Origin of the sequence: Tabrizicola fusiformis, assembly GCF_013328815.1 — a bacterium.
In the GTDB taxonomy this organism is placed as follows: domain Bacteria; phylum Pseudomonadota; class Alphaproteobacteria; order Rhodobacterales; family Rhodobacteraceae; genus Fuscibacter.
Genome location: NZ_JABUHN010000006.1, coordinates 55,382 through 166,970 on the forward strand (window position 1 = coordinate 55,382; position 111,589 = coordinate 166,970).

The 111,589-nt window shown below is 66.3% G+C and carries 104 protein-coding genes, 1 tRNA gene, 1 other RNA gene and 1 pseudogene (2 of these 107 cut by a window edge); 42 read left to right on the forward strand and 65 right to left on the reverse strand.

What is annotated here, in order from left to right:
• The 3 genes in view from HS053_RS10825 to HS053_RS10835 are tightly spaced (at most 60 nt apart) and all read right to left on the reverse strand, a layout consistent with a single transcriptional unit that may run on beyond the window.
• On the reverse strand, positions 1 to 1,144 hold the 5' portion of the coding sequence (locus tag HS053_RS10825) for an SAM-dependent methyltransferase (RefSeq protein WP_174211263.1). 65 nt of this gene lie to the left of the window's left edge; 1,144 of the gene's 1,209 nt are visible here — the first part of the coding sequence; it begins with the start codon at positions 1,142 to 1,144; its stop codon lies beyond the left edge, outside the window.
• Between the two features lie 60 nt (positions 1,145 to 1,204).
• A complete protein-coding gene (locus HS053_RS10830; protein WP_458358891.1) occupies positions 1,205 to 2,614 on the reverse strand; it encodes a cryptochrome/photolyase family protein in 1,410 nt (469 codons plus the stop codon).
• Between the two features lie 58 nt (positions 2,615 to 2,672).
• Entirely contained in the window at positions 2,673 to 3,905 is a 1,233-nt protein-coding gene (locus HS053_RS10835) for an aminotransferase class V-fold PLP-dependent enzyme (RefSeq protein WP_174211265.1), read from the reverse strand.
• A gap of 395 nt (positions 3,906 to 4,300) precedes the next feature.
• On the opposite strand from HS053_RS10835, the gene HS053_RS10840 reads away from it, so the two are divergent.
• Complete coding sequence (locus HS053_RS10840) at positions 4,301 to 5,356, forward strand: extracellular solute-binding protein (protein ID WP_174211266.1); 1,056 nt, start codon at positions 4,301 to 4,303, stop codon at positions 5,354 to 5,356.
• A gap of 106 nt (positions 5,357 to 5,462) precedes the next feature.
• Here HS053_RS10840 and HS053_RS10845 read toward each other — a convergent pair whose 3' ends face one another.
• On the reverse strand, positions 5,463 to 6,350 hold the full coding sequence (locus HS053_RS10845; protein ID WP_174211267.1) for an aldo/keto reductase: 888 nt from the start codon (positions 6,348 to 6,350) through the stop codon (positions 5,463 to 5,465).
• A 66-nt stretch (positions 6,351 to 6,416) separates the two neighbouring features.
• On the opposite strand from HS053_RS10845, the gene ssrA reads away from it, so the two are divergent.
• The 9 genes from ssrA (at position 6,417) to HS053_RS10890 (ending at position 12,634) form a co-directional block, all read left to right on the forward strand.
• Positions 6,417 to 6,769, forward strand: a transfer-messenger RNA (tmRNA) gene (gene ssrA / locus HS053_RS10850).
• Positions 6,770 to 7,024: 255 nt separating this feature from the next.
• On the forward strand, positions 7,025 to 7,816 hold the full coding sequence (locus tag HS053_RS10855) for a chromate resistance protein ChrB domain-containing protein (RefSeq protein ID WP_174211268.1): 792 nt from the start codon (positions 7,025 to 7,027) through the stop codon (positions 7,814 to 7,816).
• The gene (gene chrA, locus HS053_RS10860) at positions 7,813 to 9,069 is read left to right on the forward strand and encodes a chromate efflux transporter (protein WP_174211269.1); all 1,257 of its coding nucleotides are present in this window, start codon (positions 7,813 to 7,815) and stop codon (positions 9,067 to 9,069) included. The genes HS053_RS10855 and chrA overlap by 4 nt, the downstream gene beginning before the upstream one ends.
• Positions 9,070 to 9,315: 246 nt before the next feature.
• Positions 9,316 to 9,777 (forward strand): SspB family protein, encoded by a 462-nt coding sequence (locus HS053_RS10865; protein ID WP_174211270.1) that lies wholly within the window; start codon positions 9,316 to 9,318, stop codon positions 9,775 to 9,777.
• Between the two features lie 27 nt (positions 9,778 to 9,804).
• Complete coding sequence (locus HS053_RS10870) at positions 9,805 to 10,362, forward strand: class I SAM-dependent methyltransferase (protein ID WP_174211271.1); 558 nt, start codon at positions 9,805 to 9,807, stop codon at positions 10,360 to 10,362.
• Between the two features lie 98 nt (positions 10,363 to 10,460).
• On the forward strand, positions 10,461 to 11,855 hold the full coding sequence (gene fumC / locus HS053_RS10875) for a class II fumarate hydratase (protein WP_174211272.1): 1,395 nt from the start codon (positions 10,461 to 10,463) through the stop codon (positions 11,853 to 11,855).
• Position 11,856: 1 nt separating this feature from the next.
• Positions 11,857 to 12,036, forward strand: coding sequence for a DUF4169 family protein (locus HS053_RS10880; RefSeq protein WP_174211273.1), 180 nt, complete (start codon positions 11,857 to 11,859; stop codon positions 12,034 to 12,036).
• Positions 12,037 to 12,084: 48 nt separating this feature from the next.
• Positions 12,085 to 12,318: an N-(5'-phosphoribosyl)anthranilate isomerase gene (locus HS053_RS10885; protein ID WP_174211274.1), complete on the forward strand. Its 234-nt coding sequence runs from the start codon at positions 12,085 to 12,087 to the stop codon at positions 12,316 to 12,318.
• A gap of 100 nt (positions 12,319 to 12,418) precedes the next feature.
• Positions 12,419 to 12,634 carry a ribbon-helix-helix domain-containing protein gene (locus HS053_RS10890; protein WP_174211275.1) on the forward strand — a complete coding sequence of 72 codons (216 nt, stop codon included), beginning with the start codon at positions 12,419 to 12,421 and terminating at the stop codon, positions 12,632 to 12,634.
• Here the strand turns inward: HS053_RS10890 and HS053_RS10895 are convergent.
• From HS053_RS10895 to HS053_RS10910, 4 genes are read right to left on the reverse strand one after another with little or no spacing between them, the layout of a single operon-like run.
• Positions 12,624 to 13,349, reverse strand: coding sequence for a peptidase (locus HS053_RS10895; RefSeq protein WP_174211276.1), 726 nt, complete (start codon positions 13,347 to 13,349; stop codon positions 12,624 to 12,626). The two genes, HS053_RS10890 and HS053_RS10895, sit on opposite strands and share 11 nt — an antisense overlap.
• A gap of 42 nt (positions 13,350 to 13,391) precedes the next feature.
• Positions 13,392 to 14,222 carry a transglutaminase family protein gene (locus HS053_RS10900; protein ID WP_174211277.1) on the reverse strand — a complete coding sequence of 277 codons (831 nt, stop codon included), beginning with the start codon at positions 14,220 to 14,222 and terminating at the stop codon, positions 13,392 to 13,394.
• A complete protein-coding gene (locus HS053_RS10905; RefSeq protein ID WP_174211278.1) occupies positions 14,222 to 15,166 on the reverse strand; it encodes an alpha-E domain-containing protein in 945 nt (314 codons plus the stop codon). The genes HS053_RS10900 and HS053_RS10905 overlap by 1 nt, the downstream gene beginning before the upstream one ends.
• Before the next feature lie 5 nt (positions 15,167 to 15,171).
• Positions 15,172 to 16,584: a circularly permuted type 2 ATP-grasp protein gene (locus tag HS053_RS10910; RefSeq protein ID WP_174211279.1), complete on the reverse strand. Its 1,413-nt coding sequence runs from the start codon at positions 16,582 to 16,584 to the stop codon at positions 15,172 to 15,174.
• 181 nt (positions 16,585 to 16,765) lie between these two features.
• Between HS053_RS10910 and HS053_RS10915 the strand changes: the two genes are divergently transcribed.
• On the forward strand, positions 16,766 to 18,601 hold the full coding sequence (locus HS053_RS10915; RefSeq protein ID WP_174211280.1) for a M3 family oligoendopeptidase: 1,836 nt from the start codon (positions 16,766 to 16,768) through the stop codon (positions 18,599 to 18,601).
• A 190-nt stretch (positions 18,602 to 18,791) separates the two neighbouring features.
• Entirely contained in the window at positions 18,792 to 19,970 is a 1,179-nt protein-coding gene (locus HS053_RS10920) for a dipeptidase (protein WP_174211281.1), read from the forward strand.
• Here HS053_RS10920 and HS053_RS10925 read toward each other — a convergent pair whose 3' ends face one another.
• The 8 genes from HS053_RS10925 to HS053_RS10960 form a co-directional block, all read right to left on the reverse strand.
• Complete coding sequence (locus HS053_RS10925) at positions 19,971 to 20,243, reverse strand: DUF4389 domain-containing protein (RefSeq protein WP_174211282.1); 273 nt, start codon at positions 20,241 to 20,243, stop codon at positions 19,971 to 19,973.
• A 66-nt stretch (positions 20,244 to 20,309) separates the two neighbouring features.
• Positions 20,310 to 21,263 carry a capsular polysaccharide export protein, LipB/KpsS family gene (locus tag HS053_RS10930; RefSeq protein WP_174211283.1) on the reverse strand — a complete coding sequence of 318 codons (954 nt, stop codon included), beginning with the start codon at positions 21,261 to 21,263 and terminating at the stop codon, positions 20,310 to 20,312.
• Positions 21,260 to 22,249, reverse strand: coding sequence for a Gfo/Idh/MocA family protein (locus HS053_RS10935; RefSeq protein WP_174211284.1), 990 nt, complete (start codon positions 22,247 to 22,249; stop codon positions 21,260 to 21,262). Before HS053_RS10935 ends, HS053_RS10930 begins: the two co-directional genes overlap by 4 nt.
• Before the next feature lie 55 nt (positions 22,250 to 22,304).
• Positions 22,305 to 23,117: a CDP-alcohol phosphatidyltransferase family protein gene (locus HS053_RS10940; RefSeq protein ID WP_241699822.1), complete on the reverse strand. Its 813-nt coding sequence runs from the start codon at positions 23,115 to 23,117 to the stop codon at positions 22,305 to 22,307.
• A 3-nt stretch (positions 23,118 to 23,120) separates the two neighbouring features.
• Positions 23,121 to 23,813, reverse strand: a complete 693-nt coding sequence (locus HS053_RS10945; protein WP_174211285.1) for a phosphatidylserine decarboxylase — start codon at positions 23,811 to 23,813, stop codon at positions 23,121 to 23,123.
• Between the two features lie 82 nt (positions 23,814 to 23,895).
• The gene (locus HS053_RS10950; protein ID WP_174211286.1) at positions 23,896 to 24,300 is read right to left on the reverse strand and encodes a hypothetical protein; all 405 of its coding nucleotides are present in this window, start codon (positions 24,298 to 24,300) and stop codon (positions 23,896 to 23,898) included.
• Positions 24,301 to 24,377: 77 nt separating this feature from the next.
• On the reverse strand, positions 24,378 to 25,274 hold the full coding sequence (gene rpoH, locus HS053_RS10955; RefSeq protein ID WP_174211287.1) for an RNA polymerase sigma factor RpoH: 897 nt from the start codon (positions 25,272 to 25,274) through the stop codon (positions 24,378 to 24,380).
• Positions 25,275 to 25,507: 233 nt separating this feature from the next.
• On the reverse strand, positions 25,508 to 26,584 hold the full coding sequence (locus HS053_RS10960) for an RluA family pseudouridine synthase (RefSeq protein WP_174211288.1): 1,077 nt from the start codon (positions 26,582 to 26,584) through the stop codon (positions 25,508 to 25,510).
• Here HS053_RS10960 and HS053_RS10965 point away from each other — a divergent pair.
• Positions 26,583 to 26,900, forward strand: a complete 318-nt coding sequence (locus tag HS053_RS10965) for a DUF6476 family protein (protein WP_174211289.1) — start codon at positions 26,583 to 26,585, stop codon at positions 26,898 to 26,900. The genes HS053_RS10960 and HS053_RS10965 overlap by 2 nt on opposite strands.
• Positions 26,901 to 26,906: 6 nt before the next feature.
• On the opposite strand, the gene HS053_RS10970 is transcribed toward HS053_RS10965, so the two are convergent.
• The 8 genes from HS053_RS10970 to HS053_RS11005 form a co-directional block, all read right to left on the reverse strand.
• Positions 26,907 to 27,491, reverse strand: coding sequence for an HNH endonuclease (locus HS053_RS10970; protein WP_174211482.1), 585 nt, complete (start codon positions 27,489 to 27,491; stop codon positions 26,907 to 26,909).
• A gap of 187 nt (positions 27,492 to 27,678) precedes the next feature.
• Positions 27,679 to 28,467 carry an FAD binding domain-containing protein gene (locus HS053_RS10975; RefSeq protein ID WP_174211290.1) on the reverse strand — a complete coding sequence of 263 codons (789 nt, stop codon included), beginning with the start codon at positions 28,465 to 28,467 and terminating at the stop codon, positions 27,679 to 27,681.
• Between the two features lie 10 nt (positions 28,468 to 28,477).
• Positions 28,478 to 30,856 carry a xanthine dehydrogenase family protein molybdopterin-binding subunit gene (locus HS053_RS10980; RefSeq protein ID WP_174211291.1) on the reverse strand — a complete coding sequence of 793 codons (2,379 nt, stop codon included), beginning with the start codon at positions 30,854 to 30,856 and terminating at the stop codon, positions 28,478 to 28,480.
• Positions 30,857 to 30,865: 9 nt separating this feature from the next.
• Entirely contained in the window at positions 30,866 to 31,342 is a 477-nt protein-coding gene (locus HS053_RS10985; RefSeq protein ID WP_174211292.1) for a (2Fe-2S)-binding protein, read from the reverse strand.
• 46 nt (positions 31,343 to 31,388) lie between these two features.
• Positions 31,389 to 31,928, reverse strand: a complete 540-nt coding sequence (locus HS053_RS10990) for a CoxG family protein (RefSeq protein WP_174211293.1) — start codon at positions 31,926 to 31,928, stop codon at positions 31,389 to 31,391.
• A gap of 50 nt (positions 31,929 to 31,978) precedes the next feature.
• A complete protein-coding gene (locus tag HS053_RS10995; protein WP_174211294.1) occupies positions 31,979 to 34,222 on the reverse strand; it encodes a PAS-domain containing protein in 2,244 nt (747 codons plus the stop codon).
• A gap of 19 nt (positions 34,223 to 34,241) precedes the next feature.
• Positions 34,242 to 35,423: an FIST N-terminal domain-containing protein gene (locus HS053_RS11000; protein ID WP_174211295.1), complete on the reverse strand. Its 1,182-nt coding sequence runs from the start codon at positions 35,421 to 35,423 to the stop codon at positions 34,242 to 34,244.
• A gap of 50 nt (positions 35,424 to 35,473) precedes the next feature.
• Positions 35,474 to 36,169 (reverse strand): response regulator, encoded by a 696-nt coding sequence (locus HS053_RS11005; protein ID WP_206677598.1) that lies wholly within the window; start codon positions 36,167 to 36,169, stop codon positions 35,474 to 35,476.
• Positions 36,170 to 36,340: 171 nt separating this feature from the next.
• Between HS053_RS11005 and HS053_RS11010 the strand changes: the two genes are divergently transcribed.
• Positions 36,341 to 36,799 carry a lytic transglycosylase domain-containing protein gene (locus tag HS053_RS11010; RefSeq protein ID WP_174211296.1) on the forward strand — a complete coding sequence of 153 codons (459 nt, stop codon included), beginning with the start codon at positions 36,341 to 36,343 and terminating at the stop codon, positions 36,797 to 36,799.
• A gap of 51 nt (positions 36,800 to 36,850) precedes the next feature.
• Here the strand turns inward: HS053_RS11010 and HS053_RS11015 are convergent, their stop codons facing one another.
• The 7 genes from HS053_RS11015 to HS053_RS11045 all read right to left on the reverse strand — a co-directional run bounded on the left by HS053_RS11015 (position 36,851) and on the right by HS053_RS11045 (position 49,665).
• The gene (locus HS053_RS11015; protein ID WP_174211297.1) at positions 36,851 to 38,380 is read right to left on the reverse strand and encodes a trimethylamine methyltransferase family protein; all 1,530 of its coding nucleotides are present in this window, start codon (positions 38,378 to 38,380) and stop codon (positions 36,851 to 36,853) included.
• A gap of 151 nt (positions 38,381 to 38,531) precedes the next feature.
• Positions 38,532 to 40,160, reverse strand: coding sequence for an alpha-D-glucose phosphate-specific phosphoglucomutase (locus HS053_RS11020; protein ID WP_174211298.1), 1,629 nt, complete (start codon positions 40,158 to 40,160; stop codon positions 38,532 to 38,534).
• Positions 40,157 to 42,262: a glycogen debranching protein GlgX gene (gene glgX / locus HS053_RS11025; RefSeq protein ID WP_347233317.1), complete on the reverse strand. Its 2,106-nt coding sequence runs from the start codon at positions 42,260 to 42,262 to the stop codon at positions 40,157 to 40,159. The genes HS053_RS11020 and glgX overlap by 4 nt, the downstream gene beginning before the upstream one ends.
• On the reverse strand, positions 42,259 to 43,686 hold the full coding sequence (gene glgA / locus HS053_RS11030) for a glycogen synthase GlgA (protein WP_241699823.1): 1,428 nt from the start codon (positions 43,684 to 43,686) through the stop codon (positions 42,259 to 42,261). The genes glgX and glgA overlap by 4 nt, the downstream gene beginning before the upstream one ends.
• 96 nt (positions 43,687 to 43,782) lie before the next feature.
• A complete protein-coding gene (gene glgC, locus HS053_RS11035; RefSeq protein WP_174211300.1) occupies positions 43,783 to 45,054 on the reverse strand; it encodes a glucose-1-phosphate adenylyltransferase in 1,272 nt (423 codons plus the stop codon).
• Positions 45,051 to 47,261 (reverse strand): 1,4-alpha-glucan branching protein GlgB, encoded by a 2,211-nt coding sequence (gene glgB, locus HS053_RS11040; protein ID WP_174211301.1) that lies wholly within the window; start codon positions 47,259 to 47,261, stop codon positions 45,051 to 45,053. Before glgB ends, glgC begins: the two co-directional genes overlap by 4 nt.
• A gap of 19 nt (positions 47,262 to 47,280) precedes the next feature.
• Positions 47,281 to 49,665, reverse strand: coding sequence for a glycogen/starch/alpha-glucan phosphorylase (locus tag HS053_RS11045; protein ID WP_174211302.1), 2,385 nt, complete (start codon positions 49,663 to 49,665; stop codon positions 47,281 to 47,283).
• 356 nt (positions 49,666 to 50,021) lie between these two features.
• Between HS053_RS11045 and HS053_RS11050 the strand changes: the two genes are divergently transcribed.
• Positions 50,022 to 50,456: an RrF2 family transcriptional regulator gene (locus HS053_RS11050; protein ID WP_174211303.1), complete on the forward strand. Its 435-nt coding sequence runs from the start codon at positions 50,022 to 50,024 to the stop codon at positions 50,454 to 50,456.
• A gap of 104 nt (positions 50,457 to 50,560) precedes the next feature.
• Here the strand turns inward: HS053_RS11050 and cueR are convergent, their stop codons facing one another.
• Together cueR and HS053_RS11060 are read right to left on the reverse strand one after the other, a co-directional pair.
• Positions 50,561 to 50,959, reverse strand: coding sequence for a Cu(I)-responsive transcriptional regulator (cueR, locus tag HS053_RS11055; RefSeq protein WP_174211304.1), 399 nt, complete (start codon positions 50,957 to 50,959; stop codon positions 50,561 to 50,563).
• Positions 50,956 to 53,349 (reverse strand): heavy metal translocating P-type ATPase, encoded by a 2,394-nt coding sequence (locus tag HS053_RS11060; RefSeq protein ID WP_174211305.1) that lies wholly within the window; start codon positions 53,347 to 53,349, stop codon positions 50,956 to 50,958. Before HS053_RS11060 ends, cueR begins: the two co-directional genes overlap by 4 nt.
• A gap of 166 nt (positions 53,350 to 53,515) precedes the next feature.
• On the opposite strand from HS053_RS11060, the gene HS053_RS11065 reads away from it, so the two are divergent.
• From HS053_RS11065 to HS053_RS11075, 3 genes are all read left to right on the forward strand, one after another.
• Positions 53,516 to 53,722, forward strand: a complete 207-nt coding sequence (locus HS053_RS11065; protein ID WP_174211306.1) for a heavy-metal-associated domain-containing protein — start codon at positions 53,516 to 53,518, stop codon at positions 53,720 to 53,722.
• 137 nt (positions 53,723 to 53,859) lie between these two features.
• Positions 53,860 to 54,003 carry a hypothetical protein gene (locus HS053_RS11070; RefSeq protein WP_174211307.1) on the forward strand — a complete coding sequence of 48 codons (144 nt, stop codon included), beginning with the start codon at positions 53,860 to 53,862 and terminating at the stop codon, positions 54,001 to 54,003.
• A 92-nt stretch (positions 54,004 to 54,095) separates the two neighbouring features.
• The gene (locus tag HS053_RS11075) at positions 54,096 to 54,452 is read left to right on the forward strand and encodes a TfoX/Sxy family protein (RefSeq protein WP_174211308.1); all 357 of its coding nucleotides are present in this window, start codon (positions 54,096 to 54,098) and stop codon (positions 54,450 to 54,452) included.
• Between the two features lie 58 nt (positions 54,453 to 54,510).
• On the opposite strand, the gene HS053_RS11080 is transcribed toward HS053_RS11075, so the two are convergent.
• From HS053_RS11080 to HS053_RS11095, 4 genes are all read right to left on the reverse strand, one after another.
• Positions 54,511 to 55,086, reverse strand: a complete 576-nt coding sequence (locus HS053_RS11080) for a retropepsin-like aspartic protease family protein (protein ID WP_241699824.1) — start codon at positions 55,084 to 55,086, stop codon at positions 54,511 to 54,513.
• 131 nt (positions 55,087 to 55,217) lie between these two features.
• Positions 55,218 to 55,832, reverse strand: a complete 615-nt coding sequence (locus tag HS053_RS11085; RefSeq protein ID WP_174211309.1) for a MarC family protein — start codon at positions 55,830 to 55,832, stop codon at positions 55,218 to 55,220.
• Between the two features lie 42 nt (positions 55,833 to 55,874).
• Complete coding sequence (locus HS053_RS11090) at positions 55,875 to 56,333, reverse strand: DUF2267 domain-containing protein (protein WP_174211310.1); 459 nt, start codon at positions 56,331 to 56,333, stop codon at positions 55,875 to 55,877.
• Between the two features lie 12 nt (positions 56,334 to 56,345).
• Positions 56,346 to 58,193, reverse strand: a complete 1,848-nt coding sequence (locus HS053_RS11095; RefSeq protein ID WP_174211311.1) for an ABC-F family ATP-binding cassette domain-containing protein — start codon at positions 58,191 to 58,193, stop codon at positions 56,346 to 56,348.
• 194 nt (positions 58,194 to 58,387) lie between these two features.
• On the opposite strand from HS053_RS11095, the gene ndk reads away from it, so the two are divergent.
• Positions 58,388 to 58,810 carry a nucleoside-diphosphate kinase gene (gene ndk / locus HS053_RS11100; protein WP_174211312.1) on the forward strand — a complete coding sequence of 141 codons (423 nt, stop codon included), beginning with the start codon at positions 58,388 to 58,390 and terminating at the stop codon, positions 58,808 to 58,810.
• Positions 58,811 to 58,888: 78 nt separating this feature from the next.
• Here the strand turns inward: ndk and HS053_RS11105 are convergent, their stop codons facing one another.
• Positions 58,889 to 59,350, reverse strand: a complete 462-nt coding sequence (locus HS053_RS11105; RefSeq protein WP_174211313.1) for a DNA polymerase III subunit chi — start codon at positions 59,348 to 59,350, stop codon at positions 58,889 to 58,891.
• Between the two features lie 68 nt (positions 59,351 to 59,418).
• Positions 59,419 to 60,888: a leucyl aminopeptidase gene (locus HS053_RS11110; RefSeq protein ID WP_174211314.1), complete on the reverse strand. Its 1,470-nt coding sequence runs from the start codon at positions 60,886 to 60,888 to the stop codon at positions 59,419 to 59,421.
• Positions 60,889 to 61,046: 158 nt separating this feature from the next.
• On the opposite strand from HS053_RS11110, the gene lptF reads away from it, so the two are divergent.
• Genes lptF through rsmA form a run of 6 tightly spaced genes read left to right on the forward strand, consistent with a single transcriptional unit; the run spans position 61,047 to position 68,596 of the window.
• Positions 61,047 to 62,165, forward strand: coding sequence for an LPS export ABC transporter permease LptF (gene lptF / locus HS053_RS11115; protein ID WP_174211315.1), 1,119 nt, complete (start codon positions 61,047 to 61,049; stop codon positions 62,163 to 62,165).
• Complete coding sequence (lptG, locus tag HS053_RS11120) at positions 62,162 to 63,256, forward strand: LPS export ABC transporter permease LptG (protein WP_174211316.1); 1,095 nt, start codon at positions 62,162 to 62,164, stop codon at positions 63,254 to 63,256. The genes lptF and lptG overlap by 4 nt, the downstream gene beginning before the upstream one ends.
• A 1-nt stretch (position 63,257) precedes the next feature.
• On the forward strand, positions 63,258 to 65,390 hold the full coding sequence (locus HS053_RS11125) for an LPS-assembly protein LptD (protein ID WP_174211317.1): 2,133 nt from the start codon (positions 63,258 to 63,260) through the stop codon (positions 65,388 to 65,390).
• On the forward strand, positions 65,378 to 66,712 hold the full coding sequence (locus tag HS053_RS11130) for a peptidylprolyl isomerase (protein ID WP_174211318.1): 1,335 nt from the start codon (positions 65,378 to 65,380) through the stop codon (positions 66,710 to 66,712). The genes HS053_RS11125 and HS053_RS11130 overlap by 13 nt, the downstream gene beginning before the upstream one ends.
• Positions 66,709 to 67,770 (forward strand): 4-hydroxythreonine-4-phosphate dehydrogenase PdxA, encoded by a 1,062-nt coding sequence (gene pdxA, locus HS053_RS11135; RefSeq protein ID WP_174211319.1) that lies wholly within the window; start codon positions 66,709 to 66,711, stop codon positions 67,768 to 67,770. The genes HS053_RS11130 and pdxA overlap by 4 nt, the downstream gene beginning before the upstream one ends.
• Complete coding sequence (gene rsmA / locus HS053_RS11140) at positions 67,757 to 68,596, forward strand: 16S rRNA (adenine(1518)-N(6)/adenine(1519)-N(6))-dimethyltransferase RsmA (RefSeq protein ID WP_174211320.1); 840 nt, start codon at positions 67,757 to 67,759, stop codon at positions 68,594 to 68,596. The genes pdxA and rsmA overlap by 14 nt, the downstream gene beginning before the upstream one ends.
• A 28-nt stretch (positions 68,597 to 68,624) precedes the next feature.
• On the opposite strand, the gene HS053_RS11145 is transcribed toward rsmA, so the two are convergent.
• From HS053_RS11145 to recA, 11 genes are all read right to left on the reverse strand, one after another.
• Positions 68,625 to 69,476 carry a DUF4167 domain-containing protein gene (locus tag HS053_RS11145; protein ID WP_174211321.1) on the reverse strand — a complete coding sequence of 284 codons (852 nt, stop codon included), beginning with the start codon at positions 69,474 to 69,476 and terminating at the stop codon, positions 68,625 to 68,627.
• A 178-nt stretch (positions 69,477 to 69,654) separates the two neighbouring features.
• Entirely contained in the window at positions 69,655 to 70,512 is an 858-nt protein-coding gene (gene prmC, locus HS053_RS11150) for a peptide chain release factor N(5)-glutamine methyltransferase (RefSeq protein WP_174211322.1), read from the reverse strand.
• Complete coding sequence (prfA, locus tag HS053_RS11155; RefSeq protein WP_174211323.1) at positions 70,509 to 71,564, reverse strand: peptide chain release factor 1; 1,056 nt, start codon at positions 71,562 to 71,564, stop codon at positions 70,509 to 70,511. The genes prmC and prfA overlap by 4 nt, the downstream gene beginning before the upstream one ends.
• 86 nt (positions 71,565 to 71,650) lie before the next feature.
• Positions 71,651 to 72,091, reverse strand: a complete 441-nt coding sequence (locus tag HS053_RS11160) for a DUF1499 domain-containing protein (RefSeq protein WP_174211324.1) — start codon at positions 72,089 to 72,091, stop codon at positions 71,651 to 71,653.
• Positions 72,091 to 73,056 (reverse strand): agmatinase, encoded by a 966-nt coding sequence (speB, locus tag HS053_RS11165; protein ID WP_174211325.1) that lies wholly within the window; start codon positions 73,054 to 73,056, stop codon positions 72,091 to 72,093. Before speB ends, HS053_RS11160 begins: the two co-directional genes overlap by 1 nt.
• A gap of 181 nt (positions 73,057 to 73,237) precedes the next feature.
• A complete protein-coding gene (locus HS053_RS11170) occupies positions 73,238 to 74,641 on the reverse strand; it encodes an aminotransferase (protein WP_174211326.1) in 1,404 nt (467 codons plus the stop codon).
• Positions 74,642 to 74,702: 61 nt separating this feature from the next.
• A complete protein-coding gene (locus tag HS053_RS11175) occupies positions 74,703 to 75,110 on the reverse strand; it encodes a DUF6636 domain-containing protein (protein ID WP_174211327.1) in 408 nt (135 codons plus the stop codon).
• 39 nt (positions 75,111 to 75,149) lie between these two features.
• Positions 75,150 to 75,944: a class II glutamine amidotransferase gene (locus tag HS053_RS11180; RefSeq protein ID WP_174211328.1), complete on the reverse strand. Its 795-nt coding sequence runs from the start codon at positions 75,942 to 75,944 to the stop codon at positions 75,150 to 75,152.
• Between the two features lie 126 nt (positions 75,945 to 76,070).
• Positions 76,071 to 76,361, reverse strand: a complete 291-nt coding sequence (locus HS053_RS11185; RefSeq protein WP_174211329.1) for a DUF1330 domain-containing protein — start codon at positions 76,359 to 76,361, stop codon at positions 76,071 to 76,073.
• Between the two features lies 1 nt (position 76,362).
• On the reverse strand, positions 76,363 to 79,020 hold the full coding sequence (gene alaS, locus HS053_RS11190) for an alanine--tRNA ligase (RefSeq protein WP_174211330.1): 2,658 nt from the start codon (positions 79,018 to 79,020) through the stop codon (positions 76,363 to 76,365).
• A 145-nt stretch (positions 79,021 to 79,165) separates the two neighbouring features.
• A complete protein-coding gene (gene recA / locus HS053_RS11195; RefSeq protein WP_174211331.1) occupies positions 79,166 to 80,239 on the reverse strand; it encodes a recombinase RecA in 1,074 nt (357 codons plus the stop codon).
• A 173-nt stretch (positions 80,240 to 80,412) separates the two neighbouring features.
• On the opposite strand from recA, the gene HS053_RS11200 reads away from it, so the two are divergent.
• Positions 80,413 to 81,006, forward strand: coding sequence for a hypothetical protein (locus HS053_RS11200; protein WP_174211332.1), 594 nt, complete (start codon positions 80,413 to 80,415; stop codon positions 81,004 to 81,006).
• A 17-nt stretch (positions 81,007 to 81,023) separates the two neighbouring features.
• Here the strand turns inward: HS053_RS11200 and HS053_RS11205 are convergent, their stop codons facing one another.
• From HS053_RS11205 to HS053_RS11215, 3 genes are all read right to left on the reverse strand, one after another.
• Positions 81,024 to 83,252, reverse strand: a complete 2,229-nt coding sequence (locus HS053_RS11205) for a hybrid sensor histidine kinase/response regulator (RefSeq protein WP_174211486.1) — start codon at positions 83,250 to 83,252, stop codon at positions 81,024 to 81,026.
• Between the two features lie 183 nt (positions 83,253 to 83,435).
• Positions 83,436 to 84,584, reverse strand: a complete 1,149-nt coding sequence (locus HS053_RS11210) for an RsmB/NOP family class I SAM-dependent RNA methyltransferase (protein ID WP_174211333.1) — start codon at positions 84,582 to 84,584, stop codon at positions 83,436 to 83,438.
• Positions 84,581 to 85,327: an SDR family NAD(P)-dependent oxidoreductase gene (locus HS053_RS11215; RefSeq protein WP_174211334.1), complete on the reverse strand. Its 747-nt coding sequence runs from the start codon at positions 85,325 to 85,327 to the stop codon at positions 84,581 to 84,583. Before HS053_RS11215 ends, HS053_RS11210 begins: the two co-directional genes overlap by 4 nt.
• Before the next feature lie 127 nt (positions 85,328 to 85,454).
• On the opposite strand from HS053_RS11215, the gene HS053_RS11220 reads away from it, so the two are divergent.
• Together HS053_RS11220 and HS053_RS11225 are read left to right on the forward strand one after the other, a co-directional pair.
• Positions 85,455 to 86,081 (forward strand): exopolysaccharide biosynthesis protein, encoded by a 627-nt coding sequence (locus tag HS053_RS11220; RefSeq protein WP_174211335.1) that lies wholly within the window; start codon positions 85,455 to 85,457, stop codon positions 86,079 to 86,081.
• A gap of 66 nt (positions 86,082 to 86,147) precedes the next feature.
• Positions 86,148 to 86,576, forward strand: coding sequence for a tail fiber domain-containing protein (locus HS053_RS11225; protein WP_174211336.1), 429 nt, complete (start codon positions 86,148 to 86,150; stop codon positions 86,574 to 86,576).
• A 41-nt stretch (positions 86,577 to 86,617) separates the two neighbouring features.
• Here HS053_RS11225 and guaB read toward each other — a convergent pair whose 3' ends face one another.
• Positions 86,618 to 88,066 carry an IMP dehydrogenase gene (gene guaB, locus HS053_RS11230; protein ID WP_174211337.1) on the reverse strand — a complete coding sequence of 483 codons (1,449 nt, stop codon included), beginning with the start codon at positions 88,064 to 88,066 and terminating at the stop codon, positions 86,618 to 86,620.
• Positions 88,067 to 88,206: 140 nt separating this feature from the next.
• Here guaB and HS053_RS11235 point away from each other — a divergent pair, with 140 nt between their 5' ends.
• Positions 88,207 to 88,902: a type 1 glutamine amidotransferase gene (locus HS053_RS11235; protein ID WP_241699826.1), complete on the forward strand. Its 696-nt coding sequence runs from the start codon at positions 88,207 to 88,209 to the stop codon at positions 88,900 to 88,902.
• A 27-nt stretch (positions 88,903 to 88,929) separates the two neighbouring features.
• Here the strand turns inward: HS053_RS11235 and HS053_RS11240 are convergent, their stop codons facing one another.
• Positions 88,930 to 89,937: an SLAC1 family transporter gene (locus HS053_RS11240; RefSeq protein WP_174211338.1), complete on the reverse strand. Its 1,008-nt coding sequence runs from the start codon at positions 89,935 to 89,937 to the stop codon at positions 88,930 to 88,932.
• A 132-nt stretch (positions 89,938 to 90,069) separates the two neighbouring features.
• Complete coding sequence (locus HS053_RS11245) at positions 90,070 to 90,858, reverse strand: phytanoyl-CoA dioxygenase family protein (protein ID WP_174211339.1); 789 nt, start codon at positions 90,856 to 90,858, stop codon at positions 90,070 to 90,072.
• 84 nt (positions 90,859 to 90,942) lie between these two features.
• On the opposite strand from HS053_RS11245, the gene HS053_RS11250 reads away from it, so the two are divergent.
• The 3 genes from HS053_RS11250 (at position 90,943) to HS053_RS11260 (ending at position 94,104) form a co-directional block, all read left to right on the forward strand.
• Positions 90,943 to 91,842, forward strand: a complete 900-nt coding sequence (locus tag HS053_RS11250) for a LysR family transcriptional regulator (protein ID WP_174211340.1) — start codon at positions 90,943 to 90,945, stop codon at positions 91,840 to 91,842.
• 187 nt (positions 91,843 to 92,029) lie between these two features.
• A complete protein-coding gene (locus HS053_RS11255; RefSeq protein WP_174211341.1) occupies positions 92,030 to 93,061 on the forward strand; it encodes a LacI family DNA-binding transcriptional regulator in 1,032 nt (343 codons plus the stop codon).
• Positions 93,062 to 93,126: 65 nt separating this feature from the next.
• Positions 93,127 to 94,104 (forward strand): glucokinase, encoded by a 978-nt coding sequence (locus HS053_RS11260; protein ID WP_174211342.1) that lies wholly within the window; start codon positions 93,127 to 93,129, stop codon positions 94,102 to 94,104.
• 73 nt (positions 94,105 to 94,177) lie between these two features.
• On the opposite strand, the gene HS053_RS11265 is transcribed toward HS053_RS11260, so the two are convergent.
• Positions 94,178 to 95,356 carry a BaiN/RdsA family NAD(P)/FAD-dependent oxidoreductase gene (locus HS053_RS11265; RefSeq protein WP_174211343.1) on the reverse strand — a complete coding sequence of 393 codons (1,179 nt, stop codon included), beginning with the start codon at positions 95,354 to 95,356 and terminating at the stop codon, positions 94,178 to 94,180.
• A 115-nt stretch (positions 95,357 to 95,471) separates the two neighbouring features.
• Between HS053_RS11265 and HS053_RS11270 the strand changes: the two genes are divergently transcribed.
• Positions 95,472 to 95,546 (forward strand) — tRNA-Gln (locus tag HS053_RS11270).
• Positions 95,547 to 95,667: 121 nt separating this feature from the next.
• Positions 95,668 to 96,069, forward strand: coding sequence for a DUF2177 family protein (locus HS053_RS11275; RefSeq protein ID WP_174211344.1), 402 nt, complete (start codon positions 95,668 to 95,670; stop codon positions 96,067 to 96,069).
• Here HS053_RS11275 and HS053_RS11280 read toward each other — a convergent pair whose 3' ends face one another.
• On the reverse strand, positions 96,070 to 96,801 hold the full coding sequence (locus HS053_RS11280) for an SDR family NAD(P)-dependent oxidoreductase (protein ID WP_174211345.1): 732 nt from the start codon (positions 96,799 to 96,801) through the stop codon (positions 96,070 to 96,072).
• Between the two features lie 152 nt (positions 96,802 to 96,953).
• Here HS053_RS11280 and HS053_RS11285 point away from each other — a divergent pair, with 152 nt between their 5' ends.
• Genes HS053_RS11285 through HS053_RS11295 form a run of 3 tightly spaced genes read left to right on the forward strand, consistent with a single transcriptional unit; the run spans position 96,954 to position 100,183 of the window.
• Positions 96,954 to 98,234, forward strand: coding sequence for an FAD-dependent oxidoreductase (locus HS053_RS11285; RefSeq protein WP_174211488.1), 1,281 nt, complete (start codon positions 96,954 to 96,956; stop codon positions 98,232 to 98,234).
• A 2-nt stretch (positions 98,235 to 98,236) separates the two neighbouring features.
• Entirely contained in the window at positions 98,237 to 99,016 is a 780-nt protein-coding gene (locus HS053_RS11290) for a DUF1365 domain-containing protein (protein WP_347233318.1), read from the forward strand.
• Positions 99,017 to 100,183 (forward strand): SAM-dependent methyltransferase, encoded by a 1,167-nt coding sequence (locus HS053_RS11295; RefSeq protein WP_174211346.1) that lies wholly within the window; start codon positions 99,017 to 99,019, stop codon positions 100,181 to 100,183.
• On the opposite strand, the gene aroB is transcribed toward HS053_RS11295, so the two are convergent.
• Both aroB and HS053_RS11305 read right to left on the reverse strand, forming a co-directional pair.
• Entirely contained in the window at positions 100,180 to 101,292 is a 1,113-nt protein-coding gene (aroB, locus tag HS053_RS11300; RefSeq protein ID WP_174211347.1) for a 3-dehydroquinate synthase, read from the reverse strand. The genes HS053_RS11295 and aroB overlap by 4 nt on opposite strands.
• 1 nt (position 101,293) lies before the next feature.
• On the reverse strand, positions 101,294 to 101,833 hold the full coding sequence (locus tag HS053_RS11305) for a shikimate kinase (protein ID WP_347233319.1): 540 nt from the start codon (positions 101,831 to 101,833) through the stop codon (positions 101,294 to 101,296).
• Positions 101,834 to 102,022: 189 nt separating this feature from the next.
• Between HS053_RS11305 and HS053_RS22515 the strand changes: the two genes are divergently transcribed.
• From HS053_RS22515 to HS053_RS11320, 4 genes and pseudogenes are all read left to right on the forward strand, one after another.
• Entirely contained in the window at positions 102,023 to 102,157 is a 135-nt protein-coding gene (locus tag HS053_RS22515) for a hypothetical protein (protein WP_277817058.1), read from the forward strand.
• Complete coding sequence (locus HS053_RS11310; RefSeq protein WP_174211348.1) at positions 102,147 to 103,733, forward strand: hypothetical protein; 1,587 nt, start codon at positions 102,147 to 102,149, stop codon at positions 103,731 to 103,733. Before HS053_RS22515 ends, HS053_RS11310 begins: the two co-directional genes overlap by 11 nt.
• On the forward strand, positions 103,733 to 104,677 hold the full coding sequence (locus HS053_RS11315) for a site-specific tyrosine recombinase XerD (RefSeq protein WP_174211349.1): 945 nt from the start codon (positions 103,733 to 103,735) through the stop codon (positions 104,675 to 104,677). Before HS053_RS11310 ends, HS053_RS11315 begins: the two co-directional genes overlap by 1 nt.
• Before the next feature lie 129 nt (positions 104,678 to 104,806).
• A pseudogene (locus tag HS053_RS11320) lies at positions 104,807 to 105,583 on the forward strand (transporter associated domain-containing protein); the annotation flags it as partial.
• Between the two features lie 6 nt (positions 105,584 to 105,589).
• Here HS053_RS11320 and HS053_RS11325 read toward each other — a convergent pair.
• Positions 105,590 to 107,143 (reverse strand): helicase HerA-like domain-containing protein, encoded by a 1,554-nt coding sequence (locus tag HS053_RS11325; RefSeq protein ID WP_174211351.1) that lies wholly within the window; start codon positions 107,141 to 107,143, stop codon positions 105,590 to 105,592.
• Positions 107,144 to 107,574: 431 nt separating this feature from the next.
• On the opposite strand from HS053_RS11325, the gene HS053_RS11330 reads away from it, so the two are divergent.
• Entirely contained in the window at positions 107,575 to 108,219 is a 645-nt protein-coding gene (locus tag HS053_RS11330) for an invasion associated locus B family protein (protein ID WP_174211352.1), read from the forward strand.
• 56 nt (positions 108,220 to 108,275) lie between these two features.
• Here HS053_RS11330 and HS053_RS11335 read toward each other — a convergent pair whose 3' ends face one another.
• The 4 genes in view from HS053_RS11335 to HS053_RS11350 are tightly spaced (at most 48 nt apart) and all read right to left on the reverse strand, a layout consistent with a single transcriptional unit that may run on beyond the window.
• On the reverse strand, positions 108,276 to 109,484 hold the full coding sequence (locus tag HS053_RS11335; RefSeq protein WP_174211353.1) for a beta-ketoacyl-[acyl-carrier-protein] synthase family protein: 1,209 nt from the start codon (positions 109,482 to 109,484) through the stop codon (positions 108,276 to 108,278).
• On the reverse strand, positions 109,481 to 109,741 hold the full coding sequence (locus tag HS053_RS11340) for an acyl carrier protein (RefSeq protein ID WP_174211354.1): 261 nt from the start codon (positions 109,739 to 109,741) through the stop codon (positions 109,481 to 109,483). Before HS053_RS11340 ends, HS053_RS11335 begins: the two co-directional genes overlap by 4 nt.
• A 48-nt stretch (positions 109,742 to 109,789) precedes the next feature.
• On the reverse strand, positions 109,790 to 110,881 hold the full coding sequence (locus HS053_RS11345; protein ID WP_174211355.1) for a UDP-3-O-(3-hydroxymyristoyl)glucosamine N-acyltransferase: 1,092 nt from the start codon (positions 110,879 to 110,881) through the stop codon (positions 109,790 to 109,792).
• Positions 110,882 to 110,911: 30 nt separating this feature from the next.
• Positions 110,912 to 111,589, reverse strand: the end of a protein-coding gene (locus tag HS053_RS11350) for a L,D-transpeptidase family protein (protein WP_347233320.1). The gene runs 942 nt beyond the window's last position; 678 of the gene's 1,620 nt are visible here — the last part of the coding sequence; its start codon lies beyond the right edge, outside the window; the stop codon is at positions 110,912 to 110,914.

A 111,589-nucleotide genomic window follows, 5' to 3' on the forward strand; every position in this document is an offset into this window, starting at 1 on the left:
AGGTCAGGTAGAAATTCCACATCCGCCGGAACCGCTCGTCAAAACCTTGTGCCGCGACCTCGGCCCAGCGGGCGTTGAAGGTTTCATGCCAGCGCCGCAGCGTCAGGCTATAGCTTTGCCCGAATTCGACCGAACCTTTCAGGGTCAGCCCCGCCCGCGCGATCTCGGCCCGCAGTGCGGAGGGCGAGGGCAGCATCCCGCCGGGGAAGATGTATTTCTGGATGAAATCCACCTGCCGGCGGTAAAGCTCGAATCGCTTGTCGGCGATGGTGATGGTCTGAATCGTGGCCGAGCGTCCGGGGTTCAGGCAGGCGCGCAGCCGGTCGAAATAGACCGGCCAATAGCGTTCGCCCACCGCCTCGAACATCTCGATGCTGGCGATGCCGTCATAACGGCCCGTTTCGTCGCGGTAATCTTGCAGGCGGATCTGCACCCGGTCGGCAAGGCCCGCCTTGGCCATCCGCTCCACGGCATAGTCGTGCTGGGCGCGGCTGATGGTCAGGCCGGTCACCCGCAGGCCGCGTTCGGCAGCAGCATATTCGGCGAACCCGCCCCAGCCGCAGCCGATCTCCAGCACATGGTCCCCCGGCTGCGCGCCCATCTGATCCACCATCGAGGCGTATTTGCGCCGCTGCGCCGCCTCAAGGCTTTCCTGCCCGGTGTCGAACAGGGCCGAGGAATAGGTCATGCTGCGGTCCAGCCAGAGCCGGTAGAAATCGTTCCCCAGGTCATAATGATGCGCAATGTTGCGCCGGGCCTGCCGTTTGCTGTTGCCATGCAGCCAGAAGCGCAGCCGCTCCCATGCCCGCACAAGGCCAAGCCCCGGAAAGCCGTCATAGACGCCTTCATTGCCACCCTGCATCAGGTCGAGAAACGCCTGAAGGTCGGGACTGGACCATTGGCCATCCAGATAGGCTTCGCAAAAGCCCAGATCGCCTTCGCGGATCAGCCGGGAGAAGACATCCGGGTCATGCACCACCAGTTCGGCCGCCAGCCCCGGTGCGCGGCCTTCGGCGCGAAAGCGGCGCCCGTCGGGCAGAACGAAATCCAGCCGCCCGCGTTCAAGCCGCCGGGCGATGTCGAAAACGGCAGTGAAATAGCGCGGCAGATCCGCCTGACCCTTGGTATCCGTCAGAACCACCATCCATCCCCCCTCCCCAAGGGTTCTTGATAGCGGTATCAAATCACGTCTTCGCCCCGCCGCTCAAGCCTTTCCTTGCGCCAGCGCCGCCAGCGCCCGTTCGCGCCCCTCGGAAAGCCCTATCATGGGCATCGGATAGGGTCTCGCCGGGTCAAGCCGCCAGGAAAACGGTGCCGCCGCGAAGTAGGACAGCGCCTCCTCCCCCGGCTTGCGCGTGAGTTCCGCCAGCCAGCGGCGGCGATAGCGCGCCTCGGGGTCGAATTTCTCGGCCTGCGTGGCCGGGTTGAAGATGCGGAAGAACGGCGCGGCATCGGGGCCAGACCCCGCCACCCACTGCCAGCCCATCGCATTGGCCGCCGGGTCCCAGTCGGTCAGGCATTCGGCGAACCAGTGCAGCCCGACGCGCCAGTCGGTCAGAAGATGCTTGGTCAGGTAAGAGGCCGCGATCATCCGCGCCCGGTTGTGCATCCGGCCCGTCACATACATCTCGCGCAGGGCGGCATCGACGACCGGCTCGCCGGTCTGGCCCCGGCGCCAGCGTTCGGCCTCGGCACTGTCGCCACGCCAGGGGAAAGCGTCCCAGTCGGGCTTCCAGTTCTGCGTCGCCATCTGCGGATAATGGTGCATCAGGTGCCAGGCAAATTCGCGCCAGACCAGTTCCTTGAGGAAGGTTTCAGCGCCTGCATTGCCCTCTTCCACGCCGCGCCAACCGCGATGCCAGATGCGCCGGGGCGAGATTTCGCCCCATGTCAAGTTCTCGGACAGGCCCGACGTGGCGGGTTCGGCCAGAAAATCGCGGCGCTCGGCATAGGCGCCCATCGGGCCATCGGCGAAATCCGCCAGCCGCGCCAGCGCCGCCGCCTCGCCCGGGGATTGATGCGCGGCCACCACCGCCGCCCCGCGCCGCATGGCGGCTGAAAGGCGCCAATCGGCAAGGCTGTCAGAGGGGGGCCAGAGGGCCGGCGCGGGCAACCGGGCCGGCGCCGGCAAGGCCGGGGCCACCGGCAGCCAGCGCACCGCCTTCCAGAACGGGGTGAAGACGCGGTAGGGGCCGCCCTGCCCGGTCTGCACCGCCCAAGGCTCGTGCAACAAAAAACCCGGGGCGCTTTCGGCCCGCAGCCCCCGCGCCTTCAGTGCCGCCTTGGCCGTGCTATCGCGGCTTTTGGCAACCGGATCATAAAGGCGCGACCAGAGGACGCCTGCCGCCCCCGTTTCCTCTACCAGCCGCTCCAGCACCGCCAGCGCCGGACCCTGCCGCAGGATCAACCGGCTACCCGCCGCCGCCAGCCGCGCCGCAAAAGCCGTCAGCGCCAGTTCCAGCCGCAAGAGCGAGGCCGCCCCCAGCGCCCGCGTTTCGGGGTCAAGGATGAAAACCGGCAGCAGCGGACGCCCCGAGGCCAGCGCGGCGGCCAGCATCGGGTGATCGTCCAGCCGCAGGTCGCGGCGAAACCACAGGATCAGGGGGGCGGTCATGCGCAATCCTTTTTCGCTTTACGCCCGCCCCGCCCGGCCGGATCACCTCAGACCGCGCTTACAGCACCCGGTCCAGCGCCGCGATCAGCCGCGCCACATCTTCGGCGCTGGTGTAATGCGTCAGGCTCATCCGAAGCACACCCTTGTCAAGGTCCACCCCCATCGCCGTCAGCGGCCGCACCGCATAGAAGTCGCCCCCCCAGCAGGCGATCCCCTCGCGCCCCAGCGCCTCGGAGACCGGCTCGGCGGCGCGGTCCAGCGCCACGGCCACCGTCGGGGCGCGATCCTCGGGCGCACGCGGCCCGATTAGCCGCAGGTCATTGCGCGCCGCAAGATAATCCAGCAGCGGCGCCACCCTGGCCACTTCCGCCGCCCGCATCAGTCCATGCACCCGGTTATTGCGGCTGCGCGCCGAAGCTTCGGCGCCGAAATGATGGTCATGCAGGCTGTCGATGTAATCGGCCATCCCGGCGCAGGCGGCGATCTGGGCATGGTCCGGCCCGGCGGGGGTGAACCGCTTGTAAAGGCTGCCCGCGTTGAACCAATGGCCCTGCGCCGGCAGTTCGGCGCCAAACTCCGCCCCGATCACCATGATGCCCTGATGCGGGCCATAGGTCTTGTAGGCCGAAAAGAGGTAAACATCGCAGCCCAGCTCCGGCACATCCGGCAGCCCGTGCGGCGCATAGCTGACACCGTCCACCACCGTCCGCGCGCCCGCCGCCCGCGCCAGCGCGCAAATCTCGGCCACCGGATTCAATGCGGCCACCACGTTCGAGCAATGCGGAAAGGCCACCAGCCGCACCTTGCCATCAGCCAGCAGCGCCTTGAGCCCGGCAAGGTCCAGAAGGCCGGTCTGCGGGTCGATCTTCCATTCACGGACCTCGACGCCTTCATCGGCCAGACGGCGCCAGACGCCGGAATTCGCCTCGTGGTCCTGATCGGTCACCACGATCGCCGCCCCCGCATCGCGCAGCCATATCCGCACCGAATTGGCCAAAACGAAGGTGTTCGCACTGGTCGAGGGGCCAAAGCTGACCTCTTCGCGCGCCACGCCCATCAGGGCCGCCAGCCGGGTCCGCGCTTCGTCCATCTCGGCACCGCCGGCCTGCGCGCCCGGATAGGGGGCATAGGGCTGCACCTTGCGGTCGGTGTAAAAGCGGGTCAGCCGCTCGACCACAGGACGACAGGGAAAGCTGCCGCCGGCATTCTCGAAAAAAGCATGGGAAGACAGCACCGGCGAGGCAAAGGCCGGAAACTGGGCGCGCACGAAGTTCAGGTCAAGCGTGGTCATAAGGATCGGTCCTCAGGGTTCAGGTTGCGGACGACCCGGGGGGCTGGCGGCTGCCATGAGGATGTCACCACGGATCGCGCCCGGATCGTGGCAGGTCTTCCAGCCAGCCGCAGGGCAAGCCCGGCGGCAGAGGCCAAGGCCCCGCAAGCGGGACCACAGGCATCGCCGGAAACCTAGCCGGGCCTTTGCGGATTTGTAAAGACCCTCCCCTGCCGCAATCACAGGCGAATGCCCGCCTTTGCACCCGTTTCTGCCGCAAGAACATGCAGCAACCCCTTGCATCCGGGCCGACAATCGCCAAACTCACGTCCATCAACCGGGGACCGCCGCCAAGGCGGCCCTATCCGACCGGCGCCGCCACCCCGCGGCCCGGCCCATCTGCAACAGGAGCCCCTATGATCCGCACCGGCCTTTTGCTTGCCAGCGCCGCCACCGCCCTGGCCCTGTCGTCCGCCGCCGCGCGCGCCGACGATGCCGAACTGACTGTCTTTGACTGGGCGGGCTTCGGTCTGCCCGAGTTTTATCAGCCCTATATCGACAAATACGGCGACAAGCCGACCTTCGCCTTCTTCGGCGACGATGACGAGGCGTTCCAGAAGCTGACCACCGGCTTCAAGGTGGACCTGACGCAGCCCTGCTCGCAGATGGTGGGCAAATACCGTGATGCCGGGCTGATCGAACCCTGGGACACCTCGAAAATCCCGGCCTTTGCCAGCATGGACCCTGCCTTCACCGCCTCGCCGGTGATCAAGGATGACGGCGGGCTGTGGTTCCTGCCGATCGACTACGGCTATACCGCCATCGGTTACAACACCAAGGAAGTCCCGGCCGAGGATGTCGCCTCGCTGGAGGTGTTCCGCAATCCGAAATATGCTGGCCGCATCGCACTGCCCGACAACACCGATGACGTCTGGGCGTTGGCCCTGCTGGCCACCGGCGTTTCGGACTGGACCAAGGTCGATGACGCACAATTCGCCGCCGCCGCCGCCTGGCTGCGCGAGGCCCATGCCAATGTGCGCGTCTATTGGTCGGACCCGGCCGAACTGGCCGCGCTGATGACCACGGGCGAGGTTCTGGTGTCCTGGACCTGGAACGATACCGTCATGCTGCTGAAGGGCGAAGACTTCCCCATCGGCTTCCAGCGGCAGGCCAAGGAAGGCGCCTCGACCTTCTTCTGCGGCTATATCAACATGAAGGACGGGCCGGGCAGCGAAGAGAAAGCCTATGATTATGTGAACGCCTTCCTGTCGGAAGGGTCGGCCAAGCCGCTGCTGGACAATATCGGCTATGCCACCACCAACGGCGCCGCCCTGGCCACCATCAGCCCCGAGGATCTGGCGCGGGCGGAAATGACCCCGGTGGACGGCATCCAGCTTGCCCAGGTGCCGCTGGATCAGGGCCTGCGCCAGCGGATGCTGGAAGAGTTCGAGCTGATCAAGTCGGGCTTCTGATCCCGTCCAGAAAGCCGACCCCGCCCGGAGCCAAGCTCCGGGCGGTTTCGTTTCACCCGTAGGTCGGGGTTCACCCCGACTCTGTCCCCCGACTCACGCCCCCCGATCAGGCCACTTCGCGCCCCAGCGCCGCCTGATACAGCCGGAACCAATCCACCCGCCCCGGCACCGCGCGCCGCGCCTCCGCCAGCCGGGCGATGCGCGGCAGGCTGTTGGTGCCCAGAACCGGCAGCACCCGCGCCGGATGCGCCAGAAGCCAGCCCACCGCCAGCGCCGCCCGGTCCACCCCGGCCTCGGCCGCCATCCGGTCCATCAGGCTGCCCAATGGCCCGGTATCGGTCATCAGCCGCCCGCCGCCCAAGGGCGACCAGGCCATCGGCGGCAGGCCAAGACGCTGCATCTCGGTCAGATCGCCATTGGTGAAAGGCTCCAGCGCGTGCAGACCCAGCTCGATCTGGTTGGTGGCCAGCCGGTTCGCCATCGTCGCCTGCAAGGCCGCGACATCCCAGGGGCGAAAGTTCGACACCCCCACCGCCCGCACCTTGCCCGAAGCCACCAGCCCGTCCAGCGCCGCCCCCGTTTCGGCGAAATCCATGAACGGATCGGGCCGGTGGATCAGCAAGAGGTCGATCCACTCGGTTCCCAGCGCCCGCAGCGACCGCTCGACCGAAGCGGTCACATGCCGCGCCGAAGTATCGTAGTGCTTCACCGGCACATGGGCATATTCCCCCATCGGCGCCACGATGCCGCATTTGGTGACAATCTCGATCCGCTGGCGCAGACCCGATCCGCGCAGCGCGGCCCCGAACAAAGCCTCGCCGGCATAACCGCCATAGATGTCGGCATGGTCCATTGTGGTGATGCCCTGATCGAGACAGGCCGCCACCTTGGCCCGGATATGGCCCGCCGTGGTATCGGCATCCTCACCCAGCCGCCAAAGCCCATAGACCAGCCGCGACAGCGTGACCCCGCCTGCGATTTCCACCCGTTCCATCTGCCTGCCCTCCCTCTGATACCGCCTTGCTACCCGGTCTGCCCCGCACCGCAAAGGGTCCGAACGGCCCTTGCAGCCCCTGCGCGCGCCGCCTATATTCGCCCTGTCCGGGGCAACCCGGACTATGGTGATAAACGCACCTGTAATAAACGGCTCGGACCCGGGGGCGGTACCCGGCGGCTCCACCATCACACCCGGCATTGCGGGGGCGAGGGGCCGAAACAGGATCGACGAACGTCTAAAGAGGCCAGCTTTCACCCGGTAGGCACCACCGTTATCGGACCACAAGTGTAGTTGCCAATGACAACCGCGCTCCGGTGGCTCTGGCTGCGTAAGCAGCTCGAACGCCGAAACTTAAGCCCTTGCGCTTAGCCGCGTAAGGCGGGGTTCGCAGGTACCTGGCAACAGAAACCTGCACCTTCCCTTTTCTTGCGTCCCACGCGGCGGGATGGGCAGATTGCCCATCCTACATTTGGCAGCGGGTTGCGAAGATGGGCAGATTGCCCATCCTACGGGGAGTTCTGCGTAGGATGGGCAATCTGCCCATCCCGCGCCAAAGACCGGGGTTGCCCCCGCGCCCCGGGTTGCGGCATACTCCCGCCATGGGGCCCGCGTGCGCCTCGTGAGGCGCCAGCCGAAAGCATTGCATCCCCTCAACCTGATCGGATGCCCTGATGCCCGGACCCAACAGCATTTCCGCCGCCCAACTCGCGCGCCTGATCGGCACGCCAGACGCCCCCCTGCTGATCGACGTGCGGCTGGCCGAAGACGCCGCCGCCGACCCGTTCCTGCTGCCCACCGCCGTGGCCTGCCCGGCGCAGGAGGTGGCCCGCCTTGCCGCCGGGCGCCCGGCGGTGGTGATCTGCGCCCGGGGCGCCAAACTGTCCGAAGGGGCCGCCGCCCTCTTGCGCGCCCACGGCACTCCGGCCGAGGTGCTGGAGGGCGGGCAAGAGGGTTGGCGCGCCGCGGGCCTGCCGCTGATCCCCGCCGCCCTTCTGCCGCAGACCGCGCTCTGGGTCACCCGGCACCGCCCCAAGATCGACCGCATCGCCTGCCCCTGGCTGATCCGCCGCTTCATCAACCCTGCGGCCCGCTTTCTGTTCGTCGCCCCGTCCGAGGTGCCCGCCGTGGCAGACCGCTTTGCCGCCACCCCGTTCGACATCGAGGGTGTGACCTACAGCCATCGGGGCGAGCGGTGCAGCTTTGACGCGCTGATCGAAGATTTCGGGCTTGCCACCCCGGCGCTGGAGCGTCTTGCGCTGGTTGTCCGCGCCGCCGACACCGACCGCCACGACCTGTCGCCACAGGCGGCGGGGTTGCTGGCCCTGTCGGTCGGCCTGTCGCGGCAATACCGTGACGACCTGCAACAGCTTGAAGCGGGAATGGCGATGTATGACGCGCTCTATCGCTGGGCGCGCGACGGGTTTGACGAGGGGCATGACTGGCCCGCGGGGCGCCGCGCATGAGCCCGACCCTTTCCGAACTGACCCGCTGCTTTGCCCGCATCGGGCTGATGTCCTTTGGCGGCCCCGCAGCCCAGATCGCCATGATGCACCGCGAGATCGTGGACGAACGCGGCTGGGTGGAGGAGCGCGACTATCTCTCGGCCCTCTCGTTCTGCATGTTGTTGCCCGGGCCCGAGGCGATGCAGCTTGCCACCTGGATCGGCTGGCGCAGCCATGGCTGGCGCGGCGGGCTGATTGCGGGCGGGCTGTTCGTGCTGCCCGGGGCGCTGATCGTGGGGGCGCTGGCGGCCATCTATGCCGCCTTCGGCACGGTGCCCCTTGTCGCCGCGCTTTTTGCCGGGGTGCAGGCGGCGGTGATCGCCGTGGTGGTCGAGGCGCTGTTGCGCGTCTCGAAGCGGGCACTGAAATCGCGGCAGGCACGGGTGATTGCCCTCTTGTCCTTTCTGGGGCTGGCGGGCTTTGCCCTGCCCTTTCCGGTGATCATCCTGACGGCGGCGCTTTGGGGTCTTGCCACGGCGCGCGGCGCGACGGTTGCGCCAAGCGGACCGGCGCCCTGGCGGGCCTCTCTGCGGGCATTGGTGGTCTGGGGGGCTGTCTGGCTGATCCCGCTGGGCTTGCTGCTGGTTCAGGGCGGGATACTGGCCGAGATCGGGCTTTTCTTCTCCAAGCTGGCCCTGCTGACCTTTGGCGGCGCCTATGCGGTTCTGGCCTGGATGGCGCAGGACGTGGTGCAGGCCAAAGGATGGCTGACGCTGACCCAGATGATGGACGGGCTGGGTCTGGCCGAAACCACGCCGGGGCCGCTTATTCTGGTCACCGAATTCGTGGGTTTTCTGGCGGCCTTCAAGACCAGGGGCATGGCGGCGGGGCTGGCCGGGGCGGTGGTGGCGCTGTGGATGACCTTTGCCCCCTGTTTCCTGTGGATCTTTGCCGGGGCGCCCTGGATTGCCCGGCTGACGGCGGCACCCCGCCTGTCGGGCGCGCTTGCCGCCATCACCGCCGCCGTGGTGGGGGTGATCGCACATCTGTCGCTGTGGTTCGCGCTGCATGTGCTGTTCTCGGTCACATGGCGGTTCGAGGCCGGCCCGCTGTCGCTGCTGGTGCCCGAGCCGGGGAGCCTGCGGCTTTTGCCCCTGGCGATTGCGCTGGGGGCGGGTTGGCTCTTGCTGCGGCGGCACTGGAGCCTGCCTTGGGTGCTGGCCCTGGCGGCGGGGGTTTCGGCGGCGGTTTCGTTGGTGGCCCAGACGCTCTAGGGCCGGGGGAATCAATGCGGATGCGACGACAATCCGGGGCCGCGACAGGCATTTCTGCGGGGCCTGCCTTGGGCAAAATCTGGTTGCACCGGGAGAATTTTCAGCGTGGAAATTCCTCTTTATCATTATATAACAGTATGTTGCCACACCATTCTCCCGCCGCCGCCGAAGTTGACGCAAGCCCCTCGCCCCCTTCCCTTCGGGTCCAAATCCCCTATGCTAGCCGCATTGCAGAAAGGGGCGGATATGGCAAAGTCGATTGATTACGGCACCCTGATGCACCGCGCGATGCGGGGTCTGATCCAGACCGTGCTGGAGGATGTTGCGAAGAACGGACTGCCCGGCGCCCATCACTTCTTCATCACGCTAGACACCACCCATCCCGATGTGCAGATCGCCGATTGGCTGCGCGCCCGCTACCCTTCGGAAATGACCGTGGTGATCCAGCACTGGTTCGAAAATCTGGTGGTCACCGACGAAGGCTTTACCGTCACGCTGAATTTCGGCAATGCGCCCGAACCTCTGGTGATCCCGTTCGACGCCATCCGCACCTTCATCGACCCCTCGGTCGAATTCGGCCTGCGGTTTGAAACCCATGACGAGAATGACGACGACGAGGATGAGGACGACCCCGACCCCGAGGACGATCCGCCCGAGCCGCCGCATGATGCGCAGATCGTGCAACTCGACCGTTTCCGCAAAAGCTGACGGGCCGCTGGCCGCAGGAGTTCCGCGATGACCAATGAAGCGCAGCTTTTCCTGCGACAGCTTCTGAACAATCCCCGGCAGATTTCCGCCATTGCCCCCTCTTCCCCCCGGCTGGCCCGCGCCATGGCCGAGGGGCTTGGCCCGCATTCGGGCCGGGTGGTGGAATTCGGGCCGGGCACCGGGCGGCTGACCGAGGCGATTCTTGCCGCCGGGGTGGCGCCGCGCGACCTGACGCTGTTCGAGATGAACGAGGATTTCGTGCAGCACCTGCGGCGGCGTTTTCCCGGCGTCGAAGTGGTGCATGGACCGGCGCAGATGGCCTCGCAAACGGTGCTGCCCGGCGTGGCGCGGGTGGTCTCTGGGCTGCCTTTGCTGTCGATGCCGCCGGCGCTGCGGGCGGCCATCGTCGGCGCCGCCTTCGACGTGCTGGCCCCGGGCGGCGAATATGTGCAGTTCACCTATGGGCCGAACCCGCCCTTTCCGCCCGAACAGGCCGCTGCCATGAGGCTGCGCATCCGGCCCGGGCGCCGGGTCTGGGCCAATCTGCCCCCCGCCCGCGTCTATCACTACAGCCGCGCGGCCTGAGGTCGGGCTGCGCCTGCGGCGCGGTATGCGACGGTATGCCAATTGATTTTTGCCCCCGTGCCCCCTAAGAGGGACGCGAGCATTTGCAGGAGCCTGCCATGACCGCAACCAGAACCGAAACCGACAGCTTTGGCCCGCTGGAGGTTCCCGCCGACAAGTATTGGGGCGCGCAGACGCAGCGCTCGATCATCAACTTCCCCATCGGATGGGAAAGGCAGCCCGTCGCCATCATCCGCGCGCTGGGGGTGATCAAGAAAGCCTGCGCCGAAGTGAACATCGCGCAGGGCGACATTTCGGCAGAACTGGGCAATGCCATCGCCGCCGCCGCGACCGAGGTGATCGACGGCAAGTTCGACGACAACTTCCCGCTGGTGGTCTGGCAGACCGGCTCGGGCACGCAATCGAACATGAATGCGAACGAGGTGATCTCGAACCGCGCGATCGAGATGCTGGGCGGCGTCAAAGGCTCGAAAAAGCCGGTGCATCCGAATGACCATGTGAACATGGGACAATCGTCCAACGACACCTTCCCCACCGCAATGCATGTCGCCATCGGCATGATGGCGCGCGACGTGCTGCTGCCGGGCCTGACGAAGCTGTCGAACGCGCTTTGGGCCAAATCGGCCGAGTTCAAGGACATCATCAAGATCGGCCGCACCCACACGCAGGATGCCACGCCCCTGACGCTGGGGCAGGAGTTTTCCGGCTATGCCACGCAAGTGGACAAGGGCATTGCCCGGGTGAAAGCCTGCCTGCCCGACATCTATGAACTGGCGCAAGGCGGCACCGCGGTCGGCACCGGCCTGAACACCCGGGTCGGCTGGGATACCCGTGTGGCGGCGGCGATTGCCGGCATCACCGGCCTGCCCTTCGTCACCGCCCCGAACAAGTTCGAGGCGCTGGCGGCGCATGACGCGATGGTGATGTTCTCGGGCGCGCTGAAGACCGTGGCGGCGGCGCTCTTCAAGATTGCCAACGACCTGCGCCTGCTGGGCTCGGGCCCCCGCTCGGGTCTGGGCGAACTGATCCTGCCGGAGAATGAGCCGGGCTCCTCGATCATGCCGGGCAAGGTGAACCCGACCCAGGCCGAAGCGCTGACCATGGTCTGCGCCCATGTCATGGGCAATGACGCGGCGGTGGGCTTTGCCGGATCGCAGGGCCATTTCGAGCTGAACGTCTACAATCCGATGATGTCCTACAACGTGTTGCAGTCGATGCAGCTTCTGGGCGATGCGGCGGGCTCGTTCACCGACAATATGGTGGTGGGCACTCAAGCGAACACCGTGCGGATCGACAAGCTGATGAAGGAAAGCCTGATGCTGGTGACGGCGCTGGCCCCCACGATCGGCTATGATGCCGCCACCAAGGTTGCCAAGACCGCGCACAAGAACGGCACGACGCTGCGCGAAGAGGCGATTGCGCTGGGCTATGTCGATGGCGAAACCTTCGACCGCGTGGTGCGTCCCGAAGACATGATCAGCCCCAAGGGCTGACATGGCCGAGGTGATCAACCTTCGCAGCGTGAAAAAGCAGGCGGCCCGCAAGGCCGCCCGCGCCAAGGGTGACGAGAATGCCGTGAAATTCGGCCGCAGCAAGGCCGAGCGGGAATTGCAGCAGGCGCAGGTTGCGAAAGCGGCACGCGATCTGGATGGCAAGAAACGCGAGACGGATTAACCTTTGGTCAACCAGGATGCGCCAGGCTGAGGGGCGGAGGTAACCGCCATGCTGCATCCCCTGCCCGATCACCTGTCGCCCGACCGTTGGATCGCCCAGATATTCACCGCCCGAACCGCCGCCGAAGGGGGCATCGTCCGCCGCCGCGTCAGCGATGTGGAGCGGCTGGTGGGCCGGGAACGCTTCCTGCGCGAGATTGAGCGGCGCGGCTTTCGCGCGGTGGAAAACGGCGGTCATATCGTGATCTTCTGCAACACAGAGCCGGTCCGTATCGTCGTGTGAGACAAGTTTCTTCCAAGAAACTTGCAAATTTCTTGGAAGAAATTTGCAAAATCCTTCCAAGGATTTTGTCTCTTGCCCGAAGCTCGGCTATCCTCCCCCCATGTCCGAACGCCCCGAAAAACATTCCCTGACCCTGCGCGGCCATCGCACCAGCGTCTCGATGGAGGCGGCCTTCTGGGAGGCGTTCCGCAAGCTGGCACTTCAACGCGGGCAGAGCGTGAATGCACTGGCCGCCGAAATCGACCAGTCCCGCGCAGCCGAGGTCGGGCTGGCTTCGGCGATCCGGGTGTTCGTGCTGAAATCGCTTACAGGGTGATCTGAAGGAACCCGTCGCGCAGCGCCTTGGACCAGCCTTCCGACATGGCGCGGAAGGCGGCATCGCCCGGTTCGATCCGCCTTGTGCGGCTGACCTTGCAGGCGTCGCGCTCGATGATGCACAGATCCAGCGGCATCCCCACCGACAGGTTTGACCGCAGCGTCGAATCCATCGACAAAAGCACCGCCTTTTCGGCATCGGCCAGCGAGGTGTTCGGCTTCACCACCCGGTCAAGGATCGGCTTGCCGTATTTGTGTTCGCCGATCTGCAGAAAGGGCGTGTCCTCGGTCGCCTCGATGAAATTGCCTTCCGGGTAGATCAGGAACAGCCGCATCGCGCCGCCCTTCCTTTGCCCGGCCATGATCATCGAGGCCGAGGCGCTGGCCTGTGCCGCCGAGAGCTTTTCGTTCACCTCCAGCCGCACCGCCGCCAGCGTCTCGCCGATGATCGAAGCGACCTTGAGCAGCGTCGGTGCTTTCATGATCGAGGTGGCTTCGGTCGCATCGGCGTCATCCACCGCCTCGCGCAGCCGGGCGATGGTGGTCTGCGTCACCGAAAGCGACCCGGCGGTCATGATGGTGATGACCCGCTCACCTTCATCGACGAAGTGGAACATCTTGCGATAGGTGGCGATATTGTCGAGCCCGGCATTGGTGCGGGTATCGGACAGACACACCATGCCCTCGTTCAACAGAAGGCCCACGCAATAGGTCATCCACCCCTCCCGACTCGCAAACGGTTTTTCCCCGCAGGAAAGCTATTGCGCCTGTGACTGAACCGCAACCGGCTGGGCGACGGAAACCGCGACCTCAAGGCTTTCACTGTCGGTGGCCGCCCCCCGGGCGATGCCGCGGATCGGCGCTGCCTCGCGCGCGTCAAGCCCCGCGCCCAGCCGGATATAGCGTTCGTCCGGGCAGCAACGGTTGGCGGGATCAAAACCGATCCAGCCGAAGCCCGGCACCCAAAGCTCGGCCCAGGCATGGGCGGCCTCATGCGGGGTCTCGCCTTCCCCGGCAAAGAGATAGCCCGAGACATAACGCGCCGGGAACCCCACCGTCCGCGCGCAGGCGATCAGCGCATGGGCATGGTCCTGACAGACCCCGGCCCCGGCGGCCAGCGCCTCGGCGGCGGTGGTGTGTTCATGGGTGGCGCCGGGGGTGTATTCGATGGCCCCGGCCACGGCAAAGGCCAGCGCATGTGCAAAGGACAAAGGCTCGTCATGGCGCGCACTTTCGGCCAGCGCCCGCAGCGCCTCATCGGCTTCGGTGGCCGGGGTTTCGCGGCACCAGGCTTCGGGCGGGACGGTTTCACGGTGGCCGCGCAGGATGCCGGCCAGATCGGCGGTTTCCACCTCGCCCTTCACCCGCACCTCGATCTCGGTCACCGGGCCTTTCACCGTCCAGGCCTGCACCCAATCGCCCGCGCCGTCGCGGAAGGCGCCGCCCTTTTCGCCGCCGGTCACCGTGACTTCCCAGGAAATCAACTTCTGGCCGTCAAAGCGCGAGGGGGTGAGCCGGTGGCTTTGCACCACGCCGCGCACCGGCGCGTCGTAGTGGTAGCGTGTGACGTGATCGACCGTAAGGCGCATCACATGTCCCCCGAAAGATAGCTGTCATGGATGATCGCGCCCAGCCGGGCGCTGATCCCGACGAAGCGCAACAGGAACTCGTGCAGCCCCTCGTCGAAAATCGTCTCAACCGTCTGGCGTTCGATCTCGGAGAGCAGGGCCTGCGCCGCCGCCTGTGCCGGGGTTTCACGGCCGTAATATTTGGCCAGCCGCCCCATATGGTTGGCCATGCCCGCAACGCAGGTGATCAGCGCACGCGGCGATTGCGGGTTCAGGATCAGGAAATGCGCGATCTTGGCCGCGGTAATCTCGCCGCCATAGGCCCAATGGAACGCGCGGTGCGAGCCGAGCGCGCGCAAGAGCATCGACCATTGGTCATTGTCCAGCCCCGAGCCGACGAAATCGACCTGCGGCAACAGGACATAGTATTTCACATCCATCAGCCGGGCGGTGCTGTCACCGCGTTCCAGATAATAGCCGATATTCAAGAAGTTATAGCCATCGTTGCGCAACAGCGTCGCGTCGATCGAGCCGCGCACCATGGCCGAATGCCGCATCACCCAATCGGTCAGCCGCGACAGTTCCTGCACGCCGCGCCGCGCCTCGATCTGGCGCAATTCCTGAAAGGCGGTGTTCAGCGCGTCCCAGACCTGTGTCGTGAGCGCGGTCCGCACGATCCGCCCATTCTCGCGCGCCGCCGTGATGCAAGAGGCGACCGAATTGGGATTGTCGCGATCAAAGAAGAACCAGCTTTCGATGTTCTTCTGATCGGGCACGCCATATTTCTCGGTATAGCCCGCCCCGTTGCCCGAAGCGCGCAACAGGCTGTCCCAGTCGCTGCGATAGCCCGAGGCGGAGGGCAGAAGCGAAATCCGCGCGCCCACTTCCAGAAGACGGGCGGCAGTTTCGGCCCGCTCCATATAGCGGGCGATCCAGTAAAGGTTGTCGGCGGTTCTTGAAAGCATGTCCGTTACTCCGCCAGAACCCAGGTATCCTTGACGCCCCCGCCCTGCGACGAGTTCACCACAAGGCTGCCCTCGCGCAGCGCCACCCGCGTCAGCCCGCCGGGCACCAGTTCGATCCGCTCGCCCACAAGGCAGTAGGGCCGCAAGTCCACATGGCGGGGCGCGATGCCCTCTTCGACAAAGGTCGGCGTGGTGGACAGGGCCAGCGTCGGCTGGGCGATGTAATTCTCGGGGTCGGCCTTGATCCGTTCGCGGAATTCCTCGATCTCGGCCTTGGTGGATTTCGGGCCGACCAACATGCCATAGCCGCCCGAGCCATGGACCTCTTTCACCACCAGATCGCCAAGGTTCGCCAGAACATGTTTCAGGTCATCCGCGGCCCCGCATTTCCATGTGGGCACATTTTGCAGGATCGGCTCTTCACCCAGATAAAACCGCACCATTTCCGGCACATAGGTATAGATCGCCTTGTCATCGGCCACCCCGGCCCCCGGCGCCGAACAGATGCTGACCCCGCCCGAGCGGTAGACATCCATCAGCCCCGGCACGCCCAGCATGGAATCCGGGCGGAAGCACAAAGGATCAATGAAGGCGTCGTCGATCCGCCGGTAGATCACATCCACCCGCTTCGGCCCCTCGGTGGTGCGCATCCAGACGAAACCGCCATCGACGAAGAGGTCGGCCCCTTCGACCAGCTCCACCCCCATCAGATCGGCCAGGAAGCTGTGTTCGTAATAGGCGCTGTTGAAATGTCCGGGCGTCAGGATCACCACTGTCGGCTCTCGGTCGCATTTGGCCGGGGCGACCGAGGCCAGCGTGCGGCGCAGCACCTCGGGGTAGCGGTCCACCGGCTCGATCCGGTTTTCGCGGAAGAGTTCGGGGAACATCCGCATCATCATCTCGCGGCTTTCCAGCATATAGGACACGCCCGAAGGGGTGCGGCAATTGTCCTCAAGCACGAAGAAATCGGTCGGCCCGGTGCGCACGATGTCGATGCCGACGATATGGGAGTACACCCCCTTGGGCGGGATGAACCCGGCCACCGCCCGCTCATATGCCTCATTCTGGAACACCAGTTTCGCCGGAATGCGGCCCGCACGCACGATCTCGGCCCGGCCATAGACATCGACGAGGAACGCATTCAGCGCCCGCGCCCGCTGCTTGATGCCGCGCTCAAGCTTACCCCATTCGCTGTTGGTGAACACCCGCGGAAACATGTCGAAGGGGATCAGCCGGTCGGGGTCGCCCCCCTCGCCATAAACCGCAAAGGTGATGCCGATGCGGCGGAACAGCGCCTCGGCCTCGGCCTGCTTTTCCAGCCTGCGATCGGCGGGCATCGCCGCCGTCCAGTCCCCCAGCCGCGCATAGGGCGCGCGCACCGATGCCCCGTCATACATCTCGTTGAAATAGGTGGTCATTCGGCCGCCCCCCTTCCGTTTCATCTGCCAGTAAACGAAGCGGTTTGGACAAGGTAAAGGGACGACCCGTGCAAGGACAACGCTTTTCGGGCAGTTGCACAGAATTTATGCAAAGACGCCCCGGCCCTTGCAGCCCCCCCCGCCAACCCCCTAGATGCTGCAAAAGCCATGAGGTTCCGAGATGCCCTTCCCCCGTTCGCTTTCCGCCCGCCCGCTGTTCGATGCCCGCATCGGCGGCAATTCCTTCGGCAACCTGCCGGAATGGGATCTGACCGACCTTTACGAAAGCCCCGACGCCAAGGCGCTGGCGGTGGACCTTGATTATGTCGAAACCTCGGGCACCAATTTCGAGGCGATCTACAAGGATCAGCTTGCCACTCTGGATGCCAAGGGCCTGCTGGCCTGCGTGCGCAGCTATGAGATGATCGAGACCACCGCAGGCCGCCTGATGTCCTATGCCGGACTGCGCTATTACCAGAACACCATGGACAGCGAACGCGCCAAGTTCATGGCCGACATGCAGGACCGCATCACCAATGCGACCACGCCGATGGTGTTCTTCAGCCTTGAGTTCAACCGGCTGGACGAAGACCACCTGACCCGGCTTTACGCCGAAAACGCTGATCTGGCGCGCTACAAACCCGTCTTTGACCGGATGCGCGCCATGCGCCCGCACCAATTGTCGGATGAGATGGAAACCTATCTGCACGACGCCTCGGTGGTCGGCGCCTCGGCCTGGAACAAGCTTTTCGATGAAACCATGGCGGGGCTGATGTTCACCGTCGCCGGCGAAGAGGAAGAGCTGAACCTTGAATCCACACTGAACCTGCTGACCGACCCCGACCGCACGAAACGCGAGGCAGCGGCGCGGGCACTGGCGGCGGTGTTTGACAAACATATCAAGCTCTTCGCGCGGGTTCACAACACTCTGGCGAAAGAGAAGGAAATCGACGACCGCTGGCGCAAGATGCCCTCGGCCCAGCATGCCCGCCACCTGTCGAACCATGTCGAGCCCGAGGTGGTCGAGGCGCTGCGCAATGCGGTTGTCGCGGCCTATCCCAAGCTCTCGCACCGCTACTACCGGCTGAAGGCGAAATGGATGGGGCTGGAGCGGCTGCAGGTCTGGGACCGCAACGCGCCCCTGGCGCTTGAGGTGCCCAAGGTGGTGAACTGGGACGAAGCGACCGAGACGGTTCTGGGCGCCTATGCCGCCTTCGACCCCGAAATGGCCCGCATCGCCAAACCCTTCTTCACCGATGGCTGGATCGACGCGGGCGTGAAGCCGGGCAAGGCGCCGGGCGCTTTCGCCCACCCGACCGTGACCACGGTTCACCCCTATGTCATGCTGAACTACCTTGGAAAACCGCGCGATGTGATGACTTTGGCCCACGAACTCGGCCATGGGGTGCATCAGGTTCTGGCGGCGGGACAAGGGGAACTCTTGTCCTCCACTCCACTGACGCTGGCCGAAACCGCCAGCGTTTTCGGCGAGATGCTGACCTTCCGCCGCCTCTTGGATCAGGCCAAGACCCCGGCCGAGAAAAAGACCCTGCTCGCGGGCAAGGTCGAGGACATGATCAACACCGTCGTCCGCCAGATCGCCTTCTACGATTTCGAATGCAAACTGCACGCCGCGCGGCGCGAAGGGGAACTCACGCCCGACGACATCAACGCCCTGTGGATGAGCGTGCAGGCGCAAAGCCTTGGCGATGCGTTCGACTTCATGGACGGCTATGAAACCTTCTGGGCCTATATCCCCCACTTCGTCCACTCGCCCTTCTACGTCTATGCCTATGCCTTCGGCGACGGTCTGGTGAACGCGCTTTATGCCGCCTATGAGGGCGGCCTGCCCGACTTCCAGACCAAGTATTTCGACATGCTCAAGGCGGGCGGATCGAAGCACCACAAGGAACTTCTGGCCCCCTTCGGCCTTGACGCCAGCGACCCGAAATTCTGGGACAAGGGCCTGTCGATGATCGCGGGCTTCATCGACGAGCTGGAGGCGATGGAAGACTGACCGCCGCGCGGGCGGAGAGTTCGGAAGCCTCCGGCGGGGATATTTGGGCCAAGATGAATGCGGCATTTCATCTTGGTCTTAAATATCCCCCGCGGAGCGCCCGCCGCCGGGGCCGGGCGTGACGTGACGTGAGGTCAGGCTTTGCGGCGGTCGGGGCGGGCGGCTAGCCTGTGGCAAAGCGGGGGGTATTATGGGCTGGAAGCGCAAGACAGCAATCGGGGCGGTGGTGGTTCTGGCGGCTGCGGCGACGGGGTTCTTTGCCCTTGCGCCCGGAATCGTCGAGAAGGGCCAGAACGCCACCCTGCCCGGTGCGCCCGCACCATCGGCGGCGGCACTGGCGCTGCACAAGGGGCTGGTGATCGGCGACTGGCATTCGGACGCGCTGCTCTGGGACCGCGACCTGCGACAGCGGTCCGACCGCGGCCATGTCGATCTGCCCCGGCTGCGCGAGGGCAATGTGGCGGTGCAAGTGTTCACCACCGTCACCAAATCCCCCTCGGGCCTAAATTACGAACACAACTCAGCCGAAGCGTCGGATGACATCACCTTGCTGATGCTGGCCGAGGCGCGTCCGCCCCGCACATGGTTCAGCCTGACCGAACGCGCGCTGGATCAGGCGGCGCAGTTGCGCGCCACAGCCGAGGCGGCGCCGGAGGAGTTGCGCCTGATCCTGACCCGGGACGATCTGGCGCAGTTGCTGGCCGACCGGGCGGCGGGGGCCACGGTGGTGGGCGGCATCCTTGGCGCCGAGGGCGGCCATGCCTTTGAAGGCGATCTGGCCAATCTGGACCGGATGTATGACGCGGGGTTCCGCCTGATCGGGCTGACGCATTTCTTTGACAACGAATTGGGCGGCAGCCTGCATGGCGAGGCGGGAACCCAAGGCGCCGGCCTAACCGATTTCGGGCGGCAGGCGGTGGATTACCTGATCGCGCGGCACATGATCATCGACCTTGCCCACTCCTCGCCGGCCATGGCGCGCGAGGTGCTGGCCACGCCCGGCGCGCGGCCCATCGTCAGCCATACCGGCGTGCATTCGCATTGCGCCACGCAGCGCAACTTTGCCGATGACATCCTGCAGGCGGTGGCGGCCAAGGGCGGCGTGGTCGGCATCGGCTATTGGGAAGAGGTGACCTGCGGCACCAGCGTTGCCGCCATCGCCGACAGCATTGCGGCGGCGGTTGCCCTGCTGGGCCCCGATGCGGTCAGCCTTGGGTCCGATTTCGACGGCGCGGTGACCACGCCGCTCGATTCCAGCCAGCTTGCCAGCCTGACGCAGGCCTTGATGGACAAGGGCCTGCCCGAGGCGACCATTGCCGCCGTGATGGGCGGCAACATGATGCGCTATCTGGGCGAAACCCTGCCCTGATCAGTCGAGCGGCGACCAGGGCCAAGGCTTGTCCTCGGTATCGCCGGTCTGGAACCGGGCGGCCTTGCCCAGCCAACCGGCCAGCGAGCGGCCGAAGGCAGCGATCTGCGGATTGGGCTTGCCGCCATCGGTCAGCATCAGGATGAACTGCAACAGCGTCACCACATGCAGCACGGTCAGGGCGAAACCGGCCAGAACGGCCATGACCAGTATCCAGAGCCCGCGCAGCCAGATCGGTTTGCGGCTGGGGCTTGGCATGGATTGATCAGACATTTCTGGCCTCCTGATGCAGTGCGGGCCCTGAACATGGGGCGAGGCAGCCCTGCGCACAAGTGCAGCTTACACGCCGAGATGCCGCAGGTCATATCCGGTCGCGGCGATCCGGGCGAGAACCGCCTGCGCCAGATCGCGCCGGCGCGGATCAAGGCAATGGTCCTGATAGAACCACGACAGATAACGCGCATGGGGCCAGTCTGCCGCCTGCGCATGGGCAATTGCCGCATCCATTTCATCCGCCTGGCGGACCGTGACGCAGGCGTGGTGGAAATCGGCATGACCGCACAGGACCACCGGCTTGCCATGCACCATCGCCTCGATCCCGACGGCGGAATTGATAGTGACCACCACGGCGCAGGCCGCCAGAATGTCGTGGATATTGGCGGGGATGATCCGCAACCGCCCGTCGCGCCGTGCCTTGCGCGCCAGCCAGTCGAAAGTGTCGATATCGGTATCGCGCGGATGCGGTTTGACCACGATGGGCCGCGGATCGTCGCGCGCCAGAAGCGCCTTGATCATCGGGCGCAGCCGCAGATGGCAGGTTTCGGCCACGCCGCGATGCGCCTCGGTCTGCAAAAAGACGGCGATGCAGCCGGGGGGCACCTCCATCCGCTCTTCCGGCTGAAAATAGCGCGAGCGGCGGCGGATGACGAGATTGCGGTAAAGCTCGGCCTGAAAGGCCGCTGCCCGGGCCTCGGGCACCGTGTCCGGGTCAAAGGTCAGGTCGCCGATGGTGGAAATCGCCCGGATGCCGCGCGGGTCGCAGTAATGCCAGGGCGCGATATAGGCGGACCCGAGGATCAGCGCCCGCGGATGCGGCTGGCCGCCATGGTCAATCAGGTGAAAGCCGCCATCCGCCGCGATCTGCACCGGCACCGTCTCGCGCCGATGCACCCGGGCCTCGACCCGCAGACCCAGCGCCGCCAGCCCGTCGCGCAAAGGCCCCCAGAGCCGCCGCATCGCCCCGGGATCGGCCAGAACCGAACCGGGGATATGCAGCGTGACGGCTTCGTTCAAATGGCGATCTCGGTCGCGGCGGCATAGGCCGCGTCGATCATCGCCAGCGAGCTGCGCGCATCTTCCAGCGTCCAAGGATAGGCGGCGCCCTCGCGGATATGGCGGCCAAACGCCTCGACCTGCAAGACATAGTGGTTGGCCGCCGGGTAGCGTTCGGTCAGCACGGCATGGCCACCGCGATGCAGTTCCACCTCGGCCATGTCGTTGACATTGGCGTTGAAACAGCCGCCCTCAAGCCGGATCATCCCCTTGTCACCCTGGAAGGTGACGCATTGCCGGTTGTAAAGCCGCATCGAGGTCATCGAGGCATAGGTAAAGCGGTGGCCGCCCCCGGCCATGACGCCGGAAACCTGCGCGAAAACCTCCACCCCGTTTTCGCGCCGGATTTGTGCCTGCAACACCTCGGGTTCGGCGCCGGTCACCCAGCGGGCAGAGCCAAAGGTATAGACGCCAATGTCATACAGGCTGCCGCCGCCGGTCTCGGGGCGGTTGCGGATATTGTCCATGTCGGTCAGGTGGAACGAGAATTGCGCATCGACATGGCGCAGCGTGCCGATCTCGCCCATGGCGAGCCAGTCGCGTGCCTTTTGCCATTGCGGGTGCTGCACGATCATGAAGGCTTCGGTGGCAAAACGCCCGGCCTTGTCGCGCGCCGCGATCAGGGCATCCACCTCGGGCGCGTGCAGGGCGACGGGCTTTTCCGTCAGCACATGCTTGCCCGCCGCAAGGGCCTTCAGGCTCCATTCCACATGCAGATGGTTGGGCAGCGGCACATAGACCGCCTCCACTTCCGGGTCGGCCAGCAGGGCGTCATAGCCGGAATGCAGTTTGAGGCCCGGGCAGAAGTCCTTGAACCCCTTCGCCTTTTCCGGGTCTGATGTCGCCAGCGCATAAAGCTCCGCCCCTTTGGCGACATGGATTGCGGGCGCCATGTGATGACGTGCGAAATTGGCGGCCCCCAGCACACCCCATTTGACCGGCTTCATGGCATTCCCCCTGATGATAGCGCAAACAAGACCTTAGGCCCCGCCGCGCGCAGGGTCAACCGCGCGACCGCCGCAACTGGGCAAAGCCGGTGACCGCCAGCACCGCCAGATAGGCCAGGCTGATCGTGGTCAGCGCCGCCCATGGATAGCGCAAGAGGATCACCACCAGCGCCACCCCCGCCACCAGCACGAACGACGCACGCTCGGTCGGGACGCGCACCGATTTGAGCGAGGGCGTCGCCATCCGGCTGATCATCAGGAACCCGACACCCACCAGCCAGAGCGACAGCGCGATTTCCGGCAGGCGCGGCGCGTCAGGCCAGAGAAAGGCGACATAAAGCGGCAGCATCACCAGCATGGCCCCGGCGGGCGAGGGCACGCCCTGAAACTTGCCCAGACGCGCCAGACCTGCCGCCACCTCATTGCCGACATTGAATCGCGCCAGCCGCAGCACACAGCAGACGACATAGATCATCGCCGCACCCCAGCCCAGATCGGCCGCCGCCGGAAAGGCCCAGAACGAGATGATCAGCCCCGGCGCCACACCGAAGTTCAGAAAATCCGCCAGCGAGTCGAGTTCGGCACCAATCGGGCTTTCGCTTTTCAGGAACCGCGCAAGGCGGCCATCCAACCCGTCCAGCACCGCCGCCACGATGATCAGCGCCACCGCATTGGCATAATCGCCGCGCGCCGCCAGACGGATTGCCAGAAGCCCGGCACAAAGCGCGGCCACTGTCATCAGATTGGGCAAAAGCTGCACCAGCGGCATGTCGCGGCGCGGCGCCATGGCCCAGCGGGCACGGGCGGGGCGGGTCTGCGGTTCGGCGCCCTCTTGCGGTTCGGCGCTTTGCGGGTCAGGCGCGTCCATCGCCTACTCCGTCCGTGCGAGCCAGATCGGCCCGGTATCGTCCAGCCGCGCCAGCACGGTTTCGCCGGCGATCATCGTCTGGCCAAGGGCAACCTGCGGCTCCACCCCGTCGGGCAGATAAACGTCAAGCCGCGAGCCGAAGCGGATCAGGCCGAACCGTTCGCCCCGGCGCATTTCCTGCCCCGGCTTGGCCCAGCACAGGATGCGCCGCGCCACAAGTCCCGCGATCTGCACCACGGCAATCTGGCGCCCGTCCACCAGCTCGATGGCCAGCGCGTTGCGTTCGTTGTCCACGCTGGCCTTGTCGAGCGACGCGTTCAGGAACTTGCCGGGCCGGTAGGCGACGGCGGTGATCCGGCCCTCGGCGGGCAGGCGGTTCACATGGCAGTTGAACACCGACATGAAGACCGAAACCCGCGTCAGCGCCGCCGGACCAAGGCCCAGCTCCTGCGGCGGCACCGCGCGTTCGATCAGCGAAACCACGCCATCGGCCGGCGAAACCACCAGCCCCGGCGTCAGCGGCACCGACCGTTTGGGGTCGCGGAAGAAGTAATAGCACCAGACGGTCAACCCGACGCCCAGCCAGCCCAAAGGCGCCCAGATCAGGAACAGAACCACCGTCGCCGCCGCAAAGACGCCGACAAAGCGCCAGCCCTCGGGGTGCATCGGTTTGAGGAATGTTCCAAGCATGGTCATCGGCGTCGCGCCCCCGGGTTGTTTTCGCTGGTCCTAGCGGGAAGGCCGGGGCGGGGCAAATGAAAAGGCCGTGGGGGCGGGATCAGGGCGCGAAGAAGCCCTCCATATCCTTGTGAAAGAGGATAAGATCACCGACATCGCCCGGAATTTCCCAGAACCTTATATGCTGGCCGCCCTCGGTCAGGGTGATGCGCCAGCAGCTCCATTCGGTGGAAACGCCGAAAATCTCGCAATAGCGGCCATCCTGCACCTGCCAGCGCCCGGTTTTTTCGTGAAACAACCCTGGCCCGCCGGTTTGGGTGCGCCCGTCGGCGCTCCAGCTTTGCCAGAAGGTATCATCGCGGGTCGAACCCTCGGGTCCGAAGATCACCGTGCGGCCCGAGAGCAGATCGGGGATGCGGGCGGCACCGGCATTGCCGACACAGGCAGCAAGCAGGAGAAGCAGCGGCAGAAGGCGGTATGAGGGGCGATAAGGGGCGCGAGACATGGGGCACCGAATGCAAAGGGCGGCAGGATCACCCTGCCGCCCCCCTGCCCCAAGGGCAAATGACAAAACCCGTCAGATCAGGCCGGAACCGCCAGCCCCTTGCCCTTGGCAAGTTCGCGCATCCGTTCCTGCAGCTTTTCAAAGGCCCGCACCTCGATCTGGCGGATCCGCTCGCGGCTGACGCCATAACTGGCAGAGAGGTCTTCCAGCGTCACCGGCTCATCCGCCAGACGGCGCTTGGCCAGCACATCCTTCTCGCGGTCGTTCAGCACGGCCATCGCCTGCACCAGCAGGGCGTGGCGGGTCTCGAACTCATCCCGGGCTTCATAATCGCCGGCCTGATCGCTGTCTTCGTCTTCCAGCCAATCCTGCCATTGCGTCGCCCCTTCGCCGTCGCTGCCGACGGTGGCGTTCAGCGAGGCATCGGAACCGGCCAGACGGCGGTTCATGTCGATAACCTCCTGTTCGGTCACCGAAAGATCCTTGGCGATGCGGGCGACATTCTCGGGCCGCAGATCGCCCTCTTCCAGCGCGCCGACCTTGGCCTTTGCCTTGCGCAGGTTGAAGAACAGCTTTTTCTGGGCCGAAGTGGTGCCCAGCTTCACCAAGGACCACGAGCGCAGGATATATTCCTGAATGCTCGCGCGGATCCACCACATCGCATAGGTGGCCAGCCGGAAACCCTTTTCCGGGTCAAACCGCTTGACCGCCTGCATCAGGCCGACGTTCGCTTCGGAAATCACCTCGGCCTGCGGCAGGCCATAGCCGCGATAGCCCATGGCAATCTTGGCCGCCAGACGCAGGTGGCTGGTCACCAGACGGTGCGCCGCCTTGCTGTCCTGCCGGTCGGCCCAAGCCTTGGCCAGCATGTATTCCTCTTCCGGTTCCAACAGCGGGAACTTGCGGATTTCCTGCATGTAACGGTTCAGCCCCTGTTCCGGGCTGGGTGCAGGCAGATTTGCATAGGTGCTCAATTTCGCCCCCTTTTCCTGATCCCGGGTCCGTCAGCGGCCCCCGGGAAGAATGGTTCAGCTAAGTATCACGGCGCCGGTGTTCAAGTGGTGGCGCTATCATACTGCCGTAAACGAAGGATGAACCGGGTTCCGTCGCAGGGAAAGCCCTATGTCAGCGCGATCACGGCACTGTGGCTGTGCGTGATCGCGCAGAAACATCGTGTGCGGCCGAAAAACACCACGCAAACGCGCGGTCAGACCGCGCGCAGCGCCGCCACCAGCGCCGCCATGTCGGCAGGCAGCGGCGCCTGAAACTCCAGCCGCTCCCCCGTCACAGGATGATCGAACCCAAGGCTGGCCGCGTGCAGCGCCTGCCGGGGAAAGTCATTGCCCAAGGCCGCGGCGGGGCCTAGCAGCTTATCGGCCAGCCGCCGCTTGCCGCCATAGGTTTGATCGCCCAGCAATCCATGCCCGGCATAGGCCATATGCACCCGGATTTGATGCGTGCGCCCGGTTTCCAGACGGCATTCCACCAGCGCCGCCGCCCCGGCATAGCTTTCCAGCACCTTCGCCCGCGTCACGGCATGGCGCCCGGCCTCCCAGATCACGGCCTGCCGCTGACGGTCGGTCTTGTGGCGGGCAAGGTTGGTGGCAATGCGGATCAGCCCCGCCGCTTCAAAACTGATGCCGCGCAGGCCGCGCAGGCGGGGGTCATGCGCCGAGGGCACGCCATGGACCAGCGCAAGGTAATGGCGGTCCACCGAATGCGCCTCGAACTGGGCGGCCAGCCCATGATGCGCCCGGTCGGATTTCGCCACCACCAGAAGGCCGGTGGTGTCCTTGTCGATGCGGTGAACGATGCCCGGCCGCCGTTCGCCGCCGATCCCCGAAAGCGTGTCGCCGCAATGGGCCAGCAGCGCATTGACCAGCGTGCCGCGCGGACTGCCGGGGGCGGGATGCACCACCATGCCCGCAGGCTTGTTGATCACGATCAGGTCGCCATCCTCCCAGATCACCGAGAGGGGAATGTCTTCGGCCAGCGTCTCTACCTCGACCGCGGGGGCGAGGCGCAGGTCATAAACCTCGCCCGGCAGGGCGCGCGCCTTGGGGTCAGTCACCGCAACCCCGGCCAGCGAAACCGCGCCTTCGGCGATCATCCGCATCAGACGCGAGCGTGACAGTGCCGCTTCCTCTGGCACCGCCGCCGCAAGCGCCTTATCAAGGCGGGCGGGGGCATCCTCGCCCAGCGTGACGCGGATCACCGCCCCCACGCCGCCAAAGGCCCCGCCTTCGTCGTCTGCCACGTCCTCGTCAACCACAGGCCCCGCCATGTCCGATACCCCCGACGCAGAGGGATTGCCGCCCGCGCTGCGCTTTCTCAAAGCTCTGGTCATCATCCTGATGATCACCATGATTGCGGGCCTCATAACGGTCGTGACGCTGCTTGTCACCCGCCTGCCCGACCCGAACGCCGCCCCCCGCCTGCCCGAGGGGCTGGCCCTGCCCGAAGGCGCGGTTCCGGCGGCGGTGACGCTGGGCACGGGATGGGTGGCGGTGGTCACCGAAGACAACCGCATCCTGATCTTCCTGACCGCCGACGGACGGCTCTTGCAAGAGGTGAAGGTGGACCTGCCGAAGGCGCCCTGAGCGGCGTCAGGCGTCGAGTTCGGCGTCCCAGTAAAGGTAGTCCATCCAGCTTTCATGCAGATGGTTCGGCGGGAAGCGGCGGCCATGCGCCTGCATCTCTTCGGCCGAGGGGGCGCGGGGCGGGCGGGCAAGGTGCATCCCGGCCTGCCGCAGCGTCTTGGAGCCTTTGCGCAGGTTGCAGGGCGAACAGGCCGCCACCACGTTTTCCCAGGATGTGATGCCGCCCCGCGCCCGGGGCAGCACATGGTCAAAGGTCAGATCCCCGCGCGAGCCGCAATATTGGCAGCAGAATTCGTCGCGCAGAAAAAGATTGAAGCGCGTGAAAGCCACGCGCTTCTGGGGTTTGACGTAATCTTTCAGCACGACGACCGAAGGTATGCGGAACTCTTGCCTCTGGCTGCGCACCACATGGTCATATTCCGCGACGATCTGCACCCTGTCCAGCACCGCCGCCTTGATCGCCTCCTGCCAGGGCCAGAGACTGAGCGGATAGTAACTGAGCGGGCGGTAATCCGCATTCAGCACCAGCGCGGGGAATTGCTTCAGCGCCGCGGGATCGCGCACGAAATGGGTTCTGAAATCGCCGTCCATACCGCTCGAAACCTCGCCTTCGCCCGCTGCCGATGGCATCAGGGCGGGGGCCGCCCCGATGCGCTGACTATATCTGGGGATCGCGCGCTGGCAAGCCCCTGCATCTTTGACAGGATGGCGGATTCGGGTGACGGGTCAATGACAAAGGCCCCGGATTGCCCCGGGGCCTTTGCCTTTTGTCGCATTCTCAGGCAGCGGCGACGGCCCGCCCGGTCAGAACCTTGACCAGATTGGCGCGGTAGGCCGCCGATCCGTGCAGATCGGCAATCATCTCGCTGTCATCCACGGTCAGGCCCGCAAGGGCGCCAGCGCTGAAATCGGCACTCAACGCCGCTTCGGCATCCGACCAGCGGAAGACGCCATTGTTCGAGGCGCCGGTAACCGCCACCCGCACGCCATCGGCATATTTCGCCACGAAAACCCCGGTCAGGGCAAAGCGGCTGGCGGGCTGGTTGAACTTCACATAGGCGGCCTTCTGCGGGATGGGGAAGGTGACGCCGGTGATGATCTCACCCTCTTCCAGTGCGGTCGAGAACAGACCCTGGAAATAGTCGTCCGCCGCAATATCGCGCCGGCTGGTGGTGATCGTCGCCCCCGAAGCCAGCACGGCGGCGGGATAGCAGGCCGCCGGGTCATTGTTGGCCAAGCTGCCGCCGATGGTGCCGCGGTTGCGCACCGCCGGGTCGCCGATGCCGCCCGCAAGCGCCGCCAGCGCAGGATAGAAGGCCCGCGCTTCGGCCGCGACCACGGCATGGGGCGTGGCCGCCCCCACCGTGACACTGGCTCCGGCGCGGCCCGAGACGCCCTTGAGCGCGGCAATCCCGGTCAGCGAGACCAGAACATCCGGCGCGGCAAGCCGCTGTTTCATGGTCGGCATCAGGGTCTGCCCGCCCGACAGGGCCTGCGCCCCCTCGGCCGACAGGGCCTTGACCGCTTCATCCAGCGAGGCGGGTTTCACGAAGTCGAAATTGTGCATGGCTGCCTCCCTATCCGTTGATCGCCTGCCACACCCGGTTGGGCGAGACGGGCATGTCGATATGTGTGACGTGGGTGTGGCCGCCGCGGTGCAGCGCGTCGATCACCGCATTGACCACAGCGGGGGGCGAGCCGATGGCCCCCGCCTCGCCGCAGCCTTTCACGCCCAAGGGGTTGTGGGTGCAGGGCGTCTGGCACGAGTAGTCAACGTTGTAGAACGGCACGTCATCGGCGCGCGGCATGGCATAATCCATATACGAGCCGGTCAGAAGCTGCCCGGTTTCGTCATAGGTGGTGCTTTCGCACAAAGCCTGCCCGATACCCTGCCCCACGCCGCCATGAACCTGACCTTCAACGATCATCGGGTTCATCACATTGCCGAAGTCGTCGGCGCAATGGAAGGCGACCACATCCACCTTGCCGGTGCCTTCGTCCACCTCAACCTCGCACAGATAGGCGCCGGCGGGATAGGTGAAGTTGGCCGGATCGTAGAAGGCCGTTTCCTCCAGCCCGGGCTCCAGCGTTTCCAGCGGGTAGTTGTGCGGCACATAGGCCGAGAAGGCGATTTCGCCGAAGGTTTTCGCCTTGTCGGTGCCCGCCACGCTGAACTTGCCATCCTCAAAGGTGATGTCGCCTTCGGATGCCTCAAGCATATGGGCCGCGATCTTCTTGCCCTTGGCCACGATCTTGTCCACGGCCTTGGTCATGGCCGTGCCGCAGACGGCAAGGCTGCGCGAGCCGTAAGAGCCCATGCCGAACGGGATCTTGGACGTGTCGCCATGGACGATTTCCACCGAGGATTCGGGGATGCCCAGCTTTTCCGCCACGATCTGGGCAAAGACCGTCTCATGCCCCTGCCCGTGGCTGTGGGCGCCGACCATCACACTGATATTGCCGGTGGCATTCACCCGCACCGTCGCCGCATCGTAAAGCCCGACCCGGCTGCCCAGCACCCCCACCAGATGCGAGGGCGCGATGCCGCAAGCCTCGATCCAGGTGGAAAGCCCAAGCCCGCGCAGCTTGCCCCGCGCCTTGGAGGCCGCGACCCGCGCGCCAAAGCCCGCGACATCGGCCATCTCGATGGCTTTTTCCAGCGTTGCCTGATAGTTGCCGGTGTCATAGACCAGCCCGACCGGGGTGGTATAGGGGAACTGATCCGGCGTCAGGAAGTTCTTGCGCCGCACCTCGAAGGCATCCAGCCCCAGCTCGCGGCACATCTTGTCGATCACCCGCTCCAGGCTGAAGGTCGCCTCGGGGCGGCCCGCGCCGCGATAGGCGTCAACGGGTGCGGTGTTGGTGAAGACGGTCTTCACGTTCACATAGACATTCGGCACCTTGTAGGGCCCGGCCATCAGCGTGCCATGCAGGAAGGTCGGCGTCGCGGTCGAGAAATTCGACAGATAGGCGCCGACATTGGCATAGGTTTCCGTGCGGAAGGCGAGGAAGGTGCCGTCCTTTTCGCAGGCCAGTTCGATCTTGGTCACATGGTCGCGGCCATGGGCATCGGAGAGGAAGCTTTCCGACCGTTCCGCCGTCCAGCGCACCGGGCGGGCCAGCTTCTTCGCCGCCGCCAGAACCAGCGCCTCTTCGCCATAGTGGTAGATCTTGGAGCCAAAGCCGCCGCCCACATCGGGCGCCACCACGGTCAGCTTGTTTTCGGGAATGCCCATCACGAAGGCCGCGACCAGAAGCCGCGTCAGGTGCGGGTTCTGGCTGGTGGTGGTCAGCTTGTAATCGCCGGTGCCGGGGAAATACTCGCCAATGCTGGCGCGCGGTTCCATGGCGTTCGGCACAAGGCGGTTGTTCACCAGTTCCAGCGTGGTGACATGCGGTGCGGTCCTGAAGACCTCTTCCACCGTGGCGCGGTTGTCCTCGATCCAGCCCCAGTCAAAGCAGAGGTTGTCGGGGATTTCGTCATGCACCCGGTTGGAGGCATCTGCCGCCGCCGCCTTCATGTCGATGATGGCGGGCAGTTCTTCAATGTCCGTATCGTCGGCCAGTTGCTGTGCGGCATCCTTGGCCTGATTATAGGTTTCGGCCACCACGGCGGCATAGGCATCACCAACATGACGCACCTTGCCATGGGCCAGAACCGGGCGTTTCGGCTCGCGCATCGGGGTGCCGTCGCGGCTGTTGATCAGCCAGCCCGCCGGGTTGCCGCCGACATCCTTGAAATCCTCACCCGTGAAAACCGCCAGCACGCCGGGCATGGCGGCGGCATTGGCGGTGTTGATGGCCTTGATGCGGCCATGGGCGACGGTCGAGCGGACAAAGACCGCATAGGTCTGGCCATGCAGCGCGAGGTCGTCGGTATAGACGCCCTTCCCGGTCAGAAAGCGGACATCTTCGCGGCGCTTGGACGAGGCGCCAATTCCGTGATCCTTCGGCATCTGATTCCCCTATTCCGCGGCGACGGTCTGGCCGGACGCAGCCAGCACCGCCTTGACGATGTTGTGATAGCCGGTGCAGCGGCAGATGTTGCCCTCCAGCCCGTGGCGCACTTCCGCTTCGGTCGGATGCGGATTGGCGGCCAGAAGGGCGGCCGACGACATCACCATGCCGGGCGTGCAGAAGCCGCATTGCAGGCCGTGATGGTCCTGAAACGCCTGCTGGATCACGCCAAGGCTGCCATCCGGGTTGGCCATGCCTTCGATGGTCGTGACCGAAGCCCCCGCCACATCCATGGCAAAGACGGTGCAGGATTTGACGGCCTTGCCATCGACATGCACCACGCAGGCGCCGCATTGCGAGGTGTCGCAGCCGACATGGGTGCCGGTCAGGCCCAGCCCCTCGCGCAGATAGGCAGAAAGCAGCGTGCGGCCCTCTGCCTCGGCCGAGACGGCTTTGCCGTTCACGGTCATCGAGACTTTCGTCATAGTTTCCTCCCTTGGATTTCCCTGGGTCGTCTGTGGGTCAATGGGTTCAGCCGATCAGACGGCGGAACCAGCCTTTCTTTTCGCCCGAAGCCTCGCCCGCCTCATCGGCGGTCTCGGGGTCTGCGCCGTCCGCTTCGGCGGGGGGCGGCCCTTCGACCGTCTGCTGGAAGCGGGCAAAGAATTCATCCGCCATCTTCTTGGCAAAACCGTCGATGATGCGGCTGCCCAATTGGGCGATCTTGCCGCCGACATTGGCCTGCACCTCATAGGTGAGGCGGGTGCCTTCGGGGATCGGCTCCATCGTGACCTTGGCGCTGCCCTTGGCAAAGCCGGCGGCGCCGCCCTTGCCCTCGCCCGTCAGGGTCAGGGCGCGGCCCGGTGCGATATCGGAAAAGGTCACGACGCCGGTAAAGCGCGCCTTGACCGGCCCGACCTTCTGCACCACGGCGGCCTCGAACCCCGCCTCGACGCTGCCGGTCATGCTTTCGCAGCCGGGCACGCAGTCTTTAAGAACCTCGGGATTCAGGATTGCGGCCCAGACGGCTTCGGGCGCAGCCTTGATGTCACGGCTGTCGGTCAGTTGCATAGTGGTCTCCTCCATCCCGACCGACCTTAGGTCAGGCAGAGGCCGCGCCGCTATGGTCCCTTGGTCGTATGCGCCGCCGGGGGTGCGGGGGCCGCAGGCGGCAGGCCCGCCAGAAAGGCCCGCAGCGCCGCAGGTGCCACGGGTTTTTCCATCACCACCACCCCCGCCTCGGCGGCGGATTGCCGAAGTGCCGGGTCGCGGCTGGCGGTGATCAGCCGGGCGGGCAAGGGCCCGGCCCGCGCCGCAAGCCGCCCGATCAGGTCCAGCCCGGTTTCGCCCGCGTCAAGCTGATGGTCCACCACCAGCGCATCGGGCAGGATGCCCAGATCGGCGATCAGCGCCATCGCCTCGGCGGCCGAAGCGGCCTCGATCACCTCGGCGCCCCAGCGTTCCATCACCAGAACCAGCGCGCGGCGCAAATCGGCATCGTTTTCCACCAAGAGGACAATCCGCCCCGCGATTTCCGCCGGGCGCGGCGGCGGGGCAAGGGGCGGTGCGGCCTCTGGCGCCGCCTCGGCCAGCGGCACCTCAAGCATGAAGACCGTCCCCCGCCCCATCCGCGACCAAAGCGCCAGAGGATGACCCAAAAGCGCGCAGGCCCGCTCGACAATGGCCAGCCCCAGCCCCAGCCCCTCAGACGCCGAAGCCCGGGCGGCGATGCGGTGGAACTCTTTGAAGATGTTGTCCTGTTCTTCTTCGGGAATGCCCGGCCCAGAGTCCCAGACCTCAAGCCGCAGGCCCCGCCCGCCGCGCCGCATCCGCGCGGTCACCAGAACCCCGCCGCGTTCGGTATAACGGATCGCATTGCCGATCAGGTTCTGCAAAATCCGCCGCAGATAACCGGCATCCGACATCACCAGCGCATCCGACAGCCGCACCCGCAGCCGCAGCCCCTTGGCCGCGGCCATCGGCGCAAATTCTTCGGCCAGTTGCGCCATCAGCCGGTCCAGCCGCACCGGCGCCACGGTGACCGCGACCTTGCCGCTTTCCAGTTTGGAAATGTCCAGCAGCGCGGCAAGGATCGCCTCGACCGACATCAGCGCATTCTGCGCCTTGCCCAGCGTCTGCGCCACATCGGGCGCCACGGTTTCGTCGGGGATCGACGACAGGAACAGCTTGGCCGCAGACAGCGGCTGCAACAGATCATGACTGGCCGCCGCCACAAAACGGGTGCGGCTGGCATTGGCGCGTTCGGCCCGGCCAAGCGCATCTTCCAGATCCAGCGTGCGTTCGACCACCCGCGCCTCGAGCGTGTCCTTGGCCGCCGAAAGCCCGGCCAGCGCCACCCGTTCGGCGGTGATGTCGGTGAAACTCATCACGAAACCGCGGTCGGGCATTTCCTGCGCATGAACCGCCAGAATCGGCCCGCCCGGCTGCACCAGTTCGAAACTCAGCGCCGGACGCGCGGTATCGCCCGCCCAGTCGCGCAGCCGGGCCGCTGTCATCCCCTCGCCCATGCGAAAGCCGGTGCCGAAATGCTGAAGGATCGCCTCGAACCCCGCGCCCAGCCGCAACAGCGCCGCCGGAATCGCCAGAAGCGCCCCCAGCCGCTGATTCCAGCCCACCAGCCGCGCCGCTTTGTCAAAGATCGCCACGCCCTGGCTGATATGGTCCAGCGTGGCGCGCAACAGCCGTTCCTGATCGTCCAGAATCCGGCCCATCTCGCGCCGTTCCATGCGGATCAGGTCGGTCACATCGGTTTGCAGGATCACCGTGCCGCCATCGGCGGTGCGATGCTCGCTGACCTGCATCCAGTGATCGCCGGTCAGCGCGACGTTGAAGATCACATGCCGCTCGGCATGGCGGCGCATCCGGGCCACGGCCCAAGCTTCGGGCGTCTCGCCCGCCGGCAGCGCAAGCCGGGGCGAACGGCTGACCAGCCCGACATAGGCAGCAAAGCGCAGGCCGGGGCGCAGCGCATGGCGGATGTCGGCCATATGCATTCCGAAACGAGAATTGCACATCACCAGCACATCGCCCGGATCGAAGAGCGCAAAGCCCTCCTGCACCGTCTCGATCGCATTGGCGAGGTTCTGGCGCGCCCGTTCCGTCTCGCGGTGGGCCTCTTCCAGCGCGGCGTTCGAGGCGTTGAGCAGGTCCAGCGTGCTGATCAAGTCGCGGGTCCGCTCGCGCACCTGATCTTCCAAGAGGGCGGCGCGCTGAAACTGGGCATAGGCCGCGCCGCCGTCATCGGTGATCTGCTCGACCCGCCGCATCAGCACCCGGATGATCTCCAAGAGCTTTTCCTGCCGCCGTTCGGGGGGATCGGCGGGGTTCATCAGGCTTTCGATCATGGCGCGGCGGTCCTGACGGTCATGGCCCTTCCTCTGGCGGATAAAGCGCCACGCCGGTCATGGTATGGTTGACATGCATCGCGTTCAACTGCTCGCCATAGGTGGAGAAGCCCACCACGCCATGGCGCCGCAACAGCGCCGAAACCGCACCGACCTGCTGTTTTTCCTGCGCCTCAAGCCGGCGCAGGATGCAGTCGCAGGCCAGAATGGCCGGGGCGGCACCCTGCCCCGCAAGCGCGCTGAAGGCATCCGACAGATGGGTCACCATGTCGGAAGGTTCGGCCAGCGTCAGCACGACGCCTTCGTCGATCGCCGAAAAGAACACCAGATCGCCGTTGGGATGCACCTGCTGGATGGCGCGCACATGATGGGTGCCGCCGATGCGCACCACCACCGGATGGGCAGCAAAGGTAAAGGTGTCCAACTGGCCGGGGTCTTTGCCCAGAAGCCGTGCATATTCCTGCGCCGCCGGTTCGGCATTGATCCGGCGCACGATGCGGCGGGCCGGGTCGGCCTCGGTCACCACCATGCGGCGTTCGGTCGGGCGCAGATGGTCAAGGCTGAACACCTTGACCCGCGCCGCCGTGCGCACCAGCGTCACAACCGCCGCATTGCGCAAGATCCGCCCACCCGCCAGCACATGCGTCGCCTGAAACCGCGTGCCATCGCCGGCCGAGCCGCCGAAGAGCGGCACCGGCCCCAAGCCCCGGGCAAGGGCGGCCGCCAGTTCATCCTCGCGCACCGAAAGCCCATCGACGAGGAGAAAGGCAAACTCCCCCTCCCAGCCCGGCTGGGCCCGCATCAGCGCCTGCCGTGCCCGGATCAATTGGCCGATCAGCACATCGGGTTCGATCTGCCCCAGATCGGGGATCAACAGCGGCGTGGCGGCGTAAAGCGCCGCAGGCAGGCCCACCGCGACAATCTCGCCCTCGCTATAACCCTGCGCCGAAATCTCGCCCGCCGTGGTGCAGCCGATCACCGGCAGCGCGCCAAAGACCGCAGGCAGCCGCGCCGCCAGCGCCGCCAGATCGGCCTCGGGCGAGACGAAAAGGAACAGCACGGCCAAGGGCACATCGCCCAAGGCGGCGGCGAGGGCCGCTGCCGGCTCGGGGTGGCGGGCCGGAACGGCCGCCCGCCGCAACAGATCGGACGCGGCAATGCTGGCTGGCAGGGCATGGCCCACTGGCGGATCGTCCTGCATCCCGTCTCCTCCCAAAGTCAGGATTGGTTTTTGCCCCGGCGCCGGGTGCCTTAACCGCTTTCGGGCATCAGCGAGGCAAAGCGCGCCTCTTTGGCGATCAGCACCGCCTGCGTCCGGCTGAGAACCCCAAGCTTGCGCATGATCGCGGTGACATGCGCCTTGACCGTGGTTTCGGCGATGTTGAGGTCATAGGCGATCTGCTTGTTCAGCTTGCCCTCGCAGATCAGTTGCAGAATGCGCGCCTGCTGCCGGGTCAGAAGGCCCAGCCGCGCCACCGCTGCCTCCCCGGCGCTGGCGCCGGGCGCGGTCGGCTCAAACCCCTCGGGCAGCCAGTGGCGACCGGCGCGCAGGGCATCCACGGCGGCGCGGTAGACATCGCGGTGCGAATGCTTGGGCACAAAGCCAAGGGCGCCCGCCTGCAACGCCGCCCCGATCACCCGCGGATCGGCCAGCGACGAGACCACCAGCACCGCTACCTCGGGCGCCGCCAGCCGCAGCCGCACCAGCCCGTCCAAGCCATCGACATCCGGCAGGTTCAGGTCCAGCACCACCAGATCGGGATGCGGGGCGGCGTCCAGCCGCGCCACCGCCTCGTCCAGCCGGCCCACCGTCTCGACCTGGCTCAGTCCCGCGACCACCTTGAGCGTCATCGACAGGGCATCGCAGAACAGCGGGTGATCATCCACGATCAGCGCCCGCGCCATCTGGCGCTGCTCCGGTTCGGCGGAAAGGGGGGCAAGGGTCATCGGCAGGCCGTTCCTTGGATAGAAGGCCAGCCTAGCATGCCCGCGCCGCGCCGCCACCCCGTCTTAGGTCGCAATCCGCCCGCCGCCGCGCCGATCAGGGCATGGCCCCTTTTCGCGCCCGCCCGGGCAAGCTAGAACCGCGGCCACAGATCCCCTGATCCGAGGTTGCCCATGATCGCCCGCCGCGCCCTGCTTGTCGCCCTTGCCGCTTTGCCGCTTGCCGCCTGTGGCGGCGGGCGCCGAGAAACCTCCCGCGGGCAGATGGCACCGGGCAATACGCCGGAAATGCAGCGGCTGGTGGCAAAATGGGCGCGCTTCCATGACATTCCCGAAAGCCTGCTGCACCGGGTGATCCAGCGCGAAAGCGGCTATAATCCCGCCGCCCGCAACGGGCCCTATTACGGGCTGATGCAGATCCTGCCGCAGACCGCCCGCACCATGGGCTATCGCGGCCCCGACGAAGGGCTGCTCGATGCCGAGACCAACCTGCATTATGCTGGCAAATACCTGCGCGGCGCCTGGCTTGTCTCGCGCGGCAATCAGGACCGCGCGGTGATGTGGTATGCCAAAGGCTATTACTATGAAGCCAAGCGCATGGGTCTGCTGAGGGAAACCGGCCTTCGGGCCTGAGACCAAATTTCTTCGAAGAAATTTGCAAAATCCTTCGAAGGATTTTGGCCCTTAATACCAGGCGTCGGCCATCCCCTCTTTGCGCAGGGCCACGAAATCGGCCAGCCCCTCGCGGACCCCTTCGTCCAGCTTGGGCGCCTCATATTCCGCGAGCCGCTTTTTCCACAGCCGGTTGGCGCGGGTCGCGGCATCCTCGCTGCCCGCCGCCTCCCACTTCTCGAACGGCTCGTTGTCGGACAACTCGCTGTCCCAGAAGGCGGTTTCGTAATTGGCCATGGTATGGGCGCAGCCGAAGAAATGGTTGCCCGGCCCCACTTCGGCAAAGGCATCCACCGCCAACTGGTTGTCGTCGATCTTCACCCCGTCCAGATAGCTGTGCAGCGCACCGCAGAGGTCGGCGTCCAGCATGAATTTCTCGTAAGACATGCTCAGAAGCCCGTCGAGGAACCCCGCCGAATGCAGGATGAAATTGGCGCCGCAATGGATGGCCGAAAGCATCGACATCGTGCCTTCCATCATCGCCTGCGCATCGGGCAGTTTCGAGGTGGTGAAGTTGCCCGCGCAGCGCAAAGGCAGGTTCAGCCGCCGGGCAAGCTGGCCGATCACCATGCTGCCAATCGCCGGCTCCGGCGTGCCGAAGGTCGGGCTGCCCGAGCGCAAGCTCATCGAGGACAGGAAATTGCCGAAGATCACCGGGGCGCCGGGCCGCTCCAACTGGGTCAGCGCGCAGCCCGCCATGGTTTCGGCCAGCGCCTGCGCGATGGCCCCGGCATTGGTCACCGGCCCCATCGCCCCGCCCAGAATGAAGGGCACGATCACCGCCGCCTGATTGGCCCGCGCATAGGCGCGCAGCGATTTCGTCATCGTGCCGTCCCAGACCAGCGGCGAGTTCACGTTGACATTGCCCAGAATGACGCAGTTCTGGTCCACGAAATCCGCCCCGAACAGGATGCGGCACATCTCGATACTGTCTTCGCTGCGCTCTTCGGCGGTGACCGAGCCCATGAAGGGCCGGTCGCTGAGTTCGATATGCGCCATCACCATATCCAGATGGCGCTTGTTCACCGCCACATCCGTCGGCTCGCAGATGGTGCCGCCGGAGTGGTGGAAATTCGGGCTGGACTGGGCCAGTTTGATGAAGTTGCGGAAATCCTCGATCGTGCCAAAGCGGCGGCCCTTGTCGAGATCCATCACGAAGGGGCTGCCGTAGGCGGGGGCAAAAACCACGTTCTTGCCGCCGATCCGCACCGAATTGGCCGGGTTGCGGGCGTGCTGGGTGAACTCGGCTGGCGCGCTGCGCAGGATATCGCGCAGAAGGCCTGGCTCGAATTTCACCAAAAGCCCGTCAACCTTGGCCCCGGCAGCACGCCACAGCTCTAGCGCCTGCGGATCGTCGCGGAACTCGATCCCGGTTTCGGCAAGGATGCGGTCTGCCGCCGCCTCGATCCGGCGCAGGTTCTCTTCGCCCAGAATGTCATAGGTCGGAATACCGCGCGTGATATAGGGGCGGCCAACGCCCGCCCCCTTTTGGCTACGTTCGGCCTGCCGGGCCTGCCGCCCGCTGCGCTTCGGCTCGCTCATCGCTGGCTCCTCCCAACTCTCGACACCTCTGTCAAGTTTGCCCGACCGGCGCGGGCTTTCTGACAGAAATGCGACAGAGAGAATGTCGCAAGCGAACCATGATGCGCGAAAGGCAGGGGTCGGGGGGCGCATTGCCCCCCGGGCGGGGCGGTCAGGTCACCACATCGGGGGCATTGCGCCCGGTGAAGCCTTCAATGACGGCAATCTCATGCGCTGCGCGGATGATCGGGGCCAACGCCGCCTGCGGGTCTTCGCCCAAACCCTTTGGCCCCGGCGCATAACGCTCAAGGTAAAGCCGCAGCGTGGCGCCTTCGGTTCCCGTGCCCGACAGCCGCATCACAAAGCGCGAGCCGCCCTGAAACAGCACCCGCACCCCCTGTTTGAGGCTGACCGAGCCATCGACCGGATCGGTATAGGCGAAATCGTCCGCCGCCTCGACCAGCATCCCCTCAACCGCGGTGCCCGGCAGGCTGGCAAGCTTGCCGCGCAGGGCGGCCATCATGGCATCGGCCTTGTCGGTCGGGATCGCCTCGAAATCGTGGCGGCTGTAATAGTTGCGGCCAAACTGCGCCCAATGCGCCTCGAGAATCTCGCGCACGCTTTGCTTGCGAACGGCAAGGATGTTCAGCCACAGCAGCACCGCCCAAAGCCCGTCCTTTTCGCGGACATGGTCGCTGCCGGTGCCGAAAGACTCCTCGCCGCAAAGCGTGGCCTTGCCCGCATCCAGCAGGTTGCCGAAGAATTTCCAGCCGGTTGGCGTTTCAAAGCTGGCAATCCCCAGCGCAGCCGCCACCCGGTCCGCCGCCGCCGAGGTGGGCATGGACCGCGCCACACCCGCCAGCCCCTTGGCATAGCCGGGCGCGAGATGGGCATTGGCCGCCAGCACCGCCAGACTGTCCGAGGGCGAGACATAGATGCCGCGCCCCACCACCATGTTGCGGTCGCCGTCGCCATCGGACGCCGCGCCGAAATCGGGGGCATCGGCGCCGAACATCTCATCCATCAGCGCCTTGGCCCAGGTCGGGTTCGGATCAGGGTGCATTCCGCCAAAATCCGGCAGCGGCGTGCCGTTCACCACGGTTCCGGGCGCGGCACCCAGCCGGTTTTCAAGGATTTCCCGGGCATAGGGGCCGGTGATGGCGCACATGGAGTCCATCCGCATCCGAAAGCCGCCCGCGAACATGGCGCGGATCGCCGCGAAGTCGAAAAGGCTTTCCATCAGTGCAGCATAATCGCTCACCGGATCGACGACATCGACGATCATACCGCCCAATGTCTTGCGCCCGATGCTGCCCAGATCGACGTCCTGCACCTCAAGAATGCGGTATTCGCTCAGGCTGGCGGTGCGGGCGAACATCGCCTCGGTCACCGCCTCTGGCGCCGGGCCGCCGTTCGGCATGTTGAACTTGATGCCGAAATCCTCATCCGGGCCGCCGGGGTTGTGGCTGGCCGACATGATCAGCCCGCCATCGGTCGCATTCAGGCGGATCAGATGGCTGGCGGCGGGGGTAGAAAGCAGAGCCCCCTGCCCCACGATCACCCGTGCCGCCCCCTGCGCCGCCGCCATCCGCAGGATGACCTGCGCCGCGCGGTCGTTGAAATAGCGCCCGTCGCCGCCCAGCACGAAAGTCTTGCCCTGACAGCCCACCACATCGAACACCGCCTGCACGAAATTCTCAAGGTAATGCCGCCCCATGAAGACCCGCGTCTTTTTGCGCAGGCCAGAGGTGCCCGGCTTTTGCCCGGCGATGGGTTGGGTGGCGATGGTCAGAATGGTCATGGCCGTTTCTCCGGTGATAGGATGGGCGCGGTGGCCTGGAAAAGGTGAACCGATTGCGCCGGAAGGTCGAGCCCCCCGGCAAGCGCGGCGGGAACCGCCCCGGGCTCAAAAATGTCGGGGCGGGTGGTGTCAAGCACATGCCACCAGCGCGCGGCGGTATCGGGCAACGTCACGCGTTGCGCCCCGCCGCCGTTGATCATGAGGAACACCGCATCGGCGGCATCGGGGCCTTCGGCGGCCATCCGCAACTCGACCCCCAGACAGCGGAAGCCCGGGTTGTGCCAATCCTCGGGCGACGGCGCCGCCCCGTCGGCACGGCGCCAGATCACATCGGGCAGCCCATCGGCGGCGCGCGGGCGGGCGTGCAGGAAGCGCGCCTGCCGCAAGACCGGATGCGCCCGCCGCAGCGCCGTCAGCCGGGCGACAAAATCCACCAGCGCGCCATCATGCTGCCAGTTCAGCCGGGTGGTTTCATTGTCCTGCGCATAGGCATTGTTGTTGCCGCCCTGACTGTGGCCGATCTCATCGCCTGAAAGCAGCATCGGCGTGCCCTGCGACAGCATCAGCACCGCCAAGAGGTTGCGCTTGCGCAGATCGCGGGCGGCCCGGATGGAGGGATCCTCGCTCGGCCCTTCCACCCCCATGTTGTCGGCGTGGTTGTCGTCATGGCCGTCGCGGTTGTCCTCGCCATTGGCAAAGTTGCGCTTGACGGTGAAACTGACCAGATCCTCGAGCGTGAACCCGTCATGCGAGGTGATGAAATTCACCGATGAGGTGGCGGGCCGCCGCGAATGATCAAACTTCTCGGCGCTGCCCAGAAGCCGCCGCGCCAGTTCCGGTGCCTGCCCGGAATCGCCGCGCCAGAACCGCCGCACCCCGTCGCGGAAGCGGTCGTTCCATTCGGCAAAGGGGGCCGGATAGGCACCAAGCTGATAGCCGCCCGGTCCGATGTCCCAAGGTTCGGCAATCAGCTTCACCGGCGCCAGCACCGGGTCTTGGCGGATCGCATCAAAGAACCCGCCCTGCGGGTCAAAGCCATGCGCCTCGCGCCCCAGAACCGTGGCAAGGTCAAAGCGGAAGCCGTCGATATGCACCTCTTCAACCCAATAGCGCAGCGAATCCATCACCATCCGCAACACCGCCGGATGGGTCAGGTCCAGCGTGTTGCCGGTGCCCGCATCATTGGCGTAATAGCGCCCGCCATGGATGGTGCGGTAATAGCTGGCATTGTCCAGCCCGCGAAAGCCGAAGGTCGGCCCCCATTCATCGCCCTCGCCGGTGTGGTTGTAGACCACATCCAGAATGACCTCGATCCCGGCGCGGTGCAGCGCCTTGACCGCGCCCTTCAGCTCGGCCAGCGGATCGCGCAGGCCATGGCGCGGCTCGGGCGCGAAAAAGCCGATGGTGTTATAGCCCCAATGGTTGCGCAGCCCCTTGGCCATCAGGAAACGGTCGTCGAAATAGGCTTGTATCGGCAAAAGCTCGATCGCGGTCACGCCAAGGCGGCGCAGATGCCCGGTGATCAGCGGATGACCCAGCGCGCCATAGGTGCCGCGCAGCGCGGGCGGCAGGCCGGGGTGGCACATGGTCAGGGCGCGCACATGCGCCTCATAGATCACGGTATCGCCCCATGGGGTCAGCGGCGGGCGGTCCCCCTCCCAGTCGAAAGCGGTATCCACCACCAAGGATTTCGGCACCGCAAAGCCGCTGTCGCGGCCATCGAACGACAGATCGCCCCGTGCCGCGCCGATCTTGTAGCCCATCACCGCATCCGACCAGCGCAACCGCCCCGCCAGCCCCCGCGCATAAGGGTCCAACAGCAGCTTGTGCGGGTTGAAGCGGTGGCCGCGCTCCGGCTCATAGGGCCCATGGGCACGAAAGCCGTAGGCCTGCCCCGGGCCGATCCCCGCAACCTCCATATGCCAGATGTCGCCGCTACGATGGGCAAAGGGCAGCCGCGCCAGTTCGCGCCGCCCGTCGGCCGCATAAAGGCACAGCTCTAGCGCGGTGGCATGGGCCGAGAACACGGCGAAATTCACCCCGCCCGGCACCAGACTGGCCCCCATCGGCCAGGCCCGCCCTGCTCCCGCCGCGCTGATCACACCCGCAACCCGGCGTAAAGCGTGGCATAGGCCGCGGCAGAGCTTTCCCAGCCGACCGGCTGGCGCATCGCCGCCGCCTGCACCGCCGCCCAATCGGGCGAGGCATGAAGCGCCAGAAGCCGCCGCAGCGCCTGACCAAAGGCCAGACCGTCCACCGGATGGAACACCACCCCCGTCGCCGCCCCCGCTGCCAGCGCGGCGGGCGAGGCGTTGATGACGGTATCGCCCAAGCCCCCCACCGCCGAAACCACGGGCAAGGTGCCGAAACGCAGCCCATACATCTGCGTCAGCCCGCAAGGCTCGAACCGGCTGGGCACCAGAACGGCATCGCCGCCCGCGAACATCCGACGACTGAGCGCCTCATCATAACCGATCCGCACCGCGACCCGGCCGGGGAACTGCGCCTCAAGCCCGCGCATCGCCGCCTCCAGCGCCGGATCGCCCGAGCCCAGCACCAGCAACCCGCCGCCACCCTCGATGAAACCGGGCATCGCCCCCGGCAACAGGTCGATCCCCTTCTGGTCGGTCAACCGGCTGACCAGAATCGCCAGCGGTCCCGGCACCTCAAGCCCGAATTCGGCACAAAGGGCGGCCCGGTTGGCCGCCTTGCCCGCCATATCCGCCGCACCATAGGGCACCGCCGCCGCCCCGGGCGCCCAGATGCCGGTGTCCACCCCGTTCAGGATGCCGGATACCACCCCGGCCCGCGCCGCGATGACGCCCTGCAACCCCATGCCGAACTCGGGCCGCATCAGCTCATCGGCGTAAGAGGGCGAAACCGTGGTTATCCGGTCCGCCGTCACCAGCCCGGCCTTCAGCGTGGAAATCCCGCCGTAATATTCCAGGCCCCCGGGATAAAACTCCGCCCCCGGCAAGCGCAACTCGCCCAGCAGGCTGGCCGGTGCGATGCCCTGAAAGGCGATGTTGTGAATGGTCAGGACAGACCCCACCCCCGCCTTGCCGCCATAAGCCAGATAGGCCGGGGCCAGCCCTGCCTGCCAGTCATGGGCGTGCAGCACATCGGGTTTCCAGCCGGGCAACCCTTCCCGCGCGATCCGCGCCGCCACCCAGGACAGCGCGGCAAAGCGCTGCGGATTGTCCCACCAATCGCCATGCGGGCCGGAATAGGGGCCGCCCTCGCGGTCGTAAAGATGCGGCGCGTCCAGTGCCAGAACGGTGATGCCATCCACCTGCCCCATCCGCACCACGCCCGGCCCGCCCCAAAGCCCCTCTTCGCGCCAGACCTCGGGCCAATCCGCCACCCGCGCCCGCAAGGCCCGGTAGGCGGGCAGCAAGACCCGCATCTCCCAGCCCAAAGGCGCCAGCGCCCCGGGCAAGGCCCCCACAACATCGGCCAGCCCGCCGGTCTTGACCAGTGGCACGCATTCCGAGGCCACCGACAGCACCCGTCCCCGAACTTTCATCACCGGACCCCTCATGCTGGCCCCTTCATCTTGGCCCAAATATCCCGGGGGTCCGGGGGCTGGCCCCCGGTCCGCCGCCGCAACCTGCGCCCGGGTTCAGGACTTCGCTTTCGCCCGCAGGTCCAGCATGGTCTGCGTGATCAGCACAATGCCGGAATCGGTCCGCCGGAACCACTTGGCATCCTCCACCGGATCCTGCCCGACCACCAGCCCCTCGGGAATGACCACGCCGCGGTCGATCACGCAATTCTTCAGCTCCGCCTTGCGGTTGACCACCACTTGCGGCAGGGCCACGACATATTCAAGGCTGGAAAAGCTGTGGGTGCGGCAGCCAGTGAAGAGAAGGCTGTTGGACACCGCCGAACCCGAGACGATGCAATCGCCCGAGACCAGCGACGACACCGCCATGCCGCGCCGTCCGTCTTCGTCATGGATGAACTTGGCCGGCGGCACGATCTCGGCATAGGTCCAGATCGGCCAGCTCTGGTCATAGATATCCAGCTTGGGCACGAAATCGGTCAGGTCGATATTGGCCTGCCAGAAGGCGTCGATCGTGCCCACATCGCGCCAATAGGGTTCTTCCTCAAGCCCGCTCGTCACGCAGCTATCGGCAAACTTATGGGCCACCGCCTTGCCGTTCTTGACGATCTGCGGGATGATGTCATTGCCGAAATCATGGCTGGAATTGGGGTCTTCGGCATCGCGGATCAGAAGATCGCGCAAGAGATCCCAGTTGAAGACGTAAATCCCCATCGAGGCCAGCGCATTGTCCGGGTCGCCCGGGATCGAGGGCGGGTCTTTCGGCTTTTCCAGAAACTGGGTGATCCGCATCGCGGCATCGACATGCATCACGCCAAAGGCCGTGGCCTCCATCCGTGGCACCGTCAGACAGCCGATGGTCACATCGGCGCCGGTTTCCACATGCTGCTGCAGCATGATTTCGTAGTCCATCTTGTAGACATGGTCGCCCGCCAGAACGACGACATATTTGATGCCATAGCTGTCCACGATGTCGATGTTCTGCGTCACCGCATCGGCGGTGCCCAGATACCACTTGTTTTCATCCACCCGCTGGCTGGCCGGCAGGATGTCCAGATATTCGTTCCGCTCGGCCCGGAAGAAGCCCCAGCCGCGCTGCATGTGGCGGATCAGGCTGTGGGCCTTGTATTGCGTGGCAATCGCCATCTTGCGGATGCCCGAGTTCAGCGCATTGGACAGGGCAAAGTCGATGATCCGGGTCTTGCCGCCGAAATAGACCGCGGGTTTCGCCCGCAGGTCGGTCAGTTCCTTGAGACGGCTGCCCCGCCCCCCGGCAAGAACGAAAGCCATCGCCTGTGACGAGAGCCTCTGGTTCGGTCTGGCTTTCATGTTGCCCCCTCCTCGGACGACATCGGCCCTGCGGCCTGTTGAAGATAGACTGCCGACAAGGGCGGCAGCGTGACAAGTGCGGAATATCTCTGGCCCTGCCAGGGCGTGGCCTCGGCGGTGACCCCGCCCAGATTCCCCCGGTTCCCCCCGCCATAGACCGCCGCATCGGTGTTGAGCACTTCATCCCACTGCCCCGGCGCGGGCAGGCCGATCCGCTGGCGCCGCTCGATGGGCGTCATGTTCAGCGCGATGGCCACCGTCGGGTCGCTGACGCGGCCTTTGCGCAGCCAGGCATAGGTTGACCCCTCGGCGTCATTCGATTCCAGCCATTGGAACCCTTCGGGCCGGGTGTCGTTGACGTGCAGCGCGGGCGTGGCGCGGTAGACCCGGTTCAGATCGCGCACCAGCGCCTGCATCCCGGCATGAAGCGGATGGTCCAACTGATGCCAGTCAAGGCTTTGATTGTGGTTCCATTCCGCGCCCTGGGCGAACTCCTGCCCCATGAACAGAAGCTTCTTGCCCGGATGCCCCCACATGAAGCCGTAATAGGCCCGCAGATTTGCGAACTTCTGTTCACCATCGCCCGGCATCTTGCCCAGCATCGAGCCTTTGCCATGCACAACCTCGTCATGGCTGATCGGCAGGATGTAGTTTTCCGACCACGCGTAGTGCAGGCCGAAGGTCATCTGGTGGTGATGGTGGCGGCGGTAGACCGGATCTTTCTGCATGTAACTCAGGGTGTCATTCATCCACCCCATGTTCCATTTGAAGCCGAACCCCAGCCCCCCCCAGTTGGCCGGCCGCGACACGCCGGGAAAGGCGGTGCTTTCCTCAGCCACGGTCATGATGCCCGGGCAGGCGCCATAGGCCGCGATATTGGTTTCGCGCAGCACGGCGATGGCTTCGTAATTCTCGCGCCCGCCGTCCTTGTTGGGCACCCATTGCCCTTCGCTGCGGGAATAATCGCGGTAAAGCATCGAGGCGACCGCATCCACCCGCAACCCGTCAAGGTGGTATTCCTGCAACCAATACAGACCGTTAGAGGTGAGGTAATTCTTCACCTCGGTCCGGCCATAGTTGTAGATCAGCGTGTTCCAGTCCTGATGGAACCCCTCGCGCGGGTCAGCATGTTCGTAAAGCGGGGTGCCGTCGAACTGGCCAAGGCCATGGGCATCGGTCGGGAAATGCCCCGGCACCCAATCGAGCAGCACGCCCAGCCCATGGCGGTGTGCGGCATCGACAAAGGCGCGGAATTCCTGCGGCGTGCCATGGCGGATGGTGGGGGCGAACAGGCCCACCGGCTGATAGCCCCAGCTTCCGTCGAACGGATATTCGGATATCGGCATCAGCTCGATATGGGTAAAGCCCATGTCGGCGGCATAAATGACCAGTTGTTCGGCCAATTCGAGATAGGACAGCATCCGGTTGCCCGGCGCCCGCCGCCACGAGCCCAGATGCACCTCATAGACCGAAATCGGCGCCTCGATGTTCTGGCGGGTCTGGCGGGTCGCCATCCAGTCGCCGTCCTGCCAATGGCTCTCGCGGATGTCGCGCACCACGCTGGCATTGGCAGGCGGATGTTCCGAGCCGAACCCCACCGGATCGGCCTTGAGCGGCAGAACCGCGCCATGCGGGCCGCGGATTTCGTATTTATAGGCCGCGCCCTCGCCCAGACCGGGGATGAAGGTTTCCCAGACGCCGGTTGCGCCCCGCCGCCGCATCGGGTGGCGCCGCCCGTCCCAGATGTTGAAATCCCCCACGACCGAGACGCGGCCCGCATTCGGCGCCCAGACGGCGAAATGCGTGCCCTCCACGCCCTCATGCGTGATCGGATGGGCACCCAGCACCTTCCACAACTGATGGTGGGTGCCCTCGCCCAACAGATATTCGTCCATCTCGCCCAGCACGGGACCAAAGCGGAACGGGTCTTCCCATGCCCAGTCGGCACCGCCGCCCGTGGCCCGCAGGCGATACTCGGTCTTCTTGCCCGGCACGCTCTGGAACAGCCCCGGATACCCCGGAACCGCCGTTGTCTCCACCGGCTTGCCCTTCTTGCCGGTCAAAAGCCAGACCGTCTCGGCGCCCGGGGCAAAGACCGTCACCTGCCAGCCTGCCGCCCCCTTGTGCGGCCCCAGAACCGCGAAAGGATCGCCGTGGCGGCCTTCGACAATGGCTTCGGCGGTGGCTTGGTCGATGGTGACGGTCATGTTGCCCTCACAAGGCTGATCACAAGGCTGATGGAATATCCCAGATCTCCGCCATATAGCTGCGGATCGTGCGGTCGGACGAGAAGAAGCCGGAACGGGCGGTGTTCAGCGCCGCCATCTTCACCCAGATATCACGGTCGGCATAGGCGGCATCCACCCGGCCCTGCGCCGCATGATAGGTGTCGAAATCCGAGGCGACGAGGAAATAATCATGGTGCCATACCCGATGCACCAGCCCGTGATAACGGTCTTTCTGCCCCGGCGAGAACAGGCCCTCGGCAATCATCTGCAACACGTCCTGCAAGGGCTGGCTCGCCTCGATCGCCTTGCGGCTGTGGTCGGGGTCTTGCCGCCGCGCCATCGCCTCTTCGGTGGTCATGCCGAAGAGGAAGAAGTTCTCGGCCCCCACCTCTTGCAGAATTTCGACATTGGCGCCGTCCAGCGTGCCGATGGTCGGCGCGCCGTTCATCATGAACTTCATGTTGCCGGTGCCCGACGCCTCTTTGCCCGCCGTGCTGATCTGCTCGGACAGGTCCGAAGCCGGGATCAGCCGTTCGGCCATCGAGACGTTGTAATTCGCCGGATAGACCACTTTCAGCAAATCGCCCGTGACCGGATCGGCGTTGATAGTGGCCGCCACATCATTGATCAGATGGATGATTTCCTTGGCCACGGCATAGCCCGGCGCCGATTTGCCACCAAAGATCTTGACCCGCGGCACCCAGTTGCCCGTGGGATTTTCACGGATGGCGTGCCAATGGGCGATGGTTTCCAGAATGTTCAGAAGCTGACGCTTGTATTCATGGATGCGCTTGACCTGCACGTCAAACAGCGCGTCCGGGTTCACCGTCACGCCGCATTCCGCCTTGATCCAGCCCGCCAGCGCCACCTTGTTCGCCCGCTTGGCGGCGTCGAAGTGTTCGCGGAAGCCCTTGTCGCCGACATGCGCCTCAAGCCCTTTCAGCCGGTCGAGGTCATCCTCCCAACCGCTCCCGATGGTGTCGGTGATCAGCCCCGCCAGCGGACGGTTCGCCATCTTGAGCCAGCGGCGCGGCGTGACGCCATTGGTCTGGTTCACGATGCGACCCGGGTGCAGGCGGTGCAGTTCGGGGAAAAGGTTCTGCTTGACCAGATCGGAATGCAGCGCCGAGACGCCGTTGACCTTATGCGCCATGACAAAGGCCAGCTCGCCCATCCGCACTTCGTGGTGCTTGACCACGCCGATGTAATGCGGCGGGTTGTAGGTGCGGCGGTGCCAACTGTCGATCCGCTCGACGATCTGCATATGGCGCGGCAGGACCGTGCCAAAGGTGAAGGTCGCCCAGCGTTCCAGCGCCTCGGGCAGAAGGGTGTGGTTGGTATAGCCAAGGCAGGCGCGGGCGGTGTCCAGCGCATCGTCAAAGCCCATGCCGTTTTCATCGGTCAGAAGCCGGATCAGCTCCGGCCCGGCGATGGCCGGATGGGTGTCGTTCATCTGGATGGCGACATGTTTCGGCAGGTCGCGCAGGTCTGTATGCGCCTTTTTGAACCGCCGCAGGATGTCTTGCAGCGCGGCGGAGGTCAGGAAAAACTCCTGCTTCAGCCGCAGTTCCTTGCCCTGATAGGTGGTGTCGTCGGGATAGAGAACGCGGGAAAGCGTGCGCGCCAGCGCCTCGGGCTCTGCCGCCGCCGCATAGTCGCCGCGGTTGAAGCGTTCGAGGTCGAACATGGTCGTGGGCTGCGCCTCCCACAGGCGCAGGGTATTGGCCCATTTGCCTTGCCAGCCGACAACCGGGGTGTCATGGGCGCTGGCGATCACGGTTTCGCCCGGCTGCCAGACCTCACGCCCGTCGCGGGTGATGACCTCGCCCTTGAAGGGAATGGTATAGGCGCTTTCGGGGCGAGCAAATTCCCACGGATGGGCCTGCTTCAGCCAATCCTCGGGCGTTTCCACCTGCTGGCCGCCCTGAAACCGCTGACGGAACAGGCCATGTTCATAGCGGATGCCATAGCCATAGGCCGGGCAACCCACCGTCGCCATGCTTTCCATGAAACAGGCGGCCAAACGGCCCAGCCCGCCATTGCCAAGGGCGGCGTCCGGCTCATCCTCGATGATGGCGCGGAAATCCTGGCCTTCGGCCTGCATCACCGCTTCGGCGGCATCGCGCAGGCCCAGATTGACCGTGGCATCCTCAAGAATGCGGCCGATCAGAAATTCCATCGACAGGTAATAGACCCGCTTGCGGTCTTCGGCCCATGTCCGGCGGGTCGAGGCGAACCACGGCGCCACGATCCGGTCGCGGATCGCATAGGAGAGGGCCATGCGCCAGTCATAGCGGCTGGCGTTGGGCGTATCCTTGCCCAAGGTGAAGGTCAGGTGGCGCAGCACATCGGCGCGCAGGACATCCGTCGAAAGCAAGGGCATGGTCACGTTTCTTGTCCGTTCTCTTTGGGCATCGCGCCCAGCCTAGACCCGGGGCAGGAACCGTCAAGGCGCAGGGCCCAAGGTTCCGTCGTCGGAGATCGGCTGCCCACTGTTACCGCAAACATTGTAAAAAATCACGCAAAATCCGCACAGATTTTCAGCAGCTTGCCGATCCAAAGCGGTTGCAGATGCAACGGAGCCAAACCCTCAATTCTCAATCGTTTTCGGTCGCGGCGGCGGGGAACGCTCCCCTGCGGGAATAGTTGCGTGCGCTATGGCGTTTCTGATCTGAATCAATTCGCTCCGCCCGCACCTCCCCTAGGGTCAATCAGCGATTCCCCCTGCCGGAGGCCCCGATGCGGCTGACCACACGCACCAACCTTGCCATGCGCACCCTGATGTTCTGCGCCGTGAACCCCGACCGGATCGTGCGCAAGCACGAGGTGGCCGAAAGCTGCGGCGCCTCGGAAAACCATCTGGCACAGGTGATTCACCTTCTGGCCCGCAAGGGCTATCTGAAAACCCAGCGCGGCCGCGCGGGCGGGCTGATGCTGGGCCGCCCGGCCGGCTCGATCCGGGTGGGCGAGGTGTTCCGCACCTTTGAAAGCGTGCTGCCCTTTACCGAATGCACCGAAGAGACCGCCGCCACCTGTCCGCTGGTCGGGGCCTGTCGGCTGAAATGCGTGCTGGCCGAGGCGCTGGAGGCATTCTATGCCCGGCTGGACGCGGTCACCCTGACCGATCTCGTGCAAGGCAATGACGAATTGCAGGGTCTTTTGAAGGTGGCGTGAGGTTGGGTCGGGGTTAACCCCGACCTACGCAGGCAATGACGAATTGCAGGGGTTGCTGAAGCTGGCATGAGGGTAGGTCGGGGTTAACCCCGACCTGCGAGGGTTCAGCCGCAGCAATCCTTGCCTGCAATCCCGGTCAGGATCGGACAATCGGGCCGCGCGTCGCCCGCGCAGGCCCGCACCAGCGCGCCCAGCGTTGCCTCCATCCCGCGCAGTTCCGCGATCTTTTCGGCAATCCGCGCCAGATGGCTTTCGGCCAGCGCCTTGACATCGCTGCTGGCCCGCGCACGGTCCTCATAAAGCGCCAGAAGCGCGCGGCAATCCTCGATGGAAAAGCCAAGCCCGCGGGCGCGGGCCAGAAAGGCCAGCTTATGCAAATCGCTCTCGCGGAAACTGCGATAGCCGTTGGCGGCGCGCAGCGGGCGGATCAGGCCGATCTCTTCGTAGTAGCGGATGGTCTTGGCGGGCAGACCGGCGCGGGCGGCAACCTCTTTGATGTTCATGCCCGCCTCCACCGCCGCAGCCGCAGCGCATTCGACAACACGAAGACCGAAGACAGCGCCATCGCCCCCGCCCCCAGCATCGGCGACAGTTGCGGCCCGCCAAACGGCACCAGCACCCCCGCCGCCACCGGGATCAGGAGCGCGTTATAGCCGAAGGCCCAGAACAGGTTCTGCCGGATGTTGCGCATCACCGCCCGGGCAAGGCCGATGGCATCGGCCACCCCCATCGGATCGCCGCGCATCAGCACCACATCCCCCGCCTCGATCGCCACATCGGTTCCGGTGCCCATGGCGATGCCGACATCGGCCACGGCCAGCGCAGGCGCGTCATTGATGCCATCGCCGACAAAGGCGGTGCCGGGCCCAAGGGCGCGGATCGCTTCGGCCTTGCCCTCGGGCAGGATGCCGGCGCGAATGTCGGTGATGCCAAGTCCCTGCGCCACGGCGCGGGCGGTGGCCTCGGCATCGCCGGTGATCATGGTGGCCTGCACCCCCATCCGGCGCAGCGCCTCCAGCGTCGGGGCAGAGGTGGCGCGCGGCTGATCGGCCACGGCGATCAGACCCGTCACCGCCCCCTCCTGCCCCACGAACAGCACGCCCTGCCCCCGGGACTGCGCCGCCGCCGCCATTTCGGCCAGCGCCGGCGGCACTTCGGCAAAGAGCCGGGCCGAACCGACCGCCACCGCAACTCCGTTCAGCCGCGCCGTGGCGCCCTTGCCCGGCACCGCCTGAAACCCTTCGGCGACGGGCGGATGCAGGCCGCGCGCCGCGGCTTCGGCCAGAACCGCCCCGGCAAGGGGATGTTCGCTGAACGCCTCGACCGCCGCGGCCACCTCGATCACCTGCGGCAGGTCGGGCAGGACCGCAACCACGCGCGGCTTGCCCTCGGTCAGGGTGCCGGTCTTGTCAAAGGCGACGCGGGCGACGGTTTCCAGCCGTTGCAGCGCCTCGCCCTTGCGGAAGAGAACGCCCAGTTCCGCCGCCCGCCCGGTGCCGACAAGGATCGAAACCGGCGTGGCCAGACCCATGGCGCAGGGACAGGCGATGATCAGCACCGAAACCCCCGCCACAAGCGCCTCGGCCAGACCGGGGCCAAGCGCCAGCCAGACCGCCACCGTCACCGCCGCCAGCGCCATCACCACCGGCACGAACCACAAGGTCACCCGGTCCACCAGCGCCTGCACCGGCAGCTTGCCACCCTGCGCCTCGGCCACCAGCGCGATGATCCGCGACAGCACCGTCGCGGCCCCGACCGCCGTGACCTGCATCACCAGCGCGCCCGCGCCGTTCACCGTGCCGCCGGTCACCGTCGCACCGGGCGCCTTTTCCACCGGCAAAGGCTCTCCGGTCAGCATGGATTCGTCCACCGCCGAGCGGCCTTCGGTCACCGTGCCGTCAACCGGCAGACGCTCGCCCGGGCGGATCTGCACCAGATCGCCGGGCAGAAGGCTGGCCACCGGCACCTCTTGCGGGCTGCCGTCCACCAGTTTCAGCGCCACCCGCGGCTGCAAGCCGACAAGGCGCGAGATTGCCGCCCCCGCCCGCCCCCGCGCCCGCGCCTCAAGACTGCGGCCCAAGAGGATCAGCACAACGATCACCGCCGCCGCCTCGAAATAGACCGCGCGGGCGGCTTCGGGGAAGAGCTGCGGCGCCAGCACGACCAGCGTGGAATAGGCCCAGGCCGCCAGCGTGCCCACCGCGACAAGACTGTTCATATCGGGCGAAAGCCGTGCCAGCGCGGGCAGACCTTTCAGGAAGAACCCCCGCCCTGGCAGCGCCAGAACCAGCGTGGCCAGCCCCATCTCGATCTGCCAGAGCAGAGGCAGGCCCACCGTCATATGCAGCCAGTGGTGGAACGCCGGGAACAGGTGCCCGCCCATCTCGGCCACGAAGACCGGCAGGGTCAGCACGGCGGCCAACAGGGTTTGCCGCCAGAGATGCCGCTCGCCCGCCTGCGGATCGCGTGGGGGGGCATCGGCCAGCGGATGCGCCTCGTATCCTGCGCGGGTCACGGCGGCGGCAAGCGCCTCGGGGTCGGCCTCGTCCCAGAGCGTCACCTGCGCCTGACGGGTGGCCAGATTGGCCACCGCCGATGCAACACCCGGCTGCGCCCGCAGCACCCGTTCAACCCGGCCGGTGCAGGCGGCGCAGGTCATCCCCTCGACCGCCAGCGTCACGCTGGATTGCCGGGCCGGGTAACCGGCCTTGGCCAGGGCCCCGGCCAGCGCATCGGGCGTGGCGGGGGCGTCAAAGCGCAGATCGGCGGTTTCGGTGCCAAGGTTGACGCTGGCCGCGGTCACGCCGGGCTGGGCCAGCAGCACCCGCTCGGCCCGGGCAACGCAAGAAGCGCAGGTCATGCCATCAAGGTGAAAGCGCAGGGCGGTTGTCATGGGAAAGCTCCTTCGCCCTGACATATGGGGTTTCCCGTGATGGGAAGGTCAAGGGGCTTGCCGGAAAAACCCGCTGCGTCAAAATCGCCTTGCAAGAGGTCGCCCTTGGGGCTTGACCTTCCCCCGCGGGAAGGCCCCATCTTGCGGCCAGCAAAGGAGAACTCCCATGACCCTGCTTTCCGTTCCCGACATGAACTGCGGCCATTGCAAAGCCTCGGTCGAGGCGGCACTGGCCGCCCTGCCCGCCGCCGCCCCGGTTGCGGTGGACCTGACCCTGCGTCAGGTCACGGTCGGCGGCGACACCGCCCCCGAGGCTTTGGTGAAGGCATTGGCGGAAATCGGCTTTCCGGCGTCGGTTGTCACCGCAGCGTGATATTCCCCGGCTTGCGGAGATTCGGGACTGCCACTAGATAGCCGGGATTCCTCCCCGGAAGCGTCCCGAAAGGGCCGCGAAGCGGGCGCAGGATGAACAACAGGCAGAACGCCAGCGCATCGAACCGGAGCAGTCAGATGTCGATCTCTTCGCCCGCCCAGCAGGGCGGCAGCAGCACCCCGGCCCCCCAGCAGGGCCAAAGCCAGCAGGCCGGTGGCACGACCCAGCAGCAGGGCAGCACCACACGCCAGCCGATCATCCGCGACTGGGCCTCGATCTGAGGCAACCCGCGCGGAACCGGACTTGACCAATGCAGGGCCAGCCGCAAGGCTGGTCTTTGTCTTTTCCGCCCCTGCCCTGCATCCGGTGCGCCATGCCCTCGCCCGTCTCGACCATCCCCAACCTCGGCCCCGCCACGGAAGAGCAATTCGCCCGGGCCGGGATCACCAGTGCCGAAGAGCTGCGGGCGATGGGCGCGGATGAAGCCTATCGCCGCTGGCTTCTGGCCGGCTTGCCGGCGCATTTCATCGGCTATTACGCGCTGGTGATGGGGTTGCAGGGCCGCCCGTGGAACGATTGCCGGGGCGAGGAAAAAGACCGGCTGCGCCTGCGCTTTGACGCGATCAAGGCGGAAAGCCGGGCCAGCGCGGCAGGCATCAGCCACGAGATCGAGGCGGCGCTGGAGACCCTGGGCGTCGTGCGGGCCGACAAGATCCGCGACAGACCGTAGGATGGGCAATCTGCCCATCCTGCAATCGGTTCACTCAGGATGGGCAATATTGCCCATCCTACCGGCGCAGCACCATCCGGTCGCGGGCGATCTCGATGCGGAAACGGCCAAGGTAATCCATCCCCAGAAGCGAGCCGTCCATCTCGGCCTCGTTCACCCAGACGGCAAGGCTGTCATCGCGGAACGGGCCAAGCTGCACATCGTTCAGCCGCACCCGCGCCGTGCGCACCATGCCATTGGCCGTCATCGCCTGCCCGGTATAGGTCAGCCCCGCCGGGTCGATCCCCAGACGCCGGGCATCCTCGGGCGACAGCACGACATTGGTGGCGCCGGTATCGGCCAGAAACATCACCGCCTGGCCGCCGATCTCCAGTTGCAGGTAATAATGCCCGTCGGCGGCGCGCGGAATTTCGACCGTGCCGGTCTCGGTCACCATCTGGCGCGGAATGATGTCGTGGCGGATGTCCTGCCACAGACCATAGCCCGCCGCGACCCCCAGAAAGATCATCCCCCAAGCCAGCGCCACCCGCAGCGCCTGTCCGATCCGGGTGCGGTATTCCACCATCACCCAGCCGCCCACCGCGATCAGCAGCAGCACCAGATAGGTTGCCCGTCCGAGTTGTTCCGCGTCCAAAGGGCCATCCTTGTCCTGTCCCTGTCAGAGATAGGGCGCGCGGACCTGTGGCGCAACAGGCCCGCGCGGCGGCGCGGTTGCAGCGGCAGACCCTCCGGGGGGAGTATTTCGAAAGGTGCAAAGCGGCGGGTTCAGATCAGCCAGGTGCCGCGCACGCCGTCGATCACGAATTGCACCGAGAGGGCGGCGAGCAGCATCCCCAGAAGCCGGGTGATCACGATGGTTCCGGTGCGGCCCAGAAGCCGCTCGATCGGCGGCGAGGCGAGCAGGAAGGCCCAGGTCACCGCCATCATGGCGAGCATCAGGCCGATCACCGTCACCGTGCCCAGCCAGCCCGGCCCCGCCTGCCCGACCAGAAGGATCATCGAGGCGATGGCCCCCGGCCCCGCGATCAGCGGCGTGGCCAGCGGAAAGACCGAAGGGTCATGGTCCGGCTCGGCCTGCTGGCCTTCGCGGCGCTGGGTGCGGCGTTCGAAGAGCATATCGAGCGCCGTCAGGAACAACAGGATGCCGCCCGCGATGCGGAAGGCGGGCATCGAAATGCCGACAAAGCCAAGGATGGATTCGCCGGCAATGGCAAAGACCGCCAGCAGGAAAGCCGCGATCGCGCAGGCGCGGCGGGCCATCGCGCGGCGGCGGTCGGGGGCCATGCCGCGGGTCAGGGCAATGAACAGCGGCACCAGCCCCGGCGGGTCGATCACCACGAAAAGCGTGGCGAAGGCGGTGATGAGGAAGGCGCTTTCCATCGCGGCAGGCTAGCCCGCAGCCCAGCCCCGCGACAAGGTATTTCAGACGATGCGGGGTCCGAGGTTGGCCGGATCAGCCCCCGGCACCGACCAGAATTCGGCGGCAAAGGGCGGCAAGGCGGCCAGCGCACGGTCAAGGTCTTCGCGCAGCACCGCCTTGTGCAGGGCAAGGGCGGTGGCTGCCACGCAATGGGCGGGCGCAATATTGTGGTGGCGGCGCAGGGCCTGCGCCTCTGCCGTCCAGTCGGCGCGGCTGCCGGGGGCTTTGGGTGGCAGGGTGATATCCCAGTCGGCCACGAAGATCGCCCGCAGCACGGCCGGCAGAACCTGCGCAAAGGCAATGGCCTCGGCGGGTGTCAGCCGGGCGCGGAACGCCCGCAGCACGCCTTCCACGGCGGTAAAGGTGCTGTGGTCGGTCGAAAGCCCCATCGCGTCCTGCGCATCGGCCAGAAACGCCTGCCATTCCTGCGTGGCCTGACGATAGGTCCAGGGCATCGGCATGGCAGACCCTTTCTAGGCGGTGGCGCTTTCCAGCTTTTCCTGCGCGGTGAGCCAGAGCGCCTCGGCACGGTCCAGCCCCTCCATCACCTCGGCATATTTGCGGTTCCAGACCTCAAGCTCGCCCTTGCGGGCGTCTTCATACAGCGCCGGATCGGCCAGCTTGGTGGCCAGCTTGTCGCGCATCTCGTTCAGCTTGCCCAGACGCTCTTCGCATTTGCGCACCTCGGCGCGCATGGCCAACACCTCATCCCGGCTGGCCTGTTTGCGCGGCTTTTCCGCCTTGGCGGGCTTGGCCGGTTCATCGCCCGCCAGCAGCATGGCGCGATAGGCGTCAAGGTCTTCGGTATAGGGCACCACCGCCCCGCCCTTGACCAGCCAGAGCCGGTCGGCCACCAGCGACAGAAGGTGCATGTCATGGCTGACCAGCACCACGGCGCCGGAATATTCCGTCAGCGCCTCGACCAGTGCCTCGCGGCTTTCGATGTCGAGGTGGTTGGTCGGCTCGTCCAGGATCAGGAGATGCGGCGCGTCAAGCGTGGCGAGCAAGAGCGACAGCCGCGCCTTCTGCCCGCCCGAAAGCCGCCCCACCACCGTTTCCGCCTGATCCGCCATCAGACCGAACCCCGCCAGACGGGCGCGCAGCTTTGGCTGCCCCTCGCCCGGACGCTGGCGCATCACATGCTGCAAGGGGGTTTCGTCGATGTGCAGCTCATCCACCTGATGCTGCGCGAAATAGCCGATGCGCAGCTTGGAGGACCGGGTGATGCGGCCCTCGGATGCCTCTAGCTTGCCGGCGAGCAGCTTGGAGAGCGTCGATTTCCCCTCGCCATTGCGGCCCAATAGGGCGATCCGGTCGTCCTGATCAATCCGCAGCGAGAGCTTGCGCAGGATCGGCGGGCCGCCATAGCCCACCGCCGCCCCGTCCATGTTGATGATCGGCGGCGACAGCTCTTCGGGCGCGGGGAAGGTGAAGACCACCTTCTTGGCCTCTTCCGGCGCGGTGATCGGCGTCAGCTTCTCCAGCATCTTCACGCGGCTTTGCGCCTGCACCGCCTTCGATGCCTTGGCCTTGAAACGGTCCACGAAACTCTGCAAATGCGCGCGCCGCGCCTCGACCTTCTTGGCCTCGGCCTGCAAGACGGCACGCCGCTCGGCCATCTGGCGGGCGAACTGGTCGTAGGGGCCGCTCCAATAGGTCAGCTTCTTCTGGTCCAGATGCAGAATACCGGTCACGGCGCGGTTCAGCAGGCCGCGGTCATGGCTGATGATGATGACGGTATGGGGATATTTCGCCAGATAACTTTCCAGCCAGAGCGCGCCCTCAAGGTCAAGATAGTTGGTCGGCTCGTCCAGCAAGAGATAATCCGGCTGCGCGAACAGCACCCCGGCCAGCGCCACCCGCATCCGCCAGCCGCCCGAGAAATCGGAACAGGGCCGCAGTTGCGCCTCGGCATCGAACCCCAGACCGCGCAGGATGGCGCTGGCCCGGCCCTCGGCGCTCCAGGCGTCGATATCGGCCAGCCGCGCCTGAATTTCGGCAATCCGGTGCGGATCATGGGCGGTCTCCGCCTCGGCCATCAGGGCCGCCCGCTCGGTATCGGCGGCCAGCACCGTGTCGAGCAGCGAGGTCGAGGACGACGGCACCTCCTGCGCCACCCCGCCGATTCGCGCCCGCGCGGGCAGGCTGATCTCGCCGCTTTCCAGCGCCAGCTCGCCCTTGATCAGGCGGAAGAGCGTGGTCTTGCCCGCGCCGTTGCGCCCGACAAGGCCCACCTTGTGGCCGGCGGGAATGGTGGCAGAGGCTGCCTCGAACAGGGGGCGGCCTTCGACGGAATAGGTGATCTCGGATATCTTCAGCATCCCCGCCGCTTGCCTTACCCGCCCCGGCGCGTCAACGGCTGCAATGCCGCCCGGCCTTCATCTTGGCAAAAATATCCCGGGGAGGGCGCCCCCCGGCGCCCGGGGCAGCGCCCCTCTTCCTTTTGTCATATCCCCATGCTAGCAGCGCGGCCATCCGAACGGGCCAAAGCGGCCCCCCTTTCATGGAGAGCCTCATGGCCACCGAACGCACCCTCTCGATCATCAAGCCCGATGCCACCAAGCGCAACCTGACCGGCAAGATCGTCGCCAAATTCGAAGACGCGGGCCTGCGCGTCGTCGCCTCCAAGCGCATCCACCTGTCGCCCGCCACCGCCGGCGCCTTCTATGCCGAACATGCCGGTCGCGGTTTTTATGACGAGCTGGTGGCCTATATGGCATCCGAGCCGGTTGTGGTGCAGGTTCTGGAAGGCGAAGGCGCCATCCTGAAGAACCGCGAAGTCATGGGTGCGACCGATCCGGCCCAGGCCGCCGAAGGCACCATCCGCAAGGAATTCGCACTGTCCAAGGGCGAAAACTCGGTCCACGGTTCGGATTCGGAAGCCTCGGCTGCGCGCGAAATCGCCTTCTTCTTCTCGGGCCTCGAACTGGTCGGCTGAGGTCGGGCGCAAATTTCTTCGAAGAAATTTGCAAATTCGTTCGAACGAATTTGGGCGGCGGGGAAACCCGCCGCCTTTCTACTGGGGCTTGCGTTCGGTCTTCATCTGCCAGCGCCCGCTTTCCTCGGACCAGTATTGCGCGGCCATGCCAAGGCCGGTCAGCCGGGTCCAAAGGCCGCGCGCCGCCTGAACCGCGTCCTCGTCATTGCCGTCGAACAGCACCCAGAGCCGCTCCATCGCCTCTTCGCCGGGCAAGGGTTCCGCCCCGTCGATCAGCGCGACGCCCTGCGCGCCGTTGCGCGCCGGTCCGGCGCCCAGCAGCACCGGCTGCGCCGCATCCTGTGGCCCGCCTTCCAGCCCATGCGGCAGGAACCCCTCTTCCGGCTCCAGCCAGAGCCTTGCGTCCAGCCGTTCAAGGCGGGCGCGGTCGGGGCTGCGGATCATCACCCGCCAGCCCTGCCCCAAGGCGCGGGGCAGGATCGTGGCCAGCGTCTCTTCGGCGGAAGAGCGGATCAGGTGATAGAAAACCGCGGTGCCCAAGGGTCAGGCCCCGGCGCCCGGGGCGGGCCGGGCATGGATATTTGGGCCAAGATGAAACGGCTTGTCCCTCATTTCACTTCATAACGGTCGCGGATCAGCCGGTTCAGCGCCAGCACGCCCCAGCCCGTCGCGCCCTTGGGCGCCAGCGTGCTGTCGGCTTTCAAAAGCGCCGTGCCCGCGATGTCGAGGTGGCACCAAGGCGTGCCCTCCTGGATGAAGCGTTTGAGGAATTGCGCGGCGGTGATCGCCCCGCCATCGCGCCCGCCCACATTCATCATATCAGCGATGCGGGATTTCAGCTTGGCATCATAGGCTTCGCCCATCGGCATCCGCCAGGCGCCTTCGCCTTCGGCCTTGGCCGCGGCAAGGAAGGCATCGCAGAAGGCATCATCGTTCGAGAAGACGCCGGTATGTTCATGCCCCAGCGCGATGATGATGGCGCCGGTCAACGTCGCAAGGTCGATCACGCCGGCGGGTTTGAAGCGTTCCTGCGCATACCACAGCACATCGGCCAGCACGAGGCGGCCTTCGGCATCGGTGTTGATCACCTCGATCGTGTCGCCCTTCATTGAGCGCACGACATCGCCGGGCCGCTGGGCACGTCCATCAGGCATGTTTTCCACCAGACCGACCAGACCTACGACATTGGCCGGTGCCTTGCGCAGGGCCAGGGTGCGCATCACGCCCGCCACCACGGCGGCGCCGCCCATGTCCATCGTCATCTCTTCCATGCCGCCGGCGGGCTTGATGGAAATGCCGCCGGTATCGAACACCACGCCCTTGCCGACAAGGGCCAGCGGCGCCGCGTCCCCGCCGCCGTTCCAGCGCATGACCACCACCTTAGAGGGGCTTTCCGACCCCTGCCCCACGCCCAGAAGCGCACCCATGCCAAGGCGGGTCAGCTGCTCTTCCTCAAGGATTTCCACCTCAAGGCCCAGTTCCTGCATCGCGGCAAGGCGTGCGGCGAAATCATCGGTGGTCAGGATATTGGCCGGTTCGTTCACCAGATCGCGGGTGAAGAACACACCTTCCACTAGCGCCGCCAGCGGCCCCGCCTTGGCCGCCACCTCTTCCGGTGCGGTGACGGCGAAGGTGACCGGGCCGGTCGCCTTGGCCTCGCCGGTCTTGTGCGGGGTGAAATCATAGGCGCGCATCGCCAGACCAAAGGACACATCCGCCGCGCGGGCATGGCCTTCGGCCAGAACCAGCGTGGGCTTGTCGTTCAGTCCCCGGGCCAGCGTCGAGCCGGCCTTGCGCGCCTCGGCCAGGGTGGCGCGGCGCGGCAGTTTGACCAGATGCAGCGCCTCGGCCTGCAATCCGCCGGGGAAAGTCAGCTCCAGCCCCTCGCCCGCCTTCATCCGCGCCCATGCGTCAGAGGCCAGCGCGCGCTTGACGCCGCCGCGCGTCAGCCGGTCAAGGCGGCGGGCGGCGGGGGTTGCGGGCGCTTCGCCCGCCGCCAGAAGGGCGATGCGGCCCGGTGCCGCGGCGATATCGTCAAGCGAGACAGGCTGGAACTGCAGGGCAACGGGATGGGTCATGGCGGCTTTCTGGCGGCTTCTGGTTCGGGAATGCGCGACACGCGCGGGGTTCTGCCCAAGGCTAGCGAAGCCCCCCGCCGAAGGCCAGATATGAGTTTTCCTTGCCGGGCTTTTCCGCTAGCGTCCCGGCCATTGCATTGCACAAGGGGTTGCTGCGGTTGCCAAGATTCGACCGATATCTTCTGTCACAGCTTCTGGGGGTCTTTGGCTTCTTCTCGCTGGTGATGGTGGCGGTCTATTGGGTGAACCGGGCCGTGCGTCTGTTCGACCAGTTGATCGGCGACGGGCAATCCTCGCTGGTCTTCCTTGAATTCTCGATGCTGACGCTGCCGAATGTCATCCGGCTGGTGCTGCCGATTTCGGCCTTTGTGGCTTCGGTCTATGTCGCCAACCGGCTCACGCAGGAAAGCGAGCTGGTGGTGATGCAGGCCACCGGCTTTTCGCCCTGGCGGATGGCGCGGCCGGTTCTGGTCTTTGGCCTGATCGTGGCGGGGATGATGGCCATTCTGATGCATGTTCTGGTGCCCGCCAGCCGGGGCGCCCTAGCGGAACGCACGGCCGAAATCAGCCAGAACGTCACCGCGCGGTTCCTGACCGAGGGGCAGTTCACCCATCCTTCCGCCGGGCTGACCTTCTATATCCGCGAGTTGGCGCCAACGGGCGAGCTTCTGGACATGTTCCTTGCCGATGAGCGCGACCCGGCGCGGCGTGTTACCTATACCGCGCGCAAGGCGCTGTTTGCGCGGACCGAGACGGGGCCCAAGCTTTTGATGTTCGACGGCATGGCGCAGACGCTGGACGCCTCGGGGCGCAGCCTGTCGCTGACGCGGTTTGCCGATTTCACCTATGATTTCTCGGGGATGATCGAGACGGGCGACCGTGGCAAGCGGTCGGTCGATGAGCTTGGCACCGCCGAATTGCTGTCGCCGACGCCGGCACTTCTGGCCGAAACCGGGGAAAGTGCCGAAGCTTTCCTGTTCGACGGCCATTCCCGCTTTGCCCAGCCGCTGATCGCGGCGGCGACGGCGGTGATCGGCTTTGCCGGGCTTTTGATCGGCGCCTTCAGCCGGTTTGGACTTTGGCGGCAGATTGCGATTTCGGTGGCGATGCTGGTGGTGTTGCAGGCGATTGTCACGGTTTCAACCGATCTTGCGCTGACGGCGCCGGGGGGCTGGCTTTGGGCCTATGCCGCGCCTTTGGTGGGGTTTGCGCAGGCGACGGGGCTGCTCTGGCTGGCGGCGCGGCCACGCAGGCGGCGGCGGGTGGCGGCAGCATGATCCTCAGCCTCTATATCGCGCGCCGCTTTGTCGGCATGTTCCTGCGGGTGTTCGGGGTGTTTCTGGGCATCATGCTGCTGATCGACGGGATTGATCAGTTGCGCCGCCATGCTGCCAGCGGCATCACCGTGTCCGAAGCGTTCTACATGGCGCTGCTGAATGCGCCCGAAAGCCTGTATCGCATCCTGCCTCTGGTGATGATCCTGTCGGCGATCGGGCTTTTCCTTGGGCTTGCACGCTCGTCCGAACTGGTGGTGGTGCGGGCCGCGGGGCGGTCGGGGCTGCGGTTCCTGATGGCGCCGGTGGGTGCGGCGCTGGCCATCGGCCTTTTGGCCGTGGCGGTGATGAACCCGCTGGTGGCGGCCACGTCCAAGGAATACGACCGGCTTTCGGCGCTGCGCGGCTCGGGCGGGTCGATCTTGTCGGTCTCGTCCGAGGGGCTTTGGCTGCGGCAGGGCGACGGCAGCGGCCAGACGGTGATCCGCGCCGGGCGGGTGGCCCCTGATGGCACGCGGCTGCAAGAGGTGACCTTCTACCTTTACGCCCCCGACGGGGCGCCGCAGGCCCGGATCGAGGCCGCCGAAGCGGTGCTTGAGCCGGGCAACTGGATGCTGCGCGATGCCAAACGCTGGGATCTGACCCAGCCCAACCCCGAGGCGGGCGCCAGCCTTGCGGCAACGGGGCTGACGCTGACGACCGACCTGACTGCGGCCCGCATCCGCGAGGGGTTCGGGGCGCCTTCGGCCATCGCCTTCTGGGATTTGCCGGGCTATATCCGCAATCTGGAACGGGCGGGGTTTTCGGCCCGCAACTATCAGGTCTGGATGCAGATGGAACTGGCCTTCCCCTTGCTGCTTTGCACCATGGTCCTTGTGGCGGCCGGCTTTACCATGCGCCACAGCCGCGCGGGGCGCACCGGGCAGATGGTGCTGATGGCGCTGGCTTGCGGGTTTTTCCTGTTCTTCCTGCGCAATTTCGCGCAGGTTCTGGGCGAGAACGGCCAGATCCCCGTTCTGGTCGCTGCATGGAGCCCGCCGGTCGCCGCCGCGCTGATGGCGTTGAGCCTGCTTCTGCATCTGGAGGACGGCTGAGATGCGCGGCCTGATCTGCGCCCTTCTGCTGTGGCTGACCGCCCTGCCCGCCCTTGCGCAAGAGCGGGCGACGCTGGTGGCCGACGGGTTGCGCATTGCCGGCGATCAGGTGCTGATCGCCGAAGGCAATGTCGAGATTTTCTACAAGGGACAGCGGCTGACCGCCGCCCGCGTGGTCTATGACCGCAAGGCCGACCGGCTTGAGATCACTGGCCCCATCACCCTGACCGATGGCCAGAAGACCGTGATCGTGGCGGATCAGGCCAGCCTGAAGGCCGATCTGACCGAAGGCATCCTTCTGTCGGCGCGGGTGGTTCTGGACCAGCAATTGCAGATCGCCGCCGCCGAGGTGCATCGGCTGGACGGCCGCTATACCACGATGAAGCGGGTGGCCGCCTCGTCCTGCCGGATCTGCGCGGGCGACGACACACCGCTCTGGGAATTGCGGGCCAGCCAGGTCACCCATGATCAGGCCGAACAGCAGCTTTATTTCGACAATGCGCAACTGCGCATGGCGGGCCTGCCGGTGTTCTACATTCCCCGGCTGCGGATGCCCGACCCGACGCTGAAACGCGCCACCGGCTTTCTGATGCCGCGCGCCACCACCTCGTCCAAGATCGGCACCGGCCTCTGGCTGCCCTATTTCATCACCCTTGGCCAAAGCCGTGACCTGACGGTGACGCCCTTCCTGTCGCCTGCCGGGTCGCGCACGGTGGCGCTGCGCTACCGCGAAGCCTTCCGCACCGGCGATGTGGAGCTGGGCCTGCATCTCTCGCGCGACGATATCCTTACGGGCGACATCCGTGGCTATCTTCTGGCCGAAGGGCAATTCGCCCTGCCGCGCGGCCTGACCATGGACATCCGCGCCGAACGTGTCAGCGACAAGGGCTATCTTCTCGACTATGGCCTGCCCGAGGCCGACCTTCTGCGCAGCCATATCAACCTGACCCGCACCCGGCGGAACGAATATCTTGTCGGGCGGCTGATCGGCTTTCAAACCCTGCGCGAGACGGAAAACAACGCGACCATCCCCTCGATCGTGGCCGATTTCACCTGGCACCGCCGCTTTTCGCTGGGCAGTTTCGGCGGCGAGGGTGGCCTGAGCTTTCAGTTGCACAGCCACAGCCGCACCTCGACGCAGACGGCGGATGGCGATGGCGACGGCATCGCCGATGGCCGCGATCTGGCGCGCGGTTCGATCAAGGCGGACTGGCGGCGCGACTGGGTGTTGGGCAATGGCATGGTCGCGGGTCTTCTGGGCGAAGGCCGGGCCGATCTTTACGCCATCAGCCAGGATGCGGCCGAAGCCGGCACCGAGGCGCGGCTGCATGGCGCGCTGGCGGCCGAATTGCGCTGGCCCTGGGTCAAGCCCGGCAAGAACGGTGTCGCGCATGTGATCGAGCCGGTGGTGCAACTGGTGCTGGCGCCCGCCGGCAGCGACAGCCTGACAAATGAAGACTCGGCCCTTGTCGAGTTTGACGAGGGCAACCTTTTCGCCCTGAACCGCTATCCCGGCTCTGATGCCGTCGAACGCGGCGCCCGCGCCAATATCGGGCTGAACTACCTGCGGCATGACCCTTCGGGCTGGACGCTGGGCATCACCGCAGGCCGGGTGTTTCGTGCCGAGGATCTGGGCCAGTTCACCGCCGCCTCCGGTCTAGACGGGGTGCATTCCGACTGGCTGGCGGCCTGGTCGCTGACCGCGCCCTGGGGCCTGTCGCTGACCAACCGGGTGTTGCTGGATGACGGGTTCGATCTGACCAAGGGCGAATTGCGGCTGGGCCTGACGGCAGAACGGCTGACGCTTTCGGCGGGCTATGTCTATGTGCAGGCCGATCTGGCGGAAAACCGCCCCGAACGGACCGAGGAACTGGTGTTCGACTCGACGGTGAAACTGTCGCGCGGCTGGTCGGCGCAACTGTCGAACCGCTATGATCTGGTCGAGGACCGCGCCAGCCGGGCCGCGGCGGGGCTGGTGTTCCGCAACGAATGCCTTGCGGTCGATCTTTCTCTCTCGCGTCGCTTCACGTCCTCGACTAGTGTGACGCCGACAACGGAATTTGGCCTTTCGGTCGAGCTTCTTGGCTTTGGCGGCGGGTCGGACGGCGGGGCGCAGCGGCAATGCCGCGGCTGACCCTCAGGGAATGGGGCAAGGCCCGCGCGTGGCAATGGCCACGACAGGCGGGCAGGAACGGACGACGGCAGGCGATGGCACAGGCGCGGATGACGGCAGGAATGAACGGGGTCGTGGCGCTGCGGCGGCTGACGGGCGGGATTGCGGCGGCACTGCTGCTGGCAGCCCCGGCTCTGGCCCAATCGAGCCCGTTTTCGCCGGCGCTGTTCGTGAACGAACGGGTGATCTCGCATTACGAGTTGGAACAGCGCATCGCCTTCATGACGCTGCTGCGCCAGCCCGGCGATATAGAACAGGTGGCGCTGGACAGCCTGATCGACGACCGCCTGCGCCTTTATGAGGCGGCACAACTGGGCATCAAGGCCACGCCCGAAATGGTCGAGGCGGGGATGGCCGAATTCGCTTCGCGCGCCAATCTCTCGACCGAGGAATTCCTCAAGGCCATCGGTCAGGGTGGGGTCGATCCGCAAAGCTTCCGCGATTTCGTCGAGGCGGGGATGGTCTGGCGCGAGGCGATCCGCGCCCGCTATTCCGCGGTCACCAGCATCACCGATGCCGAGATCGACCGTGCCATGGCCGAATACCGGCCCGAACAGGTGCCCACCATCCGCTATGCCGAAATCGTCCTGCCGGGCACCGGCGCCGAACGTTCGGCCTCGCTGGCGCTGGCCCGCCGCCTGCGACAACAGATCGTCGAAGAGGCGGATTTCCATGCGGCGGCCCGCAGCTATTCCAAGGGCGAGACGGCGGGCGGCGGCGGCAACCGCGACTGGCAGCGGCTGACCGATTTCGACGACAAGACGCGCCTTGCCCTGCTGCGCACCCAGCCGGGCCGCGTCTCGGAAGTCGTGCAAAGCGATAACAGCATCGCGCTTTACATGGTGCTGGACCGCGCCGAAGAAGGGTTGAGCGCGGCGGAAATGGCGGTTCTGGTCGAATATGCCGCATTCCTGATCCCCGATGGCCCGGGCGCGCTGGACGAGGCGGCAAAGATCCGCCGCCGGGTGGATACCTGCGACGACCTTTATGAAGTGGCCAAGGGCCTGCCCGCCGACCGGCTCACGCGGGAAACAAAGGCGCCGGGCGCGGTGCCTGCCGATATCGCCGGGGCGCTGACCCTGCTTGACCCCGGCGAAACCTCGGCCACGGTCACGCGCGGCGGCTGGCGGGTGTTCCTGATGCTTTGCCGCCGCGGGGTGGACAAGGCGCTGATGCCCTCACGCGAGGATGCCCGGACCCAGTTGATGAACCAGCGCCTTGGGGCGCAGGCCGACATCTATCTGGAAGAGCTGCGCTCGGAAGCCATCATCCGGCAGCCGTGACACCGCCCGCCCCCATCGCATTGACCTGTGGCGAGCCTACGGGCATCGGCCCCGAACTGGCCGTGGCGGCGCGGGCGGCGTTGGGCACGGCCCTGCCGTTTTTCTGGATCGGCGACCCGCGCCACCTGCCCGCCGGAACCACCTTTGCCGAAATCGCCCGCCCGGCCGAGGCCAATGACCTGCCCGGTCATCTCTTGCCGGTGCTGCCCCACCGCTTTGCCGGCACCGCAACCCCGGGACAACCTGATCCGGCCAATGCGGCTGGCGTGATTGCGGTGATCGCCCGCGCGGTGGCGCTGGTTCAGGCGGGCGAGGCGGCGGCGCTTTGCACCGCACCGATCCACAAGAAAGCGCTCAAGGATGGCGCCGGTTTCGCCTTTCCTGGCCATACCGAATATCTTGCTCATCTGGCCGGTGATGTGCCGGTAGTGATGATGCTGGCCAGCGACACACTGCGCGTGGTGCCCGCCACCATCCATATCGCCCTGTCGGAAGTGCCGAAAGCGTTGACCCCCGCCCTGCTGGAAGAGGTGATCCGCCTGACCCATGCCGGGCTGATCCGCGACTTCGGCATAGCCATGCCCCGCATCGCCGTGGCCGGGCTGAACCCCCATGCCGGCGAAGGCGGCGCCATGGGGCATGAAGAGCTGGACTGGATCGCCCCGCTGCTGGCCCGGCTGGGGGCCGAGGGTCTGTGCCTGCGCGGCCCCTTGCCCGCCGACACGATGTTCCATGCCCGCGCCCGGGCGGGCTATGATGCGGCGGTCTGCATGTATCACGATCAGGCGCTGATCCCGATCAAGACGCTGGCCTTTGACGAAGGGGTGAATGTGACGCTGGGCCTGCCCTTCATCCGCACCTCGCCCGACCATGGCACCGCTTTCGACATCGCGGGCCAGGGCATCGCGCGGCCCGACAGCCTGGTCGCGGCCTTGCGGATGGCGGCCAGGATGGCTGCTGCGCGCCACCCAGAAAAATCTTCGTCCGAAGATTTTTCGGACCCGAAGAATTTTCGGACGAAAATTCTTCTGACCGGAGGCGCGCATGGCAACGATTGACGGTCTGCCACCGCTGCGCGAGGTGATCCGGGCGCATGATCTGGTGGCCAAGAAGCAGTTGGGGCAGAACTTCCTGCTGGACCTGAACCTGACGGCACGGATTGCGCGGGCCGCGGGGGATCTGTCGGCTTGCGACGTTCTGGAGGTCGGACCCGGGCCGGGGGGGCTGACGCGCGGCCTTTTGGCCGAAGGGGCGCGGCGGGTGCTGGCGGTCGAGAAAGACCCCCGCTGCCTGCCGGCACTGGAGGAAATCGCAGCGGCTTACCCCGGGCGGCTGGAGGTGATCTGCGGCGACGCGCTCGAGGTGGATGTGCTGGCCCATCTGACGCCGCCGGTGCGGGTGGTGGCCAACCTGCCCTATAACGTCGGCACCGAACTTCTGATCCGCTGGCTGACACCGAAAAACTGGCCGCCCTTCTGGGACAGTCTGACCCTGATGTTCCAAAAGGAAGTGGCAGAGCGGATCGTGGCCAAGACCCGGACCGAACATTACGGGCGGCTGGCGCTTCTGGCCCAGTGGCGCTGTGACGCGAAGATCGTGCTGACCCTGCCGCCCGAAGCCTTTACCCCCGCGCCCAAGGTGCATTCGGCGGTGGTGCATCTGACCCGCCTGCCCGCGCCGCGCTATCCGGCGGATGAGGCGGTGCTGATGCGGCTGACGGCGGCGGCCTTCAACCAGCGGCGCAAGATGCTGCGCTCGTCGCTGAAGGGGCTGGGGCCGGAGATTGAGGCGAAGATCGTCGCGGCCGGGCTGGAGCCGACGGCGCGGGCGGAGGAAATCCCGCTCGAAGGATTTTGCGCGCTGGCGCGGGAACTGGCGAAATGAAAAGGCCCGCCGGAAGTCGGGCCTGAATTCATTCTGCCGCTTCGGGCTTGTCCGGGGTTGCGCCGCTTTCGGCTGCCGCCTTGGGGGTGGCCGGGCGGCGGGTGCGGGTGCGCGGCGCCTTGACTTCGGCGGGGGCCACCTCGGGCGCGGGCGCTTCGGCGACCGGAGCCGCCGCAGCGGCAACCACCGGGGCAGCTTCGGGCTTTACCGCGATCTCAATGGTCTGGACCTCGTTGCGCGGGGTTTCGCGGCGGCGGGACGGCTCTTGTGCGGGGCGGTCTTCCCGACGATAGCCCTCATCGCGGCGGGGCGGCTGCGCATCGCGCGGCGGGCGCCCTTCGGAACGGGCATTATCGGGGCGGCGGTTGTTGTGCTGCGGCGCGCGGGGGGCTTCGGGCAGATCGACCAGACCGGCCTCTTCCTCGCCGCCGACCACCTCAAAGGCATCGGGGGCGGCGCCGAACGCGGCTTCCGGCTGCTCTGCCCGGTCGCCGCGATAATCGCCACGTTCGGAGCGTTCCGGGCGGGTGTCGCGCTCGCCCTGCGGGCGGTCGCGGTTGCCGTTCTGATAGCCGTTCTGGTTCTGGCCGTTCTGCTGGTGATATTGCTGCCGAGCCTCCTGCTCGGCGGCCATCTCACGCTGGGCTTCGGCCAGAAGGCGGGTGTAATGCTCGGCGTGTTGCAGGAAATTCTCGGCCGCCACGCGGTCATTCGAGAGCTGCGCATCGCGGGCGAGCATCTGGTATTTTTCGATGATCTGCTGCGGCGTGCCACGCACCTTGCCTTCGGGGCCGGAGCTGTCGAAGACGCGGTTGATGATGTTGCCGAGCGTGCGCGGGCGGTTCTGCTTGGAACGCGAGCGGGACTTGGAGGAGCGCATCTTGTCCTTTGATGGCTTTGACCCCGCGCCGCCGCCCATCCGGGGCGGAAAAATACAAGGCGGGAGTGACTGGCATTAGCAGGAGGGCGGTCAACCGCCCCTCGTGCCTGACCGACTAACCACATGGGCGCGGCAGAGACAAGGAGATTCTTGGCAACGCGCGGGGAAAGGCCGCCGCTCAGGTGGCGCCGCAACGCCCGGCATCCCCGGGCTGCATGGCGGCGACAACGCGGTCGCGCCCGTCAAGGTCGGCCAGGATGCGCAGATCGGCAAAGCCCTGCGCCGCAAGGAGCGCGCAGACCGCCGCCCCCTGCGTCGGCCCGATCTCCAGCAACAGCCGCCCCCCCGCCAGCAGCCGCGCCCCTGCCCCGCGCGCGATGGCCCGGTAGGCGTCCAGCCCGTCGCCGCCCGGGGTCAGCGCGAGGTGCGGCTCGTGGTCGCGGACCTCGGGGGCAAGGGCCGCCATTTCATCGGCGGCGATATAGGGGGGGTTCGAGACGATAAGGTCATAGCGCCCGGGGATCGCCGAAAACCAGTCGGATTGCACGAACCGGGCGCGGGGGCCAAGGCCATGCGCGGCGGCATTTTCCGCGGCCACCTTCAGCGCGGCCGGCGAAAGATCGGCCCCCAGCCCCGACGCCATCGGCATGTCGAGCAGGCATGAAATCAGGATACAGCCGGTGCCGGTGCCAAGATCGGCCATCTTGAGGAAGGGGCGCGACAGCGCCTCGGCCACCAGCACCTCGGTCTCCGGGCGGGGGTCAAGCGTGTCGGGGGTGACGCGGAAGGCCCGGCCCCAGAACAGCCGCCGCCCGGTGATCTGTGCCACCGGCTGACGCCGCAGGCGGGCGGTGATGGCCGCCTCGTAGCTGTGTTGCGCCCCATCCTCCAGAACGTCAGGCAGGTGCAGGCCCAGCCGTTCGGGCGCAAGGCCCATGGCATGGGCGAGCAGCGCGCGGGCATCGCGGGCGGCATCCTCGATCCCGCCGGCGCGCAGGCGGGCGGTGGCCGCGCGCAGGGCCTCGGCCGCCGTCATCCCTCCATCTCGGCAAGGCGGGCGGCCTGATCATGGGCGGTCAGGGCATCAATGATCTCGCCCAGATCGCCGGCCATGATCTGCGGCAGGGCGTAAAGCGTCAGGTTGATGCGGTGGTCGGTCATCCGGCCCTGCGGGAAATTATAGGTGCGGATGCGTTCGCTGCGGTCGCCCGAGCCGATCTGTGCCTTGCGGTCGGCGGCGCGGGCATTGGCCAGCCGCTCGCGCTCGGCCTCGAACAGGCGGGCGCGCAGCACCTGCATGGCAATCTCGCGGTTGCGGTGCTGCGATTTCTCCGACGACGTAACGATGATGCCGGTGGGCAAATGGGTGATGCGCACCGCCGAGTCGGTGGTGTTCACATGCTGGCCCCCGGCGCCGGAACTGCGCATGGTGTCGATGCGGATGTCAGAGGCGGGAATGTCGATATCGACCTCTTCCGCCTCGGGCAGCACGGCGACGGTGGCGGCAGAGGTGTGGATGCGGCCCTGCGCCTCGGTTTCCGGCACGCGCTGCACGCGGTGGACGCCGGATTCGTATTTCAGCCGGGCATAAACCCCCTCGCCCGTGATATGGGCGGTGAATTCCTTGATCCCGCCAAGGTCGGAGGCGCTGCTTTCCAAGACCTCGAACCGCCAGCCCATCCGTTCGGCATAGCGTTGATACATCCGCGCCAGATCGCCCGCGAAAAGGCTCGCCTCTTCGCCGCCGGTGCCGGGGCGGATTTCCAGAATGGCCGGGCGGGCGTCGGCGGCATCCTTGGGCAGAAGCGCAAGGCGCAGCGCCTGTTCCATCTCGGGGATGCGGGCCTTCAGCGCGGGGATCTCATCCTCGGCCAGCGCCTTCATCTCGGGATCGGCCAGCATCGCCTCGGCCTCGGCCAGATCGTCAAGCGCGCGGGTATAGGCGGCGATCTGATCGGCCACCGGCTTCAGATCGGAATATTCGCGGCTGATCCTGGCGATTTCGGCGGGGGCCGCACCGGCGTGCAACTGCGCCTCGAGAAACTCGAAACGCTGGGTGATCTGGGCGAGTTTGTCGAAGGGAACCATGGGCCGGGTTTGGCGGATGGGCCCCTTGCGGTCAAGGGGGCGCGGGCGGCAGCCCCCGGGGGATATTTGGAGAGAGAGGATAGGGGCTAGGATCGGGAAAGCCGCGTGAGCCAGATCTCCAGCCTTGCGGCATTCACCCCCCAATCATTTGAGCCGAAACGCTGGCGGGCATGGATCACCAGCCCTTCGGGCGTGACCTGCGCCGTGGTGTAATCGGGAAATCCCCAGAAAAGGCTGCGGCTGATCCAGGTGATGCGGCCCTCTGCCACGCTGCCCGCAAGGCGCCGCGTGCGGGGGGTGGCAAGGGCGATGCCGTCAAGCCGGGCCAGCAGCGAGGCCGGATCGGCGCTGGCCAGTTGCACCGCCGCGCCGCCCTCGACCGTCAGCACCTGACCAAGCGGGCCGCCCTTTTCAAGGGCGGCAAGGCGGGGCGCCACATGCCAGCGCGCCGGGTCCGATGGGGCAAGGCGGATATAACCCGCCCCGCCCGCAATCAGCAGCGCCAGCGCCGCAAGAAGCAGGCGCATCACCGCTGCGTCCGCGCCCAATGGTAAAGGCAGATCAGCTCATAGGCGACATGGGCGCCCGCGATGGCGGTGGCGCCGGTGGTGTCATAGGGCGGCGAAACTTCGACAATATCGCCGCCGACCATGTTGATGCCGGCCAGATCGCGTAGCATCGCCGCCGCCTGCCAGCTTGCTAGCCCGCCCCAGACCGGCGTGCCGGTGCCGGGGGCAAAGGCCGGGTCCAGCGCGTCGATGTCGAAGGTCACATAGGTCGGCCGGTCGCCCACGATGTCGCGCGCCTTGGCCACCGCTGCCGCGGCGCCCTTTTCATGCACCTCACGCGCGTCGATGACATGGACGCCCAGATAATCCTCGGTCGTGGTGCGGATGCCGATCTGGACCGAGCGTTCGGGGTCAACATAACCCTGCTTCACCGCCTTATACATCATCGTGCCGTGGTCGATGCGGCTCAGGTCGTCATCGGGCCAGAGGTCGGAATGGGCATCGAAATGGATCACGCCAAGGGGGCCGAATTTCTCGGCATAGGCGCGCAGGATCGGGAAGGTGATGTAGTGATCGCCGCCCAATGTCAACGTGCCCGCCCCCGCCGCCAGAATGGTGCGGATATGGGCCGTCAGCGCCTCGGGAAAGTCCGAGACCTTGGCATAGTCGAAGGCCAGATCGCCATAGTCGATCACCGACAGCTCTTCCAGCGGGTTGGTCGGCCAACCATAGGGCGGATCGTAGGGTTGCAGCGCCGAAGCCTCTCGTATCGCGCGGGGGCCAAAGCGGGTGCCGGTCCGGTGCGTCACCGCCTGATCGAAGGGCACGCCGGTGATGGCAAGGTCCACCCCGGTCAGGTCTTTGCTGTAGGTGCGGCGCAGGAAAGAGGTTGCGCCGCCGAAGGCATTTTCAAAGGCATAGCCGCGCAGCCCCTTGCGGGTGAAGGCGGTATCAACCTGCGATTTGGCATCTTCCAGGGCCATGATGTTCTCGGGAATTGTCCGCGCCGTCCTCAGGACCGGAGACGTCGCGGATCCGGGTGCGAGCAAGGAAGCAAAGCCGGCCGGGCCTGTCAAGAGATTTGATCAAACGCACGGGAAACCCGTAGGATGGGCAATCTGCCCATCCATCCGGCGGCATATCGGGATGGGCAGATTGCCCATCCTACGCGATGCGGAAGCCTTCGCGCACCAGATCGTCGGTGACGCGGGTGATCGCCTTTTCCAGCGTCTCGGCGATGAAATCCACCTGCCCTTCGGTCAGGATCAAGGGCGGCGACATCACGTTCAGATGGCCGATCGGGCGGACGATGAGGCCCATCGCCTCGGCCACATCCGAGATGCGCTTGGATTCGTTCGCGGCATCCGGCAACAGCGCCTTGGTCGCCTTGTCGGCCACGCTTTCCACGCAGAGCATCAGCTTGCGGCCCCGCACATTGCCCACCAGCGGCAGCGCCTCAAGCGGTTTCATCCGCGCTTCGAAATAGCTTCCGATCTTGCTGGCATGGTCCAGCAGCCCCTCGCGCTCGATAATCTCGATGTTCTTCAGCGCGGCGGCGCAAGACACCGGATGCCCGGAATAGGTCAGACCAGAGGTGAACCAGCGCTGCCCGCCCTCGGCCATCGCCGCCCAGATGCGATCCGAGAAAATCAGCGCCCCCAGCGGCACATAGCCCGAGGTCAGGCCCTTGGCCGTGGTGATCATATCGGGCTGCACGCCGAATTCCGACAGGCTGGCGAACCAGTGGCCGACACGGCCAAAGGCCGTCACCACCTCGTCGGCGATGAACAGGATGTCGTGACGCTGGCAGACCTGCCACATCCGGTAGAGATAACCTTCGGGCGGAATGATGATGCCGCCCGACGCCTGAATGGGCTCGGCGATGAAGCCGCCGATGCGGTCGGCACCGACACGGGCGATCAGCGCCTCGAACTCGGCCACCAGATGGTCAGTGAACTGCGCCTCGGTCATCCAGTCGGGGCGGCGGTAGGGGTTCGGGCAGGTCAGATGCCAGATGCCCTCATCCTTGTAGCGGAACTCGTCGATCCGGTCGCCGTTGCGCTTGCCCACCGACTGGGTGAGATAGGTCGAGCCGTGATAGGAGTTTTCCCGCGCCACGATCCCGCTTTTGCCCGGATTGCCCCGTGCGTGGTGGTAAAAGCTGACCATCCGCACCGCCGTATCCACCGCGGTCGAGCCGCCGGTGGTGAAATGCACCCGGTTCAGGTCGCCGGGCGCCAGCTCGGCCAGCTTGGCGGCCAGCCGCGCGGCGGGGTCATTGGTCATATCGACAAAGTAATTGGCAAAGGCCAGACGCTGCGCCTGATCGGCGATGGCATCGGCCATTTCCTTGCGGCCCAGCCCGATGTTGGTACACCACATGCCCCCCACCGCATCCAGATAACGCCGCCCCGAGGCATCCCAAAGCCAGGCCCCCTCGCCGCGGGTGATCACCAGTGCGCCGTCCTTTTCGAACGGGCCGAAATTGGTCCAGGGATGCAGGGCGTGGGCGCGGTCCATCTCCCACAGGGCTTCGTTCGGCAGGATCGGCTGGGCAGCGGCTGTCATTTTGAATCTCCATTCAATGAAGCCAATCTAGCACAGCCGCGCCCAAATGCCAGTGCTTTGATCAAAAGATCTTCTGGCCGCCCTTGGCGATGGTAAAGCCATGACCGGCCGGGTTCAGGCAGGTCATCCCGGTCTTTTCCGACCGGCAGGTCAGGCCGCCAAGCGTCACCTCCTGCCCATAGTTCAGCACCATGGCATCGGGGTTGGCCACGGTATCGCCCACGCAGGCGGGGTTGCCTTTGCGGCCGGTGGCAGTGATTTCAAAGGCATGGCCCCAGTCCAGGTCGCAATCCGCAGGGGGCGTGCGAAAGCTCTGCTTTGTCACCTCAAGGATGTCGCACCGTGCCAGCGACCAGCCGGTGTCGATCACACAGTGGATGTTGTTCGAGGGGGCGCGGAACCAGATCAGATCCTCGGCCAGCGCCGGGCTGGCACAGGCAAGACCAAGGGCGGCAAACAGGATTTTCATGGCAATCTCCGGGGTTGAACACCCCGCCATCCTGCCAGATCAGGCGGCTGCGGCAAGCCTGCAGGGCAGGAACGGCGCCACGGTGACCTTTGCCCCGTCGAAGGTGCAGAAGCTGGCAGGCGGCACCTCGGCCCAATCGCCCTCTTCATCCTCCAAAGGTTCCGAAACCACGGCCATGCCCTGCCGGCTGTCGGACCAGCGGTGATAGAGCGTCGGCGCCTTGTCATCCGTGGCATAGCGCACGGCATAAAGCCGCTGCCCGTCCGACAGGGCCGCCGTCAGCCGCAGATGCGGCAGCGCGCCCTTGGCCTGCGCCAGCCGGATGAACTTGGCCGCCGCCCGCTCCAGCGCGCCGCAGGGATCGGCGTCCAGCCCCTCGGCAATTGCGGCCAGAAACAGCGCCTCGCTGTCGGTGGCGCCTTTGCGGTGTGGATAGAGGCTGTCGGGAATCATCATGTCGGCATCGCGGCGAAAGCTGTCATAGCCGCCGACCTGCCCGTTGTGCATGAAGCTCCAGCGGCCATGCACGAAGGGATGGCAGTTGTTGCGGCTGGTCGCGGTGCCGGTGCTGGCCCGGACATGGGCCAGAAACAGCCCCGATTTAACCTGCGCGACAAGGCTTTTCAGATTGGGGTCCGACCAGGCGGGCATCACATCACGGTAAAGCCCCGGCTCGGGCCGCTCGCCATACCAAGCCACGCCGAAACCATCGGCATTGATCGCGGTATGGCATTGCGTGGCGCAATGGCTTTGGTGGATCAGCGAGTGACCGGGGCGGCTGACGATCTCTTCAAGAAAGATCGGCGCCCCGCTGTAGGCGGCCCAGCGGCACATCAGCGTGCCCCCTCATGTTCCGATGACATCTGCTCAAGCCTCGGTCGTTTTCCTGAAGATATCATGAAAACGTCACATCTCACGGGGAATTTCAGGAAAAAGGGCGCGATTTCCGCGCCCTGCCCGTTATTCGACCTCTTCCACCACCATCAGGTCGCGCACCGAGGCACCTTTGGCATGGGCCAGCGCCGCCTGATAGGCCGCCGAGTTGTAACACTCGACCGCCTTTTCCAGATTGGGAAAGCGCGCCACCACATTGCGGGCGCGGTCATTGCCCTCAAGCTGCACATAGCGCCCGCCCCGGGCCAGGAAGACCCCGCCATGGGCGGCAATCGCCGGGCCGGCTTCCTTGGCGTAACGGCCATAGGCTTCAGCATCGGTCACATGGACATGGGCGATCCAGAGCGCGGTTGCCATGTTACGCCCCCAATGCGACTTCGGCCGCCTTGATGGCCGCCTCGGCCAGCGCGATATCCGCGCCGCCGCCCTGCGCCATGTCAGGCCGCCCGCCGCCGCCCTTGCCGCCAAGCGCCTCAACCGCCGCCTTGGCCAGCGTCACCGCCGAAATCCGCCCGGTGAGGTCTTCGGTCACCCCCACGGCCACCGCCGGTTTCGCCCCGGTATCGGCGATCAGCAGCACCGCGCCCGAGCCGATCTGCGCCTTGAGCGCGTCGATCAGCCCCGGAAGATCCTTGCCCGAGACGCCCGACAGCACCTGCGCCACGAATTTCACGCCGTTGATGTCGCGGGCTTCCGGGCCACCGCCCTTGCCGCCCATCGCCACTTCGCGGCGCAGTTGCGCCACTTCGTTTTGCAGCGCGCGGGTCTCGGCCTGCATGTTGTCCAGCTTTTGCAGCGCCTCGGCCGCATTGGGCGATTTCAGTCGGGCCAAGAGCCCGTGCAGATCGTCCGACGCCCGCTCCAGATGGTCAATCGCCGCCGCACCCGTCAGCGCCTCGATCCGCCGCACGCCCGCCGACGAGGCCGAGTCACCCAGGATGAAGAAGGCGCCAATATCGCCGGTCCTCGCCACATGGGTGCCGCCGCACAGCTCAAGGCTGTAGGTGTTGCCATCGGTCCCCTTGGCGCTGCCTTCCAGCACGCCCATCGAAACCACGCGCACCTCTTCGCCATATTTCTCGCCAAACAGCGCCTGCGCCCCCAGCGCCCGGGCATCGTCGGGCGTCATGATGCGGGTGTCCACCCGGCTGTTCTGCCGCACGAAGGCATTCACCTCGGCCTGCACCGATTTCAGCTCGTCCGGGGTCAGGCCCTTGGAATGGCTGAAGTCGAACCGCAGACGGTCGGGCGCGTTCAGACTGCCCTTCTGCGCCACATGATCCCCCAGCGCACGGCGCAACGCCTCATGCAGCAGGTGGGTGGCCGAATGGTTGGCGCGGATCGCGCTGCGGCGGCCATGGCTGACCTCCAGCTTGGCCGGCTGGCCGCGCAGGATGCTGCCCTCGGTCACCGTGGCGATGTGCTGGAAGACGCCCGCCGTCTTGCGGGTGTCGGTCACCTCGGCGGTGCCGGTCGCGGTGCGGATAAAGCCGTGATCGCCCACCTGCCCGCCGCTTTCGGCATAGAACGGCGTCTGGTTCACCACGATCTGCACCGAAGTCCCGGTTTCGGCCGAACCGACCTGCGCCCCGTCGCGCACCAGCGCCTGAATCTGGCCCTCGGCCGCCTCAAGGTCATACCCGAGGAATTCGGTCACGCCATGGGCTTCGGCGATTTCATACCAGACCTTGGCATCGGCAGCACCGCCCGCGCCCGACCAGCTTGCCCGCGCCTTGGCCTTCTGCTCTTCCATCGCGGCATCGAAACCCTGCAAGTCCACCGCGCGGTCCTTTTCGCGCAGCACATCCTGCGTCAGGTCCAGCGGGAACCCATAGGTGTCATAAAGCTTGAAGGCCACCGAACCCGGCAGCGCACCGCCCTCGGGCAGCCGGTCCAACTCGTCATTGAGGAGGCGCAGGCCCCGGTCCAGCGTGGTCTTGAACCGGGTCTCTTCCAGCCGCTGGGTTTCTTCGATCAGGCTTTGCGCCCGCACCAGTTCGGGATAGGCCGCCCCCATCTGCCGCACCAGCGCCGCGACCAGCTTGTGCATCACCGGCTCTTGCGCGCCCAGCATATGGGCGTGGCGCATCGCGCGGCGCATGATCCGGCGCAGCACATAGCCGCGCCCCTCGTTCGAAGGCGTCACCCCGTCGGCGATCAGGAACGAGGTCGAACGCAGATGGTCAGCGATCACCCGGTGGCTGGTCTTGCCCGGCCCGTCCGGGTCGGTGTTGGTGGCGTGCGCCGAAGCCTCGATCAGGCTGCGCATCAGGTCGGTGTCGTAATTGTCATGCTTGCCCTGCAACAGGGCGCCGATCCGCTCAAGCCCCATGCCGGTGTCGATCGACTGCATGTCCAGCGGGCGCATCGTGCCATCCGCGAACTGCTCGTTCTGCATGAAAACGTTGTTCCAGATCTCGATGAAACGGTCGCCGTCCTCTTCCGCCGAACCGGGCGGGCCGCCCCAGATGCTCGGCCCGTGGTCATAGAAAATCTCGGTGCAGGGGCCGCAGGGGCCGGTCGGCCCCATCCGCCAGAAGTTGTCATCGGTGGGAATGCGGATGATCCGGCTGTCGGGCAGTCCCGCCACCTTCTTCCAGATGCCCGCCGCCTCATCATCGGTGTGATAGACGGTGACCAGAAGCCGGTCCTTGTTCAGGCCGAAATCCTTGGTCAGCAATTCCCAGGCAAAGGCGATGGCCTGATCCTTGAAATAGTCGCCAAAGCTGAAATTGCCCAGCATTTCAAAGAAGGTATGGTGGCGCGCGGTATAGCCCACATTGTCAAGGTCATTGTGCTTGCCGCCCGCGCGGACGCATTTCTGTGCCGTTGTGGCGCGTTTGTAATCCCGCGTCTCGACCCCGGTGAACAGGTTCTTGAACTGCACCATGCCCGAATTGGCGAACATCAGCGTCGGGTCGTTGCGCGGCACCAGGGGGCTGCTGTCCACCCGGCGGTGGCCGTTGCGCTCAAAGAAATCGAGGTAGGTGGAGCGGATGTCGTTCAAGGACGCCATGGGAAACCCTTCGGGAAACGCTTGTCGAAAGCCCGTTTAGCCCCCGGCGCCCGCCCTGTCCACGGCCAATTCACCCGTCAACTCGCTGCGTAAAACACAGGGCCGGGACAATGCCCGGCCCTGTGTTTTCTGATCAAATTCCCGATCAGTCGTCGAGAACGTCATCCCCCGGCGCCACCGAGAAATCGAGCCCGTTGGCGGCACGGATCTTGTCCTCGATATCCATGGCGACCGAGGGGTTCTGCTTGAGGAAGGTCTTGGCATTCTCGCGGCCCTGACCGATCCGCTCATCCTTGTAGGAATACCAGCTCCCGGATTTCTCGACCACGCCGGCCTTGACGCCGATATCCACCAGCTCGCCCACTTTCGAGATGCCTTCGCCATACATGATGTCGAATTCCACCTCTTTGAACGGCGGCGAGACCTTGTTCTTGACCACCTTCACCCGGGTCGAGTTGCCGATCACCTCGTCACGGTCCTTGATCGCACCCGTGCGGCGGATGTCGAGACGCACCGAAGCGTAGAATTTGAGCGCATTGCCCCCGGTGGTGGTTTCCGGGCTGCCGAACATCACGCCGATCTTCATGCGGATCTGGTTGATGAAGATCACCATGCAGTTGGAGCGTCCGATGCTGGCGGTCAGCTTGCGCATGGCCTGGCTCATCAGGCGGGCCTGGCTGCCCATCTGCATGTCACCCATATCGCCTTCGATTTCCGATTTCGGCACCAGCGCCGCGACCGAGTCGACCACGATCAGGCTGACCGCGCCCGAGCGCACCAGCGTATCGACAATCTCCAGCGCCTGCTCGCCGGTATCGGGCTGCGAGATCAGGAGTTCGTCCAGATTGACACCCAGCTTCTTGGCATATTGCGGGTCCAGCGCGTGTTCGGCATCGACAAAGGCGCAGACACCGCCCTTTTTCTGCGCTTCGGCCACCACATGCAGCGTCAGTGTCGTCTTGCCCGAGCTTTCCGGCCCGTAAATCTCGATGATGCGGCCCTGCGGCAGGCCGCCGATCCCCAGCGCGATGTCAAGGCCAAGGCTGCCGGTCGAGGTCGCCTCAATCTCCATCGCCGGGCTGTTGGCGCCCAGTTTCATGATCGAGCCCTTGCCGAACTGCCGCTCGATCTGAGCCAGCGCGCTTTCCAGCGCCTTCGCCTTGTCCATGTCCCGCTTCCCGTTCAGATCGAGGAGGTTCGCCACCGCCGCCATTGTCATCGCCCTTATGTCATGGCCGCCGGGGGGCGGCAATTGCGGGTTTGTTCCCCGTTTGTTTGCGTTTATGCAGACAAAACGGGAACAGATCAATCGAATTTTCGTAAACCAAGCTTTAATCGCCAAGGATTAAGGAATAGTTATCGCGCGACGAAGCCGAGGGAGTGTGACGGACGATGCTGGTATTCTGGAAGCCGCGGCTGGTGTTTCTGGCCACGCCCAAGGCGGGCTCGACCGCGATCGAAGTGGCGCTGGGCAGTCTGGCCTCGCTGGCCGTCACCAACCCGCCCGAGCTGAAACACACCACGGCCAACCGCTTCAACCGCTTCCTTGCCCCCTATCTTGCCGTCGCCAACGGTGGCAGCTTTGAGCTTTGCGCCCTGATGCGCGAGCCAACCGACTGGCTGGGAAGCTGGTATCGCTACCGGCAGCGCGACGGCGTGCCGCCCGCCCGCTCGACCCGGAACATGAGCTTTGAAGAGTTCGTCCGCGCCTATTGCCAGACCGAGCGGCTGGAATTTGCCAATGTCGGCAACCAGTCGAACTGCCTGCGCACCCGCGACGGCGGCCGGGTGCAGCACCTGTTCCGCTATGAGCGGATGGAGGATTTCGTCGAATTCCTCGAAGACCGGCTGGATTGCGTCATCACCCTGCCGCGCCTCAACGTCTCTCCCGCAGGGCAGACCGAGCTTTCGGCGGAAACCGCGGCCCTGCTGCGGCAGACCCTTGCCGATGACTATGCGCTTTATGAAAGCCTGCTGCCTGCTTGACCCTCAATGAATGCCCGTCAATGAAGCTGCCCCTGCACCGTTGCCGTCAGGTCTGACAGCGAGAAGGGTTTCGGCAGGAAGACCGAGTTCGGAATGCGCGACTGCATTTCGGCCAGCGAATCCTCGGCGTAACCCGAAACGAAGATCACCCGCACGTTGGGCCGGTCCTCCAGCGCGCGCTTGACCCAGCTTGGCCCGTCCATCCCCGGCATCACCACATCGGTGACGAAGACATCGACAGCCAGCGCCGGATCTTCCAGCGTCTTCAGCGCCTCTTCGGCATTCTCGGCCTCAAGCACGGTATAGCCGCGCATCCGCAGGGCCCGGCTGGCAAAGGCGCGCACCGGCGCCTCGTCTTCGACCAGCAGGACCACGCCTTCGCCCGGGCGCATCACCATGGGGCGCGGCGCCTCGGCCGGAAGGGCGGCCTCGGGCGCGGCATGGATCGGGAACCAGAGGCTGAAGACCGTGCCCTCGCCTTCGGTCGAATCGACGAAGATAAAGCCGCCCGACTGTTTGACGATGCCATAGGCCATCGACAGGCCCAGCCCGGTGCCCTCGCCCACCTTTTTCGTGGTGAAGAACGGCTCGAAGATCTTTTGCAGCCGGTCCTCAGGAATGCCGCAGCCGGTGTCGGAGACCCGCACCACGGCATAATCGCCCGGCGGCACCACGGCACGGTCGCGGCGCATTTCCGCGTGCAGTTCGACCGCCTCTGTCTCGATACGGATGGTGCCGCCTTCGGCCATGGCGTCACGCGCGTTGACGACAAGGTTCAGGATCACCTGTTCCAGCTTGCGCCGGTCGGCACGGATCGGGCCAAGGTCGGGCGCATGGGCCAGCCGCAGCTTGACCTTCTCGCCCACCAGCCGGTTGAGCAGATGGGTGAGGTCCGAGAGGAGATCCTGCAAATCCAGCCGCTCGGGCTTCAGCGTCTGCTTGCGCGAAAAGGCCAGCAACTGCCCGACCAGTGCCGCGGCGCGGTTGGCATTCTGATGGATCTGGATCAGGTCGGCATAATCCGGGTCCGAACTGTCATGGCGCAGCAGCAGAAGGTCGCAATGACCCGAGATCGCCGTCAGCAGATTGTTGAAATCATGGGCCACGCCGCCGGCAAGCTGGCCAATCGCCTGCATCTTCTGGCTTTGCGCCATCTGCGCCTCAAGCGTTTTCAGCGCGGTGGCATCCTGCAACACCGCCAGAACCCCCGGTCGCCCGCCCTCGGCCGTGCGCTTCAAAGTGACCTGCACGAAAACCTCGGGCCCAAGGCTGCGGGCATTCAGCACCTGCGCGCCGCCGGGCAGCCGTTCGGCGGCCACATCGGCCAGCCAATCGCCCACCGGGCGGCCAAGCCCGTCGAACAGATCATGGACCGGCGGCAGCGCCTCGGCCGCGAGATGCAGCAGATCGCGGGCGGCGCGGTTGGCCTGCCGCAGCGCGCCATCGGGCGCGAAACTGAGCAGGGGCACCGGCACCTGTTCGAAATCGGTGCTGGCGGCGCGGGCATCGGCCCGGTTTGATACCGGCAGGAGATAAATCTCACGCCGTTCAGCCATGCCCTCCACCTCGGCCAGAATGGCGCGCACCGGGCCATCGGCGCCGGTCACCTCCACCTCTTCGCCGGAATGCAACAGCGGCGCGGTGAAGACCCGGTCCAGCCGCTTGGGCCGCCCCCCCAGAAGGCGGCGCATCGCCTCATTGGTGAAAAGGACCACGCCCTGTTTGTTCGCCGTCAGCATCGGCAGCGACAGCCCGTCGGAACCGCGGCCGGTGCTGCCGCGATCCTGAAACTCTTCCAGCCGCCAGAGGAACTGCCCGCGTTCCAGCCGATGCACCGACAGGCGGGTATGGCCGCGGCGGGTGACGACATCCTCACGCGCGGCACCTTGCGCCGCGGCGCGCGTCTGCAACCGGAACAGCACCGAGGAGGGGGCTGCAAAATGCTCGGCCAAGGTGGCAACCAATGTCGCCGCGCCCGTCGGAAACCGCGCGGTCGCGGCCGCATTGCGGAAGCCGATTTCACCAAGGGAATCAGTGGTGAAACAGGGGGCGGCATCCTGCGCCATCAGGCTGGCCAGCCGCCGGTCCAACTGCCCTGCCCGGTGGCGGCGCCATTGCGCCAGTGCCACCAGCGCCCCGACAAGGCCAAGCAGCGTGGCCCCCGAAACCAGCGCCGGCCAGCGCAGCAAGGGTTGCGACGTGGCAAGCGCCACCGCCAGCACCATCACGGCCACCGCCACGATCATCCAGCCGCCTGCCACGGGCCGCGCCCGCCGGGCGAAGATTGTCGCCACGCTGATCTCGTTTCCGGTCACCTGACCCTCCGTCCGGGGGAATCGCCTGCTGGCCATTGGGCGGTCAAATCGTTAAGCCGCCCTTAACCCCGGGGGATAAAACGCGAAAACTCCTTCTGGCTGTGTAGGGGCCGGTCAGGCGCGCGTCAACAACGCAAGGTAGAATCCATCAGCCCCCTGCAAGGGCGTCAGACGCAACTCTCCGGTCTGGCGCCAACCGCTGTGTCGGGCCAGAAACGCCGCAACCTGCGCGGCGTTCTCACTGTGCAACAGCGAGCAGGTCGCATAGGCCAGCACGCCGCCGGGCGCCACCATCGGCGCGGCACGGTCCATGATCTGCGCCTGCACCTGCTGAATCTGCGCCAGCCGGGCGGCATCCAGCGCCCATTTGCCCTGCGGATCGCGCCGCCACGAACCCGAGCCGGAGCAGGGAACATCTGTCAGGATCAAGTCGTAGTATTTTGTTTTTTCTGGGTTATCCGTCAGAGCAACCTTCACCCCGGCCCGGGTGGCCCGTGCCGTCAGGTCGCGCATCCGCCCCGGGCTGGCGTCATGGGCGTAAAGCTTGAGCCGGGCGCGCGCCGCCATGGCGAGCGTCTTGCCCCCACCGCCCGCGCAATGGTCCAGCACCCGCATTCCGTCGCGCAGCGGCAGCGCCGCGACCACCGCCTGCGAGGCGGCGTCCTGTAATTCGACCAGCCCGTCGAGATAGGTCGTCGCATTCTGGATTTTCCGTGCGTTTGAAGTCACTTCCAAAGCGGAGCTTGCAAGATGGTGGAACTCTGCACCAATCCCCTCGGCAGCAAGTTGCGCCAGCGCCTCCTCCCGCGACAGCCGGGCAAGGTTCACCCGCAGGAAGACCGGCGCGCGGTGGCGCAGCGCCTGCATCACCGGGGCGAAATCGGCGCCAAGACTGGCCTGCAACTGCGGCGCCAGCCAGTCGGGGCAATCCAGCGCCTCAAGCCCCTCGGGCGCATGGCCCGGCTCATCGCCGATTGCGGCGGGGGCGTGCCCCTCACCCGTGAAAACCGAAGCCGGATCAATCCCTTCGGCGCGCAAGCTGCCAAGGATCAGGCCGCGCCCCGTCTCCCCCCCGCCAAGTGCTGCATAAGAGCGCCGGCAGCGCAGCGCCTGAAACACCAGATCGCGCAGCGCGGCGCGGTCACCCGAACCGGCAAAGCGGCTGGCGCGGCCCCAATTGGTCAGCGCCTGTTCGGCAGGGGTGCCCGACAGGATGCGGTCCAGCACCTCGATCGCGGCGGCGTGGCGGGCGACGGGGGTCATGCCTTGCGCTCCTGAAGGATATTGCCGCCATCGACCACCAGCACGGCGCCGTTGACATAAGAGGCCCCGGGCGAGGCGAGGAAGGCCACAACCGCCGCCACCTCGTCGGGCCGTCCGGCGCGGCCCTGCGGCGTGGCGCGGGCGGCGTGCAACTCCGCGGAGGTCAGGGCTTCGGTGGCGATCCAGCCCGGTGCCACCGCGTTCACCGTCACGCCGCGCGCCGCTACCTCAAGCGCCAGCGCATGGGTCAGGCCCACCATCGCCGCCTTGGCGGTGGAATAGGCTGACTCGCCCGGAGAGGACACCATCGGTCCGGTGACCGAGGCCATCATCACCACCCGGCCCGCGCCCCGCGCCACCATGCCCGGCAGAAAGGCCCGCGTCGTCAGAACCGCCGTGGTCAGCGAGGCATCCAAGGCCCGCCGCCAGTCGTCGGGGGAAAGGTCAAGGAACGTCCCCGTTGCAGCAGGCGCACCGACCGAGCCCATCCCGGCATTGTTCACCAGCACATCGACCGGCCCCACCGCCTCGTGCAGGCGGGCCACCGCAACCGGGTCGGTCAGGTCGCCCTGATGCGCGGTGACGCTGAACCCCTCAGCCATCAGTTCGGCGGCGCGGGCATGGATGCGGCCCGAGGTGGCGGTGATGGCCAAGGCAAATCCCGCCTGTCCCAGCGCCCGGGCACAGGCCATGCCGATGCCGCCCGGCGCCCCTGCCCCCGTGATCAATGCCCGCGCTGCCATGCGATCCCCCGTGTTCTGCCCCTACCTAGCGCGCGGCGCGGCCAAGGGAAACACCCGGCGAAACCGGGCGGCGCCTCTGGCAATCCCGGCCCGGCATCGCCATGTTGCGCCCGACAGGGAGAGGGCCATGACCAAAGACGAACCGGCACCCGAGCGGATGTCGCAGGCATTGGCCCGCGTCGTGGCCGAAACCGAAACCGAGCGGGTGACGATCGGCGATCTTTTCGCCCGGATCGGCGAGCGGGCGCATTACACGCTGCTGATCCTGTTTGCACTGCCCAATACCTTGCCGGGGATTCCCGGCACCTCGGCGGTGCTGGGGGTGCCGCTTCTGTATCTGACGCTGCAACTGGCGCTGGGGCGTGCGCCCTGGCTGCCGGGTTTCATCGCGCGCCGCTCGGTCGGGCGCGAGGCGCTGGCCTCGGTGCTGGAGCGGGCGCAGCCCTGGTTGCAGCGGGGTGAGCGTTACCTGAAACCGCGGCTGCGCGGCCTGACGGGCCCGTGGGCCGAACGCTGGGTGGGTATCTGCGCGGTGGTGCTGGCGGTGATGATCATGCTGCCCATCCCGTTCGGCAACATGCTGCCGGCGCTGGCCATCATCTTTGCGGCACTGGGGCTGATGGAGGAAGACGGGCTTTGGGTGGTGATCGGCGCCGTTACCGGAACGCTGGCATCTGCGGTGGTGGTTTTCGTGCTGTGGGCGGTGCTGAAAAGCGCGCTTTTCGTGGTTCTGGGGGCGTTCGGGCTGAATTAATCCTCTGGGAAACCCGTCCGCCGCGGCTATGCTGGCCGCAAGGATGAGGTCAGAATGGAGGAAGTGATGCACAAGTTTCTTCTGAGCTGCACGGCCAGCGCCGCCCTTCTTGGGGCTACGGCGGCCTATGGTGGTGGCACCGTCGAGCCTTCGCCGGAACCGGAAGTCATTCCGGCCGCGGGTTCGTCTTCTTCGGGGGGGCTGATCGTGCCTCTGCTGTTGCTTCTGGTGCTGGCGGCGGCGGCCAGCAGTTCAGGCGATGGCGGCCCCCAGCCCAGCGACCGCCGGCTCAAGACCGACATCGCCTGGATCGGCATGGCGAAGAACGGGTTGCCGCTTTACCGCTATCGCTACCGCGGCCATGCCGCGGTGTTCGAGGGGGTGATGGCGCAGGATGTGGCCAACCTTTATCCCGAAGCGGTCCGGCACGGCGCGTCCGGCTGGATGGGGGTCGATTACGGCCGCCTTGGCCTGCAAATGCGGCGTGTCGCCTGAGAGACCGGGCGGCGGCGGGTCTCCCCGCCGCCTGCCATGACTTAGCCGACCCGGTAATTCGGGCTTTCGCGGGTGATCTGCACGTCATGGACGTGGCTTTCCTTCAGCCCCGCCCCGGTGATCTTGACGAACTGGCAGTTGGTGCGCATTTCGGCCACGGTCCGATTGCCGGTATAGCCCATTGCCGCCCGCAGGCCGCCGACCATCTGGTGGATGACCTGCGCCGCCGTGCCCTTGTAGGGCACCTGACCTTCGATGCCTTCGGGAACCAGCTTGTCGCTGGCGGCATCCTTCTGGAAATAGCGGTCGGCGCTGCCGCGTGCCATGGCGCCAAGGCTGCCCATGCCACGATAGGATTTGTAGGACCGGCCGTTCCACAGGATCAGCTCGCCCGGGCTTTCATCGGTGCCCGCGATGGCCGAGCCCACCATGGCGCAACTTGCCCCCGCCGCGATGGCCTTGGCGAAATCGCCGGAATATTTGATCCCGCCGTCGGCGATGATCGGGATATCCCCCGCCGCCCGCGCGGAATCCATGATCGCGGTCAGTTGCGGCACACCCACGCCCGCGACAATCCGCGTGGTGCAGATGCTGCCAGGGCCGATGCCGACCTTGACCGCATCCGCCCCGGCACCGATCAGCGCCCGGGTCGCCTCGGCGGTGGCGACGTTGCCGGCCACCACCTGCACTTTGTTCGACAGCTTCTTGATCCGCTCCACTGCGCGGGCGACGCCCTCGGAATGGCCATGGGCGGTGTCGATCACCACCATATCCACCCCGGCGTCGATCAGCGCCTGGCTGCGTTCAAACCCGGCGTCGCCCACGGTCGAGGCGGCGGCCACACGCAGCCGGCCCATCTCATCCTTGCAGGCATGGGGGTTGAGGACCGATTTCTCGGTATCCTTCAGCGTCAGCAGCCCGGTCAGCTTGCCCGCGCCATCGGTGACCAAGAGCTTTTCAATCCGCCGCGCCTTCATCAGCGAAATCGCGGCATCCCGGTCCACCGGCTCTTTCAACAGCGCCAGATTGTCCGAGGTCATCATCACCGAAACCGGCGTCTTGTCATCGGAGGCAAAGCGCATGTCGCGGTTGGTTACGATGCCCACCACGCGGCCCGCGCCGTCCACCACCGGAAAGCCGGTGATGTTGTAGCGTTCCATCAGCAGCTTGGCATCGGCCAGCGTCTGTTCCGGGGTCAGGGTGATGGGCGCATAGACCACGCCGCTTTCGAACCGCTTGACCCGGGACACCTCGCGCGCCTGCGCTTCGGTATCCAGATTGCGGTGGATCACGCCGATGCCGCCCGATTGCGCCATGGCGATGGCCATGCGCGCCTCGGTCACCGTGTCCATCGCGCTGGAAAGCAGCGGGATGTTCATGCGGATCGCCTTGGTCACATAGGTCGAAGTGTCGGCATCCGACGGCAGCACCGAAGATGCGGCCGGCACAAGAAGCACGTCGTCAAAGGTAAGTGCCTCGCGAATCTCCATCTGGGCCTCCTGGGTGTTGGGCGGGGAGTGTTCGTTTGACGGCTCCCCTTTTCACGGGGCGGCGGGAAGTGCAAGAGGCTTTCGCCCCTTGCGGGCGCCGGGTGGCTTTTGCAATGTGCCGCCAGTTGCAGGAGGCCCGCATGCGCATCGCCATCGTCGAGAATACCGCCGTCACCCATCACGGACAGGTCGGCGTCGCCCTGCATGAGGCGGGGGCGCGGATCGGGCTTTACAAGCCCTGGCGCGACGGCGTGCTGCCCGAGACCGGCGCCTATGACGGGCTGGTGGTGTTCGGCGGCGAGCAATCGGCCTGCGACGATGCCAGCCATCCCTATCTGCCCCTGCTCGCCGCCCGGATGGCGGCGGCGGCGGCGGAAGGCAAGGCGGTGCTGGGCATCTGCCTTGGCTCGCAGCTTTTCGCCCGGGGGCTGGGCGCCGAAAACCGGCTGGGTCAGGCGCAGGAATTCGGCTGGTGCGATGTCACCCTTACCCCGCAGGGGCAGGAGGACGCCGTGCTGGGCGCCCTGCCCCGGGATTTCCCGATCTTTCAGTGGCATTCCGACACCTTCACCCTGCCGCCCGGCGCGGTTCATCTGGCGGGCAATTCGGTGGCGCCGGTGCAAGGCTATCGCTATGGCCGGGCCGGCTATGGCACGCAGTTCCATTTCGAGGCGTCGCGCGCCGTGGCAGCCGATTGGGCCCGCGAATTTCCGCAGGTGATGGAACGGATGTCGCCCGGCTGGCATGACCGCCACGCGGACGAAGCGGCCAGCCGGGGCGCCGCAGCCGATGCCCACGGCCTTGCCATTGCCCGCGCCTGGGTGGCGCTGGTCTGACCGGAAGGATGGGCAGGATTGCCCATCCTACGCTTCGGCGGCATTGGTCCGCGCGGCCAGCCTGCCGCCGGGCCAAAGCTTCAGCACCTGCCAGGCGATGGCAGGCACCGCCCCCAAGGCAACCAGCACCACCGCCAGCCCCGCAATCTCATACCCGCCGCCAAGCAGGATCAGCGACGAGCCATAGGCTGCCAGCGGAAAGGTGAAGGCGCCCCAGAGCGGCGAGAATCCGGCCTCGGCAATCCAGCGCCCGGCAGCCAGCAGCGCCAAAAGGATCGCTGCGCCCAGCAGGGCAAAGCCCTGCGCCAGCGCCCCATGGCCCAGCAGCCCCGCCACGCTCGACAACAGCGCCGCCGGTGCCAGATGGATCGCCAGCAAGGGCCGCAGCGGCGCGGGCGGCACCCGCCGCACGAGCTGCACCGCCGAAGCGGCCCAGATCGCCGCCGCCGCCGCCATCGTGCCCCACAGGATGCCCGCGGCCAGCCCGCTCCACCCCAGTTGCGCCAACGGCACCGCCGCCACGACAAAGCCGACAAAGGCCAGATGCCAGCCCGGGTTCACCGCCCGCGCCTCGGGCGGCAGCCGCAGCAGCACCGCCACCAGCAGCACCGCCAGCGCCGCATGCAGCACCAGCGACAGCAGCGCCAGCCCCAGCGCCACCCCCGGCGCATAGGGCAGCAGCACCGCCGCGGCCAGCATCCCGGTCATGCTCGCCGCGGCCAGACCGGCCCGGCCCGGCAAGACCCGCATATCCTCGGCCAGCACGCCCGGACGGCGCAGGATCTTCACCGCCAGCGCCAGCCAGCCAAAGGCCCACAGCACCAGAAGCGCCCCCAGCGCCGCCTCAACCAGCCCGCCGGGCAGTTGCAGCGCCGCCAGCGCCCGCCGCAGCGCCAGACCAAGGCCCAAAAGGCCAAGGATCACCGGAAATGCCGCCGGCGGCGTGCGGGCGAACAGCGCCGCCCGACGCGGCGGAAACTCGGGCGGCGGAAAGGATTTCGGGCGGCGGTCTCGGAACACGGGGGCTTGGGTCATGGCACTCTCCTTGCGGCCATCGCACGCCGGATCGCCCGCAATGTCCAGAGGCCGCCGTGCCGCAGCGGCTGCCCCATCCTCTCTCCCCAAATATCCTCGGGGGGTGCGGGGGGCGAAGCGCCCCCGCTCCGGTCAGCGCAGGAAGGGGAACCAATCCTCGCGCAGCACCTGCCCGGCCTGCATCCCATGCCCCGGATAGGGTGGCGAGGTGCGGCCCGGGCGCTCGACATAGCGCGCATCATCGCCCAGAAGCCGCAGCGAAAACGCCCGGCGCCGCGTCGCCGCCTCATTCCCCCGCGCACCGTGCAGCGTCAGATAGTCGAAGGCCACCGCATCGCCCGGCTCCATCTGCCATTCCATCACCGGCATTCCTTCGGCATCCGGGTCGGGGACGGGCATGTATTTCTCGGGGTCGGGATAGAACGATGTGTCCGACAGCCAGCGCTTGGGCAGCACCTCTTTCGGCCAGCGGTGGCTGCCTGCGACACAACGCAGCGACGCCTCTTTCACCGGGTCCAGCGGCGACCAGAAGCTGACGGTCTGCCGCCCGCCGACAAAGTAATAGGGCCCGTCCTGATGCCAGGGCGTCGGCTTGGAGGTGCCCGGCTCTTTCACCAGCACATGGTCATGGAACAATTGCACCCGGTTCGAGCCCATCAGACGCGCCGCGACATCGGCCACCTCCGAACCGCGGATCACCTCGGCAAATTCCGGTATCCGCTCCCAGTTGCAGTAATCGTCGAAGAACCGCCCGCCCTCGCCGGGGTTGAGGTTTTCCGCCGCATAGGGCCCCGGTTCGGCCATGTTGCGGGCGATACCCGCCCGAAGCTGCTCCACCCAATCGGCCCAGAGCCCCTTGATCAGCACCACCCCGTCGCGCTGAAAGGTCTGAACCATCTCATCTGTGACCACGACTGCCATTGCACTCTCCTGTTTCGCTCTTGGCAGGGTGCGGCAGCGATGCCATAGTTTCAAATCATATCTTTCAATATAAGCCATAGTCACATGCTATCCCTCACCCTGCGCCAACTGGATTATGCCCTTGCCGTCGCCCGGCATGGCGGCATCACACGGGCCGCCGAAATGCTGCATGTCAGCCAGCCCGCGCTGTCGGTCGCGCTGCAAACGCTGGAGGCGCATCTGGGTCAGCCGCTGTTCCTGCGCCGCCCCGGCGGGCGGGTGCTGCCCACCGCCTTTGGCCGGGTCTGGCTGGACGAGGCCGGACGGATGGCGGCGGGCCTTGCCCGGCTGGCCGATCCTTCGGCGCTGGCCGCGCTGCCGCTGCGGCTGGCGCTGTTCGAGGATCTGGCGACCATCCTGCTGCCGCCGCTGGTGGCCGCCGCCCCCGCCGCCTTGCCGGGCCTTGCCCTGCACCCGCAGGCCATGGGGTTCGAGCCTTTGTCCGATGGCCTGCGCGCGGCAAGCTGCGATCTGGCGCTGACCTGGGATCTTGGCTTGGGCACCGGCATTGCGCGGCAGGTGCTGCGGCAGGTGCCGCCCCATGCCGTTCTGGCACCCGACCATCCGCTGGCCGCCCGCGACAACCTGCGGCTGAACGATCTGGCCGATCAGCCACTGGTGCTGGCCGATCAGGGGCCCAGCCTTGCCCATCTGCGCGCCCTCTTCGCCCGCACCGGCCTTGACGCCCGCATCGCCCACCGCACGCCCACGCTGGATATCATGCGGGGCTATGCCGCCCATGGGCTGGGGGTGGGCCTGTCCTATACCAATCCCGCGCCAAGGCTGTCACAGGACGGCAGGCCCTTCGTCACCCGCCCGCTGACCGATGCCGGAACCGAGGCGGTGGTGCTGGCCCATTTGGCGGCAAGCCCGCTGCCTGCCGCCACAGCCCCGCTGCCGGGGCTGCTGGCCGGGCTTCTGGATGCCGCCTTCGGCCCGGCTTGATTCGGATGAGACAAGGCAACTTTCCTCGATCTTCGCCAAATCGCTTTGACCCGGACCGGGCCGCATTTTTCCCATATCTCAAACGTTAACGCCCAAGCCTTGACCGAACCCGGTTGAATGGCTTTGACCACGGCGGCGGCACAGGATAAGAGTTGGAACACTCCCCCAACGGAACTGCAACGCGCCGATGAACCTCAAGGAACTGGCCCAGAAACTCGGCCTTTCGCCCACCACTGTCAGCCGGGCGCTGAACGGCTATCCCGAGGTCAACGAGGCCACGCGCGACAAGGTCATGGCGGCGGCGCGGCGCTATAACTACAGGCCGAATGCGCGGGCGATCCGGCTGGCCAAGGGGCGGGCGATGGCGGTGGGCCACGTCCTGCCGATGGCCACCCGCAACGAAATCATGAACCCGATTTTCGCCGACTTCATCGCCGGCGCGGGCGAGGTCTACAGCCAGAACGGCTATGACATGCTCTTGTCCGTTGTGCCGGACGAGGCGGAACTGGACGCCTACCGCGATCTGAAATCGCGCGGCGCGGTGGATGGGGTGATCATCCATGCCGTGCGCATCGGCGACCCGCGCCTTGCCGCGCTGCGCGAGATCGGCCTGCCCTTCGTGGTGCATGGCCGCTCGACCGGCGAGACGGGCGAATATGCCTGGGTCGATGTGAACAACCGCCGCGCCTTTCTGCGCGCGACCGAATTCCTGCTGGACCTTGGCCACCGCCGCATCGCGCTGGTCAATGGCGTGGACGAGATGGATTTCGCCATGCGCCGCCGCACCGGCTATCTGGATGCGCTTGCCGCGCGTGGCCTGACCGGAGACCCCGCCCTGATGACTTCGGGCGAGATGACCGAGCTTTCGGGCTTCATCGCCGCAGAGCGGATGCTGGGACAGGACAATCCGCCCACCGCCTTTCTGGCCGCCTCGATGCTGTCGGGCATGGGCGTGCGCCGCGCGATCGAGGCGCGGGGGCTGAAGATGGGCCGGGATGTTTCAGTCATCATCTTTGACGATGAACTCAGCTATCTGCGCAATGGCGAGGGGCTGCCGCTCTTCACCGCGACCCGGTCCTCGGTGCGCGATGCCGGACGCTATGCCGCCGAGATGCTGTTGCACATCATCGCCCATCCCGACGACCCCCTGCCGCAGCGCCTGCTGGAGGCTGACCTGATCCTGGGTCAATCCACCGGCCCCGCCCCGCAGCGGGGCTGACCGATGCCCGACCTTACCGCCCTGCGTTGGCCCCGCAGCGCCCCGTTGCCCGACAGGAGCCAGACATGACCCAAGCCCAAACCCTCGCCCTCGTTGCCGATATCGGCGGCACCAATACCCGCGTCGCACTGGCCGAAGGAACGCAGGTGCGCGCCGACAGCATCCGGCGCTATTCCAACGCCGAATATCCGGGGCTTGAGCCGGTGCTGCGCGCCTATCTGGCCGATGCCGGGCTGGCTTCGGTCGCGGGCGCCTGCGTGGCGGCGGCGGGGCCGGTGCGCGACGGCGTTGCGGTGATGACCAATCTTGACTGGACCATCACCGGCGCCGGCCTGACCGAAGCCACCGGCGCGGGGCGGGTGGCGATCCTGAACGACCTGCAGGCGCAGGGCCATGCGCTGGGCCATATCGCGCCGCAATTCCTGCGCCCGGTGATTGCAGGCGGCCATCGCCCGGGCGAGACGATGCTGGTGGTCGGCGTCGGCACCGGCATGAACGCCGCTCCGGTGCATGACACGCCCGAGGGGCGGCTGGTGGCCGCCTCGGAATGCGGCCATGTCTCGATGCCGGTGCGCAGCGATGAGGATTACCGCCTGATGCGCTTTGGCGAAAGCCATGGCGCCAGCGCCCATGGCTTTACCGGGGTCGAGGATGTTCTGGCGGGCCGCGGGCTGGAACGGGTCCACGCCTTTGTCAGCCACGAGGCGGGCGCCCTGCAAGAGCGCAAGGCAGCCGAAATCATGGCGGCCCTCGCCGCGGGCGATCCCGTGGCGCGGCACACGGCACAGCTTTGGGTGCATATCCTGGGACAGGTTCTGGGCAATCTGGCGCTGACCCATCTGCCCTTCGGCGGGCTGTTCCTGATCGGCGGCGTGGCGCGGGCGATGACCCCCTATCTGGACGAGATGGACCTGACGGCGCATTTCCGCGACAAGGGCCGATTTGCCGAATTCATGGAGAATTTCTCGGTCACCGTGGTCGAGGATGATTTCGCCGCCCTCACCGGCTGCGCCGCCCATCTGGCGGCGGGCGGGCGCGGTTAAACCCGCGCCCCAAATTCCTTCCAAGGAATTTGCAATTTTCTTCGAAGAAAATTGCGTCGCATCGGGGGCCCCGTTACGCCACCTGCCCCGCCGCCCAGCCCGAGGACCAAGCCCACTGGAAGTTATAGCCGCCCAGCCAGCCGGTGACATCCACCACCTCGCCCACGAAATAGAGGCCGGGCACCCCGCGCGCCTGCATCGTGCGCCCGTCCAGCGCCGTGGTATCCACCCCGCCCAGCGTCACCTCGGCGGTGCGGTAGCCTTCGCTGCCGACCGGGGTGATTTGCCAGCGGGCCACCCGCGCCGCCACCCGCTCCAGCGCGGCGGCGGGCAATTCGGCCATCGGCGCCGTCAGCCCCAATTCCTCTTCGATCTGCCGTGCAAGGCGTTCCGGCAAGAGCCGCGTCAGCACGGTCCGCAGCGCCGCCTTGCCGCTGGTCTTCTTCGCCGCTGCCAGCTCGCCCGCCACATCGCGCCCGGGACACAGATTCACCTCGATCCCCTGTCCTTCGCGCCAATAGCTTGAGATTTGCAGCACCGCCGGGCCAGAGAGGCCGCGATGGGTGAACAGCACCGCCTCGTCGAACCCGGTCTTGCCGCAAGAGACCCGCCCCGGCACCGCGACCCCGGCCAAGGGCGCCAACCGCGCCAGATCCTGCTCGGCAAAGGTCAGCGGCACCAGCGCGGGCCGCGTTTCCACCAGCGGCAGACCAAAGCTTTCGGCGAGTTTATAGCCATACCCCGTCGCCCCCATCTTGGGGATCGACTTGCCCCCGGTAGCAACCACAACCGCCGCCGCCTGCACCACGCCCCGCGCGGTTTCCACGGTAAAGCCACCCGACACCTGCCGCACCGCGCCAAGCGCACAGCCCAACCAAAGCTGCCCGCCGGCCCGCGCCAAATCCTCCAGCAGCATCGCCACAACCTCCATGGCCGACCCGTCGCAAAAGAGCTGCCCCAGCGTCTTTTCGTGCCAGGCGATGCCCGCCGAATCCATCCGCGCGATGAAATCCCATTGGGTGAACCGTTTCAGCGCCGACAGCGCAAAGCGCGGATTCTGCGACAGAAACCGCTCCGGCGCGATGCCGGTATTGGTAAAGTTGCAGCGCCCGCCGCCCGAGATGCGGATCTTCTCGCCCGCGGCCTTGGCATGGTCGATCACCAGCACCCGGCGCCCGCGCCGTGCCGCCTCGATCGCGGCCATCAGCCCCGCCGCACCGGCCCCCAGAATGACGACATCCACCCGTTCCATCCCGCCCGCTTATCCCGCGCCCGGACCTGCCGCAACCGGCCTCACGCGGGTGCGATTTTTTCCCCTCACCCCCCTTGCACCCCGCCCGACCCTTCGCTAAACACCGCCGCACGGTTGGGGCGTCGCCAAGTGGTAAGGCAGCGGTTTTTGGTACCGCCATACCTAGGTTCGAATCCTAGCGCCCCAGCCAACCTTCCCAGACAGAAATAAACCCGCAACGCCAAGGGCTTGACCCTTTCGGTCTGCTTGACTGATCCGATGCGCTGCGGGGGCCGTATTGCTTGCATCGGTGCCGCGCGGAGGGGACGGGGATGCAGACGGGGCTGCTTTATATGGTGACGACGGGGGTGTTTCTGGGGCTGGACATGCTCGGCATCCGCTATCTGATCCGCCCGGTGTTTGAGCGCCATGTCGGGCATCTTCTGGCCGATCCGCTGCGGCTGGGTCCGGCGGCGGTGTTTTACCTCTTCTATGTCGCGGGGCTCTTGTGGTTCGTCTCACTGCCCGCGCTCAAGGCCGGGGCGCCGGTGCAGGCGCTGATCGGCGGAGCGATTCTGGGCTTCATCGCCTATGGCACTTATGAAATGACGAATTATGCCACGCTTGCCGACTGGTCGTTGCAGCAGGTGGTGCTGGACGGGCTTTGGGGCACCGCTCTGACCGGCTTTGCCGCCTGGGCTGGGGTGGCCTTGCTGACGGGCAAACTGGCCTGATCAGCGCAAGCGCCCCGTCAGACGCAGCGACAGCCAATAGGGCAGTGCCCGCAGAAGCTTCATCGCATAGGTGAAGCGTTTCGGGAAATGGATCTCGAAGGCGCGGCTGCGCAGCCCCGCTAGAACCGCCGCCGCCGCCTCTTCCGGTTCGATCATCGCGGGCATCGGGAAATCGTTCTTCGCCGTCAGGCGGCTGCGCACGAAGCCGGGGCAAACCAGACGCACATCCAGCCGGGGCGCCAGTTCGATCCGCAGCGTCTCGGCCAGATTGTTGACCGCGGCCTTGGTGGCGGAATAGACCTGCCCGCCGGGCAGGCCGATATAGCCCGCGACCGAGCCGAACAGCACCAGTTGCCCGCCGTCGCGGATCAGGGGCGGCGTCAGGCGGGCCACATCCAGCGTGCCCAGAAGGTTCACCCGCACGAGGTCTTCGGCGCGGGCCGGGTCCAGATCGGCGACGCGGGCCGGGTCATAAAGGGCGGCGGTGCAGATCACCGCGTCCAGCGTGCCGGGCTGCATTGCCGCCACCGCAGCCGCAAGCGTTTCGCGCCGGGCAAGGTCGAGGGGCACCGCCTCTCCGCCAATGTCCTGGACCAGAGCCCGCAGCGCGGCGGCATTGCGGGCCGAGAGGATCAGACGCGCCCCTTCGGCGGCAAAGGCCCGTGCCAAAGCGGCACCGATGCCGTCACTGGCGCCGATGATCCAGATGCGCTTTCCGGTAAATGCACCCATGGCTCTGCCTCCTTGCTGTCCTCTCAATACGGCGGGCTGCCATTTCAGGATCACCCCGGGGCAGAAAAACCTTGCCCTTGGCGCGGCAGAGTGATCCGGCGGCGCGTCCCTTGCGTAACTGCATGAAAAGCCGAACCGATCAGGGGGATTTCATGCCGTTCGACCTTACCCGTGGCGCGCCGCAGCGTGTGGCCATCATCGGCGGCGGCATAGCGGGACTGGCCGCGGCCTGGGCGCTGGCCGGGCAGCATCAGGTGACCTTGTTCGAGGCGGCCCCAAGGCTGGGCGGCCATGCGCGCACGGTCACGGCGGGGCTGCGGGGCGATCAGCCGGTGGATACCGGCTTTATCGTGTTCAACTATGCCAATTATCCCCATCTGACCGGACTTTTCCGCGATCTGGACGTGCCGGTTGAACGCAGCGAGATGAGCTTTGGCGTCTCGCTGAACGGCGGGCGGCTGGAATATGCGCTGCGATCGGGCGATGCCTTGTTCGGGCAGCGGCGGAACCTCTTGAACCCGGGGTTTCTGGCGATGATCCGCGACGTGCTGCGCTTCAACGCCGGGGCCGAGGCGGCGGCCCGTCCGGGGCAGAGCATTGACGATCTGCTGCGCGTCATGGCTCTGGGGCGGCGGTTCCGCGACCATTACCTGTATCCGATCTGCGGCGCGATCTGGTCCACCCCGGCGCAAGGAATCGGCGCCTTTCCGGCCGAGGCGCTGCTGCGCTTCATGCGCAACCATGCGTTGATGTCGGCTGCGGGGCAGCATCAATGGTGGACGGTCTCTGGCGGCAGCATTTCCTATGTGTCGCGGCTGGTGGCGGCACTGGAGCGGCGGGGCGTTGATCTGCGGCCCGCAACGCCGGTGCGCAGCGTGACGCGCAGCGAAGAGGGTGTGGACCTGCGGGCGGCGGGCGCCGAGGCGGAACGCTTTGATCAGGTGATTTTCGCCTGCCATGCCGATCAGGCGCTGGCACTGATGACCGATCCCAGCGCAGACGAGCGTGCGCATCTGGGTGCCGTGCGCTTTCAGGACAACCGCATGGTGCTGCACCGCGACCCCGGCCTGATGCCGCGCCGCCGCCGCTGCTGGAGCGCATGGGTCTACCGCACCGAAGCCGATACGCCGCCCGAAAGCCCGGTCGGCGTGACCTATTGGATGAACCGGCTCCAGAACATTCCCGAAAGCGATCCGCTCTTCGTCAGCCTCAATCCGCAGGCGCCGATTGATCCCCGGGCGATTTATGACGAAACCACCTTCCGCCATCCGGTGTTTGACGGCCCTGCGCTGGCGGCGCAGGCGGCGATTGCCGCGATGCAGGGCCAGCGGCGAAGCTGGTTCGCCGGGGCATGGCTGCGCAACGGCTTTCACGAAGACGGTTTTGCCAGCGCCCTGCGCATTGCCCGCCGCGTCCTGCCCGAGCGGGTGTGACCATGGCCCCGCTGGCCACGCGGCTGAGGGCCGGAGAGGTGCTGCATATGCCCGCCGAGGTTGCCCATGGGCGGCGAGGCGCCATTGCCCATGGCTTTCGCTACCGCGTGGATTACCTGCTTTTTGCGCCCGATCACATGGCGCCCCCGGCATTGATGTCGCGCAACCGTTTCAATCTGATGGCCTATTTCGACCGGGATCATGGCGGGCCGCGCGGCGCCGGTCAGAGCGCCGCCTGGGCCTGGGCGCGGCTGGCCGAGGCCGGGTTTGCCCCCGGCCCGGGCCGCGTGATGGCGCTGCTGACCCAGCCGCGGTTCCTTGGCTATTGGTTCAGCCCGGTCAGTTTCTGGCTGCTGATCGAGGGCGACCGCACCCTTGCCGCCATTGCCGAGGTCAACAACACCTTTGGCCAGCGCCACAGCTATCTTTGCGCCCTGCCCGGCCATGCGCCCCTGACCGCCGGGGATGAGATTGCCGCCGAAAAGCTTTTCCACGTCTCGCCGTTTCAGGATGTGTCGGGGCGTTACCTCTTCCGTTTCGCGGTGCAGCCCGACCGCATTGCCATCCGCATCGGCCAGTTCGACGGAGCCGAGGGGTTGCGCGCCGCGATGACCGGGCCGCTGCACACGCTGACCAATGCTGCACTTCTTGCCGCGGCGCTGCGGCGGCCCGGCGGTGCGCTGCGGGTGGTGGCGCTGATCTACTGGCACGCGCTCTGCCTCAAACTCAAAGGCGCGGCCTACCGCCCGCTGCCTGCCCCGCCCGATCAGGAGATAAGCTGAATGCGCCTTCCCGTGACCCGCCTGATGAAATCCCGCTTCTTTGCCGCGCTTGAAGGCATCGAGGGCGGCCGGCTGACCCTGACCACGCCCGAGGGCACCGTGCTGCATTTCGGCGCCGCCGGGCCGGAGGTGGACATGCAGATCCGCGACTGGTCGGTGCTGTCGGCCCTTGTTACCCGCGGCGATGTCGGTCTGGGCGAGACGTGGATGGCCGGGCTCTGGACCACGTCGGCGCTGGAACCGCTGATCACGCTGGGCTTAAGCAACATCGACCGGCTGCAACGCTATTCCGAGCCGGGGCCGCTGGCGCGGGTGGTGATGCAACTGGTGGACCGGGTGCTGCGCGCCAATTCGCTGCGCGGTGCGGCGCGCAACATCCGGGCGCATTACGATGTCGGGAACGAGTTCTATCAGCTTTGGCTGGACCCGGGGATGACCTATTCCGCAGCGATTTTCACGCCGGGGGACGATGACCTCGCCCGCGCGCAGGATCGCAAGAACGACCGCATCCTGTCGCGGCTGGCGGGGGGAGAGCGGATATTGGAAATCGGCTGCGGCTGGGGCGGCTTTGCCGAGCGCGCGGCGGACCATGGGCGGCATGTAACGGGGCTGACGCTTTCCCCGGCGCAAAAGGGTTATGCCGATGCCCGGCTGGACGGGCGGGCGGATATCCGGCTACAGGACTACCGCGCGACGCAAGGGCGGTTCGACAATATCGTCTCGGTCGAGATGATCGAGGCGGTGGGCGAACGCTATTGGCCGGTCTATTTCGGCACGATCAAGGCACGGCTGGCCGAGGGAGGCCGGGCCATGTTGCAGGCGATCACCGTGTCGGATGCCGAATTTCCCGCCTATCGCACAAGATCGGATTTCATCCGCCAGCATACCTTTCCGGGTGGAATGCTGCCCTGCAATGCGGTTCTGGCAGAGCAGGCGGCGGCGGCAGGCCTGCAGGTGAAGGAAAGCTTCGCCTTCGGGCAGGATTACGCCCGCACCTGCCGCCTCTGGGCCGAACGGATGCTGGCCGAGGCGCCGCGCATCCGCCGTCTGGGCTATGGCGAGGATTTCCTGCGCAACTGGCAATTCTATCTGCAAAGCTGTGCCGCGACCTTTGCCACCGGCCGCAGCGATGTGGTGCAGGTGGAACTGGCGCACGCGGGCGGTTAACGCCCCGCCAGCGCCTCTTCCAGCAGGGTTTTCACCAGATCGGGCGGCACGTCATCGGCGACAAAGGCATCGCCGATGCCGCGGGCGAGGATAAAGCGCAGCTTGCCGTCCACCACCTTCTTGTCCTGCCCCATCAGCCGCAGAAGCGCGGCGGCATCCGGCAGGTCGCCCGGGATATCGGCGATATCCACCTTCATGCCCATGGCCCGCAGATGCGCCCGCACCCGGCTGGGCGCCTCTTGCGCGCACAGGCCCAACCGCTGGCTGAGTTCAAAGGCCAAGGCACAGCCGATCGCCACGCCCTCGCCATGCAACAGCCGGTCGGAATAGCCGGTGGCCTTTTCCAGCGCGTGGCAGAAGGTATGGCCAAGGTTCAGCAGGGCACGCTCGCCCTCTTCCGTCTCGTCCCGGGCCACGATCCCGGCCTTCATCTCGACCGAGCGGCGGACGGCATATTGCCTCTTCTCCGCATCCGTCGCCAGCACCGGGCCATTGACCTCAAGCCAGTCAAAGAACGCGGCATCGCCCAAGAGCCCGTATTTCACCACTTCGCCATAACCGGCCAGAAAATCCCGCGCGGGCAGGCTTTCCAGCACAGCGATATCGGCCAGAACAAGGCTGGGCTGATGGAAGGCACCGATCAGGTTCTTGCCTTGGGCGGTGTTGATGCCGGTCTTGCCGCCGACGGAACTGTCCACCTGCGCCAGAAGCGTGGTCGGGATCTGCACGAAACGCACACCGCGCCGCAGGGTGGCTGCGGCAAAGCCCACAAGATCGCCCACCACACCGCCGCCAAAGGCCACGACGATATCGCGCCGCTCGATCTTCTGCTCCAAGAGCCATTCCGAGACTCGGGCATATTGCGCCCAGCCTTTCGACGCCTCGCCCGGCGGGATGGTCAGGGCGGTCACGGTGATGCCCTCGGCCTCGAAGGCGCGGGCCAGCCGCATCAGGTGCAGCGCCGCCACCGAATCATCGGTGATCACCGCCGCCTTGCGCCGGTGCAGCAGGGGGCCGATCTCGGCCCCCGCCCGCTCGATCAGGCCGGCGCCGATGCGCACCTCATAGCTGCGCGCCCCGAGCGCGACCGGAACCACATCGACCGTCATTTCAGTTTCCTTCCAGAACATCCGGCCGCGCCGCCAGCGCCGCCACCACCCGCCGCGCCATATCCTCGACCGAACAGTCGGCGGTGGAATCGACGGTGATTTCCGCCATCTGGTAAAAGGGCAGCCGCGCCTCGTAAAGCGCGCGCAACGTCTCACGCGGGTTGGCGGTGCGCAAAAGCGGCCGCGTCGCCTTGTGGCGCACCCGGTTCCACAGCACATCCAGATCGGCGCGCAACCAGACCGAAACCCCCTGCCCGGCAATCAACCGGCGGTTTCCTTCGGCCAGAAAGGCACCGCCGCCCGTGGACAGGATGCAAGGCGCGCCCCGTAACAGCCGCGCCAGAACCTCGGTTTCGCGGGCGCGAAAGAACGCCTCGCCGTCGCGTTCGAAGATTTCCGCGATCGAGCGGTCGGCGGCCTTGACGATCTCTTCATCCGAATCGAGGAAGGGCACGCCCACGAGACGGGCCAGGGCCGTGCCCACCGCCGTCTTGCCCGCCCCCATCATTCCCACCATCACAACGGTCTTTTTCAGAAGCACCGTTCCATCCCCATATGCCTTGCGGCGCGGCGCTTCTGGGCGGGCCGCTGCCGATACCGAATATTCTTCCCTGAATGGCGTGAACTCGGCGCGAATGCCATATATATTCGCAACAGGACCGCCGCCGAAAGGCCGCGCGGCAAGGCAGATAACCCGCCGGATCAACCGGCGATGACGAGAGGCAAGGCGATGGGGCGTTTGATCAAGCTGGTGCTGGGGCTGGCGGTGCTGGGATTTCTGGGACTGACGGCCTATGCCTATCTGGCCGACATGACCCCGCCCGCCCGTGAGATCCGCCAGCCGGTGGTGCTGGATGCCGGTTGAGCGCCGCCTTCCGCTTGCGCTGATCGGCCTTCTGGCGGGGCTTGGCAGCCCGCTGCGCGCCGAGGCGCCGCTTTCGGCCATCGACTGGCTGTCGCAATCGGTCTCTGAACCGGCTCCGGCCAGCGGTTCCGGCAATGGCTCTGTCACGCTGCCCGCCCCGGCCGACGAACCCGCCGTCAGCGCGCAGGGCGCCCTGCCCGAGGCGGTGGCCGTCTCGGTCATCGGCGGGCCCAGCCCGGATGCCGCGGGGTTGCTGCCACCCGAAACCACCGGCTTTCCGCATAATCTCTGGGGCCTTGGCAAGCTGTCCGAAGTGACCGAAGCCATCGCCGGCGCCCGGGCCGAGGGCCTGCCCGAGTTGCAGAAGCTGCTGGTGACGCTGCTGATCGCCCAGGCCAGCCCCCCGGCCGATGCCGGCGGCGACGGGCGGCTTCTGATCGCGCGGGTGGACAAGCTGTTGGAGCTGGGTGCGCTGGAACAGGCCGAAGCCCTTCTGGCCGAGGCAGGCACCGCCACCAATGCCGAGGTGTTCCGCCGCAGCTTTGACGTGGCCTTGCTGACGGGTGGCGAGGATGCCGCCTGTGAGGTGATGGCGGGGGCGCCCGAACTGGCGCCCACGCTGACAACGCGGGTCTTCTGCCTTGCCCGCTCGGGCGACTGGAATGCCGCCGCGCTGACCCTGCGCACCGCGCAGGCGCTGGGCCATGTGACCGGGGTCGAGGATGCCCTCTTGTCGCGCTTCCTTGACCCCGACCTTTTCGAGGGCGAAGAGGTGCCCGACCCGCCCAAGCCGGTGACGCCGCTGATCTGGCGGATTTATGAGGCCATCGGCGAGCCGCTTTCTACCACCACCCTGCCGCTGGCCTTTGCCCATGCCGAGCTTTCCGAACGCGCGGGCTGGAAAGCGCAGCTTGAAGCGGCCGAACGGCTGGCCCGGGCCGGGGTGATCACCGCGAACCAGCTTCTGGGCCTATATACCCAACGCCAGCCCGCCGCCTCGGGCGGGGTCTGGGACCGGGTGGATGCCTTTCAGCGGTTCGATGCCGCGCTGACCGGCGGCGATCTGGGGGCCGTAGAACAGCGCCTGCCGCTGGCCTTTGCCCGCATGGCCGATGTCGAGGCGGAGGTGCCCTTTGCCGAACTCTTCGCCGTGCCGCTGTCGCGCATGGCCCTGACCGGGGACGCCGCGCGCATCGCCTGGGAAATGGGCCTGCTGTCGCCCGACTACCGCCGCCTTGCCGCCTCACCTCTGTCGCCGGGCGACACGCGGGCGAAATTCCTGGCGGGGCTTGCGGGCGGCAGCGTGGCCGGGTTGGCTGCGCCCGACAGCATGGCCCGCGCCATCGCCCCCGCCTTCCAAGGCGAGGCCGCCGCAGCCCCCGAAGCCGGGGCCGCGCTGATCGCACAGGGCCGCATCGGCGAGGCGCTGTTGCTGGCGATCCGGCTGATCGAGACCGGGCTTCAGGGCGAACTGGTCAAGGTCGCCGAGGGGCTTTCGCTGTTGCGGGCGCTGGGGCTTGAGGATGCCGCGCGGCGCACCGCGCTGGACCTGATGCTGTTGGAGCGGCGCGGCTGATGGCGGCACCCGCGGGCATGGAGCGCTGGATCGCCACCTTTCTCGAGGCGCAGGCGGCCGAACTCGATGCCGCACGCAACACGCAACTGGCCTATGGCCGCGACCTGAAGGATTTCGCGGGCTGGCTGGCGGCGCGGGGCCGCGATTTTGCCGCCGCCAGCCGTGAAGAGGTCGAAGCCTATATCGTCTATTGCGAAGCGCAGGGCCTGTCGCAGGCGACGCGCGCCCGCCGCCTCTCGGCGATCCGGCAGCTTTACCGCTTTGCGCTGGACGAAGGCTGGCGCCCCGACAATCCCGCCATCCGCATCAAGGGCCCCGGCGCCAGCCGCCACCTGCCCCAGACCCTCAGCCTTGCCGAAGTGGAGCGCCTGCTGGACGCCGCCCGCAGCAAGGGCCGCAGCGAGGGCGAAAGGCTGCGCAACCGCGCGCTGGTGGAACTGCTTTATGCCACGGGAATGCGGGTTTCGGAACTTGTCGGCCTGCCGGTGGCGGCGGCGCGCGGCGATCCGAAGATGATCCTCGTGCGCGGCAAGGGCGGCAAGGAACGGATGGTGCCGCTGTCGCCCCCGGCACGGGCGGCGCTGGCCGATTGGCTGCACCTGCGCGACGGCGAAGAGGAGCGGGCGCGCAAGGCGGGCAGGCCCGCGGCCCGCGCCCTCTTCCCCGGGCCGGGGGCCGACGGCCATCTGACGCGGCAGCATTTCTATCTTTTGATCAAGGATATCGCCGTTCTGGGCGGCGTGGACCCGTCCAAGGTGACCCCCCATACCCTGCGCCATGCCTTTGCTACCCATCTTCTGGCCGGCGGCGCCGATCTGCGGGTGATCCAGACGCTGCTGGGCCATGCCGATGTGGCCACCACCGAAATCTACACCCATGTGCTGGACGATCAGCTCAAGGATCTGGTGCTGACCCGTCATCCGCTGGCCCGCCGCAAGACGTGAGGCGCCGTCAGGCCAAAGCTTGACCCGCCCGCCGCTTTGCCGTCAAAGAACGGCATGAGCCGCTTTGCCCGCCTTCTCGCCCCGTTCCGCCGCCGCCCCGGTGGCAACGACCCCGACCGCGCGCATGAGGCGCTGCGCGAGGATATCGCAGGCGCCATCGCACTTGGCCATTCCGGCGGTGCGATGCAGAAAGAGGCGCGCGACCGGCTTCTGGGCGCGCTTGACCTGTCGGACCGCGCCGTCAGCGAGATCATGCGCCACCGCCGGCAGATCGAGATGATCGACGCCGATGCCGCCCCGGAGGTGATCCTGCGCCGGGTTCTCGGCTCGCCCTATTCCCGGCTGCCGGTGTTTCGCGGCGATGAAGAGAACATTCTGGGCGTGATCCACGTCAAGGATCTCTGGCGCGAAACCGACCGCCTCTCGCGCGAGCCCGAGGGGTTGGCGGGGCTTGATATCGTCAAGGCGGCGATGAAGCCCTATTTCATCCCCGACACCACCAGCCTTGACGAACAGATGCGCGAATTTCTCAAGCGGCGCACCCATTTCGCGCTGGTGGTCGATGAATATGGCGCGCTTCAGGGGCTGATCACGCTGGAAGACATCCTTGAGGAAATCGTCGGCGAGATCACCGATGAATTCGACGTGGTGGCACGCGAAGCGGGTCTCAAGCGCGATGAGAGCGGCGCCTGGCTGGTCGATGGCGCCATGACGATCCGCGACCTGAACCGCGCGCTCGACTGGGCCCTGCCCGATGATGAGGCCAACACCATCGCCGGTCTGGTCATTCACGAAGCGCAGATGATTCCCGCCGAAGGCCAAGCCTTCCGCTTTCACGGGCTGCGGTTCGAAGTGGTCGAACGGCGCGAGAACCGGCTGACCAGATTGCGGATGCGGCCGCTGTAGCGCCGCCTAACGCTTGCCGAAGAACGTGCCCAGAATGCCGCGCACCACCGCCTGACCGCCCTTGGTGCCCAGTTGGCGGGCAAAGCTCTTCGCCAGCACCTCGCCCACCGAATCGGATCGGCTGGAGGTGGATTTGCGGCGCGGCGCCGGTTCTTCCGGCGCCTTGCGGGCGGTCGGGCCGCCGTCATAGCGGCGGGCGCGGGAAAACTCACGGTCTTCTTCGGCTTCCGGCACGGCTTCGGCTTCGGCTTCGCGGGCGGCTTTGGCGGCACGGGCGCGCAGCCGTTCCCAGGCGCTGTCACGGTCGATCGGCGTGGTGTATTTCGCGCCCAGCCCCGACCCCGCCATGACAGCCGCCCGCAGGCCCGGTTCGATCGGGCCAAGCTGGCTGGCGGGCGGACGGATCAGCGTGCGCTCGGCAATACCCGGAATGCCCTTCGCCTCAAGGAACGAGGTGACCGCCTCACCCGTGCCGACATCACGGATCGCCTCTTCGATGGCAAAGCGCGGGTTCGGGCGATAGGTTTCCGCCGCCTTGGCCAGATCCTTCTGGTCCTTGGCGGTGAAGGCGCGCAAGCCATGCTGCACCCGGTTGCCCAGTTGCCCCAGAATGACCTCGGGCACATCCGCCGGATTCTGGGTGATGAAATAGACCCCGACCCCTTTCGACCGGATCAGCCGCGCCACCTGTTCCACCTTGGAAATCAGCGCCTTGGGCGCGTCGGTGAAAAGAAGATGCGCCTCGTCAAAGAAAAAGACCAGCTTGGGTTTCTCGGGGTCGCCCACCTCGGGCAGGTTCTCGAACAGTTCCGACAAAAGCCAGAGCAGGAAGGTGGCGTAAAGCCGGGGCGATTGCATCAGCTTGTCCGCCGCCAGCACATTGACCATGCCCATGCCCGCGGCATCGGTCCGCATCAGATCGGCCAGTTCCAGCGCCGGTTCGCCGAACATCGCCGTGGCACCCTGATTTTCCAAGACCAGCAACCGGCGCTGGATCGCCCCCACCGAGGTTGACGACACCAGCCCATAGCGTGCCGAAACCGCATCGCCATTCTCGGCGATGAAGGTCAGCAGCGCCTGCAAATCCTTGAGGTCCAAGAGCGGCAGTTCTTCATCATCGGCAAGGCGGAAGGCGACGTTCAGCACGCCCTCCTGCGGTTCGCTCAACTCCAGAAGCCGCGATAGCAGCAAGGGCCCCATATCCGCCACTGTGGCGCGGATCGGGTGGCCCTGATCCCCGAAAAGATCCCAGAAGGTCACCGGAAAGGCGCGATATTGCAGGTCATAGCCGATGGTGGCGGCGCGTTTGGTGAAGGCTTCATGCAACTTGCCCGCAGCCGAGCCGGGGGCGGCAATGCCCGCCAGATCGCCCTTCACATCGGCCATGAAGACCGGCACGCCTTCGGCCGAAAACCCTTCGGCCAGAATCTGCAGGGTGACGGTTTTGCCGGTGCCGGTGGCGCCCGCAATCAGCCCGTGGCGGTTGCCATATTTCAGGAGCAGATTCTGCGCCGCGCCATAGCCCTCGCCCCCGCCGCCGACAAAGATCGTCTCGCCCATCGCAACCCCTCACATCGCCCGCGCCGCCGGGGCGCCCGGGGGTAAAATACATCCTTAACCTTTCCATGCCAGCCTTGATCTTGCCGGGGCGGGGCTTTTCCCGCTGGCGTGACTTCCTCCCTGTCAGACTGGCCGCGCCTTTGAAAAGGCGCGGCTTTTTTTACTGTTTCGGCCGGGGGCGCAGATCAAACATGTCTGTGAAAAACCCAGTTGACGGTTCAGCAAAACCGCAATAGCGTCTGCCCCATGAAGTCGGGCAGTCCGACAGGGAGCAAAAAATGCCACCGCAAAAGGGCCGGTCTTCCGGCCCTTTTCTTCATTTCAGCTTCGGCATCTTCTTGCCCAAAGCTTTGCGGACGCGGATGTTTTCCCCCTGACTTCCGGGCCTCTGCGTGCTAGTGCAGCACCGTTCAACGAAGGAAGTGACAGCGATGTCGAAGCCCCAATTTTCCCGTCTGCTCGGTCTGGCCGCCGGCCTTGGCCTCATGCTTGGCAGCGCGGGTGCTTTCGCCCAGGAAGCGGCCACGCCGCCCGCCGTGGCGACCGAGACCCCCGGCCTGTCGATGGGCACCCCCGCCCAGGCCGGGCCGCTGACGCAGGAACAGGCCAATGTGGGTGAGACCTATATGGCCAAGGCTTTCGAAATCTGGGAGCAGCGCTGCGTCAAGACGGCCGATGGCGCCGATCCTTGCCAGCTTTATCAGCTTCTCAAGGATGGCTCGGGCAATTCGGTGGCCGAAATCAGCATGTTCGCCCTGCCCGAGGGCGGTCAGGCCGTGGCGGGTGCCACGGTGATCGTGCCCCTGGAAACCCTGCTGACCGGCAATCTGACCATTGCCATCGACGGCACGGCGCCCAAGATTTACCCCTTCACCTTCTGCACCCAGATCGGCTGCATCGCCCGCATCGGCTTTACCGCCGAAGAAGTCGGCCAGTTCAAGAAGGGCGCCAAGGCGGTGATGACCATTGTTCCCGCCGCCGCCCCCGATCAGAAGGTGACGCTGGACATCTCTCTCAAGGGGTTCACCGCCGGGTTCGACGCGGTGAAGGCCACCGCGCCCAAGCCCGCGAACTGATCTTCGGACAGGCCCATCAAGCCCCGCTCCGGCGGGGCTTTTTCATGCCCGGTTTCTCAAGCCCGCCGCAGCGCCAGTACTGCGTTCAGCCCGCCAAAGGCAAAGGCGTTGGACAGCGCCACTTCGACCCGCGCTTGCCGCGCCATGTTCGGCACCACATCCAGCGGGCAATCGGGGTCGGAGGTGGTAAACCCCATGGTCGGCGCCACCACCCCCTGCCGCAGCGCCATCAGGCAGGCCAGCAGCTCCACCGCCCCAGTGCCACCGATCAGATGGCCATGCATCGACTTGGTGGAGGACACCATCAGCCGCCGCGCATGATCCCCGAACACCTGCGCGATGGCGGCGCATTCGGTGCGGTCATTGGCCGCCGTGCCGGTGCCATGGGCGTTGATGTAATCCACCGCCTCGGGCGCGATCCCGGCATCGGCCAGCGCCCCCGCCATCGCCCGCCCCGCCCCTTCGGCCGAGGGCATGACGATATCGGCGGCATCCGAGGTCATGGCAAAGCCCGCCACTTCGGCCAGAATTTCGGCGCCGCGGGCAAGGGCATGGTCGCGGTCCTCAAATACGAAAACCGCCGCCCCCTCGCCCTGCACCATGCCAGAGCGGTCGGCGGAAAACGGGCGGCAGGCATCACGCGCCATCACGCGCAGCCCCTCCCAAGCCTTGATGCCGCCGAAACACAGCATCGCTTCGGACCCACCGGCCAGCATGACCGGCGCCGCCCCGGCGCGGACCATCTGAAACGCCAGTCCCATCGCGTGATTCGACGAGGCGCAGGCGGTCGCCACGCTGAAGGTGGGTCCGCGCAGCCCGAATTCCATGGACACATGGCTTGCCGCCGCATTGTTCATCAGCCGCGGCACGGTGAAGGGATGCACCCGCGCCTTGCCCTCTTCGTAAACCGTGCGATAGCTGTCGTCCGACGTGGTCAGCCCGCCCCCGGCGGTGCCCATCACCACCCCGGCCCGCAGGCCCAGATCGCCCGCGAAATCCACCCCCGCCTGTGCAACCGCCTGCCGCGCCGCGACCAGCGCGAATTGCGCGAAACGGTCCAGCATCCCCAGTTGCGCCCTGTCGAAATGCACCTCAGGGTCAAACCCCTGCACCTGCGCCCCGATCTGCACCGAAAGCCGTTCCCGGTCGCGGATGTCGAGCGGGCCAATCGCAACCCGCCCCGCGGCCATCGCGGCCCAGGTTGCGGCCAGATCGGTGCCCAAGGGGTTGACCGTGCCCGCCCCGGTGATGACGACCCGCCTCATTTCGCCGCGATCAGCGCCTCGACGGCGCCGACGATGGCCCCCACCGAAGAGATGTCAAAGGCGCTTTTGCCCGGTTCATTGGCGTTGAAGGGCACCGAGATGTCGAACGCCTCTTCGATGGCGAAGATCGCTTCCACCAGCCCCAGACTGTCGATCCCAAGGCTTTCCAGCGTCGAAGACAGATGAACGTCCGAGATGTCCAGCACCGCCTGTTCCGCGATGATGGCGATTACCCGGTCGGAAATGAATGCGGTCATACTTGGCCCCCTGATCCGGCGTGACTTAAGTCATCAGAACATGACGGTTCAGTCACGGTCAGATGACGGTGCAATGACCTTTTCCATCTCGGCCACCCGGGCGGCAAGGCGCGGCAGGCGGCGCAGCGCCTTTTGCATTTCCAGATGGGTTTCCATCTTCACCGCCGGATAGCCCAGCAGCACCCGGCCCGCCGGAGCATTGGTGAAAATCTTGGTGCCGCCGCCGCAGATCACATCATCGCCGACAAAGATATTGTCATTGACGCCGCATTGCCCGGCCAGCACCACCCGGTCGCCGATCCGGCTGGACCCGGCAATGCCGACCTGCCCGCAGAGCAGGCAATCGCGCCCGACCTGCACGTTATGGCCGACGTGAACAAGGTTATCCAGCTTGGTCCCCGAGCCGATCACGGTGTCGCGGATCGTGCCGCGGTCGATGGTGGCATTGGCGCCCACCTCGACATCATCGCCGATGGTCACTGCGCCCAGCGAGTGAATCCGCGTCCAGCTTTGCGCCCGGATTTCCTCGCGTTGTCCAAGGGTTTGGCGGATTTCCTCAACCCCCGATTTCTCGGGCGTGACAAAGGAAAACCCGTCCGCGCCGATCACCGCGCCCGGCTGGCAGATGAAGCGGTCGCCGATCACCACCCGCGCCCCGATCCGCGCCCCCTGACAGATCAGCGCATCGGCCCCGATCACCGCCCCTTCGGCGATTGACACATGCGAGGCCACCCGCGCCCGCGCCCCCAGCCGCACCCCGGCGCCGATGGTCACGAAGGGGCCGATGGCGGCACCTTCACCGATCTCGGCGCTTGGGTCGATCACCGTCATCGGATGGATGCCGGGGGCAATCGCGGGCCCCGCATCCAGCATCCGCGACAGCCCCGCCATCGCCAGCCGCCCGCGCGGCGCAAAGATTGCCGCCTGCAAGCCCATCGCCTGCCAGTCGGCCCCGGGCCAGAGCATGGCCACCCGCGCCTGCCCCTTGGCCAGACCGGGCGCATATTTCGGGTCCATCGCCAGCGCCAGTTGGTCGGCCCGCGCCAGGGCGGGTTCCGCCGCGCCCGAGACGGTCAGCTCCAGATCGCCCGCCGCCTCGGCCCCGATGGCCTGCGCGATGTCACGGATGGTATGGGTCATGGGGTCCTCCGGGCGGTTTGCCGGTCTGGATTAGCCCTGAACGCCCGGCAAGACCACCCCGGCCTCGGTCAGCGCCTCGAAAATCGCGGCGTCACGACCGTAGATGTCATTGCGATATCCGATGGTGCCGCGCGCCGTGGGCCAGGCGGTGAAATAGACCAGATGCACCGGAACATGCTGTTGCAGCGCAAGGTTGGATTCCTTGTTGCTGTCCAGCTCATGCTTGAAAACACCCTTGGGATCATCGGTCTGCGCCGCCAGCAACGTATAGGCAAAGTCAAAGGGGTCGCCCAGCCGGATACAGCCGTGGCTATAGGCCCGCACCTCATGCGAAAACAGGTTTTTCGCAGGCGTATCATGCAGATAGATGTTGTTCTCATTGGGGAACATGAACTTCACCTTCCCCAGCGCATTGCCATCCGACGGCGGCTGACGCAGGCCGAAGGGGAAAGAGCGCGCCGAATAGGCCGCAAAGTTCACCGCCCCGCGCGGCACCACCCGGCCCCGGCCATCGACCACCTGCAGATGGCTGACGGCGTTGGGGTTTCGCTGCAACAGCGGCAGATATTCCTTGACGATGATCGAGCGCGGCACCCCCCAGCTCGGGTTCACCACCATATATTCCATCTCGTCGGAAAATTCCGGTGTCCGCTGATCGGGAACGTTCTTGCCGATCACCGCGCGGGTCTGGAAGGTGACCCGGCCGTC

What these genes read in the sequence shown, in the direction of transcription:
- HS053_RS10995 (WP_174211294.1), bottom strand. Translation starts at nt 34,222, where the DNA reads ATGATCGAAAGCCTGATGAACCCCGCCGATCCCCCCGAACGGCGGCAG.
- HS053_RS11020 (WP_174211298.1), bottom strand. Translation starts at nt 40,160, where the DNA reads ATGACCATTCTGACCATCGCCACCCAACCCATCGCCGGGCAAAAGCCG.
- HS053_RS11260 (WP_174211342.1), top strand. Translation starts at nt 93,127, where the DNA reads ATGACCCAAGCCCAAACCCTCGCCCTCGTTGCCGATATCGGCGGCACC.
- prfA (WP_174211323.1), bottom strand. Translation starts at nt 71,564, where the DNA reads ATGGTTCCCTTCGACAAACTCGCCCAGATCACCCAGCGTTTCGAGTTT.
- HS053_RS11110 (WP_174211314.1), bottom strand. Translation starts at nt 60,888, where the DNA reads ATGACCCATCCCGTTGCCCTGCAGTTCCAGCCTGTCTCGCTTGACGAT.
- HS053_RS10985 (WP_174211292.1), bottom strand. Translation starts at nt 31,342, where the DNA reads ATGACGAAAGTCTCGATGACCGTGAACGGCAAAGCCGTCTCGGCCGAG.
- HS053_RS11265 (WP_174211343.1), bottom strand. Translation starts at nt 95,356, where the DNA reads ATGGAACGGGTGGATGTCGTCATTCTGGGGGCCGGTGCGGCGGGGCTG.
- HS053_RS11045 (WP_174211302.1), bottom strand. Translation starts at nt 49,665, where the DNA reads ATGCCCTTGCTTTCGACGGATGTCCTGCGCGCCGATGTGCTGCGCCAC.
- HS053_RS10835 (WP_174211265.1), bottom strand. Translation starts at nt 3,905, where the DNA reads ATGACCACGCTTGACCTGAACTTCGTGCGCGCCCAGTTTCCGGCCTTT.
- HS053_RS11295 (WP_174211346.1), top strand. Translation starts at nt 99,017, where the DNA reads ATGCGCCTTCCCGTGACCCGCCTGATGAAATCCCGCTTCTTTGCCGCG.
- HS053_RS11180 (WP_174211328.1), bottom strand. Translation starts at nt 75,944, where the DNA reads ATGTGCCGCTGGGCCGCCTACAGCGGGGCGCCGATCTTTCTTGAAGAG.
- HS053_RS10905 (WP_174211278.1), bottom strand. Translation starts at nt 15,166, where the DNA reads ATGCTTTCAAGAACCGCCGACAACCTTTACTGGATCGCCCGCTATATG.
- glgC (WP_174211300.1), bottom strand. Translation starts at nt 45,054, where the DNA reads ATGAAAGCCAGACCGAACCAGAGGCTCTCGTCACAGGCGATGGCTTTC.
- HS053_RS11050 (WP_174211303.1), top strand. Translation starts at nt 50,022, where the DNA reads ATGCGGCTGACCACACGCACCAACCTTGCCATGCGCACCCTGATGTTC.
- HS053_RS11085 (WP_174211309.1), bottom strand. Translation starts at nt 55,832, where the DNA reads ATGGAAAGCGCCTTCCTCATCACCGCCTTCGCCACGCTTTTCGTGGTG.
- HS053_RS22515 (WP_277817058.1), top strand. Translation starts at nt 102,023, where the DNA reads ATGGGGCGTTTGATCAAGCTGGTGCTGGGGCTGGCGGTGCTGGGATTT.
- HS053_RS11290 (WP_347233318.1), top strand. Translation starts at nt 98,237, where the DNA reads ATGGCCCCGCTGGCCACGCGGCTGAGGGCCGGAGAGGTGCTGCATATG.
- rsmA (WP_174211320.1), top strand. Translation starts at nt 67,757, where the DNA reads ATGGCAACGATTGACGGTCTGCCACCGCTGCGCGAGGTGATCCGGGCG.
- HS053_RS11005 (WP_206677598.1), bottom strand. Translation starts at nt 36,169, where the DNA reads ATGACCCTTGCCCCCCTTTCCGCCGAACCGGAGCAGCGCCAGATGGCG.
- HS053_RS11095 (WP_174211311.1), bottom strand. Translation starts at nt 58,193, where the DNA reads ATGCTGAAGATATCCGAGATCACCTATTCCGTCGAAGGCCGCCCCCTG.
- HS053_RS10890 (WP_174211275.1), top strand. Translation starts at nt 12,419, where the DNA reads ATGTCCGAACGCCCCGAAAAACATTCCCTGACCCTGCGCGGCCATCGC.
- HS053_RS11310 (WP_174211348.1), top strand. Translation starts at nt 102,147, where the DNA reads ATGCCGGTTGAGCGCCGCCTTCCGCTTGCGCTGATCGGCCTTCTGGCG.
- HS053_RS11075 (WP_174211308.1), top strand. Translation starts at nt 54,096, where the DNA reads ATGCCCTCGCCCGTCTCGACCATCCCCAACCTCGGCCCCGCCACGGAA.
- glgB (WP_174211301.1), bottom strand. Translation starts at nt 47,261, where the DNA reads ATGACCGTCACCATCGACCAAGCCACCGCCGAAGCCATTGTCGAAGGC.
- HS053_RS11255 (WP_174211341.1), top strand. Translation starts at nt 92,030, where the DNA reads ATGAACCTCAAGGAACTGGCCCAGAAACTCGGCCTTTCGCCCACCACT.
- HS053_RS10945 (WP_174211285.1), bottom strand. Translation starts at nt 23,813, where the DNA reads ATGACCATGCTTGGAACATTCCTCAAACCGATGCACCCCGAGGGCTGG.
- HS053_RS11160 (WP_174211324.1), bottom strand. Translation starts at nt 72,091, where the DNA reads ATGCGCCTGCTTCTTGCGGCGCTGGCGCTGCTGATTGCGGGCGGGGCG.
- HS053_RS11015 (WP_174211297.1), bottom strand. Translation starts at nt 38,380, where the DNA reads ATGAGCGAGCCGAAGCGCAGCGGGCGGCAGGCCCGGCAGGCCGAACGT.
- HS053_RS10960 (WP_174211288.1), bottom strand. Translation starts at nt 26,584, where the DNA reads ATGGCGGGGCCTGTGGTTGACGAGGACGTGGCAGACGACGAAGGCGGG.
- HS053_RS10915 (WP_174211280.1), top strand. Translation starts at nt 16,766, where the DNA reads ATGCCCTTCCCCCGTTCGCTTTCCGCCCGCCCGCTGTTCGATGCCCGC.
- HS053_RS11090 (WP_174211310.1), bottom strand. Translation starts at nt 56,333, where the DNA reads ATGCCGATGCCCTGGACCTATCGTCAGGCCACGCAGGAATGGCAGGCG.
- HS053_RS11170 (WP_174211326.1), bottom strand. Translation starts at nt 74,641, where the DNA reads ATGACAGCCGCTGCCCAGCCGATCCTGCCGAACGAAGCCCTGTGGGAG.
- HS053_RS11340 (WP_174211354.1), bottom strand. Translation starts at nt 109,741, where the DNA reads ATGACCGCATTCATTTCCGACCGGGTAATCGCCATCATCGCGGAACAG.
- HS053_RS10880 (WP_174211273.1), top strand. Translation starts at nt 11,857, where the DNA reads ATGGCCGAGGTGATCAACCTTCGCAGCGTGAAAAAGCAGGCGGCCCGC.
- chrA (WP_174211269.1), top strand. Translation starts at nt 7,813, where the DNA reads ATGAGCCCGACCCTTTCCGAACTGACCCGCTGCTTTGCCCGCATCGGG.
- HS053_RS11245 (WP_174211339.1), bottom strand. Translation starts at nt 90,858, where the DNA reads ATGGCAGTCGTGGTCACAGATGAGATGGTTCAGACCTTTCAGCGCGAC.
- HS053_RS11145 (WP_174211321.1), bottom strand. Translation starts at nt 69,476, where the DNA reads ATGCGCTCCTCCAAGTCCCGCTCGCGTTCCAAGCAGAACCGCCCGCGC.
- HS053_RS10950 (WP_174211286.1), bottom strand. Translation starts at nt 24,300, where the DNA reads ATGTCTCGCGCCCCTTATCGCCCCTCATACCGCCTTCTGCCGCTGCTT.
- HS053_RS10910 (WP_174211279.1), bottom strand. Translation starts at nt 16,584, where the DNA reads ATGACCACCTATTTCAACGAGATGTATGACGGGGCATCGGTGCGCGCG.
- HS053_RS11070 (WP_174211307.1), top strand. Translation starts at nt 53,860, where the DNA reads ATGTCGATCTCTTCGCCCGCCCAGCAGGGCGGCAGCAGCACCCCGGCC.
- HS053_RS11315 (WP_174211349.1), top strand. Translation starts at nt 103,733, where the DNA reads ATGGCGGCACCCGCGGGCATGGAGCGCTGGATCGCCACCTTTCTCGAG.
- HS053_RS11330 (WP_174211352.1), top strand. Translation starts at nt 107,575, where the DNA reads ATGTCGAAGCCCCAATTTTCCCGTCTGCTCGGTCTGGCCGCCGGCCTT.
- HS053_RS10865 (WP_174211270.1), top strand. Translation starts at nt 9,316, where the DNA reads ATGGCAAAGTCGATTGATTACGGCACCCTGATGCACCGCGCGATGCGG.
- HS053_RS10845 (WP_174211267.1), bottom strand. Translation starts at nt 6,350, where the DNA reads ATGGAACGGGTGGAAATCGCAGGCGGGGTCACGCTGTCGCGGCTGGTC.
- aroB (WP_174211347.1), bottom strand. Translation starts at nt 101,292, where the DNA reads ATGACGGTCGATGTGGTTCCGGTCGCGCTCGGGGCGCGCAGCTATGAG.
- cueR (WP_174211304.1), bottom strand. Translation starts at nt 50,959, where the DNA reads ATGAACATCAAAGAGGTTGCCGCCCGCGCCGGTCTGCCCGCCAAGACC.
- HS053_RS10885 (WP_174211274.1), top strand. Translation starts at nt 12,085, where the DNA reads ATGCTGCATCCCCTGCCCGATCACCTGTCGCCCGACCGTTGGATCGCC.
- HS053_RS10925 (WP_174211282.1), bottom strand. Translation starts at nt 20,243, where the DNA reads ATGTCTGATCAATCCATGCCAAGCCCCAGCCGCAAACCGATCTGGCTG.
- HS053_RS11215 (WP_174211334.1), bottom strand. Translation starts at nt 85,327, where the DNA reads ATGGCAGCGCGGGCATTGATCACGGGGGCAGGGGCGCCGGGCGGCATC.
- HS053_RS10990 (WP_174211293.1), bottom strand. Translation starts at nt 31,928, where the DNA reads ATGCAACTGACCGACAGCCGTGACATCAAGGCTGCGCCCGAAGCCGTC.
- HS053_RS10900 (WP_174211277.1), bottom strand. Translation starts at nt 14,222, where the DNA reads ATGCGCCTTACGGTCGATCACGTCACACGCTACCACTACGACGCGCCG.
- ndk (WP_174211312.1), top strand. Translation starts at nt 58,388, where the DNA reads ATGGCCACCGAACGCACCCTCTCGATCATCAAGCCCGATGCCACCAAG.
- HS053_RS11335 (WP_174211353.1), bottom strand. Translation starts at nt 109,484, where the DNA reads ATGAGGCGGGTCGTCATCACCGGGGCGGGCACGGTCAACCCCTTGGGC.
- HS053_RS10980 (WP_174211291.1), bottom strand. Translation starts at nt 30,856, where the DNA reads ATGCCGAAGGATCACGGAATTGGCGCCTCGTCCAAGCGCCGCGAAGAT.
- HS053_RS10935 (WP_174211284.1), bottom strand. Translation starts at nt 22,249, where the DNA reads ATGAAGCCGGTCAAATGGGGTGTGCTGGGGGCCGCCAATTTCGCACGT.
- HS053_RS11010 (WP_174211296.1), top strand. Translation starts at nt 36,341, where the DNA reads ATGATCGCCCGCCGCGCCCTGCTTGTCGCCCTTGCCGCTTTGCCGCTT.
- HS053_RS11130 (WP_174211318.1), top strand. Translation starts at nt 65,378, where the DNA reads ATGCCGCGGCTGACCCTCAGGGAATGGGGCAAGGCCCGCGCGTGGCAA.
- HS053_RS11175 (WP_174211327.1), bottom strand. Translation starts at nt 75,110, where the DNA reads ATGAAAATCCTGTTTGCCGCCCTTGGTCTTGCCTGTGCCAGCCCGGCG.
- HS053_RS11125 (WP_174211317.1), top strand. Translation starts at nt 63,258, where the DNA reads ATGCGCGGCCTGATCTGCGCCCTTCTGCTGTGGCTGACCGCCCTGCCC.
- HS053_RS11065 (WP_174211306.1), top strand. Translation starts at nt 53,516, where the DNA reads ATGACCCTGCTTTCCGTTCCCGACATGAACTGCGGCCATTGCAAAGCC.
- HS053_RS10975 (WP_174211290.1), bottom strand. Translation starts at nt 28,467, where the DNA reads ATGCACAATTTCGACTTCGTGAAACCCGCCTCGCTGGATGAAGCGGTC.
- HS053_RS10830 (WP_458358891.1), bottom strand. Translation starts at nt 2,614, where the DNA reads ATGACCGCCCCCCTGATCCTGTGGTTTCGCCGCGACCTGCGGCTGGAC.
- recA (WP_174211331.1), bottom strand. Translation starts at nt 80,239, where the DNA reads ATGACAATGGCGGCGGTGGCGAACCTCCTCGATCTGAACGGGAAGCGG.
- HS053_RS10895 (WP_174211276.1), bottom strand. Translation starts at nt 13,349, where the DNA reads ATGACCTATTGCGTGGGCCTTCTGTTGAACGAGGGCATGGTGTGTCTG.
- HS053_RS11060 (WP_174211305.1), bottom strand. Translation starts at nt 53,349, where the DNA reads ATGACAACCGCCCTGCGCTTTCACCTTGATGGCATGACCTGCGCTTCT.
- guaB (WP_174211337.1), bottom strand. Translation starts at nt 88,066, where the DNA reads ATGGAGATTCGCGAGGCACTTACCTTTGACGACGTGCTTCTTGTGCCG.
- HS053_RS10920 (WP_174211281.1), top strand. Translation starts at nt 18,792, where the DNA reads ATGGGCTGGAAGCGCAAGACAGCAATCGGGGCGGTGGTGGTTCTGGCG.
- HS053_RS11275 (WP_174211344.1), top strand. Translation starts at nt 95,668, where the DNA reads ATGCAGACGGGGCTGCTTTATATGGTGACGACGGGGGTGTTTCTGGGG.
- HS053_RS11200 (WP_174211332.1), top strand. Translation starts at nt 80,413, where the DNA reads ATGCTGGTATTCTGGAAGCCGCGGCTGGTGTTTCTGGCCACGCCCAAG.
- HS053_RS11220 (WP_174211335.1), top strand. Translation starts at nt 85,455, where the DNA reads ATGACCAAAGACGAACCGGCACCCGAGCGGATGTCGCAGGCATTGGCC.
- glgA (WP_241699823.1), bottom strand. Translation starts at nt 43,686, where the DNA reads ATGAAAGTTCGGGGACGGGTGCTGTCGGTGGCCTCGGAATGCGTGCCA.
- prmC (WP_174211322.1), bottom strand. Translation starts at nt 70,512, where the DNA reads ATGACGGCGGCCGAGGCCCTGCGCGCGGCCACCGCCCGCCTGCGCGCC.
- fumC (WP_174211272.1), top strand. Translation starts at nt 10,461, where the DNA reads ATGACCGCAACCAGAACCGAAACCGACAGCTTTGGCCCGCTGGAGGTT.
- HS053_RS10840 (WP_174211266.1), top strand. Translation starts at nt 4,301, where the DNA reads ATGATCCGCACCGGCCTTTTGCTTGCCAGCGCCGCCACCGCCCTGGCC.
- HS053_RS10940 (WP_241699822.1), bottom strand. Translation starts at nt 23,117, where the DNA reads ATGGACGCGCCTGACCCGCAAAGCGCCGAACCGCAAGAGGGCGCCGAA.
- HS053_RS11205 (WP_174211486.1), bottom strand. Translation starts at nt 83,252, where the DNA reads ATGATCGTGGCGGTGGCCGTGATGGTGCTGGCGGTGGCGCTTGCCACG.
- HS053_RS11250 (WP_174211340.1), top strand. Translation starts at nt 90,943, where the DNA reads ATGCTATCCCTCACCCTGCGCCAACTGGATTATGCCCTTGCCGTCGCC.
- HS053_RS11000 (WP_174211295.1), bottom strand. Translation starts at nt 35,423, where the DNA reads ATGCAGGACGATCCGCCAGTGGGCCATGCCCTGCCAGCCAGCATTGCC.
- HS053_RS11210 (WP_174211333.1), bottom strand. Translation starts at nt 84,584, where the DNA reads ATGACCCCCGTCGCCCGCCACGCCGCCGCGATCGAGGTGCTGGACCGC.
- HS053_RS10965 (WP_174211289.1), top strand. Translation starts at nt 26,583, where the DNA reads ATGTCCGATACCCCCGACGCAGAGGGATTGCCGCCCGCGCTGCGCTTT.
- alaS (WP_174211330.1), bottom strand. Translation starts at nt 79,020, where the DNA reads ATGGCGTCCTTGAACGACATCCGCTCCACCTACCTCGATTTCTTTGAG.
- HS053_RS11345 (WP_174211355.1), bottom strand. Translation starts at nt 110,881, where the DNA reads ATGACCCATACCATCCGTGACATCGCGCAGGCCATCGGGGCCGAGGCG.
- lptG (WP_174211316.1), top strand. Translation starts at nt 62,162, where the DNA reads ATGATCCTCAGCCTCTATATCGCGCGCCGCTTTGTCGGCATGTTCCTG.
- HS053_RS10870 (WP_174211271.1), top strand. Translation starts at nt 9,805, where the DNA reads ATGACCAATGAAGCGCAGCTTTTCCTGCGACAGCTTCTGAACAATCCC.
- HS053_RS10855 (WP_174211268.1), top strand. Translation starts at nt 7,025, where the DNA reads ATGCCCGGACCCAACAGCATTTCCGCCGCCCAACTCGCGCGCCTGATC.
- HS053_RS11280 (WP_174211345.1), bottom strand. Translation starts at nt 96,801, where the DNA reads ATGGGTGCATTTACCGGAAAGCGCATCTGGATCATCGGCGCCAGTGAC.
- HS053_RS11235 (WP_241699826.1), top strand. Translation starts at nt 88,207, where the DNA reads ATGCGCATCGCCATCGTCGAGAATACCGCCGTCACCCATCACGGACAG.
- HS053_RS11285 (WP_174211488.1), top strand. Translation starts at nt 96,954, where the DNA reads ATGCCGTTCGACCTTACCCGTGGCGCGCCGCAGCGTGTGGCCATCATC.
- HS053_RS10970 (WP_174211482.1), bottom strand. Translation starts at nt 27,491, where the DNA reads ATGGACGGCGATTTCAGAACCCATTTCGTGCGCGATCCCGCGGCGCTG.
- speB (WP_174211325.1), bottom strand. Translation starts at nt 73,056, where the DNA reads ATGGCCCTGGAAGATGCCAAATCGCAGGTTGATACCGCCTTCACCCGC.
- HS053_RS11185 (WP_174211329.1), bottom strand. Translation starts at nt 76,361, where the DNA reads ATGGCAACCGCGCTCTGGATCGCCCATGTCCATGTGACCGATGCTGAA.
- HS053_RS11325 (WP_174211351.1), bottom strand. Translation starts at nt 107,143, where the DNA reads ATGGGCGAGACGATCTTTGTCGGCGGCGGGGGCGAGGGCTATGGCGCG.
- HS053_RS11225 (WP_174211336.1), top strand. Translation starts at nt 86,148, where the DNA reads ATGCACAAGTTTCTTCTGAGCTGCACGGCCAGCGCCGCCCTTCTTGGG.
- HS053_RS11240 (WP_174211338.1), bottom strand. Translation starts at nt 89,937, where the DNA reads ATGACCCAAGCCCCCGTGTTCCGAGACCGCCGCCCGAAATCCTTTCCG.